This window comes from Shouchella rhizosphaerae (genome assembly GCF_900142675.1).
Taxonomy (GTDB): Bacteria; Bacillota; Bacilli; order Bacillales; family Bacillaceae_D; genus Shouchella; species Shouchella rhizosphaerae.
The window spans coordinates 230,687-346,029 of sequence record NZ_FRBS01000006.1 but is presented as its reverse complement, the minus strand read 5'-3'; the positions used below and the strand labels follow the sequence as shown (position 1 = coordinate 346,029).

Genomic DNA, 115,343 nt, shown 5'->3' with positions numbered 1-115,343 from the left:
AACCAACTTAAACTATATCCTGCCGCTAATGTGACGCCCATTGTATAAAATGCATCTTCAGCTGCATGGTTAAAATAATGGACGCCTCCTCCAAATGTCTTCCCTTTTTCTTCCTGATACGAAAGCATAACGCCTGACGTGCCAATGCTAGCGAGCGTCTTGCCGTCTTCTAAAATTCCAGCTCCTACTGCTCCGCACGCATTATCGGCTCCTCCAGCAAAAACGGGTGTTTGGCGAGGCAGCCCTGTTGCCAATGCGATGTCTTCCGTTAATTGGCCGACACAAGCATGTGATTCCACTAGCGGCGGACAAATCAATGGATCAATGCCAAATGCGGAACATAGCGGTTCGCTCCACGTTCTTCCTTCGATATCAAGCAAGAGTGTACCTGCTGCGTCAGAATAGTCGGTATGCAATGCACCAGTCAACTTCAAGCGCACGTAGTCTTTTGGAAGCACGAATTTGGCCGCTTTGGTAAACAATTCCGGTTCATGCTCCCGCACCCACATCAGCTTTGGCAATGTAAATCCTTCAAGTGCTGGATTTTTGGCTAATTGTTGCAACCTTTCAGCGCCTAGCTTTTCGTAAATCGCTTTGCATTGAGGCGAGGTGCGTGTATCATTCCATAAAATCGCCGGACGCAACACTTCATTTTGTTCATCGAGCAAGACGAGTCCATGCATTTGCCCTGAAAAACTGATTCCCTCAATTTGGGTCGTTGCTTGTGGCAAGGCTGCTGCAACCTCTGATAATCCAGCAATCGTTTCCCTGACCCAATCATTTGGATCTTGCTCGCTCCATCCTGATTTAGGATGAGACAACGGGTACGATTTAGACACTTCCATGACCACTTCACCCGTCTCGTTGACGACAAGCAATTTCACTGCGCTTGTGCCTAAATCAACACCAATGACATGTTTCAATTTGATCGCTCCTTGCCGGTCGTCTACTTATTATGCAAATGCATTTAATAAATACTGGTTAATGATTGCTTTTATCCGCTCCACTCGCCCTGAACGGGTTTTGATTTCGCCAAGTGACAGCGCATGCGCTTCAAGTTGGTGAAAATCCGTATTTCCTAAAACAATCTCGCGGCCGATTCCTTCCTTATAACTTTGATAACGGCTGTCGACAAACTGTTCAAGGACCCGGTCATCTATAAGCTGCTGCGCAACTTTCAAGCCGATTGCAAAGCTGTCCATGCCAGCGATGTGGGCGAAAAACAAGTCATCAGCTTCAAATGAACCACGCCGTACTTTCGCATCAAAGTTCAAGCCGCCTCTGCCAAGCCCGCCGTTTTGCAAAATTTCATACATCGCCAGCGTTGTCGAATAAAGGTCTGTCGGAAACTCATCTGTATCCCAACCAAGCAGAGGGTCTCCTTGGTTTGCGTCCACTGAACCAAGCATATGATGAATACGGGCATAACGCAGCTCATGCTCAAATGTATGTCCTGCAAGCGTTGCATGGTTTGCTTCAATATTAAATTTAAATGAATCTTGGAGCCCATAATGCTGGAGAAAGGCATATCCTGTAGCCACGTCAAAATCATATTGGTGTGTTGTCGGTTCTTTTGGCTTAGGCTCAATTAAAAACTGGCCATCAAAGCCAATTTCTTTTGCATAATCAACTGCCATATGGAAAAAGCGTCCGAGATTGTCCATTTCAAGCTTTAAGTCCGTATTTAATAATGACTCATAGCCTTCGCGGCCACCCCAGAATACATAATTTTCAGCGCCAAGCTCTTTGCCGATTTCCAAGCCTTTCTTTACTTTTGCAGCGGAGTAGGCGAAGACATCAGCTTCATTAGAAGACGCGGCACCGCCTACAAACCGAGGATGTGTAAAATTATTCGCTGTGTTCCAAAGCAGTTTCGTGTTGCTGTCTTTCATATAATCCTTGATCATCGCGACGATGACATCTAAATTGGCATACGTTTCTTTCAAAGAACTTCCTTCTGGGGCAATATCGACATCGTGGAAGCAAAAGTATGGGACATTGATTTTCTCGAAGAACTCAAATGCTGCTTCAACACGGGCCTTTGCCAAGTCCATCCCTGTGTACGCATTCCAAGGCCTTATCGCCGTCCCAGCCCCGAACGGGTCTGACAACGCTTCTGTAAATGTGTGCCAGTAGGCAATGCTAAAACGTAAATGTTCGGCCATTGTTTTACCGCTAACGATCTCATCCGGATTATAAAATTTAAATGCAAACGGGTTGTCAGACTTAGCGCCTTCATAAGAAATGTGGTTTACAGCAGGAAAATAGCTCATTCGATGACCTTCTTTCATTAGGTTTGTTTATTATTTAAACTAAGTTTAGCCTCTTTTTGTAAGCGGTGTCAATCAGATTATGAAAAAACGTTTAGGCGATATTAGGAAGGGGCAGCAAACCAGACACGTTTACTACGGAAAGTAGGTAAAAAGAAACGTGTTCATGGAGAGAAATAGAAAATGGGAATGCAGAGGATGTCTGCATTCCCTCGTAAAATATGTTTTTGATTTAGAAGTTCGTTCGGCCTCACCAGACTGGGATATGATCCTTTTATTTCAGCACAATTTGGTACCGTTCGATTTTTTCGCTAATGTCTGTAATCGCTTCCCGTAATAGCGGCAAGCAGGAGTCAAAACGCTCCTCATTAAAGCGATAGGCTGGGCCGGATATCGTAATGGAACCGACGATCCGCCCTTCATGGAAAAGCGGCATCGCCAAAGCGATAACATCTTCCGTATATTCGCCATGGCTTATAGCAAACCCGCGTTTGCGAATGGTTGCCAGCTCATTGCGCAATTCAATTTCACTCGTCATCGTCCTGTCCGTATAGGCTTTCAATCCTCCCGCAATCACTTCCTCGATTGCCTCGTCAGGCATATATGCCAAAATGCTGCGGTAAGACGCACCTACATATAAGGGAGCCCGGCTGCCAGCAGACACGGAAAACTTGACTTTATTGGCTGGTTCAACCACTTCAAGCGTAAGCGCTTCTTTGCCGTCCAAAATTGTTAGAAACGTGGACTCGCCTGTTTTCTCTGTTAAACGGGCAAGGCTTGGGCGGATCAATTCTTTTACATTTAACTGGTCATACATAATCGAACCTAGCTCCCACACGGCAAACCCGAGGCTATATTTCTTTGTCTCTGCATCTTTCGTTAGAAAGTTTTGGGCTTCCAGTGTTTCAAGTATCCGATATATTTTCGTATGATTGATCCCTGTAGCGTTGGACAGCTCCCTGCCTCCCCAAACAGGCTTTTCTTTCGTAAACATTTTTAAAATCTCCAATGCTTGATGTACAGTTTTTAACACAGCTCCTCCTAGGCCATTGCGGCAAGCTTAATTATTACTAGTTTACATCAAAACACTGCCCATGGGTGACTGACGTTTCACTTACTGTTGCAAAAAATCAATCACAGCAGCTACATACACTTTTGCACAAAGGACAACGTCCTCCACTTTTACTTTTTCGTCAAAATTATGGATGCTTGGCAAATACGCAGGCCCGTATTGGAGAACTGGAATATGGTGATCACGGAAATGGCGAGCGTCGCTGCTTGCCCACTGCATCACGCCGTACGCTTCTTCTTTCGTTACATAGGAAATATTATTGATAATGGCTGTGCAAACTGGATCGGTTGCAGGCGTATGGTTGGCATTGCTGCGAAATCCAAAAGGCGTAATCGCATAATCAATCCCTAGCTCATCAAGGCGCGCTTCAATGTACGCATACACTTCCTTTTGCGTAATCCCAAACGGCAGGCGGCAGTCAACTTCGACTGTACAGGTGTCAGGGATGACATTGGATTTTGTCCCCCCATGGATCGTGCCAATGTTGACGCTTATTTTTTCAAGAATTTCTTTGTATTTTTCACGTTCAACTTCGACTTCTTCCATATATTTTCGGGAAACAGCAAGGAGCGGTTTCACTTCTTCAGGGATATCGACGTCGATGTCAAAAACGGTACGGATTGCCGCAATTGCCTTGATTGCATCGGTGATCGCATTTCGGCCTGCAAGCGGGGACAAGCTTCCATGGCCCGCTTCGCCGTAAACGTCCAATTTAAACCAGCAAGACCCCTTCTGGCCAATTGTCGGATGCAAACGAGAAGAAGGCTCCGCAATTAAGCAACCGTCTCCCTTAATTAAGCCCCTTTCTAGGAGCCAAGGAACTCCGTACTCTCCGCCTGTTTCCTCGTCAGGGACGATTGCAAGCGTAAGTTTCCCAGGCAGTTTCACTCCCATCCGTTTAAGCAAAGCAGTCGCAAATAGCAAGCCGCCAAGGCCCGCTTTCATATCGCTAGCGCCACGTCCTAGGATCCAGCCGTCTTCGACAATGCCTGAAAAAGGGTCGAACGACCACTTATCCCGGTCCCCAGCAGGAACAACGTCCGTATGGCCGCAATATATTAGCTCTTTTCCGCCTTCCTCGCCAATGCTTGCAATCAAATTATACATCTGTTCATTCGATTGGTGCCAAGTAACATCGATTCCATCTTTGCCTAAATAATCAGCAATGAAGCGACTTATTTCAGTTGTATCGCCAGGGGGGTTTTCGGTATTGATCTGAATAAGAGAACAGACTAAGTCGATGAGCTCTTGTTTGTTTTCTTCTACAGCAACAATTAGTTCGTCTTTTACATTCATTTTACAGCCGCCTCTTTCCCGAACGTTTGCAAATGCGTCATTTTTCCGTACAGTTTTTCTAACAAGGCAAATTCTTCTTCATTATAAAACTGGCAATTTCCTTCGCCGTATGCTTTCGCCGTTTCAATCGAAAAACGGGCTGCTTGTTCGACATCTTCCAAATGGGTCGCTCCAGTGGCACAGCCAGCAACCGCCGCTTGCGCTGTGATCGCAACGCCGACAACTGGACTTTGAGTAGCGACAGCCGGCTGCAGAATGCTGTTGATATGGTAAACCCCGTTTCCATAAGGCGTAATATCTTGTGTGGTAATTGGCAACGTAACAGGCAATATTCCCGTTGACTGGCTATAGAGAAACAGCAAATCTTCGCTTACCCGTAACACATACCCTTCTTTTACAGTCGGCGTTACGGCAATGCCTTTATGGTTTGTAATTTGGTTTCCTTTCGTCGTATCAATGGACAAAATCGCTTCCATGGCTGGGTCGACTTCATAATGATTCATAGTTAAGATATCCACTGGCGAACCCATAAACGGAACTGGATCATGGGGCTGTGTTGGCGCATTGCCGCAAATGTGCGTGGTCAGGATAACGTCCCCATCCAAAAAGTCGCCTCTCTCTTGCATGTCTAGAAGCTTCGCCGCTGCTGACATCGCTGCAAGAGCACCGTCCCCATCGGAGACAAAGCCTGTCCGTTCTGGACGGGCTCCAATTCCGCCAAGCCTTCCAATGATACCCATGGTTGGCGCTGAACCTCCTGCTGAGCGACCGTGCCTTCCACGAACATGGACTTTAACAAAGTCTGTTGAGCCCTTTTCCCCATCGACGCGTGAAATGTCGACATCTGCATGAGGCGAAACCTCCTTTAAATAAGCAGCGACCTTCTCTCCTGATACACGGGGGTCGTCCATAATGTTATACAAACGCAAAACATGATTTAATGGCATATTGCTTCCTCCTCGGTGTCGTTCATCAAATGGCAAGCGACTTGCTGGCCATTCGTTTGTTTAATGAGCGTAGGGGCCACTTCCTGGCAAGACGGCATCGCCTCTGGGCAACGTTTGTGGAAGGGGCATCCTGGCGGCGGATTGACCGGGCTCGGCACATCGCCTGATAAAATCGTTCTCTGTTTTTGTTCAAATGGGCTTTCTTTCGGAACAGCTGACAACAGCGCTTTCGTATAAGGGTGTTTCGGGTGATGGTAAATTTGTTCATATGTGCCCATTTCCACGATTTTCCCTAAATACATGACGGCAATCCGGTCACACATATAACGGACAACATTTAAATCATGGGAAATAAATACGTATGTCAATTGGAACTCACTTTGCAAATCCTTTAACAAATTGATGACTTGCGCTTGGACAGAGACATCCAGAGCGGAGACCGGTTCATCGCAAATAATAATGTCAGGATGAAGTGCTAACGCCCGGGCAATATTGATGCGTTGTCGTTGCCCGCCTGAAAATTCGTGTGGGTAACGTTTGGCGTGTCCTTCATTCAGCCCGACTGTTTCAAGCAACTCATAAAGCCGCTTTTTTTGGCTATCCCTCGTGCCAACGCCATGGATGACAAGTGGCTCCATAATGAGTTGGCCAACGGTTTTACGTGGATCCAGCGAGGCATACGGGTTTTGGAACACCATTTGGATATGTTTACGCACTTTTCGAACTTCAGCTGCAGAAAGGCCAGCTAAATTTTTACCATGAAAGTGAACGGTCCCCTCCGTCGGCCGAATCAGTTGATTGATCAACCTAGCTAGCGTTGATTTGCCGCAGCCAGATTCGCCAACCACACCGAGCGTTTCCCCTTTAAATAGGTCAAAACTAACGCCGTCGACCGCTTTGACCGTTTGCGTTTCCCGCTTCAACAACGATTTTTTGATCGGGAAATGCTTCTTTACCTGTTCGACTTTCAAAATCGGTTCAGTCATGCCAACACTCTCTCCTTCCGTTCGAGCGTTTTGTCTTTTGTCTGAAAATGACAAGCCACTTGGTGCCCTTCCTCGGTTTCGATAAGCTCCGGCTTTTTCTCTTGGCACACCGCTTTTGCATAAGGGCAACGGTTGGCAAATGAACAACCTTTCATTTCAGCACGTAAATCAGGAGGCGAACCAGGAATCGGGTGAAGCCGTTCTTGTTGGCTGACTGTTGATAAAATTTGCGAATCAAACAACCCCCATGTATACGGGTGTTGTGGATTGTCATAAAGCGTTTTAGCAGACGCTGTTTCCACCGCGCTGCCAGCATACATGACAATCACTTTGTCGCAGCTTTCCCATACAACGCCTAAGTCGTGTGTGATCATAATAATGGCGGTATTAAATTGCTGCTGCAGCTCTTTCATCAACGTTAAAATTTGCGCTTGCACGGTTACATCGAGAGCCGTTGTCGGCTCATCAGCAATAAGCAATTTTGGGTTGCATGCTAGCGCAATGGCAATCATCACACGCTGGCGCATTCCCCCTGAAAACTCATGTGGATACATCGAGAGCCTTTTTTTCGGCTCTGGAATGCCAACAAGGCGCAACATTTCCTCTGCCCGTTCTTTTGCTTCTTTTTTGCTAAGCCCATTGTGAAGGCGAATCACTTCCATGATTTGATCGCCAACTGTAAATACAGGATTTAAAGACGTCATCGGATCTTGGAAAATCATTGAAATTTCATTGCCGCGGATGCTGCGCATCCGTTTTTCAGGCAACTTTAGCAAATCTTCGCCGTTGTAACGAATTACACCTTTTGGATAATTCGCGGGTGGCGATGGCAATAGCCGTAAAAGCGAAGTGGCCGTGACGCTTTTCCCAGAACCCGACTCGCCGACAATGCCGACTGTTTCCCCGCGATGAAGTGTAAAACTAACACCATTTACCGCTTTGACTGTATGGGCGGAAGAGCGAAAATGAACATGCAAATTGTCTACTTCCAATAAACGTTCTCGTTTTTCCATGAGCTCCCTCCTATACTTTCATTTTCGGGTCTAAGGCATCACGAAGCCCATCGCCGAACAAGTTAAACCCGAGTACAGTCACTAAAATTGCTAATCCAGAAAACAATGCCATATGAGGCGACAACACCAGATAGCTTGTCCCATCTTTCAAAATGCTGCCCCAAGATGGCGTAGGCGGCTGCACGCCTAAACCGAGAAAACTAAGCGCAGCTTCAGAAATGACAGCGCCAGCAATGCTCATTGTTCCATATACAATTAAAGGGGCAAGGCAGTTTGGCAAAATATGCGAAAACATAATTCGGCCATTTTTAGCGCCAAGAGAGCGTGTCACTTCAATAAATTCTTCTTCTTTTACAGATAGGACTTGGCCACGAATTATCCGCGCAAATCCGGGAACACTTGCAATGCCAATTGCGATGATGACATTGACAAGCCCTTGACCGAGGACAGCCATAAGTGAAATCGCTAGCAAAATAAATGGAAATGCAAATAGACCGTCCATTGTCCTCATAATGATTGAGTCTAGTTTTCCTCCATAAAATCCAGCAATTAAGCCAAGGAATGTACCGACAAGCGCTCCAAGGACAATGGAACCTAAGCCAACAATAAGAGAAATCCGTGAGCCATAGACGATGCGCGAAAACAAGTCACGGCCATAATTGTCGGTCCCAAGCAAATGGCCGCCTGACCCTGCAGGTTTAAGCGAATTGGCGGCATCCATCGCATTTGGAGAATGAGTTGCGATCAAAGGAGCAAACAAGGCGAGAATGACCATCATGACAATAATCGCCATCCCAATGGCAGCCAGTTTGTTTTTAAGAAGTTTGCGAAAAAATCGGAATTTGTTTCTTTCTTCAAACGAAACCGGTTGTTGTTGTTCGATGACAGGCGGCTGTTCCATTAGGATGTTCCTCCTTTTGAGCCATTTAAGTCGACTCTCGGGTTAACGACTTTGTACAATAAATCAACGACTAAATTCACTAATACGAAAATGAGGGCAATAAACAAAACAGACCCTTGGACAACAATAAAGTCACGTTTGTCGATTGCATCAACAATCATTCGCCCCATTCCTGGCCACGCATAAATCGTCTCTGTCAACACCGCGCCCCCTAGTAACATCGACACTTGCATACCCGTTACAGTCAACAAAGGCGTCAACGCATTTTTAAACGCATGTTTGCTGATGACCCAAAATTCTTTTAATCCTTTTGCCCGTGCCGTTTTAATATAGTCCTGCGCCCCTACTTCAAGCATGCTGGAACGAGTAATACGGGCAAACTCAGCCATTGGTATCGTCGCGAGTGTCACACTAGGGAGAAGCAAGTATTTAAAGAAATCCCACAGGCCGTTGTCAAGTGAGCCCATCCCTGTTGCTGGCAACCAGCCAAGCTGGACGCTGAAAAAAAGCACAAACATCACGCCAAGCCAAAAAACAGGCATCGATACACCGACAAGGGAACCGAATGTGACAAGGTAATCAATGACAGAATTTCGTTTTGCTGCGGCTATCATTCCAGCCGGCACACCGACTAACAAAGCAATGGCCAGTGCGGAGACGGCGAGCAGCAATGTGTTGGGAAAACGGTCCATGATTAAAGACAAGACTGGTTCGTTATAATAGGCAGATGTGCCAAAATCAAGCTGGAGCAAGTCTTTGAAATAGTGGAGAAGCTGCTGAAAAAACGGCTGGTCTAGCCCCAGTTCGCCTCTTAATGCTTCCACGTCTTCTACACTTGCTTGTGGACCAAGCATGACACTTGCCGGATCCCCGGGCAAGAGTCGGGTAATGATAAAAATAACCAATGAAACGACGAATAAAGTTGGGATTAAATCCAACAACCGTTTGCCGACAAAATGAATCATGACGATCCCCCTAGTAAAAATTGAATCATTGATTCGTTATCTGAAATTTAAAGCTGATTATAGCATAACAACGACCTTTGTAAATGGTTAATTTTCTGTATTTCAGAAAGTTTAATTTTCGCCGTCAGAAAATCTGACAGTGAAAAACCCTTTGTTTAATTGGTTTTTTAAATGAAAACCCTTAAAAATAGACGGATAAAATAAAAATCTGAAAAAATAACCATTTACTTTTCAGACTTCTTGCGCTAAAGTGAGCGTAGGAATTTTCAGAATCAATGTTTCACTATTAGAAACACACAAGGGGGATATCAGCAAAATGAAAAAAACAGCACTTCCATTCCTTTTGGCAGCTTCGCTGTTTGCATTAGGTGCTTGTGGCGGAGGGGGAAGCGATACGGCTTCAGAAGGCGATGCTAGCAATGGCGGCGCCAGTGCAAATGCCGATGGCACATTGACAATAGGTTTATCAGCCAATCCGAAAACGTTTGATCCAGTTGATTACTCTGGCCAATATGAAAGTCATATTATTCGCAACGTTGCTGACACGCTCGTCGTCTATAACGAAGATCTAACCGAAATCATACCTTCCTTGGCAACCGAATGGGAAGCTGCTGACGACTTAATGAGCTACACCTTTAAGTTGCGCGACGACGTTTACTTCCAACCAGGCGACTACCAAGACGGCCGGAAAATGACAGCGGAAGATGTAAAATATAGTTTGGAACGTTCAGCGAACGAATCGGCTTTAAACCGCCTCCGTATGGTAGAAGAAGTCGAAGTTATTAACGACACAGAAGTCAAGCTTATTTTAAACGCACCAAACTCTGCCTTATTGGCTGTTTTAACCGATGCCGGCAATGTGATTGTTCCAAAAGAAGAAGTGGAAGGCCACGGGGATAGTTTTGGCTCACACTTGGTCGGAACAGGCCCTTTTACACTGGAACAATGGCAACAAGACCAAATGGTGAAGCTAGAACGTCATGAAAATTACTGGGGGGAGACACCTAACTTAGCCCAGTTAAACTTTCAAATCATTCCTGATCCAACTATGATGACAAATTCCTTGCGTTCAGGCGATATTGATATTGCCACTGATGTGAAAGGACAAGACCGGGAATTGATTGAACAAGACGGCAACTTAGAACTTTTATCTGTACCTGGGTTGGCAACAACATACTTGGATTTAAACAACGTCGAAGGACCGACAGCAGACCCGAAAGTACGTGAGGCCATTTACAAAGGCACGAACGTGCAAGAAATGGTAGACGGTGTGTACCAATGGGGTGGGGCAGAAGTTTCTTATTTGCCAATTCCGCGTCAATCATGGGGCTATGATGAAGCACAAGAAAGCTTAGCGCCTTCCTATGACCCAGAAGCAGCAAAAGAGCTTTTGGCCGAAGCAGGTTATCCTGATGGCTTCGATACCGAAATTTACGTAGCAGAGAGCCGCGTCCCATACGCGACAATTTTCCAAAACCAAATGGCAGAGATCGGTGTTAACTTAACGATCAACACAGTGGAATGGGGCACTTATTCCGACATCGTCTCTAAAGGCCAAGCACCAATGTCGATTGGCGGATGGACATGGTATCCTGACCCTGATTTCTATTTGTACCAGCTGTTCCATAGCGACCAAATTGGCGCGCTCGGAAACGGAAAAGGCTACAAAAATGAGGAAGTCGATGCGTTGCTCACAAAAGCGACGTCGGAAACAGATGACCAAGAAGAACGTGCAGCGATTTATCAAGAAGCACTTGAACTCATTATGGCCGATGTCCCCCGGATCGAACTTGATAATACGGAAACAGCGGCTGGCGTTTCCTCCCGCGTTCACGGCTTTAACGTTAGCCCAGACGGTTCTATCCGCATCGTTACGCCTTACGGTACCAATGTCTCCGTTGACTAATGCATCTAGAAGAGAAGCGAACAAACGCGCTTCTCTTCTTTTGTACATGCCCCAAAGTAGCCATCATGTTAGAAAGGATGTTCTCTAATGTATACAGCTATTCGTTCTACCCACGTCTACGATTCCGATTTAGCTGCGTATCAAGCGAAAACGATTCTGCTCCAAGGCCCGTCCATTGAGGCATTGCTTCCCTATCACGCATCGCTCCCTGACAACTGCGTGGTTATCGATGTAGGCGACCACTATGTTCTACCGGGTTTTATAGATGGATTTAGCCAAATTGGCGCAAAAGAAATCGGTATTCGCTGGGAAGGCGAGGATGAGACAGAAACCGCACAAAGCGACGACTTGGCTCCTTATCGAATCATCGACAGCATTTATCCTTTCGACGCTGCCTTTAAAGAAGCGCTTGCCAATGGCGTGACGGTATCCCACGTCGCTTCCGGACCAGGGAGCGTGATCGGCGCACAAACCGCGATCGTGAAGCATGACGGAGTAACTGTGGATGAGATGGCGATTACGCCTTCGTTTGGCCATGCTTTTTCACTTGGTGACATTCCTAAACGTACATTTAAACAACAGACAAATCAACCATTAACGAGAATGGGCATTGCCGCTTCCTTGCGACGTTACTTTGACAAACACGGCACGCCAGCAAACGTATTTATCCGCGCTTACCACGGGACTGACATTGACACAGCGTTGCGCCTCCAAGAGGAGTATGCATTTACATTGACGCTTGTCCATGGTACAGGCGCCAATGAACGTCAACTGAACGAGTTAAAACAACGGGGGGCGTCTCTATTTGCAGGGCCGATGTTCCAAGCGCGGGAGCGTCACGAACAACAAACATTGTGCCCTTCCTTTCATAAAGAAGTTGTTTTATTAGGCATCCCCCATGCGATCATTTCAGACCACCCTACCACTTCTGTGCGGAACTTAAAATTAGAGGCCGCGCTGGCCGTACGTGAAGGTTTGGACGAAAAACACGCATTAAACGCCCTTACACTTGCCACTGCCGAATGCTTAGGGATCTCTGACAAAACTGGCTCGATTACAGCAGGAAAGCAAGCTGACATTGCCATTTGGAATGGCGATCCTTTATCGTTAACAAGCTCCGTCACCCACACGTTTGTAAGTGGCAAACTCTGTTATGAAAAGGAGAAGGAACAGCGATGAATACAGTATTTCGTGGCGCAGATTTGTATACAGTCGATACCGATTTCACGGTTATCCAATCAGGAGATCTTTACGTCGCTAATGGCAAAATTTCAGCGCTTGGCCGCCATCTGAATGTACCAGCTGGCACAAAAGAAGTCGAGGCAAAAGGGATGGTTATAACGCCAGGTCTCATTGATATCCACACCCACGTCGGGATCTGGGCTGAAGTGACAGAGGACGTAAACGATGCCAATGAATATTCTGAACCGTTCACCCCCCTCATGGAGGCAACGGACGGCATCCATTTAGACCATTTTTCCTTCCAAGATGCCGTGCGTGGCGGCGTTACCACTGTACAAACGGGGGCTGGAAGCGCCAACCCGATTGGCGGCATTTGGTCCATTTTGAAAACAGCTGGCGCTACATTAGAGGAGCGACTCTTAATAAAACGAAGCGGGCTGAAAGGCGCTCTAGGCGAAAACCCTAAAAATGTATTCGGGCAAACATACCGCAAAAAGCCATTCACACGTATGGCAGTTGCTTCGATTATCCGCAATGGCTTCTTGAAAGCTTTGCCTTATCGGCACTTGTCAAAAGAGGAACTCAGTGTTGATCTCCAAGAGCTGTGGCCGTTTATTGAAGTTTTAAATGGCAGCATGCCGCTCCGCCTCCACTGCCATCGTGCCGACGACATTGCAACTGCTCTTCGCATTGCCAATGAATTTGGCGTCAAGCTCCATCTCGAGCATGCGACAGAAGGCTATATGATGATCGATGCGATCAAAAAAGCAGGGGTGGCGGTCACACTCGGTCCATTTATGATGTCTGCTTCTAAATATGAATTGCGGAACAGCACTCCTAAAAGCCCTGCCCTAATGGACGAAGCAGGCATCCCATTTGCAATTATGACAGACCATCCTTTTACGCCTATTCAATATTTATCCGTCTGCGCAGCGGAAGCAGTCAAATACGGACTTTCCTCTGAAACCGCACTCGCAAGCATTACTCGCACTGCTGCAGAATTAGCCGGCATCTCAAACCGCGTCGGCTCACTCGAAGTAGGAAAAGACGCTGATCTAGCGGTTTGGACAGGTCATCCATTTGCAACAAAAACAAAACTTTGCGCCACTTATATTAATGGTAGCTGCGCTTACCATTCTAATCCACAATAGACGCTAAAAAGCCGCCAAATGATCCTTGGCGGCTCAGACTGTAGACAGGCGCACGCACCTTTCGTTGCCCACCGTTCATAGACTTATGAACCTCCGTCTACTTGCATCGCCCATGTTAAGCGACCTTGTTCTATTTACTACTCTGACGTTACGCCTCCAACTTTTGTATTCGCCTGCGGATTGCTCGGATCGCCACGTCATGTTCGCTCAAAATTTCATAGGTTGATTTTTGGTTCTCCAATAACTGTTTCACATTTTTGTTCGTTTCCATCACTGCTTGTTTGATCATGCCTTGTTCTTCTTTCAACTTATTCACGTCGTTTTCTACCCGTTGAAAACGCTTTTCTAACCCATCAATACGTTCTTCTAAACCGTCAAAACGCTTTTCTAACCCATCAATACGCCCTTCTAAACCGTCAAAACGCTTTTCTAGCCCATCAATACGCCCTTCTAAACCGTCAAAACGCTTTTCTAGCCCATCAATACGCCCTTCTAAACTGTCAAAACGCTTTTCCAACCCACCCAAACGGGCAGCTAATTCCTTGACATTCTTTTCCGTGGCCACCGTTTTTTCCAAAATCAATTTTAACAGTTCTCTTTCCTCCAAGTAGATCGCCTCCTTTACAATTTGATGCCCGTCCATGTTGTTCACTCTTATTTTATTCTACCAAAAACAAAAGAAAAGGAGAACATTAGTTCTGTTTTTTCTCATTACCCAATTTAATCAGACTCGAGTTTATGGCAAAAAAAGAGCCGAATCGGAATTCGATAGCGGCTCTTCTTCTATTGATTTATTTTCCGAGATAGGCAATGGAATACTGGTCTGCAGCAACCATGGCATCAACGAGGGCATCGGCAGAAGGAACGCTTGCCAAGTTATGGCTGCTTTCGCCTTCTTGCAAAGCTGTTTGTGCGACTTTTAATAACTCATCGCGGCTTATTTCTTCAATATGGAGGTCTTTAAATGTCACAGGCAAACCAAGTTTTGACAGTAATTGAATGTAACGGTTAATCTCGAATTGATTGCGGTCTTCCCACGCTAGTTGTGTCAATATGCCAAACGAGACCTTTTCCCCGTGGCTTAGATGATGGATATCGCCATCAAGCACGGTAAAACCATTATGGACAGCATGCGCCAATGCGAGACCCCCACTTTCAAACCCGAGGCCGCTTAACAGTGTATTGGCTTCTATGACTTGTTCAAGGGCGTGGGAAACAACTCCCCGTTTATTGGCTTCATAAGCAAGCAACCCGTAATCAAATAAAACTTGCTCACACTTCTCAGCAATCGCTAACCCAGCGATGGTTGCTTTTCCTCCTGCCATTGTAGTGCCGCGCCCTTCAAAAGAAGCTCGAGCCTCGACCCAAGTAGCAAGAGCATCAGCAATGCCTGCTGCTAAAAATTTCGGCGGAGCACTAGCAATGACTGTCGAATCGACAAGGATCATATCTGGGTTCTTGCTATAAAAGGAATAGCGTTCAAACACACCGTCCTCTGAATAGATGACCGACAAAGCGCTTGTCGGCGCATCGGTTGAAGCCGTGGTCGGAACAATGGCACAGGCGGCACCTTTCAAGCGATCTCGAACCCCTTTAGCTGTGTCCAATGTTTTTCCGCCGCCGATTCCAACGATAATATCAGCGCCTCCGCTTTCGGCCTTTTTTACAATCCGCTTAATTTCCGCTTCTGACGATTCACCTTCAAATGTGACTTCCACCACGTCAAGCCCAACTTCTTTCAAGCTGTCCGCCACTCGGTTTGCAGCTATCCCCCAGACAAATTCATCAGCTATAAGCAGCGCCTTTTTGCCTAAGTCTTTCACGTATTCCCCTGTCTTGTCGAGAACCCCTCTGCCTTGCACATACTTGCTTGGACTAATAAAAATTTTCTCGTCCATTTTGCCTATCCCTCCTGTCGATCTTTCTACCTATATAATTCCACAGATCGACATGATGCAAACCTTTTCGAGGAAAATATATAAAACTAGATCCCCTTTATCCTTCCGGAGATAGACCGAACGCTTGCTTATTCGCTGTCCCTCCGTAAGATGTTACTTTATGTTATAAAAGCAAGAAATTATTTAAGCTCTTGATTGTTTCCCTTTTGAGGGCGTCACCAAAAAGTGGTCTTCAATATCGGCAAAAACGGCTTTCATATTTAACACAATCAAGAAAACAATTACACTTCCTGTAAACAGGATAAAAAAATTCGTTGTGCTAGCCGTGATGACTCCAACGATAAATAAGATTAACAAATTTCCTGTCGTTTGTTTCACTTTCGTAAAACCATAATAAATCGACAACCTGAACAGATCGCGCACCCTGAATTTGTAGCGCGCATTGATTACTAAAACGTTTAACATTACCATTGCCCACATAATCAACAGAACAACTAGGATTGTCGACCCAATTTGACTTATGTGTGATGGCGATTGGCGAAAATAGTGGAAGTCGACTAATAAAATAAAGCAGATGACGAGCATAGGCAACCAGATGGAAAATGTATCTTTTAGATTTTTTTTATAACCTTCAAAAAAATCCCGTGTAGGGGACAACTCCTTCGTTCTCACAAGCTTCTCCATTGAATAGCACATCGCAGCAATCGCAGGTCCTGATGGTATCAATGCCAAAAAGTATAAAAGGATGTTGGAGAAAGTAGGTTGCAATGTCATGAAGAAGAATAAAAATACGCTATTCATTAAGATAAAATAGATATTTGTCAAAAGAAACCAATAAATATAGTTTGTCACCGTAAACAAGATTCCTTGACCATATTCTTTTTTATCTTCCATATCCGTTCACCCCTTCCTTAGTGATTTCATTTATGTAATAACATGATAGGCAAAGGCTGCCCTTCAAAGGAGAAGGACAACCTCGAATACTCCGATCAGTTATGCTTATAGTCTTGGTATGTTTGGTTGGCGAGGTCGACATACCTTTGCAATCCTTGTCCTTCCAACTCTGTTACAAACGTGTCAAATTCATTTAAATCACGTTCCCCCAAAATAAACTTTAATGTATTTTGGTCTGTATAATCCTTTAATGGTGTGCTCAATAATGTCGCCTGTTCTCTATCCTCTGCTGTATAAGGAATGAGCGGTTCTAAAGGAATCGTCGTTTTTATGTTTGCCATATCCTCTTGAAATTTGATTTCTTCTTCAGTAAACATCGAATGGAGCAGCTCTGTAGTCCCTCCATAAGCAAAGACGCCGCCAGAGAAACCATAATCAACGCGCAAATCTGTCGTTCCGTCAGGGTTTAATCCATTGTAATTTACATCGTCTACTAAATTTCGCACCCCATCTGTTTTCGTGTAGGTCGTGCCTTCCACACCCCATTTTGTAAATTCTTGCCCCTCATCACTGTAATAAAGCCAATCAATAAATTGCAGCAGCGCTTCGAAGTTTTCGCTTTCTTTTGCTTTAGACGAGATCATGACGCCATTCTCGAAGCGGCTGCCAGCCATTAAATGGCCGGCAGGGCCGCCTGGCACCGTTATTTTTGCAATTGAATAATTGCCTTCACCTAGTAATTTGTCCATGCTTGTTCTATATGTCACAACATCTTGGGCATTTCCATTAATAATAAAGGAATTTCCAGAAACAAATTTTTGGGTAGCTTGTTCATCTCCCTGTGTAAAGCTTTCTTTATCTAAAAGGCCTTCTTTCACCAATTTATTGAAATATGTCAACAGTTCTTTGTATTCGTCTGTCGTTGCGCTATAAACAAATTGATCTTTTGACTTATCATAGGTTAAGCCATTGCCAAAACCCCAGCCTGCCTTCGTGCCAAAGCCTGTTGCGGCAATGCTTAGAGTGCTGTTAAATTCATAGCGGTCGGAAAATGGAGTGACATCGGGATAAATCTCTTTTAGCTTCTTCATTGCTTCGTACAATTCGTCCCAAGTAGTTGGCAGCGCAATATTATTTTCCTCAAAAATATCGGTTCGCACAATCAATGTATACTCTGGCCATACGTTCTCATGCAAGCCTGGAAGAAGATAAAATTTTCCGTCACTTTGTTGCAGCGTTTCTAATTCATCTTCCATTTCCCATTTCTCAATTTTATCTCTAAAATGGGGCATTTTATCCATATAGTCACTTACAGGAAGAATCGCTCCAGAAGGGACAAATGAGGCCTCTTCTCCCGGGTACGTTTTTGGGATAATGAGTGGTGATTCCCCAGAACTAATTAACAAGTTTCGTTTTTGTGTGTAATCGCTCATTGGAATAATCGTCGGATTTAGCGTCACATTTGTGAGTTCTTCGATTTTCTCCCACAACAACCAATCCTCTTTATAAGGGTAATTTGGGTGGTCGCTGTACATCATCGAAAACTCAAGCGCTTCTTCAGCTTTAAATGTGTCGCCGACATTATACGATTCCATCGCCCCTTTGGAATTCATTTCTTCTTCGCCGTCAGAGTCTGTGCTGGAACAGCCGGCAATTACTAGTAAAAGCAAAGCCGTTAGACAAATAGCAGTCCATTTCTTTTTTAGACACTCGTTCATTTCTATTCCCTCCCTTTTTATTCGAAAAGCACTACGCTTCTTCTTCCTATCTTGAGCAGTAATGACTGACACCATTGCTCGTTAGCACTTAATTTACTTAACAGACCCTAACATCACGCCTGAGACAAAGTATTTCTGGACAAACGGGTAGACAGTTAAAATCGGTAATATCGTCAGGACCATCGTAACCGATTTGATATTGGCTGAAATCTGTATTAAATTATCTGCTGATGTTGCGCCCGCTGCCGCGCCGCCAGTAGCCCCAGCAATCATATTTCGCAAGTAGATCGTAACGGGAAACAAGTCTTTTTGGTCAAGATACAAAAAGGCTGGAAACCATGAATTCCAGTGTCCCACTGCATAAAAGAGAACCATTGTTGCCATCACAGCTTTACTAAGTGGTAGAACAATTTTGAGAAGAATTCCATACGTATTCATCCCATCCATTGCGGCTGCTTCTTCTAGCTCATCAGGCATATTTTCAAAAAACGATTTCATAATAAGCATGTTATAAATACTAATCGCTCCCGGGATCACAATCGCCCAAATGGTATTATGAAATCCTAAGTTATTGATTAGTAGATAGTTCGGGATTAAACCTCCATTAAAAAACATCGTAAATACGGCAAATAATGTTAAAAAACGGCGGCCAACCAAACGTCTTTTTGACAGTGCATAAGCAAAGATCGTCGTAAAAAACATGGAAATCGCTGTACCAACCACTGTATAAACAACAGTATTTTTATAGTTAATCCAAAACATTCTATCTTCAATCACTGTCTTATACGTTTCAATATTAAAGCCTTTTGGAATTAAATTGACTTCTCCAGCGCTAATATAAGCTTCACTACTAAAAGATTGTGCAACCACATTTAAAAAAGGATAAAGCGTACAAAAGACAATGACTAGCAAAATAAACACATTGAATACTTTAAAAATCTTGTACTGGATGGATTCCTGCATATTTCCCCCTCCCTACCACAAGCTTCTTTCCGTTAACTTTCTAGAAATTCCATTCGCTGTTAAAATCAGTACTAAGCCTATGATGGATTCAAATAAGCCAATCGCCGTCGCATAACTAAAGTTGCTCGATTCCAGACCTACTCGATACAAATAAGTTGAAATGACATCTGACGTTTCATAGGTCAATGGGTTGTATATAAGTAAAATTTTCTCGAAACCAACAGCCAAAAAACTTCCAATATTTAGAATTAACAATGTAATAATCGTTGGAAGAATTCCTGGAATGGTAATGTGCAACGTTTGCTTCCAACGATTGGCTCCGTCAATTTTTGCCGCCTCATAGAGAGAGTCATCAATCGTTGTTAAGGCAGCCAAATATAAAATTGCACCCCAACCCATCCCTTGCCAGATGTCAGAGGTAATATAAATGGTCCGAAACCATTCAGCCTGCTGAATAAAATTAATTTTTTCACCTGTAAAGAATTCAACGATCACATTAATCGAACCGTTGAGAGCCGTTAATTGCAAGATCATGCCTGCTACAATCACGATGGATAAGAAGTGAGGCAAATAGGAAGCTGTTTGAACAAATTTTTTGAATTTTTTAGCCTTGATTTCATTTAATAACAACGCAAAAATAATTGGCATTGGAAAGCAAATCAATAACGTAAGCCCGCCAAGCATGAGCGTATTTGTAAAGACCTTCCAAAAGGTAGGATCATTAATAAACATCTTAAAATAGTGAAAACCTACCCATTCTTCCCCAAACAAATGGCCCCCAGGAACAAAGCGCCTAAATGCAATGACATTTCCAATCATCGGACCATATTTAAAAATTATTAAGTAAATAAGCGGTAATAGCAGTAAGGAATATAGTTGCCAATCTTTCCGAATAACCGTTCTTAATCGTGTCAGCTTACGCATTTTTGTCCCTGTCAAAACATGCGCATTTCTAGCTTTGTCTATCCCTGCCATGTAACCCTCCCCTAACTTTGATAAACGAGCTTTCCTACGTTACTTATTTGACAGACAATAGGTTCAGGCGCTTACGGTCCCCCCTCTGCCAAGAAAAGAACCGCCGTCCCCTAATGAAAAGTGCCTTTGACAGCACAGCTTTTGTGATTTTTACTTATAAATTGTTCTGCCCCGTTCGTCGTTTATCCCCGACATCCGGTAGTAATACGTATTTACTTGGTCGCGCCATTCGCGGGCATTCGCTAATTGAGCTTCAAACCTTTCTTTTACATGCATATAAAGACTGTCAGGCATTGCTTCCTTCTGTCCCTCCCATGCTTCTAGAAACGCTTCAACCTCCTCTACACCTTCAAAATGGGCGTCATAAATGTGTTGGATCACAGTCTTTCCACTTTTTAGCATATGGGTATAAGGAACATGGTGAAAAAACAACAACAATTCGTCTGGGCACGTCGCTACATTTCCATACAACTCGGCCACAGGTTGTTTGTATTGGCTAATGTAATTACTTCCGGTTTTCGTACGGTCAACCCCTAAGCCGTTTCGGTCAGAGAAATGGTACGTCCCCCACGGCGAGTATTCATACCCATTTACATTTGGCCCATAATGATGGCCTGTGTTGACCATCCAACCGACACCAAGAGGGGCTGTATAAGCTTCATAAACAGACCATGACCGCTTTAAAATCGAACAAATTGTTTGCCGCACCTCAGCTGACAAGTGCGCATACGTCCGCTTTGCCCATTCTTCGGCAATCTTTCTTGGGCACTGCTCAGGATTCCAGGCGAGTTGGCCATAACCGTATAAATTGGCTTGGGCAAATGGATGCCCAGTCCAGTTTTGATTGTTTCCTATGTTTGAAACAGCTGTTACGCCTTTCCCCTTTCCGTCCTGTTGGCGGCTAGATAGAAGGTCGGCTATTTTTGTGCCCTCTCCATTTGCATGTGTGTCGAATGACCATATTTCTTGCCATTGCATTGGCAAATAACAAACATCTATTTGCTGCCCGGTGTATTCCTGGGTAATTTGTAGTTCCATGACGTAGTTCGTTTGTGTTAATGCTCCAAATAGGGGCGAGACAGGTTCCCGCACTTGAAAATCCATTGGGCCGTTTTTAATTTGCAAAATGACATTGTCTGCAAATGTCCCATCCAAAGGAGCAAAATGCTCATAGGCCGCCTTAGCCCTATCGGTCGAACGATCACGCCAATCTTGCAAGCAATCATAGACAAAACAACGCCAAAACACAACGCCACCATATGGTTTTAATGCATCAGCAAGCATATTAGCGCCTTGTGCATGCGTCCTGCCATATGTAAATGGTCCAGGCCGATGTTCGGAATCGGCTTTTATCACAAAGCCGCCAAATGTAGGAATGTACTTGTATATTTCCTCGACTTGCGTTTTCCACCAGTGAACAACACGCTTATCAAGGGGATCCGCTGTTTGCAAATGCCCCAGTGTCATCGGACTGGCAAAGTTTGCACTTAAAAAAAGCGTAATGTGGTAAGCATCAAATAAGTTTGCTACTTTTGCCAATTGTGGCAGCCACTTTTCTGTAATCAGTTCTGTTTCTTTTGCGTGGACATTTACATTGTTAATAGTCAAAGCATTGATGCCTATGGAAGAGAGCATTTCCGCATATTGGACGATTTCTTCGTCTGACGCTCCCCAGGCATTGTTGTCAAAAAAAAGCGATTTCCCTGCATACCCTCTTTCAACCGAACCATCCAGGTTATCCCAATGGTTGATCATCCGCACTTCCATCGCAGGCTGGTCTTCCGCTTCCATCGTTAGCAACGGACACCCTTGTTGGCTTTTCTTTAGAAACTCGTAAAAGCCATATAGCACGCCAAATTCTGTATCGCCTGCAATGATTAGTTGACTGCCGTCAGCGAATATACGGTACCCTTCTTGATGGCCCACCCGTTCGCTACGGCCCAAGTCGGCAAATGTTCCTACGATTACATTTGCAAACTCGGCATCTACTATGTCCACATCGGCAAATATCCGTGGCAAATATGTCTGCGCCACCTTTTTAATCGTGTCCAATCTAAAACCATTCCCTACTACGGAAATGTGGACTTTTTCGGCTCGGTGCCCTTGCCCTTCTTCAGGAAGCCAGCAAGTATCTCTTGCTCTAGTTTTCTCTTGAATAGGCATACTCCCAGTCACCCTTTTCTTTTTCGCTCGTTTATTTCCAATCCCTTGCTCTAATGCAGAAGTCCACGGTGGAAAAGCGCGCTAACGACGTTGGCGTCGAATGGGGAAGCCAGACTGGCAAGCATTTATACGAAAAGCGATTGTATAAACTTCCTTCCCCCTTCGATATCGTTTGCTTTTCACTTTTCCAAGCAATCGTATGTCGTCTCCTAGTCCGTCACCCATGAATCACACTTTTCCTAGCGCTTGTACCTCCTTCTGCTTGATTGAGACTGTTGCTCTCTAACTCGTGATAAGAAAACGAGTGGAAATCTGCATGTTTGCGTACACCTGACGTGTCTTGGCAATGCATGCCGACAAACGCTCCTGTAAAAAACCCACCATGGGCGATGTAGTCGTCAGAAAGTTTATAGGTGTCAAAAGAAACGCCAATATCCTCAAAATGGCTGCCATCAAAAGAATAAGCAAACGAGAATGTATCGTAACGGACGCTGACTTTAAGGTGGACAGTGGCTGCCTGTTCTGGCACAACGATTTCGCTGCCTTGCAATGGCTGGGAGACATGAAAATGGTCGCATTGGACAAGATCTAAAATCCGTCCTTTCTGCTCATGCCAAGTTACTTGAAGCGAAACCCAATTTTCAGTATCGTAATAGCAAATTAACCCGGCTGCCTGTTGAAACGTTTCTGGGTAAAAAGATACTTCCGTCGCAGCGTCAAAGTGAAAACTTTGCCAGCGGCGGGCGACAAGTGCTTGTGTATGTTTGGAGTGGAGTGATTCCCGCCCAAACAGGCGCAGAATGCCCGCTTCATGGTCGATCATACCAATTTCCTCATTAAATGGAATTCGCAATGTTTGATAGTGGTGGTTTAACACCGGGTGATCAAATGGATCACACTCGGGATAGTCTTGTGGCCATTGAACTTCTGGCAATTTTGGTCCAGCGACTTCTACTGATGGCAAAGGGCCATTGACAACATAAGGCCAGTCATCTTTCCAATCTATTTTTTGGATCGCCGTTTCACGGCCAAGTGGGCAAAAGCCTCGCTCCTCTAAGAGCTTCTTCCCTTGCCTCTTAATGGGCCGGCCTAATAAGTGAGCCATATACCAGTCGCCATGTTGCGTTTCTACAAGAGAGGCATGGCCAGCTTTTTGCAACGGATGGCTTGGATCTGCCCAGCTCGACAATATTGGGTTTTGTGGATGGACTTCGTAAGGGCCATAAATATCTTTCGAGCGGGCAATTGTGGCCGCATGCTCATATTTCGTTCCACCTTCTGCTGTCAGTAAATAATAATAGCCGTTTGCCTGGTAAAGGTGAGGGGCTTCTGTTAACCCTAATTCCGTCCCTTTAAAAATCATTTGCGGTTTACCAACTAATCGTTTTTCCAATACGCTGTATTCCTGTATGCAAATTCCATAAAAACGATGATTGTACACCCGTTGGTCCCACACCATATTCACCACATACTTGCGCCCGTCTTCATCATGGAATAAAGAAGGATCAAAGCCAGAGCTGTTCAAATAAATAGGCTCGCTCCATTCCCCATCAATCGTTTCACATGTCACAAGATAGTTATGGCCGTCTTTCCACGTATTGCCTTCCACTACTTTTACATCAGAGTAAACAAGCCAAAATTTCCCATTGGAGTAGCTCAAGCACGGCGCCCACACACCACCAGAATCGGGGTTGCCAATCATGTTTAATTGACTGATGCGATTAAGTGGCCGACTAATGAGGCGCCAGTTGACTAAATCACGGGAATGGTGGATTTGTACACCGGGAAACCATTCAAACGTGGAAACGGCCATATAGTAATCATCGCCCACCCGGCAAATACTCGGGTCTGGATTAAAGCCTTTTAAAACAGGGTTTCGTATCATTTGTCCGCTCCTTATTCATTTTTGTTACCGCTTTCATTTTACCAACCAATTAGAGGGAAAAACATGTACGTTTCTGCGCATTATTTACCCATACCTGCACAAAAGGGCTTCAAACATGGGCCTGATAAAAGCCAGATTCAGAGTGAAAACGAGGGGAATTGCAGATCGAACGTTTACTCGCCAGAAAGCAAAGCTCTGATACGCTCCCTCCTAAGACGAGAGCAGACATTGTGGCATGCCTGCTCCCTCGTAAATTATTTTCAGTAAAGTGACTCATGTTTGGCGCGGAACTGGCTTGGTGCTAGGCCAGTCCAGCGTTTGAATTGGCGGCTAAAATGGGAGATATCGTAATAGCCAAGTTGATCGGCAACCATTTCAATCGTCACATCTTTTTGCACCAACAGCGCTTTTGCTTTATTTAACTGTTTAAAGGACCAATACTTGCGCGGAGACATTTGGTATACTTTTTTAAACAATTGATTGCAATACGAAACACTTATGTTCAGTTTTTTGGCAATTTGTTCAATATTGCTTTTTTCTAACTGTCCGCCTCCCTCCAAGTTGCGCTCAATTTGCTCCGCTATTTGATAGGCGAGTGCAACGCTCCGTTCAGAAAGACGCTTGCCTTCTAACTCTTCGAGCCCCAGCGCAAGCATGCCCAGCATTTCAAACATCACTGCTTGCATATTCATTTTTTCGACGAGGCCAAAGGTATGGTGCCCCAGCAATTTAGCAATCCGTTCGAGAAATGGCGCCATTTTTTTGGCGAGGCTGCCACTGGCTTTAAAAAACAATGGATCGATATTGGTTAAATAAGGTAAAAACAGTTTGTCATCAATATTAAAATGAATGCATAAATACGTGAAAGGCTCTGTATTTCCACCTTTGCTGGCGTGAAATTCCCCTGGCCTTACGAGCACCAAGTCACCAGCATTTTGTTCATGGCGCTTCCCATTCGTTGTAAAAATTTGCTGCCCTTCTATGACCCAATTGATTTCATAAATAGCATGCTGATGTTCTGGGTAGAACCATGAGCCCTTCACTGTACGAACATGGACGCCAAACAGTTCAAGTTCCGTTTTCGTATTTGGGTAAACCGATTCGCTGATTAAAAATCGTTTGATTATATCTTCACTTGTCTGCCCGTTACCTTTAAAAATGAGGTTCAAAGCGCTCTCCTCCATTTTTCTCCATTATAGCGACAAACTCTTTTAGGAAAAAGGCGCATCGATTTGTTGCGGTAAAGTGTAAAAATTTTCTCTTGCCAAGATAAGTTGCTTTTGCTACACTTAATTTCAACAACTTTAACTGTATACGAATTCTTATTAAGAGGAGCAGAGGGACTGGCCCAATGATGCTTCAGCAACCCCGCCATGAGCGGAAGGTGCTAATTCCAGCAGGACTACGTCCTGGGAGATAAGAGATTGAATTGAACATTCACCCCTCTTTCTTTCCAGGAAGAGGGGTTTTTCGTTTTTCTTAAAAGAAGGCCAAATCCGTTGTTGAACAAGACTTAAAAACCCAGTAAGCATAGCTGTTTACTTAATTTAAGAGGAAGTGAATTTTCGTGATTGAATTTAAACAAGTGACAAAAACATTTCATTCAGGCAACCAGACAGTCACTGCCCTCGACAACGTGAATTTACATGTCGCCCGAGGGGAAATTTATGGTGTGATTGGTTTTAGCGGCGCCGGGAAAAGTACGCTCATTCGAAGTGCCAACTTGCTTGAGCGACCGACATCTGGCGAGGTCCTCATTAATGGTGTTAATTTGGCCACATTAAAAAGCCGAGAACTGCAAAAGGCAAAACGAAATATCGGCATGATCTTTCAACATTTTAACTTGCTCCAAAGCAAAACAGTGTTCGACAACGTTGCCACGCCATTAAAATTGACAAGAACGCCAAAAGCGGACATTCGCAAAAGAGTTACCGAACTCCTGTCATTTGTCGGTTTATCCGACAAGGCAGATAACTATCCAGAACAATTGTCTGGAGGGCAAAAACAGCGGATCGGCATCGCCAGAGCGCTTGCGACGAACCCAGAAGTGTTGCTTTGCGATGAAGCCACTTCCGCTCTTGATCCAGATACGACAAGCTCGATTTTACACCTATTAAAGAAAATAAACATTGAATACAACATTACGATTTTAATGATTACACACGAAATGTCGGTCATTCGCGAGATTTGCGATAAAGTCGCCGTTATGGAAAAGGGGCGCATCATCGAGGAAGGATCGGTGTTGTCGATTTTTTCAAGTCCACAACATCCGACAACGGAAAAATTCGTCCGCTCCATTATCCCGACTGGCCTGCCTGCCCGTGTCAAAGAAGCGCTGCAGCAGAAAGAACCGAACCGGCGCATTTATGAAGTGACTGTCACAGGCGATAGCTCCCACTCAGATTTGCTGCGCTCGTTAATCCAGACATTTGGCATTGAAGTTGACATTTTGCATGCGACAATGAACGACATTCAAGGCACATCGTTTGGGCGGATTTACTTCGACTTACGGGCAGAACCAGAAATACTTGCAGAAGCATCCAATTACTTAAAATCGCATCCGCTTCAACCGAAGGAGGTGACAGGCGATGCTCGAGTGGCTGCCTGAAGCAATTCGCCCTAATATTACAAGCGAGCTATTGCTCGAATCCTTATATGAAACTGTCTATATGGTCGGCTGGTCCTTGTTGTTTTCTGGGGTGATCGGCATTTTGCTTGGTGTTACCCTTGTTGTTACTCGGCCAGGGCACATACTCGAAAACAGCTTTGTGTTCCATACGCTCAACCCAATCATTAACGTGCTCCGCTCTGTGCCTTTTATCATTTTGTTGGTGGCGCTGATTCCCTTTACCCGTTTTTTGATGGGCTCTGCGATTGGAACGACGGCCGCGATTGTGCCGCTCGTGTTTTACGCCGGCCCTTATATTGCCCGGTTAATTGAAAACTCGCTGCTTGAGGTGGAACCTGGCATTATTGAAGCCGCTGACGCAATGGGCGCATCAAAAGCGCAAATTATTTTTCGCTTCATCTTACCCGAAGCGCTGTCTTCTTTGCTTCTCAGCTTAACAACAGCGACGATCGGTCTTGTTGGCGCGACAGCGATGGCAGGAGCAATTGGCGCAGGCGGAATTGGCGACGTAGCGATCACATATGGCTACCAGCGTTTTGACAATGGCACGATGCTCATCACAGTATTGTTGTTAATTGTCATTGTCCAAGGCTTGCAATCTTTAGGAAACATTTCATCGAAACGCGTCCGTAGACGATAAAGAGACCTACAGATATGAAAGAGGAGAGAAACCATCTATGAAAAAGACAGTTACGACCGCATCGCTTTCCATTTTAGCCGCATTTGCCCTCACTGCTTGCAATGCTGGCGCAGACAGCTTAGACGAAACGACGGACTACAGCCCCGACAATCCTGTTAGCGTCAAAATTGGCGTTACTGGCACAGATACGCCGCAATGGGACTTCATTGCTGACATTGCTGCTGAAGAAGGCATTGAAATTGAAATTGTTCGTTTTAATGACTACGTCCAGCCAAACCAGGCTCTAGCCGACGGCGAAATCGACGCCAATGCATTCCAAACGATTTCCTATTTTGACCACTTTATCGAAGAACATGACCTTGACTTAACAGCGATCGGTTCTACAGTGCTTGCGCCAATGGGGCTTTATTCCACTAAGTATGATTCAGTTGACGACATTCCTGATGGTGCCGAGATTACCATTGATAAAGAAGCGACGAACCAAGCACGCAACTTAATGCTCTTGCAAGAAGCAGGCCTGCTTGAACTAGAAGATGACTTCGGCGTTACAAGCGGCGTTGACCAAATTAAAAACAATCCAAAAAACATTAAATTAACGGAAATTGTCGCTGGCAACGCTCCTCGTCTCATGGAAGACGTGGATGCAGCCCTCATCAATAATGGCATTGCCGTTGATGCCGGGCTCGTTCCACCTGAAGATGCGATTGCCTTGGAAAGCGAAACAGCTACGCCGTACATTAACATCATAGCGGCACGAAGCGAAGACGCAGACAACCCTGTCCTACAGCGCATTGTCGACATTTACCAAAGTGATGAAGTCAAGACGTTTATTGAAGAAGAATACGCAGGCGCCACTATCCCAACCTACATTTCACTGGATGAGTTAAACAGTTATCCACGTTAAGGAGCGAAACCAATGCCGACCTATACTTTTGCAAAGCAAGCAATTGAATCAGCGATTGACAGCCAAGCAGAAATCTTTATTCGCACAAGCCAGCAAATCCATGAAAACCCTGAAATCGGCAATGAAGAAGTGTTTGCTTCTTCCCAACTAACGGAGCTCCTTACATCCGCTGGCTTTAGTGTCAAACTCGATGTGGCTGGCCACAAAACCGGCTTTTTTGCCGAAAAGGGCGACCCAGCTGGACCAACCATTGCTTTTCTAGCTGAATACGATGCCTTGCCTGGCATTGGCCATGCCTGCGGCCATAACATTATCGGCACTACAAGCGTCGCTGCAGCCATTGCCTTAGGGGAACAACTCCATGAATCAGGTGGGCGTGTCGTCGTTCTCGGTACACCAGCTGAAGAAGGCGGCGACAACGGCAGCGCGAAAGGCAGCTTTGTCCGTGAAGGGCTCTTAGCTGGCATCGACGCTGCACTGATGATCCACCCTAGCGGAGAGACACGAGTATCAGGCCGTTCTCTCGCTGTCGACCCTGTCGATTATGTGTTTCATGGCAAGCCAGCTCATGCTGCCGGTGCGCCTGAAAAAGGCATTAACGCCCTTGATGGGGTCATTCAACTTTTTAATGGCATTAATGCATTGCGCCAGCATGTGACCGATGATGTGCGCATTCATGGCATCATTCCTGACGGAGGCGACGCGGCTAATATTGTCCCTGACTATGCACGGGCACGCTTTTACATTCGCGCCAATACACGTCCAAAAACAGACATCATCCGCCAAAAAATCGATGCGATTGCCCAAGGGGCTGCCCTTGCTACAGGGGCAACTCTTGAAATTGTTGAGTTCCAAAACAAAGTCGACGACCTGCTGCCAAACGATGTCTTAAACGAACGATTTGTATCCATTTTTAAAGAGCTAGGCGAAGACGTCCAAACAGACGAACGTGACGGTCTCGGCTCCACGGACACAGGCAATATTAGCCAAGTGGTGCCTACGATACACCCTTACATTAAAATCGGCCCAGACGATTTAGTCGGCCACACGGTTGCCTTCCGGGAAGCTGCCGCTTCGCCCCAAGGCAATCAAGCGCTCATTACCGGAGCAAAAGGCCTAGCCCTTATCGGCTTTCAGCTATTAACCGAGCCAGAATTGCTGGCAAAAGCTAAGCAAGAACATGCTGAACGGAAACACGCAGCAGCACAAGCAGTTGTATAACCAAAAAGGAGTGCCCCAGTTATGGCACTCCTTTTTTATCTTAAGTACGTTGATTGATCGCTCCTTAGCTTCCTATCATTATGCCATTTTTGCAAATCTCGGGCCCATAAAGAATCGGCAATCACTAGCTGTTTATCATTGTTCTAACTCTTCTACAACCTCTTTTAATGTTTCGGGCCGGCCAACATTGCCAGGAAAAATAATGTACGTCGCATTTGCAAATTTGCTTTCGTTCCCTGTTTTCCATACAGGAATACCTGGTTGTATTTGTCCTAGCACTTCAGCGCGCTTAACAGCCAACCCTTTCGTGCCGATACTGCTCGATGTGATGCCGCCTTTTGCGACAATGTATTTAGGCCTAACTTGTAAGTCACGGACAATACTCGTAACGGCATCAGAAATGTTTACTGCCAATTTTAATTCTTCCTCCGCCTGATTGTCACCTAAATCAAGGCGTTCTCGCCGCGTATAACAGACTACCGATCGGCCACTAGCAATAGCCACCTCGCATTCACGACGGACTCTGGCAACTTCCCGTTCAAATTGATCAGGATAAAGAACTAGATGGACGTCGAATTCAACCCCTTCTACGAGTCCACTATCAAGAAGTTGTTGCAACTGGTCTGTCGTTTTTTTTACATGGGAACCGACGATAACAAGGCCTCCGTTCGTTGCTGCCTCGTCAACAAGGTCGCCTTTCTTTAACAGCGGTTTATCGGCCACACCGCCAAGCACTTTTGTCAACGAAGCGGCGCTGCGGACGAGAAAATGCTTGCCTGCTTTTAGAGCTTTCATAAAGGCGGTTACAAAGATCTCAACATCGCTATACTCGACAGCATTGACAACGATTTTCTGAAACCCTTGCGCTTTCATAAGCTGCTCTTTGACATCGTCGACTTGTTTTTCACGCAAATCTTGTAAACGAATATAGATCGTCTGTTCTTTTGTATACTCGCCTTCCGTCTTCTCTTCAATCCACTCGCCAAGGTGAGAAGCTGAAAACGAAAATGTCCGGTCTTTCGCAAACTCGGTTTCCCCGGCAGGAACGAGCGACTCCCCGTCTTGGACATAGTGGACATCGCCGATTGTCAATCGGCCTCCTTCTTTAAAAAACGGCATCACCACTTCACCGTCAAAACGAATTTCCGACATGCCTTCAATCGTCTGTTTTAATACGTCTGTTTCCAGCGGATAATGGCCACGAAGCGTTGAATCACCACGGCTTACGAGTACAAACGGAATGCCCTCTTCCTCAGAGATGCGCTGCACCCGTTCCGCAATTTCTTTATGGCAAGCGGTCGTCTCGCTCCGGGTAAAGCTGCGCGAGTTGGTCAGCAAAAAGAAAAGGCGGTTGCTTTCACGAAAGCCTGCGCGAATGGATGTTTCACTCCAATCGGTATAAACAGAAACGCCGTGAACGGTTTGGATGCCTGTCGGGTCATCATCAAGAACAATCATTTTATAAAGAGATTCTTTTAATTCTTGCTCTAATGACTGCTGTACAAGCGTACGGTCAATGGCGGGAAGCGTGTTTAAAACCGTTTTTGCATGTAAATGTTTCATTGTTTCAATGCCTCCCTCTCCACTATGACATTGGCCAATTTTTCATAATGTTGGACAATGCTTGCATGGTCGAGCGCTTCTTTCCCATCGGCTTTTAATGCATGGAAAATCTCCAGCAGTTGGCTTGATAACGGCAACGGTACAGACAATGCATGGGCTGTATCCATCACATTAGTCAAGTCTTTTAAATTAATATCAACCCGTCCGCCAGCTTTAAAGTCACGGTTGAGGATCATTGGCACTTTGGCATCAAGCACCGTGCTTCCAGCAAGCCCGCCACGGATTGCTTCGTACATTTTTTCAATGTTAATGCCCGCTTTGGCTGCCAGTGCCAACGCTTCTGAAACGGCGGCAATGTTCAAATTAACAATAATTTGGTTGGCTAGTTTCGCAGTCGCTCCACAGCCTGATTCGCCTACAAGGACAACGTCTGTCCCCATCGCAGCAAGAACCGGTTTAATTGATTCAAATACCGTCTCGTCGCCGCCAACCATAATTGCCAGCGTTCCGTCAATTGCTTTCGGCTCGCCACCGCTGACAGGTGCATCTAAAAAGACAACGCCTCTTTCAGAAGCTTGTTGTGCCAGTTGCCGCGAGTCGACTGGTGAAATTGAACTCATATCAACAATCACCATGCCTTTCTCGGCACCTTCCATAACGCCATTTGCGCCAAATATGGCTGAACGGACATGTTCACCTTTTGGCAACATCGTGATGACCACATCGCTGTTTAGCGCTATTGCTTTTCCAGAAATAGCTGGAAAAGCACCTTCTTTTGCAAGCATGTCGATTCGCTCTTGCTGAACGTCATACACTGACACCGTATAGCCTTTTTTTAGTAGATTGCGCACCATTGGCGCACCCATGATTCCTAATCCAATAAAGCCAACGCGTGTTTTCATTTCTACCACACCTTTATCTCTCTTTATTTATAACCCTGGCATGTATGCCGATGCGAGACTTAGCAAATAAATGAAGCCGAGCGCTGTCACTCCCGCAACAAAACCGCCAATACTCCACACTTTAATCGTTTCGACCATCGATAGGCGCCCAAACTTGGAAACAACCCAGAAGCCTGAATCATTTGGCAAGGAAAGCCCAATGCCCCCAGCACAAATTGCAAGCCCAAGCAAAACCGGCGATACCCCTAGTTCTCCGGCCATTGGGCCTAGAATAGACGACGTTGTGATCAAGGCAACGGTAGCGCTTCCAAGGGATGCCCGCAAAATTTGCGCGAACACAAATGCAAGCAGCAGCGCTGGCATATTCAAGCCTTGCATCACGGCAATCAGTTGATCGCCAAGCCCTGTCTCTTGGACGACTGAACCAAACGCGCCACCGGCCCCAGTAATGAGCAAAATCATGCCTGAAGCTTCAAACGCTTGATTTAAAACGACTTTTGGTTTTTCACGCAAATAAGGCTTCAATACATAAATGCCGGCAATAACACTAATTAAAAGCGCAACATTTTTATCACCGACTAAAGCAAAAACAGTCGGCAAGAAAGCGTCTTCATTGCCACGAAAAATAATATTATTCATTAACGTATTCGCTAAAATGAGCACAATCGGCAAAGCCAGCATGACATAAGACAACCATGCCGAAATTTCCTTCTGTTGTTCAATGTCGGCCGCAGCAGCAATTTCCTTTTCAGCATCTGCTAAACGCTGGCCTGTGGGGATCCGCCCTCCAACGGTCTTGCTGTAAATGACGCCGCCAACCAATGTGGCCACAACAGCAACAAGCAAGCCATAAAGAAAAAAGACGCCGATATCGACACCGGTTTGGTCTGCTACTACAAGTGGGCCTGGCGTCGGGATAATGACGCTGTGTGAAACGATTAGCCCGATGGAGAGAATGCCAACAAGTGTCGCCAGTGACAGTTTGGTTTTAAGCGCCAAGCTTTGCACCAGTTTGTTTAAAATGACAAAAGCGGCATCAAAAAACACAGGAATCGCTACCGTTGTTGCTGTTGCAGCCAATGCGTAGGGCGAGTTTTTGACACCAAATGCCTTTAGCATCGAGACAGCAATTTTCTCAATCGCCCCTGAAGAGGCAAGCAGCTGCCCATAGATAATGCCAAGACCTATTAAAATCCCAACGCCAGCTAACGTATTGCCAAACCCGGTAGCAATGATGCCAGCAAGTTCCCTAGTCGGTATTGCGGATACTAAGCCAAGGCCGAGGGCGACAACAAGCAAGGCAATATAGGCATCCCATTTAAATTTAATAATCAACAAAAACAATAATGTTAGGGCAATCACAAAGCCAACAATTAAACTGTACCCCTCTAACATAAACACACCTCAACTTTTGAAAGCTTCTCTATTTCGATCGACAGGCGCTATTTCTTCATCCGCGTCACGGCTAAGCGCGACTTATTTACATTTTCCTTTCCTTTTGGCCCAGCCATTGCCGCCACCCGTAAATAAAGCGTATCGATTAATGCCAGTTGAATGACACGGGAAACCATAGCATCAGGTTGCCTATTTGTTTCAGCCGCTTGCGTCAACAGCAAATAATCAGCCATCGAAGCAAGTGTCGTATTTTTGTTCGATGTAATGACAATGAGGCATGCACCATTGCTTTTCGCCATATCACAAACATTGATGATATCAATTGTTTCCCCAGAATGGGATATGGCAACAACGACATCCCCTCTATCCATATGACTCGCATAAATCGCCTGATAATGGGGGTCCTTCACTGATAACGTCATCCCCCCTAGCCGCATAAACTTGTGGGCGCCGTCCTCTGCAATTGTTCCCGATAAGCCTTGGCCAAAGAAATACAAGCGTTTTGCTGCGTGGAGTTTGCCAATCGCTTCCTCCATTTTCTCTAACTCTATTGCATGTTTGGTCATCGTCAAAGCTGCTGTAATCTGTTCACTCATTTTGACAAACACCGTATCAGCCAGATCCTCAGCCTTAATGTCAGCGCTTTCTTTTGATGCCGGTTTGATTTCAGCTAGTTCCTGAGCAAGCGCGACTTTTAGCTCTTGGTAGCTGCTGTAGCCCAACTTTTTATATAAGCGAACAACGCTTGGTTCACTCACTTTGCTTAAAAGCGCCAATTCATTCATGGACAACAAAAATGGCTTTTCATGCTTTTTTAGTTGAGTAATAATTTTCTTCTCTGAACCTGTCAATGACGCTTCATTTTGTTTAATCCGTTCTTGAAAACGAGCCAAGCAACAACACCCCCTTCAATGTTAGTAAGTTTACTACAAAATAACCGCTTACACAACTCTAAATTGCTTTATATCCTCTATTCTCTGTAATTTAACTACAATAAAGGCTTTATTCTGTTTGTTTCACTACATTAAATTACTATATTATTTATTTTTCCCTTTATAGAAGAAGAGTATTTCTTGGCCTATTGACCACTTTTTACGCTGATACATGGAATTTTAGGCTATACCGAAATATCTTATTTATTCTTTTATTTCATTAATAATTTTCATTGAAATTATTCTAAATTTGGGTTGACTCGTAAAGTTTATGGATGTTACCGTATATATAACAGAAAATTTTAAAAGGGTGATACATCTTGAAAAATGCATCTCCTATTACGATTGTGTTTAGCGGTTTAATAGTTGGTGTTAGTATCGCACTACTTTCCATCACTATATTTACAGTTTTTAATTTTACTATTCACGCACTTGCAACCATCATTTTAGGATTAATGGCTTTTATCTTTTTTATCTTGACAGCTCTAATCATTAAGAAACTCAATTAGGTTTTAAAAGCCGTAAAACGGCTTTTAAAATAAAACAAACCTTTGAAGGAGTGATTGGATGCAAGGGCTAAACACGCCGATAACAAACAGAATATTCATTTTATTCTTCGTATTCTCTTTGGTAGTAGCCAACATGTTTTCTATGGTGGGACAAGCTTCTGCCCATCAGAATCTATCTACAGAGAGTTGTGACTGTGGTGCAGAAGAAGATGTTTCAGAGAATGTTTCGATTGAAGAGATTAACGCTCAATCAGAAGGGGTTCAATTCCTAGACCCTAGTGAAGCACTTAGTACACTAAAAGGGTTTGAAAACAGCATAGGTGGAACTGAAAACGACTATTCTAAAGCTGTCCAGTGGTTGAAATCGAAAGGGTTTGAGAGGATCGAGGATAGTGCAGGAACTGTTGGGTATGATAAGCTTACAGTTGTATCTGGAACTGTAAATGATGTATACGAGTCAAAAGTTATTTTTGGACATGAGAATGGTAACTCAATTGGGAATATTGATGTTGTATATGACAAGGAATCTAATGAATTAATACATGTGCATGCACAGTATTTTAGCGGAATCGTAGAAGGTACAGAAGAGTTTACATTCTCAGAAGCACAATCATTTATTTCTGGATATGGCTACACTGACGTACACAACGATGCAGAATCTCTAGAAAATGAGCTAAATGAGTTAAGAGGAGAGGCTCCGGCTAACGATTTGTATAATTCAAATAACTCGGAGTATTGCGGTTATGCTACTCAAGCTGTATGTATATACCACTGTGGAGTTTCATGGGCTTTAGCTTGTTCAGCTGGTGGGCTGAAAACAGCTATTATTTGTGGATTGAGTTGTAGCACAATTTGTGGTTTTGGTACTTCATGGCTGTGTAACCAAATTTAATTACACAATAGTAAGAGTGCAGAATTATGACTGCACTCTTACTGTATATAGCGGATTAAATCCCAAAGTTATTAAGTGAATTCCCCCTTGGTTAGAGTGTTGACCTGGCTTGCCGTGAGCCTTTACTGGCGTGATGCGGATGAAGGAACTCGGGGTTGAAACGGCCTCATTATGATTTCTTTTTTGTACAAAAATACTATTTAACCGTTTTATGAAAAGTCGTGCGCAATAAACTTATCAAGATAACAGCGGATAACACAATATTAATCACGAATAAAAACCGAATATTAAGGAACTCTGCCCATAAGCCGCCAGCGATAATCCCGAGCGGCATCGTCATTTGCACGAGCGTTGCTATTGAGCCTGAAACCCGTCCCAGCATCTGATTAGGGGTAATCTCTTGCCGGACAGCAAGATAAATCACATTCGATACGCTTGTGGAAAAATTAAATAAAGCCATAGCAATTGCAATCATCCACCAAGAGGTAGCGAAAGCAAGGATCGTAAAAGCAACCACATCAAACATGTTCGTATATGTATAGATTTTCCCTCTTGGCAAGAGTGTGGCTAACTTTTTAACAATAAGCACTCCGACAAGCCCGCCCGCTGCACCAATGCTAATATACAAGCCAACTTGTGCTTCTGTTGCTTGCAGCTGATCGACTGCGAAAAAGACCAAAACTCCCATCATCAAACTAAAGCCAAAGTTTTGAAAAAAGATCACGACGGTTGTCACTTTTAGCAGTGAATTGTTAAAGAGTTCATGGAACCCTTCTTTAGCATCTTTCCAAAAGGTGATCTTTTCACGATCTTCTAGCCCCTCTATTTTTAGAGAGGGCAGCAGTACCGTACATAGAAGTGTTAGTGTTATAAAGACAAGCTGGACAGCCATAGTTCCAGCAAAGCTTAAGGCAGCAAGCGTTAACCCAGCAAACATAGGTCCAATCAAGCGCACAACGTTTGAAACGATGCCTAGTTTTGCATTTCCCTCAGTTAGCTGGTCTTTCTGTACCACCTGTGGGAGTGCAGCATGTGTGGCGTTTGTATGTAGAAGACCGGACGTAGCAAAGAAGAAACCTAGGAAGTACAAACTCCATAGCTGTACATTTTCAAAAAACAAAAGTAATGTTAAAAGAGCGATTGTCACCCATTGAAGCCCCGCCGCTGTAACAAGTACTTTTTTACGGTTGATCCGGTCAACCAAAATGCCTGCAGCAACCCCTAGTAGGCCACTTACTAAAAACTCCATTAAGCGCATTGTACTAATAAGCAATGCACTTTCCGTCAAGTCATACATCAATAAAGGAATCATGACAATATACATGTAAAGCCCTAAGTTACTAGTTGCATCACTCCCTAATAACAATAAAAAAGGGCGATTTTTCCAAAGAGAGTGTGAAGGCTCGATCGATAGTTTTCGTTCCCGATTCCCCAAGTAGTAAACTCCTCCCCCATTTTTTAAGCCAGGATTTTATACAAACTTCTTCAAATCCTCTCCAACGAAAAATCAATGTACAAAAAAGCGTTGTGGAGGGTTATCCTTTTCCTACACAACGCATGTTAACTCATTTCGACTGTTTAAGGAGGACTCCTTTTTTTAACGCTTGAAAATTTCCGGAACTGAAAACAGCGAGTTATGAAATTCACTCAAAAAAAGTTAGTTTGGCAGAGTTATGATCAAATTTTTAGTAAAAACACCCCGACAATGAAGTGAATCCTCATTTTCGGGGTGTTATCTGCTTTTTTACCATTTTTACTTAAAAATGAAGTAAAAAGGATAGGCACGCTTAACAATAAAATGCTACCCACGCCACCAATTGATACCACTCTTATTACATCTTTTTTACTGTGCTTTCACATCTTGGCTGACCAGCGCTTTCGATCTAAGCGGAGCCGAATCCGAAACACCCTTTATTAAGTACACGCTTACTACTACGTTTACACAGCAAGCTCTGACCGCTTCCCTGCCTTCATGACAAGGCCTTCAAGGCGTTTTCCCATCCACTTTTCAACTTGTTGGGCAAGTGTAATAAGGCCATCCAGGTCGGTGCCTGTGTCAATGCCCATTTCATGGAACATGTGGACTAAGTCCTCTGTACAAATGTTTCCTGTGGCTTTTGGCGCAAAGGGACAGCCACCAAGACCTCCAACAGCCGAATCAAAGCGTCTGACGCCTGCATCATACCCTGCCACTGCATTAGCCAGCCCGAGCCCCCGCGTATTGTGGAAATGGAGGCCTAAAGGAATATCCTCTCCAAATGTACGATAGAACCCACGAACAGTTTCTGCTACTTGGCGAGGGTTTGCCATCCCTGTCGTGTCAGCCAAGACCATTTCCGTTGCACCAGCTTTAAGGAAAGACTCGCATACCGAAAACACGGTCTCCATTTGCACGTCCCCGCTAAAAGGACAGCCAAAAGAAGTGGAAATGACCGCGACAACTGGCAAGTGGGTACTTGCCTCGCCTACAACCGGAAGCAAATCGCTTAAGCCTTCAGCAACGGTTTTGTTGGCATTTCTCTTATTAAATGCATCACTTGCTGAAATGGTAATATGGAGAACGTCAATTGGTGTTTGCAATGCACGTGTTATTCCTGAACGAGATAGCGCTAATCCGGCGATGCGGACACCTTCCCGGCGATGCCATGCGGCCATTACTTCTTCGGCATCAGCCATGGCCGGAACGAGCTTTTTGTTTACAAAGGAAACGGCTTCAATTTTTGAAATGCCAGAACGAGCAGCGTGTTCCATCATCTCTATTTTTTGTTCCACCGACAGCCTTACCTGTTCATTTTGTAGCCCATCTCTAGGTCCAACCTCACAAATCTCAACCAAATTTGTCCCCTCCCTCGTAATAATGAAGCACATAATCCCTGCCTTTGAAAATATGTTCGTTCATTGCCGCTTTTGCCCGTTCCCCATCCCTCTCTTCAATCGCTGCCACAATCGTTTTATGGGCAGCGAGAGACTGCTGCAACCCTTCTTCGCCAAACCAATAAAAAGATCGGTAAATAAAAGGCAACACGACTACTTTTGCGATTAATTCTTGGATATGCTGGTTGCGGCTCGCACGGTATACCGCATCATGAAATTGAGTGTTGGCAGCAATGACCGCACTGATCCGCTCTTCATGGGGCAAGGACGAATCCAATATCGTTTGTTCATACTGGCTGTTTGCTTGTTGGATGGCCGCCAAATCTTCTGATTGGTGATGTAGAGCAGCTTGCCCGGCGCCATAGCTTTCAAGCATTGCCCGTAAATCGTAAATTTGCCGTAAATCTTCTTTTGAAAAGGAGCGGACGAAAAATCCCCGTTTTAGCGGTTGGACTAGCCCATCAAATTCAAGCTGTTTTAACGCGCTTCGAATAGGCGTCCTGCTCACATTCCAGTCAATCGAAAGCGCTTCCTCAGTTAGGCGTTCTCCTTGTTTGTAGCGGCCAGTTATGATGGCCTCTTTAATTAGTTCGTATACGCTCATTGCCACACCTCTTTCAAATTAGTGTAGCTGATGTTCCCAATGATGGCAACGCTTAAGTTGTATACAAAACAATCCCCACTCGATCTTAGTAAGTATTTTCCCTCATCATACACTCACTACAAAAAGACGAATATTAACAGAAAGAAACTCTGTTTAAAATCGACATTGACGCGTATAACAAACATTTAACTGGCTAAAACGTGGTTATCATTCGCCTTTAAATCTATTTATCTCTTTAAATTCCAATATTCTATACTAGGTAAAAAGACTCAATATCTAATTTTTCTAACAAATAAGATAGACTTTTTGTATACAAAGTGATAGATTGTTTTAAAAGAAAGCGCTAACAACAGGAGGGTATGTATGTCACACTCAACACCAGCGCCTTTACCATTGGACGGCATTCGCGTGCTTGAATTAGGATCTTTGATTGCCGGCCCTTTTACGGGCAGATTGCTTGCCGACTTTGGCGCAGAAGTCATTAAAATCGAATCACCGGATAAGCCAGATCCCATGCGAAAGTGGGGAAAACATAAAAATGGCATCGGGCTGTGGTGGCCGATCCAATCAAGGAATAAACGCTCCATTACACTGAACTTACGGGAACAAGAAGGGCAACAACTCTTTAAAAAGCTTTCCGAAAAATCGGACATCATCATTGAAAATTTCCGCCCTGGCACGATGGAGAAATGGGGACTCTCGTATGAAACGCTTTCTAAAGAAAATGAAGGGCTGATTATGGTACGCACATCCGGTTTCGGGCAAACAGGACCATACAAAAACCGTGCTGGCTTTGGTAGCGTTGGCGAAGCAATGGGCGGCATTCGCCACGTAACTGGCTACGAAGACCGTCCTCCATCCCGGATTGGCATATCGATTGGCGATACACTAGCGGCTTTATTTTCGGCAATCGGCTGCTTGGCTGCATTGCAAGAGCGCAACCGTTCAGGCAAAGGCCAAATCGTCGATACCGCGATTTATGAATCGGTCTTTGCCGTCATGGAAAGCACAGTGCCTGACTACTTGCTCGCAGGGGCGATCCGTGAACGGATGGGCAATACGCTTCCTGGCATCGCTCCTTCTAACATTTATTTGACAAAAGACCGTACCTTCATTGTCATTGGCGCTAATGCAGATGGCGTGTTTCGCCGGCTTTGTGAAGCGATGGGCGAACCGGAGTTGGCAAACCATCCCGATTATTGCAGCCATGAAGCACGCGGGGAAAATATGAAAGCGCTTGATGAACGAATTGAAAGGTGGACAACCTCTCTTTCTGCCGAGGAGGCGCTTGCGATTCTCGAACAAAAAGGCGTTCCGTCTGGACTGATTTATTCGGCAAAAGAGATGGTTGAAGACCCTCACTACCAAGCGCGGGAAATGATTGTCCACGTCGATCACCCTACACTTGGGCCTTTTCCAATGCCTAGTGTTGTTCCTAAACTTAGCCGGACGCCAGGAGCGATCAAACACACTGGCTCTCTTGCTCCTGGTAGCGATAATGAAGCCGTCTACGGGCAGTTGCTGAACCTTGACAATGAGGCGTTATCCGCTTTGCAGAAACGACAAATTATATAAAACGGAGGTGCCAAATGGATAAGAACATAAAAGAACCTGTGAAAAAGCCATGGATTTGGGTGGTAATGGGCTTGCTCGTCCTTTTTAACGCGCCATGGTATTTGCCTCGGGGTAGCGCTGAGCCTTTTATATTTGGGTTCCCGTATTGGGCTGTGATTACCATTATCCTCTCACTCGCCCTATGCGGCTATATCAATTGGTTAATGTTTAGCCAGTGGAATATTGTTGAAGACGTTGAAGAAGAATCCGACGAAGAAAGAAGGAGCAGCCTATGAACTTAACGTTTTCCGGAACAGACGGAATCATTATTTTATGTGCGTACGCTGTCATCACGTTATTGATTGGTTGGTGGGCAGGCAGGGGCGAGAAAGTGAGCAATACACTCGGCGATTATTATTTAGCAGGCAAAAACCTAGGGCTGATTGCCCTATTTTTCACGCTGTATGCCACCCAATATAGCGGAAACAACGTTGTCGGCTATGCACCAACCGCATACCGGGAAGGCTTTTCGTGGCTGCAATCGATTCCTTTTATGACGATCATTATTGGCATGTATTTGCTAATCGCGCCGCGCCTTTATGTATTATCCAAACGTTTTCAATTTATCACACCCGCTGATTGGATCACACACCGGTTCCGCTCAAAAAGCGTCACGCTTCTCGCTGTTGCCTTAATGCTTTGGGCGCTTTGCAACTATTTGCTTGAGCAGCTTGTTGCCATCGGCCATGCGGTTGCCGGCCTAACTGGCGGGGCGATTCCGTATGAATATGCAGTGATCGGGTTTATTCTTGTCATGCTTGCTTATGAATGGATGGGCGGCATGAAGGCAGTTGCCTATACCGATGTCCTACAAGGCCTGTCCTTATTAGTTGGCATCATTATCTTGCTAATTGGCGCCCTCACATTGACAGGTGGCAACTTCGCGGAAATGACACAAGATTTAGCAAACACCGTTCCAGAGAAAATAGGCGTCCCTGACACGATCACATCGATCAACTGGCTAAGCATGATTGTGCTGATCGGGTTTGGTGCGATCATCTATCCCCATGCGATTCAGCGAATTTATTCTTCCAAAAGCGAACGGACGTTAAAACGGTCGCTGGCAAGAATGGCGTGGATGCCGCCAGTTACAACTGGTTTTGTGTTCATCGTCGGCATTATTTGCCTTTCCCTGTATCCGAATCTCGATGTTGCCCAGTCCGAACAGCTGATTGGCATCCTTGCCAATGATGTAGCAGCCTTAAACAGCATCTATTATTGGGCAATGGTCATTTTTTTCGGGGCGATCGTATCAGCCATCATCTCAACCGCCGATTCGGCTTTGCTTAGCTTTTCTTCGATCATTTCCAAAGATATTTATGGCGAATACATAAACCGTAAAGCAACAGAAGCACAAAAAGTAAAAGTAGGCAAAGTTGCCGGTGTAATCGCTGTTGCCTTGCTGCTATGGATTGCTTGGAACCCTCCAGGAACGTTGTACCAAATATTCGTCTTGAAATTCGAATTGCTTGTTCAAGTGTTCCCGGCATTTGGGCTTGGCCTCTACTGGAAGAAGCTTGCCCCTAAACCTGTTTTTATCGGCATGTTAGCTGGAGCGCTCCTCGCCGGGCTGATGACACTCACAGGCAACAACACCTTTTACGGTATTCACGGCGGCGTGCTTGGACTTGCTTTAAATGTCTCTATTTGTGTGATCGGTTCACTAATCGCGCCAGCTTCTCATGAAGAACAAGAGAAAGCAATCGCACGAACGGAATTAAAAGTCGCGGACTTCCGTGACAAAAAAGCAACAATCGGATAAGGCCTATTCCACTGCATCGTGCTTGTAAAAATCGAGCATCACATAGACCGCGGCCTCAAAACACTCTTTTGGGGCCAGTGCTTTTACATGAATTTCGTTTGTTTCTTCAATTAGACTATAGTCGACGTACCACATGAACCCTTTGCTGCTTTTTAGAAAGAAATTAACTTGAATGAGCTCACTTTCATCACGGGTATAATGAGAGATCATCATGGAGATGTTGTCCAGTGAAAAGCCATGGTTGCGAAAATCATCTAAAAAAATATTAAAGTTCTCCGGATAAATTTGATCACGGATAATCGCATCAATTTCCTCGCTTGTCGCTTGCGAAAACAGATCAAACCCTTGGGATCTCAGTCTAAAATTCTCGGGCAAGTCAACGTCCTCGTCTGCTAAGCCAAAGAAATCAGCCATACGCTCCCATAGCGAATCCGAATGTTTGCACAGCTCAAAACGATGCTCCATGCCTTTAAACGTTTGGACAATCATTTCGTCCCCTTCAATTTGATGAAAAATCAACACATGGTTCCCATGGACACAGCGTGTTTTTTTCTGCGATTTGATCAGCAAGTGGATAAAACTTTCCAACCCTTTGACAAGATTGCTAGAGCGTGTTTCGTCCCAGTAACCACGGTTGTTTAAAAGGGTTTCCGCCTGGTTTGAAAACGTAACAAGCTGCTCCTCCGTTTCCGCTAATTGCAATTCATTTATAATATCTGCAGCCGCTTCCTCATACCCACATAACACTAACGCAGCAACAAATTCCTCTGTCGAAAGGGCGATTTGCTTGTCCTGTATCATCCATTCCACCTCAATTTTTTAGTTTTATTTGTATAGATTTATCTAAATGGGCGATAAAAACTGTTTTGGTTGTCTTTTTCAAGCGAAAGTAAGTTATGGGAGGACAGAATGATAAAAAACAGGGACTAATAAAACAAGAATTCCCCCTATAGTAAAAAGAGATAATACTTTCATTACGTCTTTCTTTTCTTTATTGTCCAGAAAGAACCCCCCAACTCCTATTGTTATTTTCAAGATGATTCGATAAAAAGGGGAGTAACCTTCCCTCCACCACTCTCCCTTTTAACTACGATCAACTACGCTTTACGTTTCCCTTTTTTTACAAGCCAAACATATTAATAATCCCACCTAATACAAGAAAATACCAGATACACAAAAGCAGCGTAATCGGCCTCTGAACGTAGAAAGGAAAACGGGATAATAGATTTTGAATCTCGCCATTCAATCCACAGAAATAGATAGCGATATAGCGAAAGCCCTCACTCCATGCCGTTTTCGATTTGTCATATGCATTCGCTGCATAAAACGTCAACACATAACTTGGCATGATGAAGGATAAAAAACTAAGCGAACAATTAACCATAAGAAAAACCGCTAAAATTCCTGACGGAAAAGGAAGTCCTCCATCAAAATCTGCATACCAAGTGACGAGCGTAAAAAATAGCAGGACAGGAATGAGAAACCATAAACTTTTGAGAAACCCTCTAAAAGTAAACACATTCCCTCTTTCTTCCGGTTCAATCTCAACTGTCTTTTTTGTACGAAAGCCGTCAATAAAGGCAAGTAGGAAAATGACAGGCTGTATAAATAAAACAATGAGTGTCCAAGCCAAATAAGGATCTTGCCAATATGTAACATAGCTTAGGAGTATTAACAGCATTAGAAGGAACCATAGCTGCCCTTTGACAAATGTTTTTAGACTCTTGCGGATGGAAAACATTTAGTACGCTCCTGGCTTAGAAAACTAATTTTTTTAGGAGGACATTCATAAATACCTTTTTAGATTCACACTAGATAATAATAGTGTCAACTTAAAAGTCTGCCACGATTAAAGCCCTGTTACGAAGGAAGGAGAAGTCTTTCACTTAAGGAAAACCTTTAAAAACAGACGGATTCCCTCTTCCTTCCCCTCCAACCTATTACCAACCAAACAACGATCCAATAGATATATAAGCAAAGATATACCATATACACAGAAGAAGTGTAATCGGCCTTTGAATGTAAAAAGGGAAACGGGATAATAGATTTTGTATCTCCGCATTTAATCCAGAGAAATAAATAGCTATATAGCGAAAACCCTCGCTCCACGCAGTGTTTGCTTTGTCATACGCATTCGCTACATAAAACAAAACCACGTAACTTGGCACAAACAATGATAAGAAATTAAAGAATCCATTTACCAGCAAAAACCCTAAGATTAAGGCAGAAGGAAAGGGAACAACAGCATCACGGTCAAAATGCCCCATCGTTAATGTCATAAATAGTAGCACAGGAGCGAGAAACCATAAACTTTTGAGAAACCCTTTTAATGAAAACACACTCCCTCTTTCTTCGGGTTCCACTTCAACTGCCTTTTTTGTACGGAAGCCATCAACAAATGCCAGCAAGAAAATGCCCGGCTGGATTAACATTAGAATTAAAACCCAAGATGCTAGTGGATCACGCCAATGCGAAACATTGGTCAGCAAAATGAATGTCATAAGAAGGAAACAAAACTGCCCTTTGGCCAATGTTTTTAGACTTTTTTTTAGTGAAAACATTACAATCTCCTATTGTCTGTCTGGATTAAACTACTTAAACCAGCTGGTAACAAATTTTTTGGCACTATTAACGGTATCGCCAATATTGTCTGCCACCTTTGAGGCCGTCTCCTTTATTTTATCAACACCCTTATCTATTTGTTTTCCTACCTTCTCTCCCAAATCCTTCACTTTCTCATCCAAAGCGATCGATCCAATGATTCCAACTGTCGCTCCTACTGCCCCGCCAATGACTGTGCCTGGCCCTGGCAGAATCATGGAACCGATTGCCGCTCCTCCAGCGGTTAGTCCAGCTACACCAGCATCCATTGCGAACCCAGCTGCTACTCTGCCAGTTTTTTCTGCGGCACTTTTCTCTTTATTTTCATCCTTAAATGCTTCCATTATGTTGCTTCCGGCTGACACAATCGTACCTACATAAGGCACGCGCTTAAACGTATTGACAAATGTCTTTTTGGCTTCTTTGGCTGTTGCTTTTAGGTCCGGTCTAGCGACGTATTGTTTCGCTTTCGTTTCGTTGATAGCCACGCCGGAGGCATTTTTGCGGAATAACTTAGCAAATGTTACATAGGATTGGCTCGGATCTACATTGACTAGTTTTCTCAAAATGTTCGTAGGTTGGTTATTGAGCCTGCCAAGTTCCTTGAACAACTTAATCGGTGAATTTTTATTGCCGAATTTGCGCATGATCGAGTTTAGGCCTGCTGCTAGCTTTGAGTTGTAGACACCATTTTTCTTTACCCAGTCTTGATGGTTTTTAACGCTGAAAACGCCGTTGCCGACTTTCTCAAACTTTAATTTTCCCGAGGCAATAACGGCAAGAGCGCCAATGCCTTTGGCAACATTCATCCCTTTATAAAAGGTACCTGCGTTAATAAAAAAGTCGGCGATTGCACCCATCAGTGTTGGGTCTTCAATGGAAGCAAGCTCCATTGCTTCTGACCACATATTGTAATAGACATCGTTTTCCATAAAATAACGGTCAATTTCTTCTTGTACAGCCGGGGAAGCAATTGGCCCTCCCGTTGTCCAGTTAATGACCTTTTCAGTTGACTGCATCAATTCTGTTAACGTCGCTTCAGCTTCGTTGGCGAGATTGATGTTTTCTGCATCCAGTTCTTCGAGACGATCGGCTGTGTCTTGGGCATGTTGTTTTAACATGTCTGCCCATGATTGCACGCCATCCATTGTGAATGTGCCGGTGTGGACTAAGTCTTGGATCGAGGCGCACGCACTGTTAATTGCCTCTGTGCTCGCTTCGGCATTTTGTTTTATGCGGTTGATGCCATTTGGGATTGTTTCTGTTAGAAAATCTTGGCGAAGCAACGCGTTGCTTGCTTCGAAGTTTAATAGATTGTTTTTCATTTTCCCGAGTTGCTCGATGTACTGCTCGAGATAGGTAACGAAAAAGCGCAGCGCCGGCAAGTGCAGCTGTGAAAAATGGTTTTTAATCGCTTCTCCCCCTTCTCCTTGGAGTGAATGGAGATTATGGATTTTGCGAATGCTTGATTCCACCGCTTCTAGCTGGGCAATGTCTTCTTTTTTCGCATCAACTAACTTATCAATGCCATTGATTACTTCCTGGACATCTAATACTTTCATCTCTTTGGCTCCCCTTACCCTTGGTTTGCCAAGGCCCTGTCCGTCTCACCGTACACTTTAATAAGGCGCTGGCTTTCCTGTTCCATTTTGTTGAGTGCTTCCATATACGCTTGTATTTGCGCTTTATAACCGTCCTCTATTTGATTGACTTTCTCAAGAAATTCGAGTAACGATGTCGCCATTTCGATATTCGCGTTTGTTGGCGTAAAGCCATTGGCGGCATTGGCGACATTTTCGAATACTTCGAGTGCTTCAGCTTCGTTCACTTTAATTTCTGCCATCGTTTTCCTTCACCTCATTGTTTTTGCAAGCGCTTGAACATCGATACTTGTGCTTGTTTTGCATCAATTAATCGGTAGCTGTTTTCAATACTGCTTTGCAAGTCGCTTATTTTTGTTTCAATCGATGAAATGATTTCCTCAAGATGGTCTTGGGAGTGTTGATAAGACGTTTCCAAATAAAATCGTTTGCCGTCATGGTCGTTGGCCTCATTTCCACGCCAAGCGTCATAGCTTAATTCTGGATCTTGGAGATACGTCTTGTCTTGGTGGAGAATGTTCTGCTCTTCTATTAATGTGCTCTTTGCTTCCTGCAGCCGCTTCACATCTTGCTGGGCAGTTACAATATCTCCCCGAAGCGAACCCATTTCCTGCTGAAGTCGTTGAATGCTCATTGAATAATCCATTCGTATACGTCACCTTCTACCATTTCCATATATAACTAGCATAAAAGACTGTGGCAGGATGTTCAATATACCAATAGCCCTAACCACGCCTAACAAAAACAAAAATTTGAATGAAAAAGATTCTTATTACCTAGTTCTTTCGTTCAAATCAACCATTTTACATAAAATGGAGGCTTCCTAGCGCCAAAACGTTTATGCCGCTCCCCTCTTCTACTAGCTTGTTTATTCCTGGTAAACTACTACTAATACCGTTTTAATAGACTGGGGGAATCAACGTGAACGAATTTCCACAATCGATTCAATTTCGTTATCAATGGCGTACATACCAAAAAAAGATCTTAGCGGACATGGCTGCCCTTCTCCAAAACAAACGCGTCCATCTCGTTGCGCCGCCAGGCTCTGGCAAAACAGTTTTAGGGCTTGAACTAATGGTGCGCTTAAACAAGCCAACGTTTATATTGGCTCCCACAGTGGCGATTCGCAACCAATGGGCGGAGCGATTTCTAGAACTGTTCTGGCAAGGCGATAAAACGCCGGATTGGATTAGTACAGACATCCGCCAACCTGCTTTTGTGACGATTGCCACTTATCAAGGGTTGCACAGCCTTTGCAGCTTTGAAGATAGTGGAGGCTTTGAGGGAGATGACGTAGACATTGCGACTGAACATCAAACGGAATCACTAGGGGGAAAAGAGAGGAAGGAGGCATACAAGCGATTGCTAGACATGGACTTTCAAACGTTGATTGTCGATGAAGCCCATCATTTGCGTGCCGCTTGGTGGAAAAGCACGATCGATTTTCGGCGTTCCCTTAACAAGCCAACGATTGTCGCACTTACTGCCACTCCACCTTACGACGTTTCCCAAAAAGAATGGAAAAACTATATTGATCTGTGCGGGCCGATTGATGCAGAAATTCACGTCGCCGAATTGGTTAAAGAAGGCGACCTTTGCCCTCATCAAGATTATATTTATGCGACAACGCCAACGGTGAAAGAAGCCGAGCCGCTCCTTGCGTTTCACAACGAAGTTACGTCATTTATGCAGCAGCTTAAAACCGATAAAGCGTTTATTTCGTTTGTAGAACAGCACCGCTACATCACTGATCCAGCAAATCAAGCCCAAGAAATGCTCGCCAATCAGGCTTACTTTTCAAGTTTGCTTATTTTTTTGCATGCATGTGGTAGCGAAGCGTGGAAACAGCCGGCAAAATTGGCTGGCCTTTATGAAAAAAACATCCCACCTTTTGAAGAGGAGTGGGCGGAAGAGCTTTTAGACCATCTGCTGTTTAAAAATGCCGAAATGGATGAAAAGCAGTCGCCATTAAAGGACATTAGACAACATCTACAGCGAATTGGCGCTATCGAGCGTAGAAAAGTCACGCTTCGTTCTACGAAAACGTTTGACCGTTCTCTTGTCAATAGTCTATCGAAGCTTGATGCAATGACAGACATTGTTTCTTTTGAAGCAAGCAAGTTAGAAGACAAGCTTCGCCTTGTCATTCTCGCTGACTACATCCGTCTTATTGATTTGCCCAAACACCGAGGTGATGAGCAACCATTAACACGATTAGGGGTCATCCCAATTTTTGAGCAGCTGCGCCGGCACATCGATTCGAAAGTTAAGCTAGCGGTCCTGACTGGCTCGACGGTTATTATCCCCACTTCAGCTAAGAAACGAGCCGAAAAAGAGGCTGAAAAAGTAGGATTGGAGCTCAAGCTGCAACCGTTGGCCCATGATCCGAATTACTTACTGCTTACCGTTGATGACAACACACGCGCCAACATGGTTAGCATTATCACCGCTGTTTTTACAACTGGCGGCATTCACGTCCTAATCGGCACAACGGCGCTGCTAGGAGAGGGCTGGGACGCACCTAGCATCAATACGCTTATTATGGCATCCTATGTCGGCTCATTCATGTTGTCTAATCAAATGCGCGGCCGGGCGCTGCGAATTGAACGAGATAATCCAAATAAAACCGCCAATATTTGGCACATGGTTTGCATAGACACGGAACAGTATGATGGTGGCCATGATTGCCTCTCGCTCCAACGCCGCTTTAAGTCGCTTATCGGCCTTGGCACAGAGGACAATATCATCGAGTCAGGCATCAACCGCCTTGCTTTCCCTAAACCACGTTATCGCCGCCGTTTATTGAAAGAGTCAAATGAAAAGACGTTTGCCCAGGCAGCAAATCGGCAACTACTTGCCGACCGTTGGAAAAAAGCGGTTGCGATGGAGGGAAGGCCGACTGAAGAAATAAGCGCCGATGCTCGTTCTATCCCTCGACCACTTTGGTTTGGAACAACATTAAAGGCGATGATTGTGATTGGCTTTCTTACTTTATGGCAGGGCGTAACTGTAGAGCGTCCTTCTAGTTATGGTAGCAAAACAGAGATGACCTTTTACCTTGTTTACCCAATTGTCGTTAGCGCCCTTTTTGCGGCCCCATTTTTTTGGAAAGCGATTCGGATTTGGTGGCGCAATTCGACGATTGAAAAAAGCATGGAGAGTGTTGGGGAAGCCCTTTACAAAGCACTACATCAAGCGGGCATTGTCGAGACTCCATGGGAGAAAGATGCGATCTCGACTATAAAAGCAGGGCATGGCACCCTCGAATGCTGGCTTAAAATCGGGACAACGTATGAGAAAACCGTTTTTCTAAAAGCGCTCCAAGAAGTGATCGATCCGATTGAAGATCCTCGTTACCTTCTAAACCGGCAATCAAAGGCCCATTTCCGCACGCGCAAAGACTATTTTGCCGTTCCTACCGAACTAGGGCGTAAGAAAGCTACTGCTGAAATGTTCCACCGTGAATGGAAAAAACATCTTGGCAAAGCAGAACTTGTCTACACCCGCAGTTTTGAAGGCAGGCAATTCCTGTTGCAAGGACGGGTAAAAGCGATGTCGGCTGTATTTGTGCCTCGGTCTGAACGAATTAGCGCTTGGCGGTAAACAAACGGATCCCGTGCCGCACAGAGCAGGACGGGATCTTTTAGTAGAACGGCAATAAGCACGTTTATGGCCCAGTGACATATCGGTCGATGACATCTAAAACAACACGAAGCTCCTCAATCGGCATTTGTCCAGGAGCGGAGCTTTCATTGGCGATCGCAAACGTAAGTGCTGACCCACAGGTGCCGCCTGCCATTCTTGATAATGTACCTAGACGGCCCATGGCCATGGTGATGACTGGAATTGTCAGTGTGGAGGCGGCTTTTTGCGTTGCCTGCATTAAAGTGAGCACATCGGCCATTGTCTCGGGCATCACTGCGACCTTGCCTACATCGGCACCATACGTTTCCGCTTCTTGCAGTTTTGCCAATATATCCGCCTCAGACGGCGTCCGCTGAAAATCATGGTAGGACAGAATCCATTGCGTTTCCGTTTCCTTAGCAATCGCTCTCAGGCGCTCCTTTTCGGCTTCTGGGCAGCTAAGCTCTACGTCAACTACGTCGACAAGCCCTTGTTTCATTACTTGCTCATAGAGCACAGTCACTTCCTGCTCGCTGACAGTGATCGGTTCGCCCCCTTCTCGGATCGATCTGCGCGTAAACAAAATCGGGATCCCTTTGCTATGCGCCTTTAAAAGGGAAGCCGTCTCAAGGACATCCTCGGTTTCGCCAATATGTTTATAAAAATCGACTCTCCACTCTAGAAGATCCGGCTTTTTTGCAGCGACAGCGTCGATTTCTTCTATCAGCGCTGCTTTTGTTTTTCCGACTAGCGGCGCACAAATCAATGGCCTTTGTGGCGTAGGCCCATCTGTTTTTTGAATCGGTTTGCCCATGCAAACACCCCTTTATCCCATTTGGTCAATCGGCAAGCGGCTTTTCTAGTTCACAATGCCTTTATTTTTGCGCTTTAAAGCAGCACTGTCAACCTTTTTCTTATTTCTTTTATGGCGCCAAACAGGAAAATGCTGTGCTTGCAACGAACTCACCTGTAGCTCCAAACAGAAAGGCGCTGATGATGTTGAGTGACATGCTTGTCCCGTTATATAGCCTGCCTGAGGAACCATCCGTTTCAAAGGAAATCACTATTAGACGCGCACTTGCCCCAGAGAAAACGGTTGTGCTTAACTGGGTCAAATCCCATTTTAGCCAAGGCTGGGCTGATGAATGCGACGTTGCTTTTAGCCGGGCTCCTGTTTCTTGCTACCTCGCTGTAAGTGGTGAGGAGCTTCTCGGCTTTGCCTGCTATGATGCAACGCTTAAAAATTTTTTTGGGCCTACTGGCGTGAAAGAGGACGCCCGTGGCCAAGGAATCGGAAAAGCGCTATTGCTCCGCTCTTTCCATGCCATGCGCGAATCAGGATACGGCTATGGCATCATCGGTGGCGCTGGTCCAGTAGATTTTTACGAAAAAGCGCTAGGCGCGATCGCCATTCCAAACTCAAAGCCAGGGATTTACAAAGGCATGCTTCGCCAGAATTGAGAAGGCTTCCCGAAGCGCCTTCACGACTGATAGCAGCAGGAAAGCGCAATGAAAATGAGAATAGTCACGTCGCTGTTGCGACAGGAAAAAACCGCCCTCCGATCCAAAGGCGGTTTTTTCCTGTTGGCACACCATCGCACCCTCGTTTTGCCTATAGCTCTGGCAAGTCGATTTCTTTCAGTCTCAAGTTTGCAAGCCTGTAACAATAGCTTTAGCGACTGTGACTGTCCGTTTTGCTTGCTGTTTGACAGCCTGTTCGACGTCTTCTATTTGATTTCCGTCTTGGTCAATTGTCACGCTCGTGCCGTAAGGATTGCCGCCTGAAGTGAAAGCACTTTGGTCCGTATAACCAGGCGCAACAACAATTGCACCCCAATGGTACATCGTTGTATACACAGACAAAATCGTCGCTTCTTGGCCGCCGTGTGGATTAGAGGCAGAGGACATGGCGCTTACTACCTTGTTAGCGAGTTTGCCTTGTGCCCACAAGCCGCCGAGCGTATCAAAAAATTGTTTAGCTTGTGCTGGAAGAACGCCAAAACGTGAAGGCACGCTAAAGATATAGGAATCGGCCCATTCCATGTCATCTGGTGTTACTTCTGGCACGTCTTTCGTCGCTTCCACATGGGCACGCCAGGCTGGATTGGAGTCAATTGCTGCATCTGGAGCAAGTTCTGGAAACTTTAATAACCGCACTTCCGCGCCTTCTTTTTCAGCTGACTCTTTTGCCCATTTTGCCAATTGGTAGTTTGTTCCGGTGGAACTATAATAGATGACCGCTGTTTTCACATTTGCCATTTTCAAACCTCCTTTTTACTTTATTATATGTATACCCATTTATCTCGAATTTAATATATCTTTTTTCGTCCTATGCTAAAATAATAACAAACGAGTAGGAAAGGCAGACGTTTATGTACAACAAGGCAATTGTTTCCTGGATAGCGGCGATTTTATGGATGGCTACGATTTTTCTTCTCTCCCACCAGCCAGCAAACGACTCTTCAAAGCTAAGTTTGGGTGTGCTTGACTTTTTCATGCAGTCGCTATCGGCGATGATGCCACAGGTAGAGATGCATGCCGATCTTCTCCACACAGTTGTCCGCAAAGGTGCCCATTTTGGCGCTTACTTTATTCTTGGTATCCTCATGCTGAATGGACTTCGCCAAGTTGGCGGCAAAGGGGTGAAGGCGGCGGTCTTGGCGCTCTTCTTATGCTTTTTGTATGCGATCACCGACGAAATCCACCAACTGTTCATTCCAGGACGCAGCGGCCAATTTACCGATGTGCTTATTGACACTGCTGGGGCGGCAACAGGCATAGGCATATTCTCGCTCGTCCTCCACCTTTTTAGGAAAAAAACGTGAAATAGAGCGAGCTGCAATAAGCTCGCTCTATTTAAGAAAAACTTAACACTTCCGCAATGGATCGTATGGAGCTAAATCAATAGGTGGCTCCTCGCCTACTGCCAAAGCGGCTGCTAACGTCCCTACATAAGGCCCCATTGTCAAACCTGATGCGCCAAGCCCTGTTGCGATCACTAGCCCTTTTAATGCTTTTACTCTGCCTAGAAGAGGCTTTAAGTCTTTGCTTGCTGGGCGAAAACCGATTCGGACTTCGCGTAGCGAACCTTCACTTAGTCCAGGGGCAACACGGAGCCCTTCATCAAGTACTTCATAGACGCCCCCTGCCGTTAGGCGGTAATCAAACCCTGATCCTGTTTCTCTCGTTGCCCCAATGACGACCCGGGCATCATCAAAACAGACTAGATAATGGCTCGTTTGTGGAAGGACGACTGGCCATTTCGACGTATCATACCCTTCCATGCCAATGTGGGCAATTTGTCCTTTTTGCGGCTCAACTTCTATCGTTATTCCAATAGACTCGGCCAATTGTTTCGCCCATGCCCCTGATGCGGCAATGACCGTGTCGCCTTCATATACGGTCCCCTCTACTTCAACGCCGCAAATGGCTTCTTCCTCGTATACAAGACACGCTTCACCCTCAACTACTTGTGCGCCATGCTTTTTAGCGGCACGGCACAAAGCGTCGCGTAACAACCGACCGTCAAGGCGGGCAGCTCCTTCGACATAAACAGCTTCTAGCCCTTCCTTTAGCGGTGGGAATAACGCCTTCGCCTCCCCATACGATAACCGTTTAATTTCGCCTACTTCTGGGGTATCTTGTTTCCTTTGATGGGCGCGGGCTTCCATTGCGGCAAGCTCGCTCTCCTCTTCATTGACACCTAGTGCTCCGACGAAAGCAAAGCCAACATGCTCCTCCCCATCTTGTTTCAGTCTTTCCATCAGCTCTGGGTAGTAAAGCGCTCCGTTACGAGCAAGCCTGTACCAATCTGGATCATCTGTTTTCGAGATCCACGGACAAACAATGCCCGCGCCTGCGGCTGTTGCTTCCCCTTTAAAACGTTTATCGACCAAAATAACGTCTTCCCCTTTTCGGGCTAGATGATAGGCCGCGCTTGCCCCAACTATCCCGGCTCCAACTATAATTGTTGTCATTTGCCTCCCCCTTGCTCCTATCGCTTTTTAATTAGTCTATCATTTCAGTTTCAGCGATGTAAGCTAAAGTAGAAAACAAATATAGATTTTGCTATGAAGTCACTTGCCAATCGCCGATCAAGCGGATGATGATAGCAGGAATAACGAGCAGCACTACAATGGCGCCATAAACACCGATTGTATAGCTAGTTGGATAATCAAGGCCAAATCCTCGGTTCACCATGGCAGTAATTAAATGAAGAACCATGTTCGTAAAACAAAAGGCGTAACTGCGGATCATCCAATTGCGATGTTGGGTCATTCGTTTCTTTTTGATCTGAACGAGCGCGATTATTGTGATAAGCGGCCAAATGATGTTGATTGCATTGAAACCAATGCTGACGATTTTGCCTCCTGTTGCGTATGGAGCCATGTAGCCTGACGTGAGGACGACAATAAAGACAGATACGAAATAAAGGTAGCCGTTTAAGCGGTGGAACTTGCGACTTTTGGCAAAGATTCGTTTTGAAAAGTTAAGGAGTCCCGCCGCCATCGCAACACAGGCAAACGCCACATGAATGTACATTACGTTTAGCCAGACCGGCACATTTAACTCTCGCGTGAGCCCGGTTTTATGGCTTAAAAATGTTTCTGCTCCTGGGTCAATGACATAATTGTATACGAACGCGTAAACGATAAAAACAATACTGATGCAGACGAGTAGCCTAAAGAACATTTTCTGCTTATTCATGTATAATAAAACCCCATTTTCGTCATAAAATCCGCTTCCCGATCAATTTCGACGCAGGCAACACACCAGCCTTAGCAGTTCCTATCATCTTGTCTCCGTCTACACTGACTTCAAATTTCAAATTTAAACGCAAAGGTTTTGTAATGGGCAGCGACCAAGTCAGTTTATTGCCTTGAATGACGGGATGGATGAATTGGACCGTTTCCTCTCCTTGTGTGGCTTTGCCACGGATCGTCTCCTTGTCTGTCGAGATCGATAGTGCAACATCCAGTTTTCCAATTGGCGTCATGATTTCTGTGGCCCATTCGCCCTCGAAGACAGACGCTATTCTAGATTGGTTAAGCATGGCGCTATCTGTATGTCCAACTTTATTCGTTGTACTGTTTTCATCGTCCTCTGCCTTCGCTGTACCATGACGTGGGACAAGTCCTACGTCTCGCCAAACCGTTCCCCTCCGTTCAAATTCAAATAGCTGCTCAACAGCATGGGCGATGCGAGGGCCAAGTTCTCGTTCAACAAGATAGAGGGCAAGATCCAGTCCCGATGTGACACCGCCGCTGCTTACGAAATTGCCATCATCAACGACACGTGCTTGGACAGTGGTCACGCCAGTAGCAGCAAGTGCATCCATGCCTAGATGATGTGTAACCCCATGTCTGCCTTCCAGCAAGCCACCCATCGCTAACAACAGGGAGCCGCCGCACACCCCAGCGATGACCATGTCTTTCTGGTGGAGGGCATGCTCGACCATTCTGGTTAATTCTGTATTCATCGCCCGGCCTAATATCGCCGGGATTGAATCAGGCCCCTCCCCATCGACAGCCCCGGCTGCGCCAGGGACGAGAATGATTCCTGGACGTGTCGGGTCTAGTTTTTCCTCTGCTTCGAGTAGGACGTCGTTGACGCCGCTCTTCACAGATCTTGGTCCTTCAGCAGTCACAAATTCGACGCTGAGATTGTCTTTGACATTCATTGAAGCTGCGTGAAAAACTTCATAGGGGGCAATTGCATCCAAAAGGTCGAATCCATCAAATAGAACAATTTGTATCGATACCATCTTCGTTTCTCCTCCACATCCATTTAGTTAACAAACTGAGCTCCTTGCATTGGAAAACGAGGGGAACTGCTTCGATACAAATCATAACAACGAACACTCTCAAATGACGTGAGAAAAAAATCACAAAACGATCAACAATCGATCACAAAACAGGCGTCTGCATTGGTTTTGACCGGAAAAATGATAAACTAAAGGGCAAAGGTGGGAAGTTTATGAATGCAAAGACCATACTCGTTGTCGACGATGACCAAAGTATTGCCGATTTGTTAAGGGATTTTTTTGAAAACGATCATTTTTACGTGTTAACCGCCCCCAATACAGAGGAAGCATGGGAGGCTTTCCAGCAAAGCGCTGTCGATTGTCTAATCCTGGATATCATGATGCCTGGAGAAAATGGATTTGCGTTCTGTCGTCGGATTCGCGCAAAAAGTGACGTTCCGATCTTGTTCTTGAGTGCACGGAGCGCTGATGTCGACAAAATTCGCGGCCTGACCCTTGGAGGCGACGATTATATTGTAAAAACGGCTTCGCCGGGAGAAATTGTTGCCAGAGTGAAAGCCGTCCTACGACGCTCTGCTTCAAATCAGCCACCGACTGAAACGATCTTGGAATTTGGCCACCTTACGTTAAATCTGACAACACGAGAACTTGCTGTGGACGGAAAAAACGTGATGCTGACCCCAAAGGAATATGAACTGCTGCAATTATTTTTAGAACACCCCAGGCATGTTTTTTCCTATGACCAACTTCTCGATAAGCTGTGGGATGGCGTAGGCGACAAGCACACCGTTCGCGTTCATCTTAGCCGTCTTCGCGAGAAAATAGAAGCGAACCCGAATGACCCTCAATATATTGTAAACGTATGGGGAATTGGGTATCGCTTCGAAGGAGGATAACATGCCTGCACTGCGTATCCGTACATTTACAGTACTCTGTTTTTTCTTCATTCTATCATTACCGTGGATTTTTTATGTGACAGCACACTTCATAGAAACAAAAACGTTTCGCTTCTCTACACCTGATGAAAACTTGCAAAGGCATGTAACCGAGACCATTCATACGATCGAAACAAATGCAGACAACTGGACAGACGCCAACTAGAAACCCAACTGCGGAAGGCCAATTTGGAAGTTGCGATTTTGTCGGCGGCGTCTAATCAGGAAATGTATCGCTCGAATCCAGAAAGCAGCAGTTGGTTTTCGTCAACAGAACGATTCTCCCTCATCGAGGACGGCCAGTTACTTGGCAAAGTGGTCATTTACGTGCCAAGCTCACGAATGGTCCCGACGATTTCAGCAATCGTTGGCTTTTTGCTCGCATTTATCATTGTTGGCATCGCCTTGCGCAGGTTCTTTCTTCAACCACTCGAAAGAATGGGTTTGGTCGCTCGAAAAATAGCCGCCGGAGAGTTTGATGGACAATTGCCAATAGGCAGGATAACAGAAATTGCCGATGTAGGCGCTGGATTTGAAGTGATGATGAAAGGACTGCGGACATCCCAGCATAAACAAATGGCACTGGAAGAAGAACGGCGCTTCATGATTGCAGCGATTGCCCACGATTTGCGAACGCCGCTGTTCGCCTTACGGGGATATTTAGATGGGCTAGAACAAGGCATTGCTAAGTCTCCAGACAAAATAACAAAGTATGTGGCGGTTTGTAAGGAAAAGTCAAGGCAATTGGACCGGCTAGTAGAGGATTTGTTTACCTTTACAACGATGGAGTATATGGAGCAGCAAAAGAATGTACGTCCAATTGATTTAAAAGACCTTTTTCAACAGACGATTGACGGCTTCCGCCCACTCGCCCAACAAAAACACATCTCGATCTCAACAGATTTTGAAGAGAACTGCATGATTCGCGGCGACAGCCACTTGCTAGAACGTGCTTTGAACAACCTTTTCGATAATGCCATTCGCCATACACCCTCATCGGGCAATATCGTTGTCCGTTGTTATAAGGAAGACGCTAACGTGACGTTTTCTTTAAAAGATACAGGGCCAGGCTTCTCCTCTGAAGAATTAGAGCGTGTGTTTGAACCTCTATTTCGTGGCGAAGTGTCACGAAACCGTTCCACAGGAGGAAGTGGGCTAGGATTAACGATTTCTCAACGAATTATAAAGCAACACGGGGGCGAACTAGCTGCCAAGAACCACTTAGATGGCGGGGCGTTCATAAGTGGTTGGCTGCCTGGAGACAATTAACGCGAAACAAGGAACGCTTGCGTTTGCCAAAGCGTTCCTAAAAGTTGTTGTGTTGTCGCCATTTCGTTACAACTAGGGCCATTTCTATTTATATGTTCGCTCTGCTGTTTTCTTGCAACAATAAAGAGGCGCGTGCACTCCGGCGCGTTGCTTTGTACCACTGAAAACAAAAAACAACTAGAAGAAACAAGTCGATTGCATCCCCGCCATAATACATGAGCATCGCCCCTGTCTGTGCTTGTTCAGGAGCAACACCTACGGGCGGATTGGCATAAATCCATTTCGATAAAATGCCGTGTCCAGCGAGCGCGATGACTAGCACAATCGCCCTGTACAAAAAAGGTTTGCGATGTGACACAGGGTCAATGTAGATCATGGAAATCGTGAACATATAGCCTGCCAAAAAAACGTGAATGTGGATCAAAAAGTAAAGAAATGGATGGGCATGCATGAATGCAAACAAGCTTGTTGTATAAAGAAGCCATAAAGCGCCAATGTTTAATAACGATGCTACACTAGGATCGGCAATCATTTGTGGTATCTTGCTGCGTAATAATTGGCTAACGCCTTTTGCCATTGGCACAGGCAATGTCCGCACCAACAGCGTCACCGGCGCCGCTAATGCCATCAACAGAGGCGCAAGCATTCCTAACAGCAAGTGTCCGATCATATGGAAGGCAAAATCAGTATGTGCCTTTTCCGCTATTGGCCCCGCCCCCGCTAGATAGGCGGCGAAACAGCCGGCGATCCAAATGAGCGACCGGTAAAGGGGCCATGGCTTTCGAGTCCTATAGGATAATAAAGCAGCAACGATATAGAAAACGAAAGCACCGACAAACGGCAATGTGAGTAACAATTGGGCAAAAAACCATTCTAACTCGTTTGCCATAGCTGGGTGGTTCATGGCTGCCGCCTTTGGCCTGTTCTGTATACAAGAACGGCACCGCAGATCACTAAAAGAATGGCAATCGCATTCCAGACACTATCATAGATATACACATTTTCCACGTAGCGAATTTGATGAATCCGCATCCACTTATGTTGAATCGTGCCATCATACAATTGGAAAGCCCCTGAGCCAAGTAGAATTCCGCCAAGCCACCTTTTGCCCCACCAACCGCGGCGGGATTTCAGGTCGGCCAGCAAGAACATCCCCGAAACGCTCGCAAACCAGCCAAATGCATGAAAGATACCATCCGAAATGATCCCTATTGTTCTAGTCGACTTGTCGTAGAAATGATGCCATTGCAATAATTGATGGAACAAGACTTCATCTAAAAAAGCAGCGATGCCGACGCCAACTAACACGCCGGACCAAAGATTGCGTTTTAAGTACAAGTGCCGCAGTTCCTGCTTCATCGGCTTTGGCATTCTCCCAACCTCCTTAATCGTTCACTATTATTAGTCTTTCCTTCTAGCAATTAAATCAAACACATGGTATAAGGCAGCCAAAGCGGCAAACGCAATAGCCAGAAAATAATTCTTTTTGTTATAATGTAGTGAATGATTACTCATTCATAAAAGAGGTGGAGCAAGGATGCGTATGAAGAAAACGATGGAGCAACATTCCGTAAATGGCGTGTCCATGGCGAACGGGACCGTTTCATTTCGTTCGGTCACTTTAAATGTATATAGCTTCGCTATCGATGGGATTATCATTGACGCTGGTGCTTCCGCACTAAAAAACGGCTTTCTCCCTTTCTGGAAACAACAGCCAATTGATGCTCTATATTGCACCCATCTCCATGAAGACCATACAGGCTGTGCCACTTGGTTTGAACAACACCTGCATGTTCCGATTTACTTGCACGACTCTTCTCTTGCTGCTGCTAAGAAGACTGGCGACTACCCCCTTTATCGAAAACTGTTTTGGGGCAAGCGCAAACCGTTTCACCCAGCTGCAATTCCAGCAACATTCCAAACGAGGCACTCGAACTGGGTCAGTATTTTTACGCCTGGACACGCCACTGACCACGTTGCCTTCCTAAACAAATCGACTGGGCAACTGTTTACAGGCGACCTCTATGTACAAACAAAAACAAAACTTATTATGGACAGTGAGTCTGTTCCACAAATTATCGCCTCGCTCCATAAATTGCTGCAGTATGATTTTGAAGACGTTTTTTGCAGTCATGCTGGCTATTTAAAGCAGGGCCGCAAAAAGCTAGTACAAAAACGAGACTATTTAGAAGCATTAAGCAACCAAGTCCACGATCTTTACAAAAGCGGACTCCCCATTAAAGAAATCCAAAAGCGCCTGTTTCCTCGGACATACCCCATTACCCGTTTTTCAAAAGGCGAATGGGACTCTGCTCACTTGGTCAAGTCGGCATTAGAGTATACCGGAAGCAAATAGTAGAAAAAAGCAAGCAGCCTCTACACAGGAAGCTGCTTGTCTATGACTTGTCCGCTTTTTTAGGCGGCTTAGTCAATACACTGCCGCCTTTCGACGATCAACCAAGTAATAACCTCCAAATTTCAGCAATGATGTTTAGCAGCTTACCACTCTGCAACGCTGTTGTCTTGATGTCTCCAGACAGGGTTTCGCCAATTGTGGCCTGTTTCGCTCATCTTGCGGACATGGTCCTCATTGATTTCAATGCCAAGCCCAGGTTTGTTCGGTATGTCCACATACCCATCTTTATAGTGGAAAACGCTGCCATCGACGAGATAATCGAGAAGATCAGATCCTTCATTGTAATGGATGCCAAGGCTTTGTTCTTGGATAAACGTATTGTGGCAAGTTGCATCCACTTGCAAACATGCCGCGAGTGCAATCGGGCCGAGTGGGCAATGGGGAGCGGCAGCCACATCAAATGCCTCAGCCATTGATAGAATTTTCTTGCATTCAGTAATGCCGCCAGCATGGGACAAATCTGGCTGGATAATATCGACATAGCCGTCAACGAGCACTTGTTTAAAATCCCATTTCGAAAACATCCGCTCTCCTGTTGCGATTGGAATAGCTGTATTTCTGGCAATTTCCCGTAACGCTTCATTGTTTTCTGGCAACACAGGCTCTTCAATAAACATCGGCTTAAATGGTTCTAACTCTTTGGCTAGTATTTTGGCCATTGGTTTATGAACGCGTCCATGAAAATCAACGCCTATCCCGACATACGGGCCAACAGCTTCGCGAATCGCAGCCACATTAGAAAGGACGCGGTCAATTTTTTCGAAAGAATCAATGTATTGCATTTCATCGGTTGCATTCATTTTCACTGCAGTAAAGCCTTTGTCAACTACTTGTTTCGCTGCAGCGCCAACTTCATTAGGGCGATCTCCGCCAATCCATGAGTATACTCTTATCTTTTCCCGTGCTTTGCCGCCAAGCAACTGGTGGACAGGTACGTTGTGATACTTCCCTAAAATATCCCACAATGCTTGGTCAATACCGGAAATGGCGCTCATCAATATTGGCCCACCACGATAAAAGCCGCCGCGGTACAGGACATTCCAATGGTCTTCAATATGAAAAGGATCTTTGCCAATCAAGTATTCCATCAGCTCATGGACAGCAGCCTCTACAGTAGCAGCACGCCCCTCGACTACAGGTTCTCCCCAGCCAGTCATTCCTTCGTCCGTCTCTATTTTCAAAAACAGCCACCGTGGCTGGACTTTGAACAGTTCATAGCTTTTAATTTTCATTTGTTGTTCTCCCCTCTTTCTGTTATTTCATTGCTTGCTCTAGTGCCGCTACATAATTTTTCGCTTTTGCCGTAAGCTTACGCAGATAGGCAGGCGTCACTTCGGCCTTGCTGTCTACTAAAGAACTGCCAATGCCAAATCCGACAGCGCCTGCTTGTTTAAAAGCGGCAATGTTCTGGTCATTGACTCCGCCTGTTGGCAAAAGCGGGATATGGGACAATGGCCCGCGAATGTCTTTCACGTAGCCTGGGCCGGCACTTGCCGGAAAAACTTTGACAATATCGGCGCCAAGCTCGTAAGCGCTTAAAATTTCTGTCGGCGTATAGGCACCAGGGATGCTGACTTTGCCATAGCGTTTCGTCGTTTCAATCGTTGCCGCTTTTACAGTCGGGGAAAGGATAAAATCGGCCCCCGCTTGAATCGACAAAAACGCCGCTTCTGGATCTAACACCGTTCCAGCGCCAATCTTCATTTCGCGGCCCAGTTCCCTTGATAACAACCGAATCGATTCGAATGCGTCAGGGGAATTGAGGGTCATTTCAACTAAGCGAATGCCTCCCTCTTTAAGAGCGCTTCCAATTTTCACTGCGTCCTTTGGCGGTACGCCACGGATAATCGCAATCAGTTGGTGCTGATAAATGGCTTGTAACGTTTCCATATTTTCCTCCTAACGATTCACGTCTTCTCGATTTTGTTGGAAAGCATGCAATGTTTGCCGAGAAGGCAAGCCTTCAATGTCGCCGTGCACTTGGGTCACAAAAGCGCCTATCGCACAACCGCGTCCGACTGCCTCTTTAATGGCGAGCCCATCGAGCAAACCAGACAAAACGCCTGCGGCAAATCCGTCGCCAGCACCAATTGGGTCAACCACTTCCTTTACTGGGATTGGAGCAACATAGCCAGACTGGTCTGTGCTCTTGTAATAAGCACCTTTCTCACCGAGCTTGACAACGGTTAGCTGGGCGCCAAGCTGTAAACAGCGATCGGCAATTTCCTCGCTATTGTTCGTGCCGAATAAATAGTGGCCTTCTCCATACCCTGGCAAAACAATATCAGCAATGCCAATCAAACGCTCTAACAAATGCTTCTGTTTCTCTTCCGTCAGCAATTTTTTGCGTATATTCGGGTCAAACACGATTTTGACATGATGCTTCTTGGCCATTTCTATTAATACGAATGTTGTCTGCTCGCATGATTTGCTCAATAATGGCGTAATTCCTGTTAAATAAAGAAACTTCGCGTTCTTAACATAGTCCTCATTAATATCGGCAGGCTCTAGACGGCTCGCCGCAGAACCCTTTCGGTAGTAGAGGATATTCGCCGTCTTCACAGTCGTTTGTTCTTTCAAAAATAGCCCCGTTGGAGCCTGCTCATCCATGGCTACATACGTTGTATCAACGCCTTCACCACGGACAGATTGGATGATTTTCGCTCCTAACTCGTCAGCGCCGACTCGACTAATCCAGCCTGTTTTATGACCAAGTTTCGCTAATCCGATCAGCGTGTTCGTCTCTGCGCCGGCCACACGGGCTGAAAAATTAGAAGCGTATCGAAGCTGACCATCCTCCTTAGAGGCAAACAACACCATTGTTTCGCCTATGCTTACTACATCCATTCAAACACCTCTTCATGTACTGGCTTCCTCTACAAAACGTATCCAAGCTTTTGTGAAATGCCGTTTGCTGTGTCGATAACGTTGTTCACGATTTGACTTTTTTGTCTCAACATCCGCTCTTTTGGCCCTGCTACGCTAATCGCCGCCTGCATTCCTTTTGATGCATCAAATATGGGCGCCGCCACACAGTACAGCCCTTCTTCATTTTCTTCATCATCAATCGCGTAACCTAGCTGTGCATATTCTTGTAAACGAGCCAGCAGTGTGTCTTTATCGGTAATTGTGTGGGGGGTGATCCGCTTAAGGGATACATGTTTTAAGTAATCGATACGTTGCTCCTCCGGCATGAATGTCAAAAAAGCCTTGCCAAGTCCCGTGCAATAAAGGGGCTTTCGTCCGCCTAAATACGCTGACGTCCGAATCGAGCGATTGCTATCGATTTTCGCCACATATACAAGTTCCTGGTTGGCTAGTAGCGCCATAAATACCGTCTCCTCTACTGCTGAAGCTAACCGTTGCAGCGATTCAGCGCTTAACAAAGCAAGGTCGAGTGATTCACGAGCAGCATTGCCAATCGGAATCAGTTTTGGACCAAGAGCAAATTTTTTCGCTTGGTTTACAGATAAATAATTTTCACGATAAAGCGTATGGACTAAAGCTGACGTGCTACTTTGCGGCAACTCAAGGGTTTCGCTAATTTCTTTAATACTGAGGCCATTGACATGGCTGCTTAACAATTCAAAAATACGCAGAACCCTTTCCGCTGATTTAACGGACAATCATACTCGCCTCCTAAAATCACATATGTGATTTTCGATCATTAATGTGATTTGAAAACACTCTAACATAGCGATTTGCGTTATTGCAACAAAATTTTCAAAGCGCTTTCAAAATGTTTGCTAGTTTGCTCGTTTCGGTGATTCCCCATTCGCCCTACTTGTATTTTCATAAACGGCAGCCCAAAACTCCATGTTTGGAACAAACCTTTTTTCACCTGATATCACGACATAAATTAGGGTATGATGGCCGCCGTTCCACCTTTTCCGACTGTCCATACACTAAAGAAAAGGAGGGAGGCCATGTATGTATATGTTGCAATTGGGGATTCGCTTGTAACAGGGGTTGGCTCAACCAACGGATTTGTCGTACCTTATCGGGACATGGCTAGCCGCCGATTAGGACAGCCGATCCAACTCATTAAACTGGCTAGAAACGGGCTAACCTGTGAACAGATCTCCAGTTTGACTTTTAGGCATTCTAAACAAATCGAGCGCGCCAATATCATAACGATTACAGCTGGAGGAAACAATTTTTTAACAGCCTTACGGCAAACGAGTAGAACAGGCTCTGTCGATCATCTCCCTAAAACAACGGCTGGCGTTTATGCCTGTTTACATCACCTTATCCGTCACATCACTTACGTAAAACAACATGCTCGAACACCATACATCGTCCGTGTGTTTAACCTTTATAACCCGTTGCCAAATATTCCAGTTCTTCAGTCGCATCTGTTTCGTTTTAATCAGAGCTTATATACGTTGGAACGCTATCCAAATGTGCGGATCGTTGACATTAGCTTTCTTTCAAACGGAGTTCATTATCTAGCAAAAGATGGGATCCACCCAAATAACCGAGGCTATGAGAAGATGGCTGAGGCAGTTTATCAGACGGGGTTCCATCCTCTGTAGAGAGCCCGCTTGATTTACATCATAAAAGCCAGCTAACTAGACAGATAGCTGGCTGTTCTTCTATTTAAATTTCCGTTCAACACAATCCTGCCTTACACCACCACAAACCTTTTCCCTAATGAAAACCTAGCTCGTCGCCGCCTTCCCACCACTTGCCAGTCTTGCTTTTCTTTTGTTCTTTTTTCATCGATTTGATCAGTTTGTTGATATCTACTTTGCCAGCAGCATGCTGTTCCATTGCCGCCGCTATAAACAATTCTTTGATTTGTGCAAAAGAAAACCCTTCGGTTTCACTAACAATTTTGTCTAAATCGGCTCCTTGGACAACCGTTTGGAAATTAAGAACCTTTACGTAACGATGGCGTAGCTCTTTATTAGGAAGAGGAATTTCATAGCCTCGGTCAAATCGGCCAGCTCGGTTAATCAAACCTGGATCAATTTCTTCTGGATAGTTGGTTGTGCCAATTAAGAAAATCCCCTCTTTCGAAGTAGCGCCATCAAGCGTATTTAAGAAATAGGAACGAGCTTCTTCAGGCATAGAGTCGATGTCTTCTATGACTAAAATCATCGGCGCAAGACGTGTCGCTGACTCAAACACTTGGCTAATCGATTCACTTGAAGTAAATTCGGTAATTTGCCAATAGGCCACAGGGGCGTCAACGGTGCCAGCAATTGATTTAACGAGCGTTGTCTTGCCATTGCCAGGAGGGCCATAGAGCAAGATCCCCCGTTTATAAGGAATGTTAAACTTGGTAAAAAAAGACCGGTCTTCTGCGAAGAAATGGTCCAACATCTGGTATATTTCTTCCTTTACATCAGCCCGAAGCACAACCTCTTCCCGAGAAATAGCCCGCGTTACAGGTTGCTGTTCTTGAACAAACCCGTCCATCCCTTCTTTAAACACAAGCACTTCGTTCCGACTTTTATGCCACAGCCGGTTCCGTAACGTTTGCAGGAAGTTTTCCATTTCTAGAGGACTTGTCGCCAACACACACTGCATGTACATAATGCTTGAATCATCAAAAACCGGAATGCGAGCAAAAGCAATGCCTGCCTTTTTATAGGCATACACATTATTCTGGAGTGCCCGATGCACCCGATAAACAGGTTCACGCGCTTCCTCATCATACTCGAACGTTTGTGTCTCCAGCTTATCAAAAATTTTGGCTACATGCTCCACTTCTGGATTTTCATTTTTAACGTCTTCTTCAAAAATCGTCCATAATTCAAAATGGGCGTCATCCGTTTGATAAGGCTCAAATGTTTTGCCATAGGCAGCAAACAATGCATCTTGAATGCCTCCAATCAACCTCGCATACCCTGGATAGCCTTTCACGTCGTTTTTTTGGTCTGCACTTTGCTCATAAATGCACTTCATCTGCGTTACTCCTTCTCCTTTTCTCTTGAAGAAGTTCCTAAAACATAGCCTTCTTCCCCATAAGTATAGCGCAACTTTTGTCCTAGGAGTATCCGTGCTTATTCATCAAAGTTGCTTCAATCATATTTTCAAAGGGGCGAGATCGTCGGTAATGCGTCCCACCATAAGTTCAACTGCTTTCTCTCGCTGCATAGACAGTGACAAAAAAAGCGCTTCCTGCCTTTTCAAGACAGGAAGCGCGAAAGTGAACATCTACAAGACAATTGTTATACAGCCAGTCACATTTTTTTAAGCATTCCACTCAACCATTACAGCGCGTTCTCTGCTCATTTCCTTAAAGGCTACTGGCCGCTTTTTGTCCTATTAGGAAGCCCAAACTTACGGAAAACGGACAAAGTTGATAGCGGCGACGACGACACTTACCTGGATGTTTGGCCCGTATCCAGTTGATGTTATTACAACAACAATATTTGCCGTTGCACTTAAGAGAATGCCTTCTATGAGGTTGTTATCTGTTGCAATTTCAACCGTTTGGCCAATTCGGGTCGCCAACTCATTTGTAAACAAATTTTCAAACACGTATATCCCTCCTTTACTGTCCGCTTGCTGATTCAATTTCTGCTAAACGCACAAGCACTTGCGACCCGGTGTCTTCAATTATCACGATGTAGTCAGTCAGGACGGAAAGCAATGTCCCTGTTATTACACCAAATGGCGTTGTTACCGTTACCGGTTGACCAACTAAGCCAAGCAACAAATCTCTAATGGCTCCTGTCCCATTTGGAGGAGTTGTTCCATTAGTCTGTTTCGCCAACCGAATTTCCAATAACAAGTTTAACAACTCGAGAGTGAGAGATAATTCTCCGTTTGCCATAATGATTTACACTCCTTTCTTGTCTACAATCAATAAATGCGAATTTTGTCATCTTGTATAGATACGTTCCTACTTTTTAAACCTATTTTGCTAAAATTCCACTGGAATCCAAGTTCCCTTCAAATGGTTAACTTGAATACCATGGCTCATAAGACAGCCGTCTGTCATTTGCCCCATTAGAAAAAATGGTCGGCAACATAAGGAGGAATGAACGATGCGCGACATCTTGGTATTTTTTTTAAACTATGAGAGCGGGGTTTCATTGCAACAAGCACTGTCTTCACTCAGCTCTCTCAAACCCCGAATCAAGACGGTTTACCTTATTCACCCGCCAACAGCTATTGACAAGCAACAATTTCAATACGAAATACAAACCATCGCTGTACCCAATGGAGAAATTGCTGGCGCTTTAAACACTCTCCTCCAAACATGCGACAGTACGTATGCCCTTTTCTTGCATAACGGCGACACCCTTTGTCCAAACATACAGCCTAACCGTTTGACACTTCCTTCTGGTAAAGCAGTAATGACATTTAAGCAGGCAATTGGGACCCAGTATGTGGAACAGCCTTTCTTAGTACGGACAGCTTTCTTCCAGGAAAAGACGTTCGCTGATCTTGATCACTTGCCTTTTCCAGACGCATTATTTCCAGCTTGGCTGCAAAACGTAGAAACACGCCAAATTGTTCAAACAAAGGATCCCTGGATCAAACGGCCAAGAGCCAACACATCAAAAAGCGAACGCGAGAAATATGCATACATGATGAAATACAGACGAGCAAAAGCAGAGATCCCTTCGCCTACCCTGGCCATCATCATGTCCGCCTTTAATATGACGGACTACCTTGAAACGGCGATTGCCTCTTGTTTTTTACAACAATCACCGCCTGACCAATTGCTCATGATCGACGACGGGTCAGAAGATAATAGCTACGAAAAGATGTGCAAGTGGAAAAAAAAGCGGGGCGTAAAGGTGTTCAAACAAAAAAACGGCGGCAAAGCCCGTGCTTTAAATGCATTGCTCCCTCACATTACAACCGACTTTGTGATGGAGGTAGATGCAGATGATTGGCTTGACCCCGATGCCCTGTTCACAATCAAGAAAAAATTGCAACATCTCCCTAAGCATGCTGCCGTTTTATATGGCAATTTTAGAAGGTGGAAACAACAGCCAACAGGCACGCTCCTTTATAAAACAATAGCGAAAGGAAAACCTGTCCGTTCAGCAAGTGAACTCATGTCCTATCCATTTCCACTAGGCCCCCGCATTTATCGCACAACGATGTTAAAACAAATAAACGGGTTTCCTGTCACACCTTTTGAAAACGGCCGCTTATATGAAGACGTGAGTGTGTTAATGAAATTAATCAAGCAACCTAATTCCGTTTTTTGCTATGACGATTTCACTGTTTACAACATTCGCGAACATCCTACAAGCATCACCCGACTCAATCACCATAAATGGAATGCATTTTTGCCTTACGCAGATAGTGATTGATAGACAGGTATGTGTTTATCTAGGTTCATTTCAATATAAACAAATAAAGGATTATTCACAGCAGTCTTGTGACTAAAATGAATAATCCTTTGTATCCTAATTTATTTTTAATAGGTTGCTCGGCAAAAGTGCCTTTTCGAGTATTACACTTTTAAACTCATAATAAGCAGTTCGCCAATTGGGCCGCTTTTCCTTTTTCCTGTATCTTGAAATCCCGTTTTTCCATAAAGTTGTTGGGCAGCTATGTTTTTATGGTTTACTTCTAATACAAATTCCTTGCAGTGAGGGAATTCCGTGGTGACAAACTCCTTTAGCAACAACATCGCCTGCTTTGCATAACCTTTTCAATGTTTCGCTTGGTTAATGGATAATGCAGTGAGCAACATAGCCTGTGGATTGTCGGAATACTCTTTTACTCTATCCGTCGAATGCATTAAAAAGAAACCTACTGGTTCTGTCCTGTACAGGATAACAATTCGATACTGACCTTCTGCCACTTCCTTATAATAGGTTGGCAATGATGTAAATTGAACTTGCTCTTCAGGCAGTTCAAACGTCTTCAATGTATCCATGTGCTCGTATGAAAAATGCTTTAATTCTATATGATTGGTTCTCTCCATTGTGACTCCACCTCGACGTTATTATACAACAAGAAAAACCGTTCCGCCCCTTTTAACTGCCCAGGCTCACATCTCGTCTCTCACACTACTTTTCCCGTGTCCCACATAATTAATTGATTGCCGTATGGCCACACATCGACTTGCCTAATTCGTTCTCTGACGGAGCCAAATGCCGTTTCCGTTTATTTGAAACGAAATAGAATGAAGAAGCAACAAAAAGAATGATGAGAGAGGAGTTAGAAACCAATTGTGTTCTCAAGAAAAACCGCAACATTATGACCCCGTCCATACGAAAGTTGGCGTTATTGGTTTAGGATATGTTGGTCTTCCGCTTGCACTGTTGTTTACAAAAAAAGGCTACCATGTAACAGGAATCGACATTGATGCAACCAAAGTTGCCTCGCTACAACAAGCGTCAAGCTATATTCCTGATATTGAAAATAGGGAACTTGCTCAAGTGTTGGCTACAAACAAGTTAACGTTTGCTGCTGATTACAGCGGAATCGAAGACTTGGATATTATCGTCATATGTGTCCCTACGCCGCTAGCAAGCGATAACAAACCTGATTTGCGCTATTTAAAGCACGTGAGTGAAGACCTTTATCCTAGACTGCAAGAAAAACAGCTTGTTATTGTTGAAAGTTCGACTTACCCTGGTACGACACGTGAAGTGATTCAACCTATTTTAGAAAAAAGCAATCTCATCCCTGGAAAAACGCTGCACTTGGCTTATTCGCCTGAGCGAATTGATCCAGGAAACAAATCGCTTTCAATTGAGGAAGTTCCGAAAATTATAAGTGGGCTTTCCGAGCAATGCCTCATGCGTATCACAGCCTTTTATGAGCGTGTGTTTAATACCATTGTTCCTGCCTCCTCACTGGAAGTTGCCGAACTTGCCAAGCTTTTAGAAAACAGCTACCGCTTTATTAATATTTCGTTCATCAATGAAATGGCAATGTTTTGCGACAAACTTGGCATTGATTTATGGGAGGCAATTGCAACTGCAAATACCAAACCATATGGGTACCAGGCGTTTTATCCTGGCCCCGGGATTGGCGGGCACTGCATCCCGATCGACCCTTTATATTTATACTGGGTTGGCGCACAGCGTGGTTTCCACACCCAATTTTTATCGTTATCGGAGCAAATGAACCAGACGATAACCTCTTATGTCATCGAACAGATTAAAAAGCTAGCCGAAACCGACAAACCCATTTCCGATGCGGCAATTGTGTTATACGGGCTCTCTTATAAAAAAGATTCCAATGACGTCAGAAGCTCTCCTGCACTTGATATTATGAAGGCGCTCATCCAGACTGGCGCCAACGTCAGTTATCATGACCCCCATGTTCCATCAGTGGAAGTCGGCCAAACGCTCTATTCTTCGCAACCACTCACTAAGGAGTTGCTAGAAAAAGCCGATCTCGTTGCCATTTTAACCGACCATTCCAACTTGCCAATAACATCGATTCTGGAACATGCAAAAGTGGTGTACGATACAAAGAATGTGACAAAAGGGTATAAAAGCAAAGCGAAGACAGTCGTGTTAGGGGGCGGGGTAACGCACTACCTAGCAGATGGAAAAAGCTGATGATCTCAGTCATTACATGCACAAACAGACACGACAGCATGAATACAGTATTTGACAATTATTTGCGACAAACAATGAAAGACAAAGAGCTTATTGTTATCTTGAATCAGGACAAAATGGATCTTAGCTTTTGGAAAGAGCAAGCAAAAAAACTGCCTCGCGTTTCCGTTTTCCAAGTACCAGAGCACCTGTCTGTCGGTGAATGCAAAAATATCGCCGCCGAAAAAACAGCCTATAGCCATATTGCGAAATTTGACGATGACGATTACTATGCTCCACTCTATTTGGAGTCAGCATGGTCTGCCTTTGAAAAACAAGGCGAGGCGGATATTGTGGGAAAAAGCAGCGTTTATTTCTATTTCCAAAAAAGCAAATGCTTAGGTTTTTTTCCTTCTTTGTATGAAGATCGGTTTGCTAAACAAGTGGTTGACTCGACATTAGTATTCAGAAAAGAACTATTAAAAGACGTTTGCTTTCCTAAAATGAAAGTTGGTTCCGATAAAAAATTCCAAAAAGATTGCGCAGCAAAAGGATTTCGGATTTTTTCCACTGATCGCTATAACCACGCTGTAATTAGGTCTGGAAACCCGAACCATCATACTTGGAAAATAAGTGACGAACACTTGCTGAAGGGCTGCATCAACCTTGTTTATACGGATGACTACAAACCTTTGGTCACAGGCTAGTTAATAAAGACCGAAAGTTGAGCTTTGCCTCAACATATTTTAAAGCATCGACCGACGGAAACAGTAAAAAGGGTGAAGTCCCATCACTTCACCGGGCATGCAGAGAAAAATTGTACCTCTATTTGGAGCATTTTTGCAATGATAAAAAGAATGTTTCCCACTCGGCTTTGCAGGCCTTTAGTGTCCAATGTTTGACAACCTCACCTCGAATTCTCTTTGAAAACTTCTTTCTTTTTTCGGGGCTATCCATTAATGCCTTCACGGCGCTTTGAAATGCGTCTGGCTTTCTTGGAACAATAAACCCATTTTTGTTATGTGTGATTAGTTCTGGGGCAATCCCTACACGGGTGGAAATGAGCGGAACACCGCAAGCAGCAGCTTCTAACAGTGGCAGCGGAATATGTTCAGACGTACTAGAACAAATAAAGCAATCCAATTGTTGATAAAACGCCGCCATCTCTTCCCGTGGCACTCGATCTTTATATGTGCGTATGTCAAGCTCCACATCGATGTCCTTTAATGCCGCCAGTACTAAATCATACCCTTTTAGCTGGCGGTAATCTTCTTGATCAATTCTACCAACCCATCCCACCTTAAACCGTTCGTTTTCGTTCCGCTTTTGTAAGGGTTTAAATAGTGTTTCATCAATGCCTACCCTCGTTTTCGCAATAGGGATATACGGAGTTAACCTGTCTTTAATTTCTTCGGATGACGTATTAATGCCGCGAAACCCTTTTAAAAAACGGACAAAATTGGTTTCATCTGAGTGGTTATTTGTATGGTTATCGATGATGCGAATCGATGTGATTCCTGTTGCCATTTTGTTGTATGGGATCGCTGTTCGCTTGTGTAGTTTTTTAGCAATGTTTATTGACATTGGGTAAATCAGATCATAGCGGTTTTTATCGTCTGCCATTACCTTTTTGACATACTTAAGCTCTACTTCGATTCCATCAAACTTTAAAGAAAGGAGATCTTTGGCACGATAATCAAACGCCCATCCTGGGTTACCAGGAACCAATAAGATTTTCATAAAAATCAACCTCTCAACATCGGGATCGCGATTAGCCTAACTGCTTTTTAAAGTAATCAATATGTTCGGCAAACAATTGGTCAATGCGGTCGTTGTATTCCTCATTTTTGGTAATCGCTGTATGGCCAGCAATCTTATTAATCCAGTTTTCTGGCCGTTTAATCGCGATTATGGGAACACCCTCTTTTGCTGCTTTACAAGCGATAAAGGCATCCCTCATGTTTTGGTAAGGGAAATCGTTTGGTGTAAGGGCAAAAGAGTCTGAATGCATGCATGATGTACCGACCCCAGGTATGAGTACCTGTGTATGTTCGTTTAATCCCTTGTACGAACGGTGGGAATTCGTCTTATTTTTAAATACTTTCTTGATAGGGGCGTTTACATCAAAACTGGCTCCGTGGACGCAGGCAATAATCTCGTTGTTATAGCTCTTCATTAAAGCAACCATCCGCTCAACGTAATTATTAGGGTAAATCAAGTCGTCATCTACACAAAAATAGTAGCCTTTTATTTCTGGAAACCCTTTAAATGCCATTTGTCCACCTAAATTTTTTGTGGAAAACGAGAGTCTAATTTTGCTTTCTTCTTTCAAAAAATCAGGGCAATCGTTTAAACCATTGACATGGATATACATCCGGTCGCACTGCTTTAGAAGCTGCGGTACAATTGTCTTCAAGTTTTCAAACCGGCTTGGCATAGCAGCCATCCCAACCGCAATCATTGTCTCCCTCCTAATGTTGCCTCAACAACTTCTTCAGTATTTGCACTTCTTTAATAGGGTTTATTCGCTCAATTTCCTTAAACAATGGATCGTTATAATAGCGCAGGAGCGCTTTTTTTAATACTGCATATTTAGGAAGTTGGTGGAATTTATTTTTTGGGCCATTGTCGACATAGCTTTTAAAAGAATCAACGCCGCTCCGTAAAATCCCTAAATGGAAACCGTGGTGTGGGCGGTAATGATGATCATTCATTTTTCCAAAGCCAATCGTTTGCTCAATTAAATTATATAAAAACTCTTCATTTCGAATTCCCGTGCGAAAAGCGGCTTCGATTTTTTCAGGGGCGTCTATATACTCATTGATCACTGGCTCCATTTTCTCAAAATACTCCTTGACTTTAAAAAAATGCAGCCCTGTCAACCGCCTTGACTGAGGGCGAACTTGATTGCTGTAAGGCAGCCCTATGTCTTGGCAATGTTTTATATGAGAATCTAGCAGCGACGGTTCTTCTTTAACAATCAGGAAATCAATATCGCCAATGTATGCATACGTAAACCCTTTAAACTCAGAGTGAGGCAATAAAAATCGCCTTGCTTTTCCCTCACTCGCTTTCGATATTTTGTCTGTATAGTAGTTTTCCTTTATTTCAAACGAACTGGACAAGTGTTGTTTGATTCGCTCAAGACTATCTGTTTCTTTCTTAGAAAGGTTGTCATATGAAAATACTTTCACAAAATATTCGGGATAGCTTTTCAAAACGCTGTAAACGAAATATGGGATGTACCGCTTGTAATTTCCAAATACATAGGTTGTTACACATAGAGACTTACTGCTCATAGGCATTCTCCTTTGTTTGATTGTTAGGCTGTATGAGAAAGAGCACCTCTAGCCAATCGCCGATTGTTTTATCGACTGTATAGTAGGAAACCATTTGTTGCCTTGCTTCTTTTTTTAGCTCATTTAACCAGACTCTGTCCTTTTTTAGTTGATTAATTTTTTTGATAAACTCTCCTGGAGAAAGGCTGTTCAATATTAAAGATCGGCACTTCGGGCCGGCCACCGTTTTCACATAGCCAACATTTGTTGATAATACGGGCACCCCACTAGCATAAGCTTCCATTGCCGGAGCAGGCCCCCCTTCATTTGAAGAGGTAATTAACAGCAGATCCAACCTGTTGTAAAAAGCAGGCATCTGTTTTAACGGGGTATAAGACGACCGAGTGGATTCGATAAATTCGATACTAGGGTCATTAGCGAATGCTTTCACAATTCCTTTGTATAGCGATTGGTAATTTTTTACTTTTCGCTGTTCATTCCCAACCCACCCGATTACTAGTTTTCGTTCATCAAGCGAAGGCAAGTCGAACTCCGGGCAAAACTGATCGGTATCAATAAACGGTCGTATAAACGAGACATGCCTATGGGGGAGACGTTTCTTTACCTCACGTGCTAATTTTGGGCTTATTGCCCCATAACGAGAGGCTTTCATCATCCGATGAAAAAAATCAGTATTGGCTTTAAAAGGATCGCTCCATTCTCGGTATGACAAATGGTTTTTGGTAATGTAATTATATGATCCTATCTGTGCAGAATCGACCCGTATCCCTAGCAACAACAAAGACTGAGCAATTCCTAGGCCTAAAGCTGAAATAACCTCATAACCAAAATTGATTTTAGCGACTTGGCCTTGTCTTTTCACGTTTTCCTCCACTTCTTTCAAGGAACAAATGTCCAAATAAGGATGATATTGTTGAATGATTCTCGCCTTTGCCCCTAACACCCACCACTCACAATCATACACGAGCAAGTGTTTGACCACCCTTGCGATCTCCTTTACTTATAGTTAGGCAGACTATGCATTCAGCCTCACCGTTATTCTGATAACCCATCGTATGCCCAAAAGCTTTTTATTATGCGTTGCTGGCACGGTGAATCACGACTCCTGTTCAATTTTGGAAACACCGGATTTTTATTTGCATAAACTAAGAGGGATGTTTACCAATAGAAGGGGGTGTCCAAGTGGCAACTTACCTAATTACAGGGGGAGCTGGCTTTATTGGCTCTAATATTGCTAAAGCACTTGTGGCAAAGGGAGAGAAAGTCAAAATTTTAGACAATTTTAATACAGGAAAAAAAGACAACATCGCTGAATTTATAGATGAGATTGAAGTCATCGATGGCGACTTTACAAACGAGAAAACGGTCCAATCTGCGTTAAAGCAGGTTGATGTTGTTTTTCATCAAGGAGCGATTCCGTCTGTGCCGAAATCGATTCAAAACCCGATTGAATCGAACCATGCCAATGTCTCTGGTACGCTTCAGCTCTTGCAAGGTGCGGTTGAAGCAAGAGTAAGTCGATTTATTTATGCGGCATCGTCATCCGCTTATGGGGACTCGGAAACATTGCCTAAACATGAACAATTGCCTGGCAACCCTATGTCCCCCTATGCGGTCAGCAAATACACAGGCGAGCTTTATTGTAAAGTTTTCTATAACCTTTATGGTTTGGAAACCGTTTCGCTTCGCTACTTTAATGTCTTTGGCCCTCGTCAAGACCCCAATTCCAAATATGCAGCCGTTATCCCAAGCTTTATAAAGGCAATGCTAAACGACAAACCACCGACTATTTTTGGCGACGGCACACAATCACGTGACTTTACGTTTATTGACAATGTCGTTGCTGCCAATTTATTAGCAGCCAATGCCCCTAAACTACAAGGAGAATCGGTAAACATAGGGGGAGGAGCCAGCATTGACCTCAACTCCCTGGTAGATGAAATCAATGTACTCTTAGGCAAACAAATTCAGGCAAATTATGGGTCTGAACGGCCAGGGGACGTAAAACATTCCCTTGCCGATATCCACCTTGCCGAAAAGCTCATTGCCTACCGCCCTACCGTTTCATTTCAGGAAGGATTAAGACAGACTGTCGAGTGGTTTAAACACCACTGACTAATCGCTGAGCCTGTCAATGAGCATTCCAATAAAGCTGAGTCAATTTAAATGCTGGTCACATGTAGGTGTGCTTTACTAAGTTCCTTGGATACTAGGAATACGTTTTTATGTATCGGCTTGTTAAACGGATGCTTGCGCAAATGTGGCCCTAACGGATAACATCAAAAAACAGCACCCAATGGAGGTGCTGTTTTGCGTGGCGATTTGTCGGGAAAAAGTACTGCCACCGGAAGCATGCGCCTATTTTATCTTTTCGACTTCCTTGCCTAAATCGTACCTTCCTAGATCCATGGATGTGTCATTGATTTTTCCATAATAGTGGACATCGACAAAGCGGCCATTTTTAAAAACGGCCTCTTTGCGGACACCTTCACGTTCATAGTGGCCTTGTTCCATCATCGCCAAAACCCGTTCGTTAGTGGCCAGCACTTCCGCTTCAATGCGCCTTAACCCAATGTCGTTAAAGCATATATGTTCAAGTTGGCGAAGAACTTCTGGCCCATATCCCTTTCCCCAAAAAGCAGGCTTAATCATAATCCCTAATTTGCACGTACGATTCACTCCATGGATATCGTGGATTTGCGCAATGCCAACTGCTTCTTCAGCCATAATTTTAAAATGCTTTTGCGATTTATTCGTAATCCAAGACTCCAATTTCCCTTTAAGGAGCAAGCGGCTTTGCGGGTAGTTATATCCCAAAATAGCGGTTTGAAATACCGCTTCATCATTGTACATTTCATCAACCAATTCAATGTCTTCCATATTCAAAGGCTGTAGAGCCAGTTTCATCTTCTCCACTCCCTTTAGCTAATTCTTTCAAGCGTAGTGGTCGCTTCCTGGTTAAATGGATGGAACCAATAGCGTACGATCAACGCTAATGATAAAATACACAGCAAGGCGAACACGATACGGATATGAATAAACTCTGCCGCCACACCACCGATTAAACCAGCAACAGGCAACGTCGACTTGCTTAGCATTAAAAACAGTCCGTTGACTCGGCCAATTAAATCATCAGGGACAATTTGCATCCTTAATGTTTTATTAACGACATTAAAAATAATGATCGGCACTGTATGAACCATCATCGCTAGGCCTAGCGTCACCCACCCTGTGCTAAGCGAAATAATGCCAATGCCGCCGCTGCTGACCATTAAGCATACGAGGAGCATCCGGTTCGTTCGTTTGAATGTTTTCGTAATCAATGGAATAAAAAACGTCAGAAGCACTTGCGAGACGGCAGCGATCGTATAAATAAGGCCCGTCTGTGATGAATCCAAAGCCAATGTATCTCTTGCAAAAAAGACAAGCAAGGCGACAACGACGGCATTGGAAATGTTGACTAACATCATAATCAAAAGAAGCGGTTTAAGAATTTCATGGTTTTTTACGTAGCTTGCTCCTTGAACTAGATATTTCCAAGAGCTGCCGCCAGCAATCTTTTTAATGTTTTCTTTTTTGATTCGGTAAAACAAGACAACGGCGCAAATGATAAAAAACGAAATAGCGTCAAAAAGCAACACCGTAAAACCGCCGAACATGCTAATCAACATCCCTGCCAAAGCACTGCCAAACAGCAGCGAAGTGGAGTCAAGGAACTGAAATGACGAATTCACGTTCACAATTTTATCTTTTGGAAACATTGACGGAATGATACTGTTTAATACAACGCTAAACACCGCTCCCCCACAAGCAATAAAAAATCCGCAAACAAAAATCCAGATAATCGGAATTTGGCTAACTGCTGCGTTTCCAATGACAATTGTTAACAAAAAGAACCCTTGTAAAAAAGCAGAAAGAAACAGCAACAACTTATGGGAAAAGCGATCCGCCAACAGCCCTGCCAATGGGGAGACGAACAAAAAAGGAATCGTCTCTAGAAAGAACATGACTCCCATATAAAAAGAGGAGCCCGTTAATTCGTAAATGATCCATGGCATGGCAATCAAATAGAGCTTATCGCCTATTTTCGAGACGAGCGACCCGAAAAAAAAGAGAATGAAATTACGGTTTGCTAATAGCTTCAACTGCTTCAATCCTTGTAGTAGTTTTTCATCAACTCGGTGATCCACCCCGGTTGCCTAACTTCACCAATCGGGCCAAACTCGTTGACATAGGGCTTAATGTCAATGACAGGGGTGCCATCGATCGCGTCTAACGCTTTTACAGTTAGCTTATTTCCGTTCATTTCCAACAACGCACATCTAGACACACCAATTGCGTTCGGCCTGCCTTTCGCTCTTTGCGCAAATATGCCGACGCTTGGCCAGTCTGTATTATTGCGTGGATGGCGGTCTTGGTAGACAATTTTGTTTTGGTCCACTTGATCCATGTGGAAGACGATTTCCAAATGGGAAAAAGAATCTAGTCCTTTTAAGGCAGAAAGGGGAATCTTCTCGTCCACAACAATTTCGCTAATGACGGAGCCCCAATGGTCATCAGTCATTTCAGTCCGCGGCGAACGGACGTGGCCAATGTATTCTATCGTTGTCGTTTGCTTTTTGCCTGTCATGTCCACACCTCGTCTCGAATCAGCAAATAGCCTCTTTCAATCTTTTGTACACAGATGAAAATCTCTTCTTCCTGACACCCTTCACAATAAGCAATCACTTGCTTCATTTTTGGCAAAAGCGCTTCTAGTTTTTCAGATGAATGGCTTTGTTTGCAAACCATTTTGACAATTGGAGCAGGACAAGGGTTCATCAGCCAATCTTGTTTATAGGCGTGCTCAATTTTGTTCCATAGTACCCAGCAATAGTCTGCGGGGATCGCCAACTCTTTTGTGACCGTGTTGGCGATTTTGCCTAGTAACTCTTCATTTGAGGGACAGTCAAGCGGCGAATGAATTGTAATCACTGGCATCCCTTTTCCCTCATTTCGTCAGAAGGAACATTGCTGTCCTTACAGGAATGTAAAAATCATCTTCTCGTTTTTCAATTCCCATCGTCTTTAAAAAATGGGCAGGTGCTTGTTCCAATTTAGCGCGGATTTCACGCTCTGCTTCCCAACCAGAAGAAGCAATTTCACACCACCGTTTGATGCTGATGCCTCCTGGCTTTTCGCTTAAATCGCTAAATCCTTCTACTACTGTTAGGTCTTCGTGTGTAAAAAGGTTGAGCCATTCTTGGTAAGAGTAGCTTTTAATATGCGTTTCGTCGTGGAGCAGCTCCAATTCATGATTGAATTGGTCAACTTGTTTGTCTTCATACCCTTCCAAGTCAATAATCGCGATTGTTCCACCTTTTTTGGTTACTCGTTTCATTTCTTTTATCGCTAACGCGATATCGGTAAAATGGTGGGCTGCCAGCCGCGTTACGACAATGTCAAATTGCTCCGAGTCAAAAGGCAAGTCCTCAGCGTAAGCGCAAACGGTTTTAACGCTTTTTCCTTTTGTAGCAGCAAGCTTTTCAACATTGGCCAACATAGATTCAGAAGGGTCAACACTCGTCAATGAGTGGGGTGCAAGCGCCAACCCCAAATGGCCCGATCCGCATGCAACATCACAAATCGCTTTGTCATGCACCTCTCCTAACAGCATCTTTAACTGGTCAATCGAAGGACTTGCTTTGTGGACCTCGCTATTTAAAAAATTGTCTGCGATTTGGTTAAACCGTTGGGCACTTTTATTCATGAATCGATTTTCCTCCTCCTACTAGGCGAACAAGACGGGCAATTGGCCCTTCCGCCTCACTGTTCATTGGATTGAGCGAGTGTCCCAATCCTTTTAAAATCAATGTTTCGACTGGCGCTGCGCTGTTTATACAGCTTCTCACAGTTTGGCTGTACTTCGCAGGCGCGATCAAATTAGCAAGGCTTATATTCTCACCAAACGCAATGTAATCCTCGCTTCCATATACAAGACTGATCGCTTCAACTTGTTCGGCAACAGTAACCGGCTCATCAACATACAAACCAATTAACACTGCTGACGAAGGGCTTGTAACGCTTTGCAGCTTCTCTAAAACGAGGTTTGCTCCTAATGACATCCCTATAAACGTAAGGCCACACGCAGGGTGTGCTGTTTTAATCCGTTGGTAAACCGCACTTAAACGCGACGCCCGATCGCGATACTCTTCGTCTGATATGCTTTCTCTGCGGTTGACCCGGTCAGGAAAATCAAACCGGCAGACACCGATTTTTTCTTCGACCAAACTTGCTTCCAATTGGTCGTATAGCTTCCGCTCTCCTTCAGCGCCTTCTTCATCGAATTTTCCCATTTGCCCCGATTGGACAATCAAAACGATTTTTTTAGAACGAAAAGGGATGTTCTCGTGCAATCGATATCTGGTTGAATTCATTTCCATGTGATATCGCCTTACTTATGGCAAATTTCCGAAGAAAATTGCCCAATTTGCCCGTGGAAATAGACAGAGATGATTTCTTCATGCAGCGCTTCCCCTTCAAGGGTAGGCAACAAGCGGTCGTCATCCAGTTTCATTAATAAATTACTTTCGAGCAATGATCGAATGACTCCTGCATAAGGTTCGTCATTGATCAAGTCGACATGAAACTCTTTTTGATAGCGGCTCAACTGAATTGGTTGGTTTGACTTGTAATTAAACCCTAATGAAGTGGAAATCGCTTCATTTCCCGTTAGCATCCTGCCAAAAGAAGACGGTGATTCATCGTTTTCCATCCGTTCCACGTAGCGATTAATATCGCTAACATTATGGGTTTGCAAAATAGTGCCTTCCTTATCATTTAGCCAGCCATATACGCCTGGTCCGTAGGCAATCATGGAGTCATAGCGCTCCCATTTATTTTTCGAAATTTGTGGAATATTCCCTTCAGGATACGTGTTTTTTCGACTCCACCATCCGCAAGGGCTAGGCTCATAACCATACTTGAGGAACACCTTCAAAATCTCCTCGCGCATTTGATATGTTTGCTCCAATGTCGGAAATAGCCCCTCAGCTTCCATCTTTTCCCTCACACGGTCATTATTCCATAATGACACATTGCCAATCCCCATCTTTTGCCTATCGGCATTGCGCAAACGGTAAATCGTAATCGTCGGCACACCCATATCGCAGAGCACTTCTATATCACGGGCAACACTGTTCGCTGTTTGGTGAGGCAACCCAAAAATAATATCGACATTGAACGGTTTGTTAGACAAAAGCAACTTGTTAATCGCATCAATTGACATTTTTCTGTCATGTTTGCGGCCGACCGCTTTAATCACATCGTCTTCCAATGATTGCACACCCATGCTAAAGCGGTTAAATCCCATTTCTAGCGCCTGTTCAATTTCATCGCCCTGGTAATTGTCTGGATTTCCCTCGAGTGATATTTCACAGTCATTCGCGATCGTGTAATGTTCCCTAATGTGTGCAACAATCTTTGCCAGTTGATGCGGTTTCATCAGTGAAGCAGTCCCGCCGCCTAAGTAAATCGATTCAATCTTTGCTTTCGTTACCCAAGGCGCTTGTCCAATCGTGCTGGTTGATTCTTTAATTAAAAGGTTTACCCACCGATCGAGCACTTCTTCTTCTTTCCCATTTTGAGGCAAATACTTTTTCACGTAATTGCAAAAATAACAGATGTAGGAACATAAAGGCACATGAAAATACAATGTTGCTGGCTTGTTTGCGCCATCAAAGTGGTTATACAAATCAGCCAACGCTGCTCCTTCAATTGTTTCCCCGAAATTAGCAGTTACATTAATGTTATAATTATTGTGAGAAATTTGCAATTCAGGATGCCTCTTAAGCAATTCGCCTACATTCAATTCCGTTTGATTCAGAGCCATCTGTACTCCCCCTATTGGTCAATTTGCAATTGCAATTTGTAACCTGCTCGCTTCCTCTCTTCCCAGTAACGGTTTGCCTCGAGCATAAAGCGCTGTAAATATTCGGTTGCCCCACACCCAAGCTTGTCGCCAGAAACATTCTTTGCCAGTGGCGGGCAACGGAACTGGCACCAAATGCCTTCTTGGTAAACATCACAACTTTGGCATCCTGCAAATTCATCAAATGTAATGCTACGAAACTCGTCAAAGCCTTGTTCCCATATGTCTTTAAAAGAATGATCTCGTAAATTGCCTGCTTTGTAATCGTCGTTGCTCATACAATTGCTGCAAGGGTAAACATCTCCAGCACTGTTAATGTAGGCAATCGTCCTTCCACATTTCTCTTGGTTTGTTTCTCGTTCAACTTTCTGGCAAAACTTAACCGTTTCTAAACTAAACATCCGCGTCGCTTCAACTGGTTCACTAGCAGGTGGTTTCTCAAATTCGGGCTTGCTGAAACGATCCATGCATTTCTTATAAATGGCAATTGATTTATTAACGAGTTCCGGCGGCAACAAGATGTCGGGATGCATAAGCGCTCGGCCAATTGGATGGGTTTCGAGCCATTGCGGGCGCGGATAGCCGTTTTGGGCACACCATTCAAAAATTTCCTCAGCGTCATCTAAGTTATAGCGATGGACAGAAATCGCTGTCCTGAACGCATGTCCATACTTTTTCATCCATTCAAACTTTTGCCTCAGTTTCGGAAAATCCATTCCCCCTCGAATCGTCCGCTCTGGATCAGCGGTATCAAAACTAATGAAAAAAGACGTATTTGGCGCTAGCGCCGCCAGCTTTTCTTCTGTAATGAGAAGGCCATTAGTAAAAACTTGTGTATAAAAAGGCTTTGTTCTCGCGTAGTTGATAATTTCCACCGCATCTCGATGAGCGAAAATTTCTCCCCCGCTTAAAAACAGTTGGAGAATGCCAGCGTCTGCAAGTTGGTCAATCGTCTCTTTGATTAACTCGGTTGACATCTCATTTGGCCTTTTGTACGCCGAGTTAGCGTAACAATGCTTGCAGCGCAAGTTGCATAAATTCGTTGTTTCAATAAACGCAATCGCAGGCGCGCTTAAATGAAATTTATTTAAATCGACTAACGGGTCAGGGATTATGTAACGATTTAAAGCTGTGAGGTCAATGCGCTCACCTTTATTAAACCGGTCGAATTCCGCCTTGGCCGCCTCTTCAAAAAAGTGAACCTTCCCAGTCGGCAACAGCCCGACAATCCCTCCGTCGTTTACTTGATACGGAATCATTACCATTAAAACCACCACCCACTATGTTAATGGGAGGCGCTGTTGCACCTCCCGAAGGCCAATTAAATTAATTGAGTTCCATGTCTTCTAATTTCACGCTACCTGTCCCTGCTCCAACCACAGCTAGTGTGATACCGTCTTTTGGTTGCTCTTGGTCCAAGCGGATTCGTTTTAAGTTGCTAGATGATTTCTTTTTCATCGCCATCCCTCCTCCCTCGCGGTTTAAAACATAATAATTATGTTTGCTCAGGTTATTCTGCTTCCCCAACAGAACCCCTGCTTCTTTGCAATAGATTCATGTTGGGAAATGTTTTTATTACTATTTCACTAGGCTGAAACCCTCATTTTAGACAAATTTACTAATAGAGCCATCACCAGTACGTATTGAAAAATATGAATGATTAACCCAAAATAAACCAATGCCAGTAAGCAGCTCAAAAAGAAATAAGTCATTCGCCTTAAAACTCGGTTTTTCTTCAAAATAAATTAAAAGCGCTTTAGAACTAATTGGAAAAGTTAAACAATCATTAAGAGCAACCATTGTCATAAACAACAACACTTGTGGTTGAAGCCTTTTGCTAGCTCTAAAGCTAACAATGGCGGGACAAGTATGACCGCTCTATGTAAAGGTGTGCGCTCATACAAATAGCAATCAGGAAAAAGATCGTCAAGGATTCTGAAATGTCCCTTACACGGACGCTAGTTGTTTCCACGATTCGTTCTGCCAAATTTTGAAGACCACGATCCAATAAATCAATTTGCATCTGGGATGCGCCTTTTTGCGCCCCAAAAATACGGGCAACCCTATTTTTTCCACATAAGACGTTATGCCAATTACAAGCAACATCTATGGGGATATAAGCTAGACCGGTCTATGCCACTAAGGTCAATGGCAGCAATAGATGGCAAAACAACAGCCCCCTTCCTTGCGTCGAATACCGATCCAGTTTGATCGAAAAAACGAATGCCTAACGCTTGTCCCATCCCTATGCCCATCACTAATGCCTGAATCGCCACAGCCAACAAGGATACGCTCCGCCCCAAAATCGAGGGCTTTTTTGATCAATTCCCCTACACCAAATGATGACGTGAACAACGGGTTCCTCTTCTCTCTCGGTACATGTTTCAACCCCGCAGCTTAAGCAATTTCAATCACAGCCGTACGTTTCTCACCAGTGCCAAAAAACCAAATATCGCTTTCACCTGTTGGTTTATTGGTCCAGTCACCTCAGCTGAATGCAATGTGCCGTCCGTCCACGCTACCATCGTTTCTGTAAACCCTTCCCCTCCATCGAATAAAGGGACAGAGATCACCTTCGCCTCAGGCAAAGCCCAAATAATTCCCTCCTTCATGTTGGCAGCGACATGTTCTGCGCTGACACTCTCTTTAAAGCCTGATGGAGCCAAGACAATATTCATAAGTGATCACTCCTAACTTTTATAAACCAAGAATAAACAGCAAAAAATAGAAAGCGCTGTGAAGTATATGAAGAGACAATTATAAAACGGTTTTATTTTGCTTAAAAACCGATATAGAGCAACAAAAAAAGCAGCTAGGCATAATGCCTAGCTGGTCGTATAAGTGTGGTTTATTATAATTTAGTCATCCATCTCCACTTCTAAGACTTCTCCGCTTACAGCAGCAATGTCAATGGTTGTTTCATCATTCTTGCTGGTTTCGACTTCGATTTCATACACATACTGCCCATCCTCTTTATCCAATTCCACTTCCGATACGGTACCATCTACTTCTTCAAGGGCCCGTTTGATGGCTTCATCGGTGGAAAGCGCATCAGCTGGCAGTTTGCTGCCTTCGTCGTCATCGTCGTTATCCTCGTCGTCTATGCGCTCACTTTTCCTTTGTTTGACCTCGCCCGTATCAGCAGCAATGTCAAATTCATATTCTTGGCCATCTTTGTGGATTTCTACTTCATAGTGATCTTCCCCGTCATCACGATCTCGCTCCAATTGCAGAATATGGCCGCCTCCTGTTTCACGAATGGCAATCTCCTCTGCTTCTTTATAAGTGATGCCTGACTGATTCTCTGCCTTTTCATTCGCTAATACGGCATCACTGCTCAAAGCGTATCCACCCAACGCAAGCCCACTGATCAAAACGGTTCCCGCAAGCACCAAATTCATTCGTTTCATCATGTTCCACTCCTTTGTTGTTGTTATGTTTATCATAAGCAACAAAGATTAAAACAAAGGAAAGGAAAGATTAGAAAACAATGAGAATCTCTTTAGAATGTGTTTGGTCATTGAACAATGATTAACCTAGTGTCACACAAATGTTTCTAGCCCTACCTTTCTGTCTAGTGTCAACCAAGTCGTTAGTGAAAACGAACTTTCTGCATTGACGGTCTTTTCTAATCATCATCGTCACGGCCTTCAATAGCGACGCTCTCAATCGCCCCGGTAAATGCATTGACGACAATTGTTCCTTCTTCGCGGTCTGTTTCAATTTCAATCTCATAGACAAGCAAACCATCTTCTTCATCTAATTCACTGTCGACAACCGTTCCATTCAACTCCTCTAAAGCAATTTGCTTTGCCTCTTCGACGGAAATTTGCCCCCCAGTTTCAACTGGTTTTTCTTTGGAACGTATGACGTCACCGTTACCCCCGTCAATGTCCACTTCGATTTTTTGGCTGTTCTCTTTTATTACAATCACTTTATAAACGTTCCTTTTCTCATCATAATCGATTGACTCAACTATGCCGTTCCCTTCAGTAGCGGCAATTTTTTCAGCGTCTGTTTGTGGAATTGGCTCCTGATTCTCTCCATCATTGGGGTGGTTGTCATTGTTCTTCTTATCTTGTTGAAGCTGCTCAATCTTTCCAGTCCCTCCATCAACAAAAAGCACATACGTATTGGCGTCTTCCTCTAGTATAATTTTATATTGCTCTTTTCCCTTGGCGTGCGTCAGTTCAGAGGAGACAATGTTGCCGTCATATTTGGTACTTACTGTTTGCCTGACTTCCTCTTCCGTCAAAAGCGGGTCATTTGTCCCCATTACGATCGTAGTAGTACCAAATACAGCTGCTGTGGTAACGACAACAATGCCTATTACCCAATACCATTTCCTTTTCATAGCCATCCTCCTCCCTTCTCATTTTCCCCCAACTTTATTACAGCTACAGGAAAAAGACATTAAAATCTGCTGAGAAGCTCAGTGATTTAGGTGCAACGGAAGATAAACAGTTGCGGTTGTCCCTTCGCCCTCTTTGCTTACAAGCTCGATCTTTCCATGATGGGCGTCCACGATTCGCTTAGCAAGCGGCAGTCCTAAACCAGTTCCACCTGTTCCCCTTGTGCGGGACTTATCCACGCGGTAAAAGCGATTATACACGTTGTCTAATTCATCTTTCGGAATGCCTATGCCCCTGTCTGTTATTGCGATTTGTGCTTCGGCTTCAACTGAGGCAACCGTGATTTTGACAGGCGCGGCGCTGTATTTGATGGCATTGTCCAATAAAATAAACAGCAGCTGCTTTATTTTTTGGGGGTCGCCGTGCAATTCAACTTTGTTTGTGGCTGCATCTACAATGATTGACCGTCCAAATGCTCTCTCTAAATTTAGCGCAGATTCCCTTGCCACTTCCACTAAGTCGATTTTTTGGCAATCAATTTTAAACTGCGACTCATCTTCGGCCAAGAGCAACATTTGCTGGGCCATCTCCTTCATGCGGACAGATTCTGAGTAAATGGCCTCTACCGCTTCTTCCAAAACCTCAGGCTTTTCCTTCCCCCACCTTTTCAACAATTTGGCATAACTTTCTACGACCGTTAATGGCGTTTTTAGCTCGTGGGAAGCGTCGGAGACAAATTGTTCTTGTTTTTTATAATTGGTTTCAAGCAAATCCATCATTCGATTAAACGTTTGCGCCATTTTGGTCAGTTCGTCATTTGACTTCTTTTCAAACGCGATACGTTTAAATGTGCCACGTTTTTGGATTTCCTCCATTGTCTGGATCATGGCAGCAATCGGATTAACAATCAAATTGCTTAAGACGCGCCCGCCTATAAAAGAAGGAATTACAATCATTAAGGTGGCGATCGCCAAAATGACTTGCAGCACTCTGAGCGTATTCTCCATAGTCCCCTGTTTTTCCGTTAGTTCAAGGGACACTACTTCTCCATTCTCCCAAATGACTGGATGAGCTGCTACAGTATACAATTCCCCCTCTATGCGGCGCATTTCGCTCTGTTCCCCTTCACGGTAAACCGTAGGTAGCTCTGTCATCTCTCGACTTCTCGCTACGTCAAGCAAACTTTTTCCATCTTCCGATATGATCCGAATCATCGAATCGGCAGGCAAATAAGCTCTTAGAAAGCGAGACATATCCATACTGGCATCAGCGGTGTGCAATGCCTCGGCCATATTATCCATTTGTGTTTCAGCACGCTCAACTGCTTCATTCTCTATTGTTTTTTGGAAAACGACATAAATCGTCCCATTTGCCGCCAACACTAATAAAAGCAGCCAAATAGTGGAGAACAAGGTAATCCGGTTTTTAATATTCATCGCTCATTCCTTCATCGTATAGCCAACTCCCCGGACCGTATGGATGTATGGCTTAGAAAAGTGTGTGTCAACTTTTTTGCGTAAATAGCGTATATAAACATCGACAACGTTCGTTTCTCCGTAATAATCGTATCCCCAAACGTGCTCGATGATCTGTTCGCGGCTCAGTACTTGGCTTTTATGAGAAACAAGAAAAACGAGCAAGTCAAACTCCCTTGGCGTCAATTCTATCGGCTTAGATTCTCTTGTGACTTCCCTTGTTTGCACATCGATTGCCAAATCGCCTAATTCGTACCGCTCCTCTTTTTGCGAAGCCTTGTAAGCCACTGACATGCGCAAACAGGCACGAATCCTCGCAAGCAGCTCTTCAATTTCAAAAGGTTTTGTAATATAATCATTTGCCCCTAAATCGAGGCCGCTAACTTTATCAGGCAATGAATCGCGTGCTGTTAGTAAAATCACTGGCGTCTTACTTATGCTACGGATGCGCCTCAACACTTCCATTCCGCTTAATTCAGGAAGCATGACATCGAGGAGCACCAAGTCCCATTGCCCTCTTTTAAAAGCTTCTAACCCAGAAAATCCTGTCGATGCTGCTTCTGTTTCATACCCTTCATGTTCAAGTTCTAACTGTATTAGTCGGGCAATCTTTCTTTCATCCTCAATAATCAAGATTGATTCTCCGCTCATTCGCTCCTCCGTTTCTTCCTGTTCCATCCCTCTTTTCTGATAGGATACTCGAACCAGCCAGTTTTTATAAAATCATAGCACAGGAGGGGACAATACAAAAGGCAAGCCAAATTAGGCGTTTTGCCCTTATTATGCCTGTCCTTTCTCACCACATTGCGCTGACCTTTTCGCGCTTATGTCCGTTCGTTTACTAACTATTACAGCGAAATAACGCTATTCCTATTCCCTTACAGAATACTTGTTGCCAATTCTTCTTAACGTATTTCCATTAAAACCTTTCTATTGACTTGTCAATACAACTTGTTATAACATGTATGTATAACAAGTTAGGAGGAGAAATGAATGGAAACAAAAGCGGAAATTACACGGTACTTGGATTATTTGACTGAAACATGGAAGTCTGTCACCGAAAACGAAATTGACCACATTAATCAAGCTGCTGAGTTCATTTTTAATTCTTGTAAAGATGGAGGCCGTTTTTATGTGTTTGGATCTGGCCACTCACATATGATTGCCGAAGAAATCTATATTCGTGCCGGTGGGTTAGCCTATGTAAAAGGAATTTTACCTCCAGAATTAATGTTGCATGAAATGCCTAATAAAAGTACTTATCTAGAAAGATTGGATGGATACGCCAAAAGCATTCTAAATCTATACAAAGTGGATGAAAAGGATACGTTAATGGTCGTTTCGAATTCTGGAAGAAATAATATTCCTGTAGAAATGTGTTTGGAGGCAAAGAAACTAGGAACAAAAGTGATTGCATTGACATCAATGGACCATGCAAAAAATGTGTCTTCTCGTCATTCCTCTAATAAAAAAATACATGAAATTGCAGATGTGACGATTGATAATCATGCTCCTAAAGGAGACGCTGCCTTTCAAATGCCTGGTGTCAAAGCAGGACTAGGACCAACCTCTGATTTCACAGGAATAGGCATTGCCCAAACGATTATCATTGGTGTCATCCACAAGTTAAAAGAAGCTGGATTGGATGTTCCTGTATTCCAAAGTTCCAATTTAGATGGCGCAGACAAATATAACGATCACCTATTTGACACTTACTACGGTTACTGGAAGTAATCCCTTCTCCTTCTCAATTTTCAAGTAAAATGAACATACATGTTATAATAAGATGTATTAAATTTTCTTTAAGGACTGAAAAGGATGAAGGAAACATTACCGAAATATCAAGTTGTAAAAGAATATATATTGGCGCAAATAAAAAAAGGGGTTTATTTGCCGCATCAAATTATTGAATCAGAATTAGAATTGATGGAAAAGCTGAATGTCTCAAGAATAACCATTAGAAGAGCGTTAGAGGAATTGGTGCATGATAAAGTATTGACAAAGAAAAAAGGGGTGGGCACATTTGTGAACCCCCTTCCTAAATACACGGGTTTTAAGCCAGGTGTAAGCTTTACTTTGGAAGCAAAAAACAGAGGGATGCGACCCTCCACCGAACTATTACAATTAACAAAAGTGTTTGCTGATGATAAACAGGCAGAGGATATGCAAGTGGCAATTGGCGATCCATTATGGCTAGTTGAGCGGATCCGATATGCAGACAATATCGCCGTATCTTATGAGTTAGAGTATTTTGATCATCACTTGGTGGGCGATCTTACAGGAGAAATATGCAAACATTCGATTTATGAATTTTTAGAAAAAAAGGGCCTTGAATATGAGTTTGTTGATCAAAAAATTTCTGCTGTGTTAGCTGATGAGACTTCCTCAAACCATTTAGGTGTTCCTATAGGGTCTCCGCTCATATCAATTAAAAATATTGCTTGTTTAAAAAATGGCAAACCGTTTAATGTTGGCTTTGCTTTATATCAAACCGATTCCTTTTATTTAATGCATACGATTTATCGATAACGACAAAATGGCCCCAATCAAGGATTAAGCTTTTCTTTCGTAAAGGAGAATCATACGATGAAAGTAATATTGGTGTGTAGCGATTACCAAAAAAAGATGTTTCCATATGATAAAGAATGGCAAACGGCTAGTCTAGAAATTTTAAACACGCCTAATATTATTCGGCAAATCGACTTTTTTCTACAAAATGGTATACAGCCAAATGATCTATATGTGTATCTAGCCTATCAGCAAAACCAAGTGATTCCCCTTCTTAAACAATACGAAGGCATCCATTTAGGTAAGAATTATAAAGACTTCCGAGAATTTCTTTCAGCATATGTCTCCACCTTTGATGATCAAACACTTATTGTGAAATCTGATTATGTGTTTGTCAATGAAGATCTCCATCAAGTGATCAACCACCAAGATACAGACTTTGTATTGTTAACCGAGAAACAGGAAAGTACGAAAGCCATTTGTGCAAAAGTGGCAAGTGAAAAAATCACTTATTTTTTAGGACATCCCCGAGATCATTATGTGACCCATGAAGTTGCTGGTATCTATTGTTTAAGCAAACAAGCATTAGATTATGTTATTCATAGTTCAAATGGGTTTGATAAAAGAATTTCTGGTTCTATGATACCTGATCAGTTTTATATTGAAAACGGCTTGAATCAATTTATTGAATCCGGAAATCAAATCAAAAGTGTCATTGCTCAATATAACGTATTTCAACTATTGTTTCCGTGGAGTATTCTCGATGCCAATAGTTATCATCTGAATCGATTAGTCGATCTCCTTTCAGAAGAGTCTATTAGCTCCAGTGCGAAAATCGAACCATCTGCTTCTATAAACGGGAAATTGAAGATGGGGGAAAACTCCTATATTGGAAAAAATGTAATTATTAACGGAAATGTCGTTATAGGCGAAAATGTTGTAATCGACAATGGCGCCATTCTAAACGGCAATATCCTTATTGGAGATCATTCGTATGTAAAAGATTATGCAAAGATTGAGGGACCAACAGTAATTGGGAAAGAAAACAAATTTGGTCACAATGCAGAATTCAAGGGCGTTTCTATGAAGGGTGTCTCTGCCATTCATTATAGTGAAATGTTTGGTGTGATTGGACGTTACGTAGATATTGCGGCAGCATGCGTATGCGGCATTTTGAGATTTAATGATACAGAACAACCTCATAAAATCTCTGGCCAAACTTACACAGCAAAAAATTCAAACGCCGTATTTATAGGAGACTATACCCGTACAGGCATCAATAATGTATTTTTGCCAGGAAATAAAATCGGTAGTAATTCCGCGTTATACCCTGGCTTAATTGTTGAAAAGGACGTACCTCATGAAACCATCGTGCTCAAAAAACAAGAAACCGTTGAGCGGCATTGGGGTCCAAACAAATACGGTTGGTAAAGTTCTTGAATCACCTCTTTTGTTAAGCAACCGACTAAATTAAAATGGGAATAGCCTACTAGCATTACAAAAGCATTACAAGTCATAATTGAATGACTATAACGCTTATACGGCAAGTGATATTCCTGTAATCTAACTTACTTGATTATGCCCAACTGATCTCCATTCGGTTGGGTTTATTTTCTCTTAAAAGGACTATTGAAAAACACAAGCGGCTTTGTTTCTATGGCTTTACAATGCCTGTTCATTTTCCGTTTAAATAGAGAGCAAGTCTCACATCTACTTAAACGAGCCTACCCCGTTTATGAGAATTCTCCTGCCCCGAATTTTCTCATCGAATTGAAACTTCCAATCTTGCATTTCACCCCATTTATAGTCTCCCCTACCCTACACTATTATTCTGACTTTTTTGTTGATTACTAGCTATTACAGCGAAATAACACTATTTCTATTCCCTTACAAGTAGATTACTTGTTGCCAATTCTGTTGAAAACGGCTTTTGCTTTCTGTATAGTGTGTACTTGCGAACACAACATCCCCTTTTTAACTCGTTATGTTCTAAAACAAACAAACTAGTGTTGGGGGATTCACTAGTTGAATAAGGAGAGTGCAAGACATGAAAAAACTAATCGCTTCACTTGCAGTAGTCGGCTCAATACTTATTGCTTCTCCTGCTTTTGCTTATGAAGTACAAAGTGGAGATACGCTAAGCAGCATCGCTAACAATAATCAAGTTTCAGTAACGGCATTAATGGAGGCCAACCCGCAAATTTCTGATAAGAATCTAATTTTTGCTGGGCAAGAGCTAAATATGCCAGGAGCTGAAGAAAGCAACGAACCGCAATTGAAAGGCGAGACGGAAACAAATGAACAAGCTCCTTCTGAAACCGAGTCCAGCCCGAAGGAAGCTTCAACGACTTTGACTGTTGAAGCAACTGCCTATACCGCCAGTTGCAATGGTTGCACAGGCGTTACCTATACAGGAATTGATTTAAATGCGAACCCAAACCAAAAAGTAATCGCAGTTGACCCTAATGTGATCCCTCTTGGCAGTAAGGTCTATGTTGAAGGCTATGGTGAAGCCATTGCCGCAGATATTGGCGGAGCTATTAAAGGCAATAAAATTGACGTGTTTATCCCTAATGAAAGCGAAGCTTTGCAATTCGGCCGTCAAGAAGTAACCGTCCAAGTCTATTAAACAAAAAATGGGCGCCTGATGGCGCCCATTGATTAAAAAAACATTTATCTGCTAAATAAATAACAAGGCTTTTTAGCGTTTATATACATAATCTCAAACTCGTTTTATCGCCACTATTGCCCCTGTTGTTGCATGAAATGGTGCATAGCGCCAATGAGATTGGCGTTTCCTTGGAAATGGCAACGTGCAAAGCGTGGCATGTGAAGGGTGTAGTCGGAAAGCTGGTCTTTCAATTGCATATAGGCATGGCGGACACCGTCTAATAAATCGTCACGTGCTGAAATGCCGCCGCCAAGCAATATTTTTTCTGGATTGTAAACATAGTGGACATTATGGATACCTGCCGCTAAACAAAAGTAAAAGGCATCGATGGCCTTTTTTGCAGCATGATCGCCTGCTTCATAAGCAGCAAACACATCACTTGCGGTTAAACGATCCTCTGGCTGGCCTGTCCACGTTGCGTAGCGGCGGGCAATGGCAGAAGCGGAGGCCATCTCACTAAATGGCACAGCTGTTCTCTGAACAGGGTCAATGGATAAGAGTGTGTATCCTAATTCACCACCGAGGAGGTCAAATCCCCGGTGCAACTGGCCATCTTTGATCAACGCTCCGCCAATGCCTGTGCCAATCACGATTACAGCCAAATCCTTGCAGCCCACGCCGTTCCCTTTCCACACTTCAGCTAATGCTGCGCAACAAGCATCATTCTCAATCGAGACGGCCAGTCCAGTCGCTCGCTCAATTTCTTGCAGCAAATGGCCTTCGTGAATGTAGGGAATCGCGCTTGTCCCTTCAATCGATCCATGTTTTGTGACCGTGCCAGGAGAGCTGACTGCTATTCCTTTTATGCCGTTACGGCCTGCCCAACTGCTAATAAGCGCCAGTAGCTCTCTTTTCGTTGCTGGCGTTTTAATTTGCTCATGAGCAAACCAGTTGCCCTGTTCAAAAAAAGCTCGCTTGATATATGTGCCGCCTAGATCAATCGCTAAATACATCGCATCCCCTCCACAAAAAACGGGCAGATGCATCTGCCCGGCTTTGCCTACTCTTCCATAACCTCTTTCCATTCTTCGTACTGTGCCTGTACCTCATCCATTACTTTTTCGAGCCCCGCGTCTTCCATTCGTTTAATTGCCATTGGCACGTACTCCTCTGGATCAACGCTTCCCGTATAAATTGGCGCCAAATATTCGCTCGCGACATTGGACAAATTGGCGATTTCTGTTCGTACGTTGGAAGGGTCAAAATGGAAACCAAGAATTGGCGATGGGACCGCCGATTCATTAAACGTTTCAAATGCTTCCCATTTGTCTTCTGGCTCATTTTCAAACAACTGCAAAATAAAGTGGTTGCCTAAAGCATAAGTCGGCATGTTGTAATTTTCGACTCGTGCTGGCAAGTCACGGATAATCCCTTCCTCTACTTGTTCATAGTGGGTTCCTTCTATACCGTAGTTTACGAGATTGCGAACATATGGGTCTGTGTTTAATAAATTTAAAAATTCAACCGCTTTTTCTGGATGGCGCGAAGTAGCAGAAACGACTTGCAGCGAGCCAGTCACCGATTCATTTTTAATAACGGGATCATTGATCGGCTGTGTAACGATTGGGTAGCCCGCATCACGTTCCCATAAAAGTTCTGCATATGGATTGTATTCTTCTACACGGACAAACCAGTTCTCGACATTATAAGGCCATGGATCATTTGAACTGGCAGCATCGGCTGGAATATAGCCTTTCTCATAAAAGTCGCGGATTGTGTTAAACACCGCCATCGCTTCTTCCGTTTCCAGGAAGTTAATGGCTTGTTCCGTATCCCCTGTTAAAGGAAAAGCAACGGGCATGTCTGCTCCAAGCACATAGTCAAATGGCATGATTGGCTGGAACGTGCTCGAGGCTGGAAACGGGGTGATTTGCGGTTCATTTTCCTTTATTTCGGCAAGCATCGGTTCCAAATCTTCATAGCTGGATACTTGCGACGTGTCAAAGCCGTATTTCTCCACTAAGTTTCCATTAAAAACAAACACGCGCTGCTGCCCTATTTCTTTATTGGCTGGAATTCCGTATAATTCCCCTTCAATGCTCGCTCCTTCAAGAAGCGCATCATCAATCGCTTCTTTCATTTCTTTCCCATGTGAATCTAGCAAATCGTTAAGCCCTAGATAGGCGCCTCTTTGGGCGTTTAACGTGTACGTTCCCCCTGATGCAAAGGCGATGTCAAAATTTTCTCCGGAAGAAGTAATAATATTCATCCGTTCATCGTAATCGCCCCAGTCCACTTGTGTCATATTGACCCGTACACCAATTTCTTCTTCTGTATATGCATTTAATTCAGCCATGACATCATTTAAATCAGGCTGTGGCGTGCCAATCATATACCATGTCAATTCCGTAACGTCGCCAGCATTATTGGTGGCTGGTTCGTCACTGGAGCAGCCTGCTACAAACAGCGCAACAGCAGAAGCTGCCGCTGCCATTTTTAATGTTTTCATGTAAGTGCCTCCCCCTTTTGCAATCATCATTATTCTTTCACCCCGCCAATCGTCAGGCCGCTAATGAAATACTTTTGAAAAAACGGGTAGGAAACAGCGATCGGCAATGTCGCGATGACTACCATTGCCATCTTAGCGGCATCTTGCGGGATCGTTGAATAAATTTGGTGCGCCGCTGCACCTAATTGGGTGTTTTGCCGCATGAATTCCATATTGTTTTCAATCCTCATCAATAGCGACTGCAGCGGTACCAAGTCTGGGTTGTCTATAAACAGCAATGCATTAAACCAGTCGTTCCAGTAACCAAGCGTTGTGAACAGCGCAATGGTGGCAATACCAGGAACAGCCAACGGGGCAACAATTTTAAAAAATATCCGCCATTCCCCAGCCCCATCAATGCGCGCCGACTCCAGAATCGACTCCGGTACGGAGCGCATAAAAAAAGTGCGCATGATAATGATGTAAAACGCATTCATCGCAAGTGGAATAATGAGCGCCCAAATCGTGTTGCGAAGGCCAAGCACTTGTGAAACGACGATATACAGCGGAACAAGCCCTGCTCCGAACAACATCGTGAAGAATGCAAAAAATGTAAAAAACTTGCGGTAGCGAAACTGCGGCCGTGAGATCGCATAAGAATAAAGGGCAATCATCGACACGCTGATGATTGTTCCTAGAACCGTTACCACAATAGTAATGCCATACGATTGCAGCAACTGGTCACGCATATTCCACAAATACGTATACGCATCCACTGACCATGACTCTGGGATCAGTTGGTAGCCATTTAATGCTAACGATTCTTCAGCTGTAAATGAAATAACAATGACATAAAGGAACGGAAAGATGCACATAAACGCAGCCAAGCCAAGAATGACGACCATAACGGCGTTTGTTTTTGGCCCAAATGTGTGGGCATTTCCTGCTTGCTTGCGTTTGCGAGCAACGGTCATTTTCCCAGCCTCGCGGTTCGTCTCCATTTGACACCTCCATTCAATGGCAACAACGTTTTAAAAAAGCGCATAATCTGGATCTATCTTTTTGGCAATATAGTTAGTCAATAGCACTAAAAGAAAACCAACAAAAGCTTGATATAGCCCAGCCGCCGTCGTCATACTAATGTCGCCCATTTGCATGAGCCCACGGTACACATAAGTATCGATGACATTTGTCACCGAGTACAATGTGCCGGAATCACGGGGCACTTGGTAAAACAAGCCGAAATCAGCACTGAATATTTTACCGATATCGAGAATCGTCAATATGACAATGAGTGGCATAAGCGCTGGCAGCGTCACATGTTTAATTTGTTGCCATTTGTTTGCCCCATCAATCATCGCTGCTTCATAATAATCGCGGTTGATTCCAGCAATGGCAGCTAAGTAAACAATGCTAGCAAACCCAACACCTTTCCAAAAATTGATGAACGTTAATACAAATGGCCAATAAGCAGGCTCATTGTACCAAGATATCGGAGGAATATTAAAAAAGCCTAAAATGGTGTTTGCTAATCCCCGATCCATGCTTAAAAACGTAAACACAAAGTAACTGACGACTACCCAGGATAAGAAATGGGGAAACAACATGCCTGTCTGGTAGATCTTGGCGAGCTTCCGGTTGACAAGTTGGCTGAGTAAAATCGCTAACGCCACAGCTAAGATAAGGCCAACCACTATAAATACAGCATTGTACAATACTGTATTTCTCGTAATAATCCAGGCGTCGCTTGTTGAGAAAAGAAACTGGAAATTCTCCCACCCGACCCATTCGCTTGTACGAATGCTTTCGATAAATCCGTCTGGGTGGTAGCGAAAATCTTTAAAGGCCAATATATTGCCGGCCATCGGCAAATAAGCGAGCAACAAAAACCAAATCGTTCCAGGGAGGACCATTACAAGCCATACCCGGTTATCATAGAGATGTTTCATAAAACGTTTCATGACCGCCTCCTTTCTTCTTTTAAGAAAGCCCTTACATTCATTGTAGCAAGGCATTTGCGTCGCATATACTGAACAATGTTTACATTCATTGGACGAATTAAGGGTTTTCACTTAGCCGTACAACATGCCTAAATTCATTAGGGGTTACCCCGACTTTCTTTTTAAATTGCTTGTAAAAATAAGTAGCATCCCCGTAACCGACATCTTTTGCAATTTCTCCTGCTTTCCGCCTAGTCTCGGTTAGTAGCTGCTTAGCCAGTGCAATCCTTTTCTGGTTGATGTATTCAGAGAAACTTACCCCCATTTCCCGTTGAAACAGTTGCCCTAAATAGATTGGGTTTATAAAAAAGCGCTGTCCCAATTGCTTGAGCGATAAATCGGATGCGACATGCTCGTCCACGTAGGCTAGCGCTTCTTGCAATACGACGTGGCTGACTTCCTGCTTTTTTTGCAACTCGACAGCTTTGTGTTCAATCAGGCCATTGACGATGTCTAGCAGCTCTGAAAGAATAGGCGCTTGGAATAATTGTTGCATGTCAGCTATGCCTGAACGCTCACTTCCCATTTGTTCGGTTACTAATATCACCTCTGCAGCGATTCGCCTGGCCGCCTCCCCATCGATGCCGTTTCCGACAATGGCCGCTTGTGCCCATGCTTTCGCCTCTTGAACCTCCCCGTTCGTTAAATGCTTTTGCAAACGAGAATAGTGGACGCGGCTCTCAGCAGGCACTTGTTGCAAAAACCGCACCGCTTCCTTTTGTGTGACGATTTCCGTTTGGTTAAACAATGCGCGTTTCGTTTTAAATGCAGAGGCGACATCCAATGTTCTCGTTAACTGGGACAAGCTTTTGTGTTCCCACTCTCCTTTTACAAGCAGAAAAGGAACCGCGAACAGGTCGTCGACTAGAGCAATGATTGAAGCGATGGTTTTCTCTGTCACTGCTGTGTTTGTCAGAAGCAAAAAATCATTTTCCGGTGTCCGGCAGCAAACACCTGGAGCAATGACCGCTTCTGCTTGCTGTTGAAAACGCTGGATGGCTTGATCGTCCAAGTGGTGGATGGCTGGAACCGCAAGTACATGTAGCTGCCTAAAAAAAGAGCTTTGGCGTTGACGATACAACTGCATCCGTTCTTCGTATTGCTGCCTTCCCATCTCTCCCGTTAAATAGCGCCATATAGCGTTATCGCGCAAAATGAGCGCAGCCACTTGCTCTTTCTGCTCATGCTCCCGTTTCCGCTTTACTTGTGCTATGGTCGCCACTAATTCACGGTCATCAACCGGTTTAAGCAAATAGTTTTCAATCCCTAGCTTTAATCCGCTCTGGACATACTCAAAGTCCTGGAAACCAGACAACACCACCCATCGCGTAGAAGGCTGGATGTTCTTCCATTGCCTGATCAATTCTAACCCGTCACATTGGTGCATACAAATATCGGTAATAACAAGGTCGCACGGGAGCTCGCTGTAGCGGGCAAGTGCCTCGTTTCCATCAAGCGCTGTGCCAATGACTTCACAGCCGATTTCCTCCCACTTAATTAAACGTTGTAATCCTTCAACAATTAATGGTTCATCATCAACAAGCAGGACTCTCATCACAATCGCTCTCCTCCCTCTCTAAAGGACATGTTAGTTGCACAGAAGTGCCCTCGTCAGCAACACTATGGATGGATAACCCGTATGGCTGTCCATATTCTAGCTGAAACCGTTTATGGATGTTGGCCAAACCAATAGACTGCTCGATGTGTTGGTACTCTTCCTCACGCAGCTTCGCTTTTATTGCTTCTAGGCGCTCACTGGCCATGCCTTTGCCGTTGTCGCATACAACAATCGTCAACACATGTTCCTTTTTCTGAATGGAGATATGCAGCCGATTGTCCTTTTTGTCAGGCATAAAACCATGGATCATGTAATTTTCCGCTAATGGCTGCAAACTAAATCTTAAGATACTGTCCATTAACAAGGAGGAATCAACTTCATATTCAACCGTAAGCGCATGCCGATACCGTTGTTCCATTAACGCCATATACTGCTTCGTATGTTCTAATTCTTCGCCTAACGTAGCGCTGCGGTTTTCCGATAATGCATACCGCATAATTGAAGCTAAATGGAATGTCATTGCGCCAGCATCAGTGGCACCCTCAATCACCGCTTTCATACGGATTGCCTCCAGCGTATTATAGAGAAAATGGGGATTCATTTGCGCCTGCAGCGCCCTCATTTCAGCCTCTTGCTTTTTTAATTCGAGTACATAGGATTTGTCTATATAGCGCTTTAATTCGTCTAGCATTCGATTGAAATTCCCGGCAATCGAACCTAGCTCGTCTTTTTTATTTTGCAAGCTCATGTCAATCCGCGCCGATAGATCTCCTTGCTCAACAAGCTGCATCGATGCCTCAATCCGTTGCATCCGCCTAGCATAGCGGCGCATGACGAAATAACCAACAGCAACTGTTACACACGCAACGGCTATTAATAATGCAATGGTGGCGTATACGAGGGAACTCAATTCCGTAATTTCAGACCGTGGCACCACTCCTACATAATAGAGACCTCTGTCTGCGTCCTGCTCTACTTTGTAGTAGAAAATTTCGCCGTTTTTCACCATTTCTTTGTAAACAGGCCCCGAGTCCTCTTCTTGTGGCAATTCAAACGGATCAGGCCTGTTGGTAAATAAAAGCGTTCCGTCTTCTTTATGCATTTGAAGGAAGCCGACATTGTTCGCAGACGCTACAGCTTGCCGCAATGCTTCACTGCTATAATAAGCAGTAAGCTGGCCAATCCCAGTTGTCGAGGAACCATCATTAATGGGCCGCGTTAAAGTAATCGCTTGCTGCTCTCCCTCATTTTGAATCCGGTTCCAATTCGCATATTGAAACACATAGGCATATACTTGATCCGTTTCATAACTGGTCAAGGTGATGGCATCAATGGCGCCGTCTCCATAATAAAATCCGCGCATAAACGATTCGACGTTGCTTGGCACAAATGAGCGCTGCAGTGAGTATTGATCCAGTCTGTATTCCAAATACGTTTCAGGGTCATTTTTTAAGGCAACAGCTATCGACTCGACAAGCTCTGGATAAAAATACAATTCCCGTAAGTGAGTTGCAAGCGAGCGTTCCCGTTCAGCCATATAAACCGCCAGAGCTTCGACTTGTTTTTCATTGGCTTCAAGGGATCTAGTTATGAAGTCATCCGCTACATATTTTGCGATCAGCACGACGAGCAAGCTAATAACAAGCAAAATAATAATCGAATACATGGCCAAAATCCGGTTGAAAATTTGGTATCTTGCGCGGCTGCGCAGCCGTCTCCCTTTCATCGCCAAACCACCTTTGATTGCGAAAAAGCTTGGCAGAGCGTGCTGCCCTCCAAGCCATTTCATTATCGTGTTTATGCCGCCAATGTTTGTTGTTCCATTTTCGAAAACATTTTTTTACAGACAACGCTGCTCCAATACGAAGGCCAAACGATCGCAAAAAAAGGCAAGAGTCCCGGCATATGGGCCATCATCCACAGCGCCGCGCCGATGCCCGCTGCCAGCATAAACATGGAAATAGGTTTTGAAAATACCATTGCGACAGATTGGAACAAATACGCTTTTGTTGGCAGTTCATAATGGACATAAATGAAAAAAAACAGCCATGTGCTTGCCAATAATGCAAAAAGGATAAACAAAATAAAGTAATGGGCTACCATCATAACCGTTCCTGGAACGATAACACTAATCCGCAAGTTTGCCAGAAGGATAAGCGCCAGTACAGCAAACAGAGCGCCCACTTGATTGCTTGTTGCAAACGATTGTTTGTATGTTTTCCAAAAAAGATTCCACATGGGCACGTCCTGATTTCCATGGGCCCACTTCCGCGTTACTGCTGCCACAGCGGTGGTAGCAGGCATAACCCCCAACAGACCGAGCCCAGCAACAATGCCTAAAAGCCATAACCCGTTTAACTTCATCATGTTGTAAATCCACTCCGAAGCCTGAAAAAATACACGATGCATGGCTATGCCTCCTCTGCAAGGGGACTTCCTTTAATCCATTCGCCGCATAAGCTAAGGACAAACTCACTAAAAAGCGAATTGGACCAAGCGAACCATTCGCGCGTAAAAGCAGTGGCGTCTGACGCAAAAAATCCTTCATGCATATAACCCGTGCCTCCATCGGTTGCCTTCAGCGTGTTCAAAATTTCCTGTTTCTCTTCTACTGTGCTTGCTGTCAAGCCTTGCATCGATAAGGCAATATGCCAAATATAATGATCTGGCGTGTGTGGGCTTCCGATGCCAGAAGCAACCTCACCTTCGTAGTAATACGGATTTTCCCTTGTAAACAAAAAGCGCCGTGTATTCTGGTACCGATCGTCGTCTAATCGGCAATAGCCTAAATAAGGAGCGGCTAACAAACTAGGGACGTTGGCGTCGTCCATTAGCAACGTTCTACCGTTTCCATCCACTTCGTACGCATACATCGTGCCATGATAGGGATGCTGGAAGATGCCATGCTTTTCAATGCCTTCCTCGATCTCAGCTTTTAAAGCAACAGCCTTTTGTTTGAGGACTAGGTCATTCCAAACAGCATCGCATATTTCACCCAAATAGCCAAGCACAACCGCGGCAAACATGTTTGCCGGCACCAAATAGCCGTACAAGCATGCATCATCGCTTGGGCGGAATCCACTCCACGTCATGCCGGTATACGATACTTCTGTCCCTTTCCCATTCCGGTTCAGTGTATCCGATTGTCGAACACCTTTTCTTTCAAACCGATACGGCGATTTTTGTTCATGGCGTTGCTCCACTTGCCATGTCTCGATAATTGATGCAGCTGCTTCGCGGAATGAGGCATCGAAATGGCCTGTTATACCAGTTTGTTTCCAAAACAGGTAAGCGAGTTGAATCGGGTAGCAAAGCGAGTCAATTTCATACTTACGCTCCCATATGCGGGGGCCCATCTCTGTCACATCATCTTGGTGCCCTTGGCCATTGGCTTCTTTATTAAAAGCGTTTGCATACGGATCAAGCAAAATAAATTCCACTTGCTGCTTTAACACGCCTTTAATCAAAGCAGCTACTTCTGGATCATCAGCAGCCAACAAATACGGCCTAATTTGCGCTGTAGAATCGCGAAGCCACATAGCAGGGATATCGCCGGTAATCACAAACGTCTTGCCATCTTCACCTGGCTGCAGCGTTGTTTCATATGTGTTTAGAAACGTTTGTTGGAATAACTGTTGTAGGTGTTCGTCTTCTGGGAAAGCCACGTTCACTTTTTCGATAAGCCGGGCCAAGCCCGCTGGAATGCTCTTCACGGTCGGCTCACTCCTTTAACAAGGTATGTTTTAATTTGATAAGGCCGGACGGCTTCTGACTGAATTTCGCCCAAATCCTTTTCCAAAATGGTAGAGCGGAACAATGAGGCACCGGTACGGCTTTGAACCATCCCTTCTCCTACACCAGGTTGAAAGGCGCGAATAGCTGCAGCCTTTCCGTCCTCAGCTAGCTTGATTGCGGTAATGACCATGTTTTCTGTCTCGATCGGAACGGCTTCAAAGGAATGGGGCAAGCTACCTCGGCTAGCCTTTACCTGCTTGACGACAGGTTGTGTGTAGGCGTGGTAAATGTTTGGCAACCGTTCACTTTTTCGTAAATCACCGTGCATTGGATAAACCGACCATTGCGCTGTTTGCTTCCCTTGGCATTGAGCGCCGGCTGTTGGAAAGTCGCCCCAATCGCCCATTTCAGAAACCGCTCGTAACAACGTAACTGCAATCGAATAGTCGCTTTCAGGCAACACTTCGTATTCGTGTAAGCCAAAAGCGGCAATTGCTACTCCACGTTCTTCATTGCCGACGGCAACATACCCTTGCATATGGTGGTCAAAACTTGGATTTTCCCATTCTTTGGACGGCGTGTTGCTTCGTTCAGCCACTTCAAACACACTGCCAGCTAAGTGTGTTTGACAATGAGCGCTAGTTGGGTAGAGGACACGGATCCGATGGTCCAGTGCTTGATTGTCGATCGTCCAATTGACGGAAAGCCTGCGACTGTTTTTTTGCAGCGATAATGTCGTAACCATTTCGCACGTGACCTGCTCGTCGCTTCTGCCCGCTTGCCGGTTAGGGTGCCAGCGCAACTCCCGCTTTTCATCTACAAACGATCGATCTGCCGACTTAGGCAGCTCCCATTTGTGGATAATCGCGATCCTTGCCTCAAGCGCTGTATTTTTCACGACTTCAACTGTCGCCTCGTGGCCTTTTGTCGTTAAGCGCGTCCCATTTGCTTCCTTATACATATATTCATTGCCGATATCGCCGCTGTCTTCATAAACACCAAGGTTCGGGTAATGGGTTCCTGTTTGTTTGCAGATCATGTCATAGCTGCCATCATCATGGATCGTTACTTTTAGCCACTCGTTTTCCAATGACCGCCCGTCAGCGGCGGCGATCGTTTCTCCGTTTGCTTCCTGCTTGCCTTGAAGCACATAAATTGTTGTATAGCCAAAAGCGGGAAGTTTTACATGGGCTTGCATGTTTACACGTCTAGCGTAATAAGGCTTTCGGAAGCCATCGTCAGGCAATTCGTAGCCAAAAGCCGTCTCCATTTGCGTAAATGTTGCTTCCACTGGATTCCCTGCACTATCGAACGCTTTAAAAACAGGAAATGGCTTTTCATCAAGCTGCTGGAGCATCGCAGCAAACGCTTCTCCAGTAAAGTATTTTTTCTCAAAAGCAATGTCAGTCTCTACAACCGTTTCACTCGCGTGGCCACTGCCGTTAAAGCATACTATCGGAATTGCTTCTTCTCCAAAACCGGTCGTATCAACTTGCTCAGCAAGCCGATCTATAGAAGCTTCTGCCAGACGCTCTGCCAGTTGGATCGTTTTCTGAAAGCGAACGACCATTTCCTCATGAACTTCATCGACGCTGCATCCGCAAATGCTGTCATGGGGATGGTTTTCCATCAGTTGCTTCCAGGCATAGCGTACATATGCCCCATCGACTTCATGTCCGAGCAACCACTCAATCGCAAGCAGTGGTTCAACTTGTTTTTCTAGGAGCATTTGCGCTTTTTCATTTAATTGCTTCAAATAAATACGGCTCGAAGCTGTGTTGACTAGTGTCGACCACCCGTCCGTCCGCTGGTTCCGCAGTTCCCCTGTGATCGTTTGTATCGTTGGCGGCAATTCCGTTCGTACTCGTTCAATATAAGATGTAAAATCTGATTGAATAAATTGTATATGAGGAAACAGCGCTTGCGCTGTCTTAATTGCTTCCGGCAAATTCCGTTGCACTGGCTGGTGATCACAGCCATTCATGAAGAGCAAATGGCTCGTCGAGGCATATTTTTTTGCATCAGCCAATTTCGTTGTCCAGTACGCTTTTGCCTCGTTTTCATTCACAGGAATTTCATTTCCATTCGAATACCAATTGGCAAACAAGATGCCCAATACCGATGAACCATCCGGCGCCGACCAATTCAGTTCAGAATAAGGGGATTCAAATGCTTTAGCATCAGAAACGGTATTATTAAAACCAGTTGGCTTCACGCCCCGTCCAAACGCAGCAGCAGTTATTCCCGCTTGTTTAAGAAGCTGTGGGGCTTGGCCGTAAATCCCGAACGTATCCGGAAAATAACCGATAAGAACGGGTTCGCCAAATCGCCTGGCATCTGCCATTCCATATAGCAAATTGCGCACATTCGCTTCTGCGCTTGTCAAAAAGGCATCTTGGAGCACATACCACGGGCCAATGTTTAACTTGCCCGCCTGAACCCATTTTTTAAGCGTCTCTTCCTTTTCTGGGTGGACAGCTAGGTAATCGGCCAACAGGATCGTTTGTCCGTCCAAGTGAAAGCTTGCAAACGATGGATCCTGCTCAAATTGGGCCAGCAGCTGATTCATAAGTACGACAAAGTCATGGCGATGGTGTTCAAAAGGCCGGTACCACTCGCGGTCCCAATGGGTATGGGCAATAATATGTGCTGATGTTTTCATTTCTCCAGTTCACCCTCTCAAGTAAGCGCATTCATACTTAACGTATCAATTTTTCCGAAAGGCAACAAGCGCCTGTTAAAAGGTGATAAACAAATTCCAATGAATTTAACATTAATCCACGAACATACAAAAAAGGTGCCAAGTTTATTGACACCTCACAAAGTCACTCCCTTCATTCAAGTAAATGAAAAGACTTAAAGCAAAGTGGTCGAGCTGTGCATGTATCTTAAAATGAGCGAATTTTTATGTCGATCATTCGAGCATCGCTTGGCACGAATGTTTCACTCAGCGCTTCCACCTGCAGACGCACGTCGTTTTGTTTGCTTTCCTCGGCTAGCCCTTCTAGGTAAATTCGATCTCCAGCAGATGTGCCGATCAGCTCTTTGCCGTGCTTTGTTTCCTTATAAATGCGGTAATGGTGGACGTCGCTTTGTTTTTCCCAAACGAGCTGAATACCACTTGGATCTGGATCGTACTGGTGTACCTTCACGTTTGGAGCTGCAGGCTTTTCGCTATCAGCAACTACCGCCAGTTGTCCAATATAGAATTCTGCCAGCCCAGTCTCGTTCCCTTCTGCTGCAAATGCCAGCCCTGTTATCGTCTGGCCAGCAAACGCATCTAGTGGAAACGTCGATTGCGTCCATCCATTTATCGATTCGCGTTGTTCTCCTTCCACATAACGGAATTCCTTCTCATCATCTAAACGGAAACCTACTTTTAAATCGTTGCCGTGCTCGCTTTTATATGTCCATGTTAGCGAAGTGCCTTCGCTTATCGGCAACTCTGTTTGGTACAGCTCGATTTGCGCTTGTTCTCCTTCCGCTAATGAGCCATGCCATTGTAACGAGCTTCCCCCTTCAAACGCTTCTTCCCAAGAAAATGCTGCTTCCAAATCACCGCCATGCTGAATCCAACGCCATGTAGGCAACACATCTTGAAGGCTGCGGTTATTCCATTCCTGTTCCGAAACGGTTTTTCCTTCTGCCACAAACTGAGTGCCGCTCCCCGTATTAAAATGAGTCACAAATGGTACGGACGTAGCGGTGCTTTTTGCGGGAAACCAGTGCGCCATGCCAGGCCAATCTGCCTGGCTGTCTGTTTCGGCTGGATTGCCTGTCGAGCCAACCCAAAATTGTTGTTCTTTTTCATAAAACGCTTCCATTGTTTCGCTTGACTGAAACGCCCAATCTGGGCGGTATAACCCAAGTGATGTATGCGCCTTTTCTCCTTCAGGAAACAGGCCTTCCCATTGAACAGGGGTGCTTGTCCCTCGTGCTTCCACATCTACTCCGGCATAGAGGTCATACGGCGACCTGCCAAGTGCTTGTGCCAATTCGTTCGATTGGCGCTGGTCGCGCCACCAAAAGTTCAAAAACATGCTGTCGGCGACGCGGGTTGAGCCATTTTGCAAGTACATTTTATTTCGATCCGTTAAATGGTTTTGCCAAGCGATCGCCCCCGTATCAATCATCGAGTCATACCACATGATGTGCATGCCTTCTGGCTTTTGTTCCTGCAAATAAACGAGAAAAGCTTGCATGGCTTCGGCTGTTGCTTGGTCCGCCCCTTCTGTTTCTTGGTTAATAAACCAGCCGTCGAACCCGTAATAGTCTGCGACTTCCAGCAATTTATCAGCAAGAGGGAAAGAACCGTCGTCCTCTTGCTCTAACATTTGTTCTAGCCACTCTAGCTGCCCTCCATAAACCGTCGGCGGGAAGAACACATTCCCTAAAATGGGCACCCCGTTTCGGTGCGCTGCGTCAATGACATCGGCACTTGGCGGAACGATAATGCCTTCGCCAGCTGAACCAGCCCAATAAACCATCAAATCTGTATACTGCCAATAGCTGAACGTATTTTCATAGAAAACCGGCGCTCCTTGCGACGGAACGCCTGATGTATGCCTGTTTAACGCGGATAACGAAACAAGGCGTGCGTCCTTGTCTGCATTACCATTTACCCCATCTGCAACGCGGACTGGCTCCAACGGAACATGGCTTTTGTTAAATAGCGCGTCTGGATCATTCTCTGGTTCCCATTGGGCAAGCTCCTCTGGAAACCAATAGGAAGACAGCGGGCCATTGTACGTGGATGCGGCAACTGGATCATCCTGGAGCAATACACACGCTGTGCAAACAAGACCGACTAAAACAGTTTTTCTCAAACTTCAGCTCTCCCTTCAATTTCAATGCCATTCTATGACACTATACGCTTTCCGCCTTGCTATTCCTCGTTCCCCGACGCCATTCTATGATTTCTCCAGCTTTCTTTGCTTTTTCCAATTAAAAAAGGGGAGAACCCCCCTTAAGAACCGCCCACTTCAATTGTTTTTAATTCATAAGGCTTTATCGCAAAGGCTATTTCTCCTTCCTGCCAATCGGATAGCGGTTCCTCCATTAAATTCACTTCACGCCATTTTCGGACAGGGCCATGCCAATCAATGACCACCTTACCACTTCGCCCTTCAAACTCATGCAAACGGATGATCGAGCTTGCCCCATCCTCCGCTTTCTTGATTGCGTCTAGATGCACATGACTTAACCGTACCGAAAGCAATTTGTGAACGGCTTCCGTTTGTTCGGCTATTAGCGGTGCGTTTAAATCCCATGCTTCTCCTTGTGTATTGGCCTCTCGCCAGTCTCCACAATGAGGATAAAAGGCGTACGTAAACGCGTGCTTTCCTTGGTCTGCTTCCGTGTCGGGATAAGTCGCTCCCTTTAATAATGACAGTCTGAGGACATTGCCTTTTATGTCGTAACCATATTTGCAGTCGTTCAACAAGCTCGCTCCGTAGCCGGTTTCAGCCAAATCTGCCCACTGGTGCCCAACCGATTCAAATTTCGCCATGTTCCACGATGTATTCCAATGAGTCGGGCGTTCCACATTTCCAAATTGGATGTCATACGTGGCCGCGGTTGCCCGGACATCTACTGGAAATGCGACTTTTAGTAGTTTTTGTTGTTCATGCCAATCAACATTTGTCGAGAAATCGATTCGTTTTGAGTGGGCATAAAACAAGATATCCTGTTCAATCGTTGTTCGGTGATACGTATAAGACACGCGTAAAACAGCCCGGAGCGGACCGATTTCAATGATCTCCATGCCTTGGAATACCGGTTCGCAAGGTGCTTTCTCTTGGTAAAACAAGTCGATGTCCCATGCGTCGTGGGCCAGTGGTTTATCTTCAAACAATTGCAGCACGTTCGCTGCTTTTCCTTCAGGCAAGACATGGCGCCTGGCTTCTTTGTCATACAACGCAGCGATTTGCCCCGCTTCATTCCACTCTACTTCGTAAAAAGGTGTGCTTAGCGTACCATCGCGCCAAATAAAAGCCGTTTCCAGAGCTTGTTCCTCCGCCTCTTGTTTCACAGACAAACGAACGGAGCCAACAGCAGCTTGCGCTTGGAGAAGGACGATCCAGCCATCATCAACTTGCTGAGCGGGCAATCGCTTGGCGCCATCGTAAATACCTAATCTGTCTGCTTGTAAGCCTGGTATGTGGACGAGTCGCGGCATCTCATAAGATCCTGGCACCCATACAGACCAACCGTCTTCGATAGCCTTGCCTGCCAGTTCCGCCTCTGCCGCTTTCATATACGCCCATGCTTCCGCATATTCGACTTCCGCGTCTTGATACACTTCACGTATCGATGAACCTGGTATAATGTCATGAAATTGGTTACGAAGCACGATCGTCCACGCATTTTTTAGCGCCTCAGCTGGATAACCACGAAACCCCTGACGCCATGTTTTCGCGACAGCACGCGCTTCAAGGGAACGAAGCGCTAATTCGAGCTTGCGATTGTGCCGTTTAACCAATCCCTGCGATGTATATGTGCCGCGGTGATATTCCAAGTACAGTTCGCCATCCCAGCGATGCACATATTCTTTTGCATTCGCTACGGTTTCATTTAATTGCTGGAAATACGTCCCGGCTTTCCCTGGTTTCACATGAGGAAGGCCAGGCACTTCATCCAGACGCCTTCGCAGCTCCAACATATCCCGATTGACGCCACCACCACCGTCGCCATAGCCATACGCCAACAATAGCTCTTTGTTAATCGCTTTATCGCGGTACCCTTTCCACGCGCCAAGCACTGTTTTCGCTTCAATTAGTCCATTGTACGTATAAAACCACGAGTCTGCCGCATTCCACGGTTCGGGTGTGGTAATAAAGTGCGTCAACATGTCAGTGCCGTCTAAGCCACGCCACCAAAAGGTGTCATGGGGCATACGATTGTATTGATTCCAGCTAATTTTGGTCGTCATAAACGAAGAGATGCCAGCCAACTTTAAAATTTGCGGCAACGCCCAGCTGTAGCCAAATACATCTGGCAACCAAAGCACGTGGCAATCACGGCCAAACTCTTCCTTTATAAAGCGCTTTCCAAACACAATCTGGCGTACAAGCGACTCGCCGCTCGGAATGTTGCAATCAGCCTCGAGCCACATGCTGCCTTCTACTTCCCATTGCCCTTCTTGAATCCGTGCTTTGATTTGTTCATAAAGCTCTGGGTAGTCTTCTTTCACATAGGCGTAGAGCTGCGGTTGTGTTTGTAAAAATAGGTAGTCTGGAAATTGTTCCATTAGCCTTAACACTGTCGAAAACGAACGTGCCGCCTTTTCTCGCGTATGAACAAGGCGCCAAAGCCAGGCCACGTCGATATGGGTGTGCCCGAGGCAGTGAATGGTGACCGGATGGTTTTTCTCATTTGCTGCCAATTCACTGCGCAGCTTTTTTTGTGCCCGTTCGCATGATTCGTAGAATGATGGACTTTGTGGCCTCGTCCAATCGATTTCATGAAACGCTTCATTCAGCATGCGCCGCAATTCTGGACGGTGTGGCTCGTCCTCTGGCAATTCTTCGATCGCTTGCCAGATTGCCAAACCAGTAAAATACAAGTCGTCTGTCGCTTCGTCAAGCCATGCCAACTCTGCTTGTTCTAGTTCATAAACCTGTTCTCTAGGCGGCCCCCCGCCTTCAAGGCCTGTCCACATCCGGAAAGCCAGTTCCAACTTCTCGCCTGCTTGCCCTTTCGGCAGCCAGACTTCTTCATGGTTAGAGTCGACTCCTTGATACGGCTCCCCATTTATGAACAACAACGATTCAAACCCGGAGTTTGTGCCACCGCCAGTCCGGCCGAAGCGGAATCGGCCTACCGGCTGCTTGTCTCCCCAATTGCTAGGAATGTCCACTGTCGTGTATAGCCAAACATAGCGGTCACGGCCACCCCAACGGCTTCCAAGTGTAACCGTTTCTGCACCCTCACTCGGCACTCTTGGATAGGCGCCAACCGCATCGTCCCCTTCCTCCATGGCGAATGATTGTATCACAATGGGATCACGGTATCGGTATGCTTTTAGCTCATTTAGCCGTGCTGCCAATTTTCGTTCCGTCAAGAACATCATTTTTCCCTCCTAAAACCTTTTTTGCTCGATGACGTTCTTTAGCCACCAGCCGCTTTTTTTGATGGTTCGATGGCCACCTTTTTCAAGATCGACGGCAACCAAGCCGTACCTGTTCTTGTAAGCATTCAACCATGACCAGTTATCCATAAACGTCCACAAATGGTAACCTCGGACATTGGCTCCTTCCTGCAATGCTTGATGGACCCATTTGAGATGCCCTTTTATAAACTCGATTCGGTAATCGTCCTCAATAACCCCCTGCTCGTTACGAAATCGTTCCTCGCCTTCGACACCCATGCCATTTTCAGAAATAAAGCACTCAATGTTTCCGTAATGGTCACGGACATTAATAAGCAAATCATAAATCCCTTTTTCATAAATCTCCCACCCTCTGTGAGGGTTCACTTTTCTCCCTGGCATCTCATACGGATCAAATAAATGCTCTGGCATAAACGGGGCTGCTGGATTCGGCAAATGCTCCTTTGCCTTAACACGACGGGGCTGGTAATAATTCACTCCAAGCCAATCAATCGTATTTTGGCGAATCAGTTCGGCATCTCCGTCTTCTACCGCAGGTAAAACGCCCAATTTTGCGATTAAACGAACGAGTGCAAACGGATAATGCCCTTTGACAGCCGGATCAAGAAACGAGCGGTTAAACAACAAGTCGCTGATACGCGCGGCCTCTACGTCTGCAGGGTGATCACTGCGTGGATAAGAAGGCGTCAAATTTAAAATGAGCCCGATCTTCCCTTTTTGCTCGCTTGCCCGAAAGGCAGCTACTCCTTTCGCGCTTGCCAGCATCGAATGGTAGGCCACTTGTACAGCACGCTTAAAATCAACCACATTGGGATAATGCATATTGTACAAATAACCAGCCTCTACTGGCACAATTGGCTCGTTTTGTGTAAACCAATGGGTGACTTTTTCACCAAAGCAATCAAAACAAATACGGGCATACCGAGCGAAGGCATCCACGACATCGCGGTTTTCCCATCCGCCTTTTTGTTGGAGGGCCAGAGGCATATCGAAATGATACAAGTTCACCATTGGAACGATGCCGTTGGCGAGCAGTTCGTCGATGACATGTTCGTAAAACGACACTGCTTCCTGATTGACCGCTCCGTCGCCGTCTGGAATCAGCCGCGACCATGAAATCGAAAAACGGAAAGAATGGTGACCCATCTCTTTCATTAGCTTGATGTCTTCCTGATAACGATCATAAAAATGGGACGCCTCCTCCGGACCGATTCCTCCGTGGAAACGCCCCGGTTCTTGCTCATGCCAATAATCCCATATGTTTTTCCCTTTTCCGCCTCTAGAAGCCGCTCCTTCCATTTGCGTCGCTGAGGCTGCTGTGCCAAAAAAGAATGAATTTGGGAACCGATACGTTGTCATCCCTCAACCTCCCTCCGAATGCCCTCATTATAGCGTTTCCTTGTAAAGCGCTTCCATGAAATCACAATTGTCCTTTAAAAATTTCAATGGAACCATGTTTTTTCCATGCCGTTCCCTTACTAAAACGTTGCTGTTTAAATTGGATATCGTTACGACTGAGCTTGCCGAATTGAAAACAACCGCCAAGTGTATGCTTTGTTTATATTGGTTCAAAATAAACGTTACAGGAGAGTGATTTTATGACTTTAAACAAGCTTCTATCTGGATTACTTGTTGTTATTTCTATATTTACAGGTGGTGTGGAGGACCCTTTAACCCCGGATCCAAACAAACCTTTAGGCGACGTTCTCCCAATTGAAAAAGCCGTACAAGAATTTAATTACCTGTACGGGATTGAAGTGGTTTTACCTCAATACTTACCGATTCATTACACAACTCAAGGTGGGTCGATTGATCAAGGTTCACTAAGAGTCGACTATATGGACCAATCGAATAATGAATTACTAAGTATAAACGTTTTTGTCGGGGAAAAACATCTAGAAAGTGAGAAACGGGCTAAAGAAGTATTACTAAATAAAAATATTACAGGCTATCATTTCATTATGCCTGATTCCAACATCAATTTCTTAATCTTTAGACAGGATGGGTTAACCTATATCATTGCACTAGCCTCACACTACAAGGATAATAAGGTGGATGAACTAATCAAAATCGCCAATTCATTACGATAGGGGAAGTACACCAAATTTATTTTGTCGTGATCGGGATAAAAATTTCAAAATGAGGATCTTGCAAATCTCGATCCTTTGGATATCGTTCATGCTTAATTGGCAATGGATCATAATAGTGTCTATTTGGATCTTGAAAAGGTTTATAGTCACTCTCAGCTAACCATTGCTGAATATGCTCGTACGTTTGGCCAATCATTTCTCCTTTTTGATGAGTTGTAACGAAATACGTCATTTCAGGCACGTATAGTTCTACCATTCCTTCAAGGAGAGGCTGTGTGCGTTTTACTTCAAATACCGAATAATGTTCAAAGCCATCGTTTCTAGTATGATACGATAATCCAAGCTGGATATTTGGATTTATGACATCCTTTAACTCTTCTACTCGATGTTCCATTGTATGGATAACTTCTTTTAACTGACTGACATCTGAATAGGGACCATTCCATTTCATCCCCATCGCTCGATAAGCGGGCAAAGTGACAATATCATAGTGAATTTTTTTCATCGAATGCACTCCTTTCCTTCTCTCGTATTTTCTCTCTCTATTCCATTCGTCTTTTTCTAGTTGACTCCTTCATTGTATTTTCCAATACTTTAAATATAAAAAGAACGGCCCATGAAATAAACGTCAGGTACCGTTCCTTTTGCTATTTATTAGATTTATGCACTAGTCGCTTAAAAAGCAGCACTCCAGCCAGAATCTGCAGTGACAACAGTGCCGTTAACAAAGCTTGAGTCGTCCGATGCTAAAAAGAGCGCGACTTGTGCGATCTCTTCTGCTTGGCCAACTCGAGGCATGACCTCACGTGGCGCTTGCAAGCGACTAGCGCCAAATTCGTTAATGTTTTTTAAAGTTGCGGCAATGTTGGTTGCGACACCGCCAGGGGCAATGGCATTGCAGCGAATTCCTTTTTCTGCATACATATAGCCTGTATTTTTAGTAAGGCCTACAACAGCATGTTTGCTGGCAGTGTAGGCAGCGCCAGCATGAGCGCCATTAAGACCGCCAGAAGACGCTACATTCACAATCACGCCTTTTCCTTTTTCTAAAAAAAGAGGAAGCGCTTTGCGTGTTGCGCGCATAACACTTTTTGTATTCACGTCAAAAAGAAGGTCCCATCTTTCGTCGCTAATATCGCCAATTGGTTCAAAGCCATCCATAATGCCCGCATTATTCACGAGAATATCGAGCGTGCCATATTCATTTACAGCGTGATCGATCATTTGGTTTACATCGTTTAACTCAGCGACATTCACTTTCACCGCAGTCGCAACGCCACCAGCATCGACAATCTCTTTGACAACCGCTTCTGCTCCATCCAAATTCAAATCTGCGACAACGACTTTTGCCCCTTCACTCGCATATACTTTTGCAATTGCTGCGCCCATGCCAGAAGCCGCGCCTGTTACGACTGCCACATTGTCTTGAAGTTTCATGTAAAGCCCTCCTTATGTTAGCCATAGACAAGTCCGAAGCTTTCTTGTAAGCATTCGACTTTCCCACGACTACACAACCTTTATAAATTCATGTTAGGCGTTTTCAACGAAAGGGGCAATGAACAATCTCGGCCAAACTGTAAATAAGACAACACATTTGGCAATGATGTCAATTAAAATTTATAACGTTATCAACTGGGAGATTCTGCAGGTTTAAATGGGTTTAAATCAATGAGCTGTTGTGCTAATTCTTGTGGCGCATAAGGCATATCGTGGGCGAGCCACATCAATATTGTTCCAACTAGCGCCGATGTTGCATACCAACTTGAGATATCAGACGGCGTCTTAAATACGAGAAAACGATTCGTCCCGTCTTTCTTCACACAGTCTTCCGTATGAGCAACTAGTTGATGCATTAATTCCATTAGTTTTGGGGTAAAAAAAGGGATGTGTTTTGACA

Annotated in this window: 110 protein-coding genes, 2 pseudogenes and 1 riboswitch (2 of these 113 running past the window's edge); of the genes and pseudogenes, 29 read left to right on the top strand and 83 right to left on the bottom strand. The window is 44.5% G+C overall.

What is annotated here, in order from left to right; all coding sequences use genetic code 11:
* The 9 genes from xylB to BUC05_RS17925 form a co-directional block, all read right to left on the bottom strand.
* Window positions 1-923, bottom strand: the 5' portion of a protein-coding gene (gene xylB, locus BUC05_RS17965) for a xylulokinase (protein ID WP_073305625.1). The gene continues 577 nt to the left of window position 1, outside the view; 923 of the gene's 1,500 nt are visible here — the first part of the coding sequence; the start codon lies at window positions 921-923; its stop codon lies off the left edge, out of view.
* A gap of 30 nt (window positions 924-953) precedes the next feature.
* A complete protein-coding gene (xylA, locus tag BUC05_RS17960; protein ID WP_011245429.1) occupies window positions 954-2,273 on the bottom strand; it encodes a xylose isomerase in 1,320 nt (439 codons plus the stop codon).
* Between the two features lie 271 nt (window positions 2,274-2,544).
* Window positions 2,545-3,303, bottom strand: coding sequence for an IclR family transcriptional regulator (locus BUC05_RS17955; protein WP_035205254.1), 759 nt, complete (start codon window positions 3,301-3,303; stop codon window positions 2,545-2,547).
* A gap of 81 nt (window positions 3,304-3,384) precedes the next feature.
* Window positions 3,385-4,638, bottom strand: coding sequence for a M20 family metallopeptidase (locus tag BUC05_RS17950; protein ID WP_011245427.1), 1,254 nt, complete (start codon window positions 4,636-4,638; stop codon window positions 3,385-3,387).
* The gene (locus tag BUC05_RS17945; protein WP_073305623.1) at window positions 4,635-5,585 is read right to left on the bottom strand and encodes a DUF1177 domain-containing protein; all 951 of its coding nucleotides are present in this window, start codon (window positions 5,583-5,585) and stop codon (window positions 4,635-4,637) included. Before BUC05_RS17945 ends, BUC05_RS17950 begins: the two co-directional genes overlap by 4 nt.
* Window positions 5,576-6,571, bottom strand: coding sequence for an ABC transporter ATP-binding protein (locus tag BUC05_RS17940; protein ID WP_035205259.1), 996 nt, complete (start codon window positions 6,569-6,571; stop codon window positions 5,576-5,578). The genes BUC05_RS17945 and BUC05_RS17940 overlap by 10 nt, the downstream gene beginning before the upstream one ends.
* Complete coding sequence (locus BUC05_RS17935) at window positions 6,568-7,584, bottom strand: ABC transporter ATP-binding protein (RefSeq protein ID WP_011245424.1); 1,017 nt, start codon at window positions 7,582-7,584, stop codon at window positions 6,568-6,570. The genes BUC05_RS17940 and BUC05_RS17935 overlap by 4 nt, the downstream gene beginning before the upstream one ends.
* A gap of 10 nt (window positions 7,585-7,594) precedes the next feature.
* Window positions 7,595-8,485, bottom strand: coding sequence for an ABC transporter permease (locus BUC05_RS17930; RefSeq protein ID WP_035205260.1), 891 nt, complete (start codon window positions 8,483-8,485; stop codon window positions 7,595-7,597).
* Complete coding sequence (locus tag BUC05_RS17925; protein WP_011245422.1) at window positions 8,485-9,450, bottom strand: ABC transporter permease; 966 nt, start codon at window positions 9,448-9,450, stop codon at window positions 8,485-8,487. Before BUC05_RS17925 ends, BUC05_RS17930 begins: the two co-directional genes overlap by 1 nt.
* A 316-nt stretch (window positions 9,451-9,766) precedes the next feature.
* Here BUC05_RS17925 and BUC05_RS17920 point away from each other — a divergent pair, with 316 nt between their 5' ends.
* From BUC05_RS17920 to BUC05_RS17910, 3 genes are all read left to right on the top strand, one after another.
* The gene (locus BUC05_RS17920) at window positions 9,767-11,356 is read left to right on the top strand and encodes an ABC transporter substrate-binding protein (RefSeq protein ID WP_073305621.1); all 1,590 of its coding nucleotides are present in this window, start codon (window positions 9,767-9,769) and stop codon (window positions 11,354-11,356) included.
* An 87-nt stretch (window positions 11,357-11,443) separates the two neighbouring features.
* Window positions 11,444-12,535, top strand: coding sequence for an amidohydrolase family protein (locus tag BUC05_RS17915; protein ID WP_084140092.1), 1,092 nt, complete (start codon window positions 11,444-11,446; stop codon window positions 12,533-12,535).
* The gene (locus BUC05_RS17910) at window positions 12,532-13,689 is read left to right on the top strand and encodes an amidohydrolase (protein ID WP_063608234.1); all 1,158 of its coding nucleotides are present in this window, start codon (window positions 12,532-12,534) and stop codon (window positions 13,687-13,689) included. The genes BUC05_RS17915 and BUC05_RS17910 overlap by 4 nt, the downstream gene beginning before the upstream one ends.
* Window positions 13,690-13,837: 148 nt before the next feature.
* Here BUC05_RS17910 and BUC05_RS17905 read toward each other — a convergent pair whose 3' ends face one another.
* From BUC05_RS17905 to BUC05_RS17865, 9 genes are all read right to left on the bottom strand, one after another.
* The gene (locus BUC05_RS17905) at window positions 13,838-14,332 is read right to left on the bottom strand and encodes a hypothetical protein (RefSeq protein WP_073305619.1); all 495 of its coding nucleotides are present in this window, start codon (window positions 14,330-14,332) and stop codon (window positions 13,838-13,840) included.
* Between the two features lie 148 nt (window positions 14,333-14,480).
* A complete protein-coding gene (locus tag BUC05_RS17900; RefSeq protein WP_073305617.1) occupies window positions 14,481-15,587 on the bottom strand; it encodes a glycerol dehydrogenase in 1,107 nt (368 codons plus the stop codon).
* A gap of 183 nt (window positions 15,588-15,770) precedes the next feature.
* Window positions 15,771-16,481 carry a YesL family protein gene (locus tag BUC05_RS17895; protein WP_073305615.1) on the bottom strand — a complete coding sequence of 237 codons (711 nt, stop codon included), beginning with the start codon at window positions 16,479-16,481 and terminating at the stop codon, window positions 15,771-15,773.
* Window positions 16,482-16,576: 95 nt separating this feature from the next.
* Window positions 16,577-18,199 (bottom strand): ABC transporter substrate-binding protein, encoded by a 1,623-nt coding sequence (locus tag BUC05_RS17890; RefSeq protein WP_073305613.1) that lies wholly within the window; start codon window positions 18,197-18,199, stop codon window positions 16,577-16,579.
* A gap of 93 nt (window positions 18,200-18,292) precedes the next feature.
* A complete protein-coding gene (locus BUC05_RS17885) occupies window positions 18,293-19,162 on the bottom strand; it encodes a carbohydrate ABC transporter permease (protein WP_073305611.1) in 870 nt (289 codons plus the stop codon).
* A 12-nt stretch (window positions 19,163-19,174) separates the two neighbouring features.
* A complete protein-coding gene (locus BUC05_RS17880) occupies window positions 19,175-20,086 on the bottom strand; it encodes an ABC transporter permease (RefSeq protein ID WP_050749016.1) in 912 nt (303 codons plus the stop codon).
* Between the two features lie 201 nt (window positions 20,087-20,287).
* On the bottom strand, window positions 20,288-22,300 hold the full coding sequence (locus BUC05_RS17875) for an alpha-glucuronidase (protein ID WP_073305609.1): 2,013 nt from the start codon (window positions 22,298-22,300) through the stop codon (window positions 20,288-20,290).
* Between the two features lie 217 nt (window positions 22,301-22,517).
* Window positions 22,518-24,185 carry a glycoside hydrolase family 43 protein gene (locus tag BUC05_RS17870; protein ID WP_073305608.1) on the bottom strand — a complete coding sequence of 556 codons (1,668 nt, stop codon included), beginning with the start codon at window positions 24,183-24,185 and terminating at the stop codon, window positions 22,518-22,520.
* A 260-nt stretch (window positions 24,186-24,445) separates the two neighbouring features.
* Window positions 24,446-25,354 (bottom strand): AraC family transcriptional regulator, encoded by a 909-nt coding sequence (locus BUC05_RS17865; protein ID WP_160162503.1) that lies wholly within the window; start codon window positions 25,352-25,354, stop codon window positions 24,446-24,448.
* 150 nt (window positions 25,355-25,504) lie between these two features.
* Window positions 25,505-25,608: riboswitch (SAM riboswitch) on the top strand.
* A gap of 144 nt (window positions 25,609-25,752) precedes the next feature.
* On the opposite strand from BUC05_RS17865, the gene BUC05_RS17860 reads away from it, so the two are divergent.
* The 4 genes from BUC05_RS17860 to BUC05_RS17845 are packed head-to-tail and all read left to right on the top strand — an operon-like array spanning window position 25,753 to window position 29,579.
* Entirely contained in the window at window positions 25,753-26,793 is a 1,041-nt protein-coding gene (locus tag BUC05_RS17860; protein WP_073305606.1) for a methionine ABC transporter ATP-binding protein, read from the top strand.
* Window positions 26,774-27,454 (top strand): methionine ABC transporter permease, encoded by a 681-nt coding sequence (locus BUC05_RS17855; protein WP_011245408.1) that lies wholly within the window; start codon window positions 26,774-26,776, stop codon window positions 27,452-27,454. Before BUC05_RS17860 ends, BUC05_RS17855 begins: the two co-directional genes overlap by 20 nt.
* Before the next feature lie 37 nt (window positions 27,455-27,491).
* Entirely contained in the window at window positions 27,492-28,358 is an 867-nt protein-coding gene (locus tag BUC05_RS17850; protein WP_011245407.1) for a MetQ/NlpA family ABC transporter substrate-binding protein, read from the top strand.
* A 12-nt stretch (window positions 28,359-28,370) separates the two neighbouring features.
* On the top strand, window positions 28,371-29,579 hold the full coding sequence (locus tag BUC05_RS17845) for a M20 family metallopeptidase (protein WP_073305604.1): 1,209 nt from the start codon (window positions 28,371-28,373) through the stop codon (window positions 29,577-29,579).
* A gap of 135 nt (window positions 29,580-29,714) precedes the next feature.
* On the opposite strand, the gene BUC05_RS17840 is transcribed toward BUC05_RS17845, so the two are convergent.
* From BUC05_RS17840 to BUC05_RS17825, 4 genes are read right to left on the bottom strand one after another with little or no spacing between them, the layout of a single operon-like run.
* Window positions 29,715-31,142, bottom strand: coding sequence for a four-carbon acid sugar kinase family protein (locus BUC05_RS17840; protein WP_035205276.1), 1,428 nt, complete (start codon window positions 31,140-31,142; stop codon window positions 29,715-29,717).
* Window positions 31,139-32,044: a 2-hydroxy-3-oxopropionate reductase gene (gene garR, locus BUC05_RS17835; protein ID WP_035205278.1), complete on the bottom strand. Its 906-nt coding sequence runs from the start codon at window positions 32,042-32,044 to the stop codon at window positions 31,139-31,141. Before garR ends, BUC05_RS17840 begins: the two co-directional genes overlap by 4 nt.
* A 27-nt stretch (window positions 32,045-32,071) precedes the next feature.
* The gene (locus tag BUC05_RS17830) at window positions 32,072-33,439 is read right to left on the bottom strand and encodes a GntP family permease (protein ID WP_073305602.1); all 1,368 of its coding nucleotides are present in this window, start codon (window positions 33,437-33,439) and stop codon (window positions 32,072-32,074) included.
* Between the two features lie 47 nt (window positions 33,440-33,486).
* A complete protein-coding gene (locus BUC05_RS17825; RefSeq protein WP_051881253.1) occupies window positions 33,487-34,332 on the bottom strand; it encodes a MurR/RpiR family transcriptional regulator in 846 nt (281 codons plus the stop codon).
* A gap of 359 nt (window positions 34,333-34,691) precedes the next feature.
* Between BUC05_RS17825 and BUC05_RS17820 the strand changes: the two genes are divergently transcribed.
* Together BUC05_RS17820 and BUC05_RS17815 are read left to right on the top strand one after the other, a co-directional pair.
* Entirely contained in the window at window positions 34,692-34,880 is a 189-nt protein-coding gene (locus BUC05_RS17820; protein ID WP_035205282.1) for a hypothetical protein, read from the top strand.
* 58 nt (window positions 34,881-34,938) lie between these two features.
* Window positions 34,939-35,772, top strand: a complete 834-nt coding sequence (locus BUC05_RS17815; RefSeq protein ID WP_035205284.1) for a hypothetical protein — start codon at window positions 34,939-34,941, stop codon at window positions 35,770-35,772.
* A gap of 196 nt (window positions 35,773-35,968) precedes the next feature.
* Here BUC05_RS17815 and BUC05_RS17810 read toward each other — a convergent pair whose 3' ends face one another.
* From BUC05_RS17810 to BUC05_RS17800, 3 genes are all read right to left on the bottom strand, one after another.
* On the bottom strand, window positions 35,969-37,207 hold the full coding sequence (locus tag BUC05_RS17810) for an MFS transporter (RefSeq protein ID WP_035205285.1): 1,239 nt from the start codon (window positions 37,205-37,207) through the stop codon (window positions 35,969-35,971).
* Between the two features lie 503 nt (window positions 37,208-37,710).
* On the bottom strand, window positions 37,711-38,607 hold the full coding sequence (locus BUC05_RS17805) for a hydroxymethylglutaryl-CoA lyase (protein WP_035205286.1): 897 nt from the start codon (window positions 38,605-38,607) through the stop codon (window positions 37,711-37,713).
* Window positions 38,600-39,250: a GntR family transcriptional regulator gene (locus BUC05_RS17800; RefSeq protein WP_011245403.1), complete on the bottom strand. Its 651-nt coding sequence runs from the start codon at window positions 39,248-39,250 to the stop codon at window positions 38,600-38,602. Before BUC05_RS17800 ends, BUC05_RS17805 begins: the two co-directional genes overlap by 8 nt.
* A 363-nt stretch (window positions 39,251-39,613) precedes the next feature.
* Between BUC05_RS17800 and BUC05_RS17795 the strand changes: the two genes are divergently transcribed.
* Genes BUC05_RS17795 through BUC05_RS17785 form a run of 3 tightly spaced genes read left to right on the top strand, consistent with a single transcriptional unit; the run spans window position 39,614 to window position 42,626 of the window.
* A complete protein-coding gene (locus BUC05_RS17795; RefSeq protein ID WP_035205288.1) occupies window positions 39,614-40,825 on the top strand; it encodes a CaiB/BaiF CoA transferase family protein in 1,212 nt (403 codons plus the stop codon).
* A 14-nt stretch (window positions 40,826-40,839) separates the two neighbouring features.
* Entirely contained in the window at window positions 40,840-41,100 is a 261-nt protein-coding gene (locus BUC05_RS17790) for a hypothetical protein (protein WP_035205289.1), read from the top strand.
* The gene (locus BUC05_RS17785; protein ID WP_035205290.1) at window positions 41,097-42,626 is read left to right on the top strand and encodes a sodium:solute symporter family protein; all 1,530 of its coding nucleotides are present in this window, start codon (window positions 41,097-41,099) and stop codon (window positions 42,624-42,626) included. Before BUC05_RS17790 ends, BUC05_RS17785 begins: the two co-directional genes overlap by 4 nt.
* Window positions 42,627-42,629: 3 nt before the next feature.
* On the opposite strand, the gene BUC05_RS17780 is transcribed toward BUC05_RS17785, so the two are convergent.
* From BUC05_RS17780 to BUC05_RS17755, 6 genes are all read right to left on the bottom strand, one after another.
* A complete protein-coding gene (locus tag BUC05_RS17780) occupies window positions 42,630-43,427 on the bottom strand; it encodes a hypothetical protein (protein ID WP_011245400.1) in 798 nt (265 codons plus the stop codon).
* A gap of 319 nt (window positions 43,428-43,746) precedes the next feature.
* Window positions 43,747-44,367: a hypothetical protein gene (locus BUC05_RS17775; RefSeq protein WP_073305599.1), complete on the bottom strand. Its 621-nt coding sequence runs from the start codon at window positions 44,365-44,367 to the stop codon at window positions 43,747-43,749.
* Between the two features lie 199 nt (window positions 44,368-44,566).
* A complete protein-coding gene (locus BUC05_RS17770) occupies window positions 44,567-45,187 on the bottom strand; it encodes a hypothetical protein (RefSeq protein ID WP_011245398.1) in 621 nt (206 codons plus the stop codon).
* Window positions 45,188-45,217: 30 nt separating this feature from the next.
* Window positions 45,218-46,789 carry a T7SS effector LXG polymorphic toxin gene (locus BUC05_RS17765; protein ID WP_073305597.1) on the bottom strand — a complete coding sequence of 524 codons (1,572 nt, stop codon included), beginning with the start codon at window positions 46,787-46,789 and terminating at the stop codon, window positions 45,218-45,220.
* A gap of 14 nt (window positions 46,790-46,803) precedes the next feature.
* A complete protein-coding gene (locus tag BUC05_RS17760; protein WP_073305595.1) occupies window positions 46,804-47,070 on the bottom strand; it encodes a YwqI/YxiC family protein in 267 nt (88 codons plus the stop codon).
* 14 nt (window positions 47,071-47,084) lie between these two features.
* Complete coding sequence (locus tag BUC05_RS17755; RefSeq protein ID WP_011245395.1) at window positions 47,085-47,474, bottom strand: DUF5082 domain-containing protein; 390 nt, start codon at window positions 47,472-47,474, stop codon at window positions 47,085-47,087.
* Between the two features lie 275 nt (window positions 47,475-47,749).
* On the opposite strand from BUC05_RS17755, the gene BUC05_RS17750 reads away from it, so the two are divergent.
* Window positions 47,750-50,431 carry a DEAD/DEAH box helicase family protein gene (locus tag BUC05_RS17750; protein ID WP_073305594.1) on the top strand — a complete coding sequence of 894 codons (2,682 nt, stop codon included), beginning with the start codon at window positions 47,750-47,752 and terminating at the stop codon, window positions 50,429-50,431.
* Window positions 50,432-50,495: 64 nt separating this feature from the next.
* On the opposite strand, the gene aroD is transcribed toward BUC05_RS17750, so the two are convergent.
* Window positions 50,496-51,266, bottom strand: coding sequence for a type I 3-dehydroquinate dehydratase (aroD, locus tag BUC05_RS17745; protein ID WP_063608223.1), 771 nt, complete (start codon window positions 51,264-51,266; stop codon window positions 50,496-50,498).
* Between the two features lie 134 nt (window positions 51,267-51,400).
* Between aroD and BUC05_RS17740 the strand changes: the two genes are divergently transcribed.
* The gene (locus BUC05_RS17740) at window positions 51,401-51,913 is read left to right on the top strand and encodes a GNAT family N-acetyltransferase (protein ID WP_082111778.1); all 513 of its coding nucleotides are present in this window, start codon (window positions 51,401-51,403) and stop codon (window positions 51,911-51,913) included.
* Window positions 51,914-52,096: 183 nt separating this feature from the next.
* Here BUC05_RS17740 and wrbA read toward each other — a convergent pair whose 3' ends face one another.
* A complete protein-coding gene (gene wrbA / locus BUC05_RS17735) occupies window positions 52,097-52,711 on the bottom strand; it encodes an NAD(P)H:quinone oxidoreductase type IV (protein WP_011245391.1) in 615 nt (204 codons plus the stop codon).
* Window positions 52,712-52,824: 113 nt separating this feature from the next.
* Between wrbA and BUC05_RS17730 the strand changes: the two genes are divergently transcribed.
* Entirely contained in the window at window positions 52,825-53,277 is a 453-nt protein-coding gene (locus BUC05_RS17730) for a VanZ family protein (RefSeq protein ID WP_073305592.1), read from the top strand.
* Between the two features lie 42 nt (window positions 53,278-53,319).
* Here the strand turns inward: BUC05_RS17730 and BUC05_RS17725 are convergent, their stop codons facing one another.
* The 3 genes from BUC05_RS17725 to BUC05_RS17715 all read right to left on the bottom strand — a co-directional run bounded on the left by BUC05_RS17725 (window position 53,320) and on the right by BUC05_RS17715 (window position 56,216).
* Window positions 53,320-54,429 carry an NAD(P)/FAD-dependent oxidoreductase gene (locus tag BUC05_RS17725; RefSeq protein ID WP_073305590.1) on the bottom strand — a complete coding sequence of 370 codons (1,110 nt, stop codon included), beginning with the start codon at window positions 54,427-54,429 and terminating at the stop codon, window positions 53,320-53,322.
* A 91-nt stretch (window positions 54,430-54,520) separates the two neighbouring features.
* Window positions 54,521-55,159 carry a DUF2306 domain-containing protein gene (locus tag BUC05_RS17720; RefSeq protein ID WP_073305588.1) on the bottom strand — a complete coding sequence of 213 codons (639 nt, stop codon included), beginning with the start codon at window positions 55,157-55,159 and terminating at the stop codon, window positions 54,521-54,523.
* 22 nt (window positions 55,160-55,181) lie between these two features.
* Window positions 55,182-56,216 (bottom strand): DJ-1/PfpI family protein, encoded by a 1,035-nt coding sequence (locus BUC05_RS17715; RefSeq protein ID WP_073305586.1) that lies wholly within the window; start codon window positions 56,214-56,216, stop codon window positions 55,182-55,184.
* Window positions 56,217-56,428: 212 nt separating this feature from the next.
* Between BUC05_RS17715 and BUC05_RS17710 the strand changes: the two genes are divergently transcribed.
* From BUC05_RS17710 to BUC05_RS17705, 3 genes are read left to right on the top strand one after another with little or no spacing between them, the layout of a single operon-like run.
* Window positions 56,429-57,112, top strand: a complete 684-nt coding sequence (locus BUC05_RS17710) for a response regulator transcription factor (RefSeq protein WP_073305584.1) — start codon at window positions 56,429-56,431, stop codon at window positions 57,110-57,112.
* A 1-nt stretch (window position 57,113) separates the two neighbouring features.
* Entirely contained in the window at window positions 57,114-57,317 is a 204-nt protein-coding gene (locus BUC05_RS22105; RefSeq protein WP_368037984.1) for a hypothetical protein, read from the top strand.
* A gap of 23 nt (window positions 57,318-57,340) precedes the next feature.
* A complete protein-coding gene (locus BUC05_RS17705; RefSeq protein ID WP_368037983.1) occupies window positions 57,341-58,420 on the top strand; it encodes a sensor histidine kinase in 1,080 nt (359 codons plus the stop codon).
* Between the two features lie 88 nt (window positions 58,421-58,508).
* Here BUC05_RS17705 and BUC05_RS17700 read toward each other — a convergent pair whose 3' ends face one another.
* Together BUC05_RS17700 and BUC05_RS17695 are read right to left on the bottom strand one after the other, a co-directional pair.
* Window positions 58,509-59,324, bottom strand: a complete 816-nt coding sequence (locus BUC05_RS17700) for a cytochrome c oxidase assembly protein (RefSeq protein WP_073305582.1) — start codon at window positions 59,322-59,324, stop codon at window positions 58,509-58,511.
* Window positions 59,321-59,791: a DUF2243 domain-containing protein gene (locus BUC05_RS17695; protein ID WP_011245383.1), complete on the bottom strand. Its 471-nt coding sequence runs from the start codon at window positions 59,789-59,791 to the stop codon at window positions 59,321-59,323. Before BUC05_RS17695 ends, BUC05_RS17700 begins: the two co-directional genes overlap by 4 nt.
* Window positions 59,792-59,957: 166 nt before the next feature.
* Between BUC05_RS17695 and BUC05_RS17690 the strand changes: the two genes are divergently transcribed.
* A complete protein-coding gene (locus BUC05_RS17690; RefSeq protein WP_073305580.1) occupies window positions 59,958-60,776 on the top strand; it encodes an MBL fold metallo-hydrolase in 819 nt (272 codons plus the stop codon).
* 143 nt (window positions 60,777-60,919) lie between these two features.
* On the opposite strand, the gene dgoD is transcribed toward BUC05_RS17690, so the two are convergent.
* The 4 genes from dgoD to BUC05_RS17670 are packed head-to-tail and all read right to left on the bottom strand — an operon-like array spanning window position 60,920 to window position 64,462.
* Entirely contained in the window at window positions 60,920-62,068 is a 1,149-nt protein-coding gene (dgoD, locus tag BUC05_RS17685; protein WP_073305578.1) for a galactonate dehydratase, read from the bottom strand.
* A gap of 22 nt (window positions 62,069-62,090) precedes the next feature.
* Window positions 62,091-62,726 (bottom strand): bifunctional 4-hydroxy-2-oxoglutarate aldolase/2-dehydro-3-deoxy-phosphogluconate aldolase, encoded by a 636-nt coding sequence (locus BUC05_RS17680; RefSeq protein WP_073305576.1) that lies wholly within the window; start codon window positions 62,724-62,726, stop codon window positions 62,091-62,093.
* A gap of 9 nt (window positions 62,727-62,735) precedes the next feature.
* Window positions 62,736-63,683 (bottom strand): sugar kinase, encoded by a 948-nt coding sequence (locus BUC05_RS17675; RefSeq protein ID WP_073305574.1) that lies wholly within the window; start codon window positions 63,681-63,683, stop codon window positions 62,736-62,738.
* 29 nt (window positions 63,684-63,712) lie between these two features.
* Window positions 63,713-64,462 carry an IclR family transcriptional regulator gene (locus BUC05_RS17670; RefSeq protein WP_073305572.1) on the bottom strand — a complete coding sequence of 250 codons (750 nt, stop codon included), beginning with the start codon at window positions 64,460-64,462 and terminating at the stop codon, window positions 63,713-63,715.
* 300 nt (window positions 64,463-64,762) lie between these two features.
* Here BUC05_RS17670 and BUC05_RS17665 point away from each other — a divergent pair, with 300 nt between their 5' ends.
* Window positions 64,763-65,371, top strand: coding sequence for a GDSL-type esterase/lipase family protein (locus BUC05_RS17665; RefSeq protein ID WP_073305570.1), 609 nt, complete (start codon window positions 64,763-64,765; stop codon window positions 65,369-65,371).
* 115 nt (window positions 65,372-65,486) lie between these two features.
* On the opposite strand, the gene BUC05_RS17660 is transcribed toward BUC05_RS17665, so the two are convergent.
* The 3 genes from BUC05_RS17660 to BUC05_RS17650 all read right to left on the bottom strand — a co-directional run bounded on the left by BUC05_RS17660 (window position 65,487) and on the right by BUC05_RS17650 (window position 67,623).
* Window positions 65,487-66,749 (bottom strand): AAA family ATPase, encoded by a 1,263-nt coding sequence (locus BUC05_RS17660; protein WP_011245376.1) that lies wholly within the window; start codon window positions 66,747-66,749, stop codon window positions 65,487-65,489.
* Between the two features lie 378 nt (window positions 66,750-67,127).
* Entirely contained in the window at window positions 67,128-67,328 is a 201-nt protein-coding gene (locus tag BUC05_RS17655) for a hypothetical protein (RefSeq protein ID WP_011245375.1), read from the bottom strand.
* A gap of 13 nt (window positions 67,329-67,341) precedes the next feature.
* Window positions 67,342-67,623, bottom strand: coding sequence for a DUF2642 domain-containing protein (locus BUC05_RS17650; RefSeq protein WP_011245374.1), 282 nt, complete (start codon window positions 67,621-67,623; stop codon window positions 67,342-67,344).
* A 214-nt stretch (window positions 67,624-67,837) separates the two neighbouring features.
* Here BUC05_RS17650 and BUC05_RS17645 point away from each other — a divergent pair, with 214 nt between their 5' ends.
* On the top strand, window positions 67,838-69,121 hold the full coding sequence (locus BUC05_RS17645) for a glycosyltransferase family 2 protein (protein WP_073305568.1): 1,284 nt from the start codon (window positions 67,838-67,840) through the stop codon (window positions 69,119-69,121).
* 143 nt (window positions 69,122-69,264) lie between these two features.
* Here the strand turns inward: BUC05_RS17645 and BUC05_RS17640 are convergent.
* Window positions 69,265-69,741 (bottom strand): annotated as a pseudogene (locus BUC05_RS17640) (GNAT family N-acetyltransferase).
* A gap of 247 nt (window positions 69,742-69,988) precedes the next feature.
* Between BUC05_RS17640 and BUC05_RS17635 the strand changes: the two are divergent.
* Both BUC05_RS17635 and BUC05_RS17630 read left to right on the top strand, forming a co-directional pair.
* Window positions 69,989-71,332 (top strand): nucleotide sugar dehydrogenase, encoded by a 1,344-nt coding sequence (locus BUC05_RS17635; RefSeq protein ID WP_011245371.1) that lies wholly within the window; start codon window positions 69,989-69,991, stop codon window positions 71,330-71,332.
* Window positions 71,332-72,018, top strand: coding sequence for a glycosyltransferase family 2 protein (locus BUC05_RS17630; protein WP_011245370.1), 687 nt, complete (start codon window positions 71,332-71,334; stop codon window positions 72,016-72,018). The genes BUC05_RS17635 and BUC05_RS17630 overlap by 1 nt, the downstream gene beginning before the upstream one ends.
* Before the next feature lie 118 nt (window positions 72,019-72,136).
* Here BUC05_RS17630 and BUC05_RS17625 read toward each other — a convergent pair whose 3' ends face one another.
* From BUC05_RS17625 to BUC05_RS17610, 4 genes are read right to left on the bottom strand one after another with little or no spacing between them, the layout of a single operon-like run.
* Window positions 72,137-73,051 carry a glycosyltransferase family 4 protein gene (locus BUC05_RS17625; RefSeq protein ID WP_073305566.1) on the bottom strand — a complete coding sequence of 305 codons (915 nt, stop codon included), beginning with the start codon at window positions 73,049-73,051 and terminating at the stop codon, window positions 72,137-72,139.
* Between the two features lie 31 nt (window positions 73,052-73,082).
* Window positions 73,083-73,772: a glycosyltransferase gene (locus BUC05_RS17620; protein WP_011245368.1), complete on the bottom strand. Its 690-nt coding sequence runs from the start codon at window positions 73,770-73,772 to the stop codon at window positions 73,083-73,085.
* A 10-nt stretch (window positions 73,773-73,782) separates the two neighbouring features.
* Window positions 73,783-74,610, bottom strand: coding sequence for a hypothetical protein (locus BUC05_RS17615; protein ID WP_073305564.1), 828 nt, complete (start codon window positions 74,608-74,610; stop codon window positions 73,783-73,785).
* Entirely contained in the window at window positions 74,600-75,592 is a 993-nt protein-coding gene (locus BUC05_RS17610) for a glycosyltransferase family 4 protein (protein ID WP_073305562.1), read from the bottom strand. Before BUC05_RS17610 ends, BUC05_RS17615 begins: the two co-directional genes overlap by 11 nt.
* A 200-nt stretch (window positions 75,593-75,792) precedes the next feature.
* Here BUC05_RS17610 and BUC05_RS17605 point away from each other — a divergent pair, with 200 nt between their 5' ends.
* A complete protein-coding gene (locus BUC05_RS17605) occupies window positions 75,793-76,725 on the top strand; it encodes an SDR family oxidoreductase (RefSeq protein ID WP_073305560.1) in 933 nt (310 codons plus the stop codon).
* 243 nt (window positions 76,726-76,968) lie between these two features.
* Here BUC05_RS17605 and BUC05_RS17600 read toward each other — a convergent pair whose 3' ends face one another.
* The 18 genes and pseudogenes from BUC05_RS17600 to BUC05_RS17525 form a co-directional block, all read right to left on the bottom strand.
* A complete protein-coding gene (locus tag BUC05_RS17600; protein WP_035205313.1) occupies window positions 76,969-77,517 on the bottom strand; it encodes a GNAT family N-acetyltransferase in 549 nt (182 codons plus the stop codon).
* A 14-nt stretch (window positions 77,518-77,531) separates the two neighbouring features.
* Window positions 77,532-78,755, bottom strand: coding sequence for an MFS transporter (locus BUC05_RS17595; RefSeq protein ID WP_035205316.1), 1,224 nt, complete (start codon window positions 78,753-78,755; stop codon window positions 77,532-77,534).
* Between the two features lie 5 nt (window positions 78,756-78,760).
* Entirely contained in the window at window positions 78,761-79,240 is a 480-nt protein-coding gene (gene tsaA, locus BUC05_RS17590) for a tRNA (N6-threonylcarbamoyladenosine(37)-N6)-methyltransferase TrmO (protein ID WP_011245362.1), read from the bottom strand.
* Window positions 79,237-79,590 carry a hypothetical protein gene (locus tag BUC05_RS17585; protein ID WP_011245361.1) on the bottom strand — a complete coding sequence of 118 codons (354 nt, stop codon included), beginning with the start codon at window positions 79,588-79,590 and terminating at the stop codon, window positions 79,237-79,239. Before BUC05_RS17585 ends, tsaA begins: the two co-directional genes overlap by 4 nt.
* A gap of 10 nt (window positions 79,591-79,600) precedes the next feature.
* On the bottom strand, window positions 79,601-80,359 hold the full coding sequence (locus BUC05_RS17580) for a class I SAM-dependent methyltransferase (RefSeq protein ID WP_084140090.1): 759 nt from the start codon (window positions 80,357-80,359) through the stop codon (window positions 79,601-79,603).
* On the bottom strand, window positions 80,352-81,026 hold the full coding sequence (locus BUC05_RS17575; protein WP_142237583.1) for a hypothetical protein: 675 nt from the start codon (window positions 81,024-81,026) through the stop codon (window positions 80,352-80,354). The genes BUC05_RS17580 and BUC05_RS17575 overlap by 8 nt, the downstream gene beginning before the upstream one ends.
* 17 nt (window positions 81,027-81,043) lie before the next feature.
* Entirely contained in the window at window positions 81,044-82,480 is a 1,437-nt protein-coding gene (locus tag BUC05_RS17570; RefSeq protein WP_063608207.1) for a coproporphyrinogen-III oxidase family protein, read from the bottom strand.
* 11 nt (window positions 82,481-82,491) lie between these two features.
* On the bottom strand, window positions 82,492-83,784 hold the full coding sequence (locus BUC05_RS17565) for a radical SAM/SPASM domain-containing protein (RefSeq protein ID WP_073305558.1): 1,293 nt from the start codon (window positions 83,782-83,784) through the stop codon (window positions 82,492-82,494).
* A 61-nt stretch (window positions 83,785-83,845) separates the two neighbouring features.
* Window positions 83,846-83,977, bottom strand: a complete 132-nt coding sequence (locus BUC05_RS21970) for a hypothetical protein (RefSeq protein ID WP_011245356.1) — start codon at window positions 83,975-83,977, stop codon at window positions 83,846-83,848.
* 147 nt (window positions 83,978-84,124) lie between these two features.
* Window positions 84,125-84,325, bottom strand: a complete 201-nt coding sequence (locus BUC05_RS17560; RefSeq protein ID WP_073305556.1) for a hypothetical protein — start codon at window positions 84,323-84,325, stop codon at window positions 84,125-84,127.
* A 43-nt stretch (window positions 84,326-84,368) separates the two neighbouring features.
* A complete protein-coding gene (locus BUC05_RS22100) occupies window positions 84,369-84,629 on the bottom strand; it encodes a glycerate kinase (RefSeq protein WP_367618606.1) in 261 nt (86 codons plus the stop codon).
* Complete coding sequence (locus BUC05_RS21965; protein WP_259405931.1) at window positions 84,613-84,801, bottom strand: glycerate kinase; 189 nt, start codon at window positions 84,799-84,801, stop codon at window positions 84,613-84,615. The genes BUC05_RS22100 and BUC05_RS21965 overlap by 17 nt, the downstream gene beginning before the upstream one ends.
* Window positions 84,802-84,829: 28 nt before the next feature.
* Window positions 84,830-84,874 (bottom strand): annotated as a pseudogene (locus BUC05_RS22095) (hypothetical protein); the annotation flags it as partial.
* Window positions 84,875-84,930: 56 nt separating this feature from the next.
* Window positions 84,931-85,197 carry a glycerate kinase gene (locus tag BUC05_RS21960; protein WP_073305552.1) on the bottom strand — a complete coding sequence of 89 codons (267 nt, stop codon included), beginning with the start codon at window positions 85,195-85,197 and terminating at the stop codon, window positions 84,931-84,933.
* Between the two features lie 180 nt (window positions 85,198-85,377).
* A complete protein-coding gene (locus tag BUC05_RS17540) occupies window positions 85,378-85,929 on the bottom strand; it encodes a PepSY domain-containing protein (RefSeq protein ID WP_035205328.1) in 552 nt (183 codons plus the stop codon).
* Between the two features lie 218 nt (window positions 85,930-86,147).
* On the bottom strand, window positions 86,148-86,873 hold the full coding sequence (locus BUC05_RS17535; protein WP_073305550.1) for a PepSY domain-containing protein: 726 nt from the start codon (window positions 86,871-86,873) through the stop codon (window positions 86,148-86,150).
* A gap of 78 nt (window positions 86,874-86,951) precedes the next feature.
* The gene (locus BUC05_RS17530) at window positions 86,952-88,307 is read right to left on the bottom strand and encodes a sensor histidine kinase (RefSeq protein ID WP_035205332.1); all 1,356 of its coding nucleotides are present in this window, start codon (window positions 88,305-88,307) and stop codon (window positions 86,952-86,954) included.
* A gap of 3 nt (window positions 88,308-88,310) precedes the next feature.
* Window positions 88,311-88,997, bottom strand: coding sequence for a response regulator transcription factor (locus BUC05_RS17525; RefSeq protein WP_035205598.1), 687 nt, complete (start codon window positions 88,995-88,997; stop codon window positions 88,311-88,313).
* 342 nt (window positions 88,998-89,339) lie between these two features.
* Here BUC05_RS17525 and BUC05_RS17520 point away from each other — a divergent pair, with 342 nt between their 5' ends.
* The 4 genes from BUC05_RS17520 (at window position 89,340) to BUC05_RS21955 (ending at window position 93,483) form a co-directional block, all read left to right on the top strand.
* A complete protein-coding gene (locus tag BUC05_RS17520; protein WP_011245351.1) occupies window positions 89,340-90,080 on the top strand; it encodes an SIS domain-containing protein in 741 nt (246 codons plus the stop codon).
* Window positions 90,081-90,164: 84 nt separating this feature from the next.
* Window positions 90,165-90,875: a GntR family transcriptional regulator gene (locus tag BUC05_RS17515; RefSeq protein WP_073305549.1), complete on the top strand. Its 711-nt coding sequence runs from the start codon at window positions 90,165-90,167 to the stop codon at window positions 90,873-90,875.
* A 57-nt stretch (window positions 90,876-90,932) separates the two neighbouring features.
* The gene (locus BUC05_RS17510) at window positions 90,933-92,285 is read left to right on the top strand and encodes a hypothetical protein (protein WP_073305547.1); all 1,353 of its coding nucleotides are present in this window, start codon (window positions 90,933-90,935) and stop codon (window positions 92,283-92,285) included.
* Between the two features lie 616 nt (window positions 92,286-92,901).
* Window positions 92,902-93,483, top strand: a complete 582-nt coding sequence (locus BUC05_RS21955) for a 3D domain-containing protein (protein ID WP_011245348.1) — start codon at window positions 92,902-92,904, stop codon at window positions 93,481-93,483.
* A gap of 113 nt (window positions 93,484-93,596) precedes the next feature.
* Here the strand turns inward: BUC05_RS21955 and BUC05_RS17500 are convergent, their stop codons facing one another.
* The 12 genes from BUC05_RS17500 to BUC05_RS17445 form a co-directional block, all read right to left on the bottom strand.
* Window positions 93,597-94,478, bottom strand: coding sequence for an ROK family protein (locus tag BUC05_RS17500; protein ID WP_073305545.1), 882 nt, complete (start codon window positions 94,476-94,478; stop codon window positions 93,597-93,599).
* Between the two features lie 47 nt (window positions 94,479-94,525).
* Window positions 94,526-95,974: an ABC transporter substrate-binding protein gene (locus BUC05_RS17495; RefSeq protein WP_073305668.1), complete on the bottom strand. Its 1,449-nt coding sequence runs from the start codon at window positions 95,972-95,974 to the stop codon at window positions 94,526-94,528.
* Between the two features lie 29 nt (window positions 95,975-96,003).
* Window positions 96,004-96,858: a carbohydrate ABC transporter permease gene (locus BUC05_RS17490; protein WP_244153326.1), complete on the bottom strand. Its 855-nt coding sequence runs from the start codon at window positions 96,856-96,858 to the stop codon at window positions 96,004-96,006.
* A 126-nt stretch (window positions 96,859-96,984) separates the two neighbouring features.
* Window positions 96,985-97,914 (bottom strand): ABC transporter permease, encoded by a 930-nt coding sequence (locus tag BUC05_RS17485; protein ID WP_073305543.1) that lies wholly within the window; start codon window positions 97,912-97,914, stop codon window positions 96,985-96,987.
* 97 nt (window positions 97,915-98,011) lie between these two features.
* Window positions 98,012-99,508 carry a response regulator transcription factor gene (locus BUC05_RS17480; protein WP_073305541.1) on the bottom strand — a complete coding sequence of 499 codons (1,497 nt, stop codon included), beginning with the start codon at window positions 99,506-99,508 and terminating at the stop codon, window positions 98,012-98,014.
* A complete protein-coding gene (locus BUC05_RS17475) occupies window positions 99,489-101,237 on the bottom strand; it encodes a sensor histidine kinase (RefSeq protein WP_073305539.1) in 1,749 nt (582 codons plus the stop codon). Before BUC05_RS17475 ends, BUC05_RS17480 begins: the two co-directional genes overlap by 20 nt.
* A gap of 71 nt (window positions 101,238-101,308) precedes the next feature.
* Window positions 101,309-101,920 carry a YesL family protein gene (locus tag BUC05_RS17470; protein WP_073305537.1) on the bottom strand — a complete coding sequence of 204 codons (612 nt, stop codon included), beginning with the start codon at window positions 101,918-101,920 and terminating at the stop codon, window positions 101,309-101,311.
* Window positions 101,921-101,922: 2 nt separating this feature from the next.
* Window positions 101,923-103,224: a glycoside hydrolase family 125 protein gene (locus BUC05_RS17465; RefSeq protein ID WP_073305535.1), complete on the bottom strand. Its 1,302-nt coding sequence runs from the start codon at window positions 103,222-103,224 to the stop codon at window positions 101,923-101,925.
* Window positions 103,221-105,908, bottom strand: a complete 2,688-nt coding sequence (locus BUC05_RS17460) for an alpha-mannosidase (protein WP_073305534.1) — start codon at window positions 105,906-105,908, stop codon at window positions 103,221-103,223. The genes BUC05_RS17465 and BUC05_RS17460 overlap by 4 nt, the downstream gene beginning before the upstream one ends.
* Window positions 105,909-106,134: 226 nt before the next feature.
* Window positions 106,135-108,072 carry an endo-beta-N-acetylglucosaminidase gene (locus BUC05_RS17455; protein WP_073305532.1) on the bottom strand — a complete coding sequence of 646 codons (1,938 nt, stop codon included), beginning with the start codon at window positions 108,070-108,072 and terminating at the stop codon, window positions 106,135-106,137.
* Between the two features lie 140 nt (window positions 108,073-108,212).
* Window positions 108,213-111,314, bottom strand: coding sequence for an alpha-mannosidase (locus BUC05_RS17450; RefSeq protein ID WP_073305530.1), 3,102 nt, complete (start codon window positions 111,312-111,314; stop codon window positions 108,213-108,215).
* A gap of 12 nt (window positions 111,315-111,326) precedes the next feature.
* Window positions 111,327-112,715, bottom strand: a complete 1,389-nt coding sequence (locus tag BUC05_RS17445) for a glycoside hydrolase family 1 protein (RefSeq protein WP_073305528.1) — start codon at window positions 112,713-112,715, stop codon at window positions 111,327-111,329.
* 239 nt (window positions 112,716-112,954) lie between these two features.
* Between BUC05_RS17445 and BUC05_RS17440 the strand changes: the two genes are divergently transcribed.
* Window positions 112,955-113,446, top strand: a complete 492-nt coding sequence (locus tag BUC05_RS17440; protein WP_073305526.1) for a DUF4367 domain-containing protein — start codon at window positions 112,955-112,957, stop codon at window positions 113,444-113,446.
* A gap of 16 nt (window positions 113,447-113,462) precedes the next feature.
* Here BUC05_RS17440 and BUC05_RS17435 read toward each other — a convergent pair whose 3' ends face one another.
* The 3 genes from BUC05_RS17435 to BUC05_RS17425 form a co-directional block, all read right to left on the bottom strand.
* Window positions 113,463-113,951 carry a GyrI-like domain-containing protein gene (locus tag BUC05_RS17435; RefSeq protein WP_084140086.1) on the bottom strand — a complete coding sequence of 163 codons (489 nt, stop codon included), beginning with the start codon at window positions 113,949-113,951 and terminating at the stop codon, window positions 113,463-113,465.
* 170 nt (window positions 113,952-114,121) lie between these two features.
* On the bottom strand, window positions 114,122-114,883 hold the full coding sequence (locus BUC05_RS17430) for an SDR family oxidoreductase (RefSeq protein WP_073305523.1): 762 nt from the start codon (window positions 114,881-114,883) through the stop codon (window positions 114,122-114,124).
* Between the two features lie 191 nt (window positions 114,884-115,074).
* A protein-coding gene (locus tag BUC05_RS17425) for a TetR/AcrR family transcriptional regulator (RefSeq protein ID WP_073305522.1) crosses the window boundary here: on the bottom strand, window positions 115,075-115,343 show its final stretch. It continues 337 nt past the right edge of the window; 269 of the gene's 606 nt are visible here — the last part of the coding sequence; its start codon lies off the right edge, out of view; the stop codon is at window positions 115,075-115,077.

Coding starts and splice junctions, on each gene's coding strand:
- BUC05_RS17575 (WP_142237583.1), bottom strand. CDS start 81,026: ATGAATTCAACCAGATATCGATTGCACGAGAACATCCCTTTTCGTTCT.
- garR (WP_035205278.1), bottom strand. CDS start 32,044: ATGAAAACACGCGTTGGCTTTATTGGATTAGGAATCATGGGTGCGCCA.
- BUC05_RS17730 (WP_073305592.1), top strand. CDS start 52,825: ATGTACAACAAGGCAATTGTTTCCTGGATAGCGGCGATTTTATGGATG.
- BUC05_RS17765 (WP_073305597.1), bottom strand. CDS start 46,789: ATGAAAGTATTAGATGTCCAGGAAGTAATCAATGGCATTGATAAGTTA.
- aroD (WP_063608223.1), bottom strand. CDS start 51,266: ATGGGCAAACCGATTCAAAAAACAGATGGGCCTACGCCACAAAGGCCA.
- BUC05_RS17950 (WP_011245427.1), bottom strand. CDS start 4,638: ATGAATGTAAAAGACGAACTAATTGTTGCTGTAGAAGAAAACAAACAA.
- BUC05_RS17470 (WP_073305537.1), bottom strand. CDS start 101,920: ATGCATCGTGTATTTTTTCAGGCTTCGGAGTGGATTTACAACATGATG.
- BUC05_RS17840 (WP_035205276.1), bottom strand. CDS start 31,142: ATGAAACATTTACATGCAAAAACGGTTTTAAACACGCTTCCCGCCATT.
- BUC05_RS17925 (WP_011245422.1), bottom strand. CDS start 9,450: ATGATTCATTTTGTCGGCAAACGGTTGTTGGATTTAATCCCAACTTTA.
- BUC05_RS17630 (WP_011245370.1), top strand. CDS start 71,332: ATGATCTCAGTCATTACATGCACAAACAGACACGACAGCATGAATACA.
- BUC05_RS17600 (WP_035205313.1), bottom strand. CDS start 77,517: ATGAAACTGGCTCTACAGCCTTTGAATATGGAAGACATTGAATTGGTT.
- BUC05_RS17880 (WP_050749016.1), bottom strand. CDS start 20,086: ATGCGTAAGCTGACACGATTAAGAACGGTTATTCGGAAAGATTGGCAA.
- BUC05_RS17895 (WP_073305615.1), bottom strand. CDS start 16,481: ATGGAAGATAAAAAAGAATATGGTCAAGGAATCTTGTTTACGGTGACA.
- BUC05_RS17625 (WP_073305566.1), bottom strand. CDS start 73,051: ATGAAAATCTTATTGGTTCCTGGTAACCCAGGATGGGCGTTTGATTAT.
- BUC05_RS17660 (WP_011245376.1), bottom strand. CDS start 66,749: ATGAAGTGCATTTATGAGCAAAGTGCAGACCAAAAAAACGACGTGAAA.
- BUC05_RS17940 (WP_035205259.1), bottom strand. CDS start 6,571: ATGACTGAACCGATTTTGAAAGTCGAACAGGTAAAGAAGCATTTCCCG.
- BUC05_RS17715 (WP_073305586.1), bottom strand. CDS start 56,216: ATGGTATCGATACAAATTGTTCTATTTGATGGATTCGACCTTTTGGAT.
- BUC05_RS17930 (WP_035205260.1), bottom strand. CDS start 8,485: ATGGAACAGCCGCCTGTCATCGAACAACAACAACCGGTTTCGTTTGAA.
- BUC05_RS17580 (WP_084140090.1), bottom strand. CDS start 80,359: ATGAATAAAAGTGCCCAACGGTTTAACCAAATCGCAGACAATTTTTTA.
- BUC05_RS17680 (WP_073305576.1), bottom strand. CDS start 62,726: ATGGAAACGTTACAAGCCATTTATCAGCACCAACTGATTGCGATTATC.
- BUC05_RS17710 (WP_073305584.1), top strand. CDS start 56,429: ATGAATGCAAAGACCATACTCGTTGTCGACGATGACCAAAGTATTGCC.
- BUC05_RS17530 (WP_035205332.1), bottom strand. CDS start 88,307: ATGAATATTAAAAACCGGATTACCTTGTTCTCCACTATTTGGCTGCTT.
- BUC05_RS17540 (WP_035205328.1), bottom strand. CDS start 85,929: ATGAAACGAATGAATTTGGTGCTTGCGGGAACCGTTTTGATCAGTGGG.
- BUC05_RS17510 (WP_073305547.1), top strand. CDS start 90,933: ATGAAAGTAATATTGGTGTGTAGCGATTACCAAAAAAAGATGTTTCCA.
- BUC05_RS17520 (WP_011245351.1), top strand. CDS start 89,340: ATGGAAACAAAAGCGGAAATTACACGGTACTTGGATTATTTGACTGAA.
- BUC05_RS17500 (WP_073305545.1), bottom strand. CDS start 94,478: ATGTATTTAGCGATTGATCTAGGCGGCACATATATCAAGCGAGCTTTT.
- BUC05_RS17920 (WP_073305621.1), top strand. CDS start 9,767: ATGAAAAAAACAGCACTTCCATTCCTTTTGGCAGCTTCGCTGTTTGCA.
- BUC05_RS17515 (WP_073305549.1), top strand. CDS start 90,165: ATGAAGGAAACATTACCGAAATATCAAGTTGTAAAAGAATATATATTG.
- BUC05_RS22105 (WP_368037984.1), top strand. CDS start 57,114: ATGCCTGCACTGCGTATCCGTACATTTACAGTACTCTGTTTTTTCTTC.
- BUC05_RS17900 (WP_073305617.1), bottom strand. CDS start 15,587: ATGGACGAGAAAATTTTTATTAGTCCAAGCAAGTATGTGCAAGGCAGA.
- BUC05_RS17615 (WP_073305564.1), bottom strand. CDS start 74,610: ATGAGCAGTAAGTCTCTATGTGTAACAACCTATGTATTTGGAAATTAC.
- BUC05_RS17850 (WP_011245407.1), top strand. CDS start 27,492: ATGAAAAAGACAGTTACGACCGCATCGCTTTCCATTTTAGCCGCATTT.
- BUC05_RS17435 (WP_084140086.1), bottom strand. CDS start 113,951: ATGAAAAAAATTCACTATGATATTGTCACTTTGCCCGCTTATCGAGCG.
- BUC05_RS17585 (WP_011245361.1), bottom strand. CDS start 79,590: ATGCCAGTGATTACAATTCATTCGCCGCTTGACTGTCCCTCAAATGAA.
- BUC05_RS17905 (WP_073305619.1), bottom strand. CDS start 14,332: ATGGACGGGCATCAAATTGTAAAGGAGGCGATCTACTTGGAGGAAAGA.
- BUC05_RS17790 (WP_035205289.1), top strand. CDS start 40,840: ATGGATAAGAACATAAAAGAACCTGTGAAAAAGCCATGGATTTGGGTG.
- BUC05_RS17875 (WP_073305609.1), bottom strand. CDS start 22,300: ATGCCTATTCAAGAGAAAACTAGAGCAAGAGATACTTGCTGGCTTCCT.
- BUC05_RS17770 (WP_011245398.1), bottom strand. CDS start 45,187: ATGTTTTCACTAAAAAAAAGTCTAAAAACATTGGCCAAAGGGCAGTTT.
- BUC05_RS17800 (WP_011245403.1), bottom strand. CDS start 39,250: ATGAGCGTATACGAACTAATTAAAGAGGCCATCATAACTGGCCGCTAC.
- BUC05_RS17480 (WP_073305541.1), bottom strand. CDS start 99,508: ATGAGAGTCCTGCTTGTTGATGATGAACCATTAATTGTTGAAGGATTA.
- BUC05_RS17535 (WP_073305550.1), bottom strand. CDS start 86,873: ATGAAAAGGAAATGGTATTGGGTAATAGGCATTGTTGTCGTTACCACA.
- BUC05_RS17570 (WP_063608207.1), bottom strand. CDS start 82,480: ATGGCTCTGAATCAAACGGAATTGAATGTAGGCGAATTGCTTAAGAGG.
- xylA (WP_011245429.1), bottom strand. CDS start 2,273: ATGAGCTATTTTCCTGCTGTAAACCACATTTCTTATGAAGGCGCTAAG.
- BUC05_RS17430 (WP_073305523.1), bottom strand. CDS start 114,883: ATGAAACTTCAAGACAATGTGGCAGTCGTAACAGGCGCGGCTTCTGGC.
- BUC05_RS17490 (WP_244153326.1), bottom strand. CDS start 96,858: ATGGTCGTCATTCTTGGCTTGGCTGCGTTTATGTGCATCTTTCCGTTC.
- BUC05_RS17620 (WP_011245368.1), bottom strand. CDS start 73,772: ATGATTGCGGTTGGGATGGCTGCTATGCCAAGCCGGTTTGAAAACTTG.
- BUC05_RS17650 (WP_011245374.1), bottom strand. CDS start 67,623: ATGGCAAACGGAGAATTATCTCTCACTCTCGAGTTGTTAAACTTGTTA.
- BUC05_RS17915 (WP_084140092.1), top strand. CDS start 11,444: ATGTATACAGCTATTCGTTCTACCCACGTCTACGATTCCGATTTAGCT.
- BUC05_RS17795 (WP_035205288.1), top strand. CDS start 39,614: ATGTCACACTCAACACCAGCGCCTTTACCATTGGACGGCATTCGCGTG.
- BUC05_RS17755 (WP_011245395.1), bottom strand. CDS start 47,474: ATGGATTATTCAATGAGCATTCAACGACTTCAGCAGGAAATGGGTTCG.
- BUC05_RS17690 (WP_073305580.1), top strand. CDS start 59,958: ATGCGTATGAAGAAAACGATGGAGCAACATTCCGTAAATGGCGTGTCC.
- BUC05_RS17645 (WP_073305568.1), top strand. CDS start 67,838: ATGCGCGACATCTTGGTATTTTTTTTAAACTATGAGAGCGGGGTTTCA.
- wrbA (WP_011245391.1), bottom strand. CDS start 52,711: ATGGCAAATGTGAAAACAGCGGTCATCTATTATAGTTCCACCGGAACA.
- BUC05_RS17450 (WP_073305530.1), bottom strand. CDS start 111,314: ATGTTCTTGACGGAACGAAAATTGGCAGCACGGCTAAATGAGCTAAAA.
- BUC05_RS17525 (WP_035205598.1), bottom strand. CDS start 88,997: ATGAGCGGAGAATCAATCTTGATTATTGAGGATGAAAGAAAGATTGCC.
- BUC05_RS17485 (WP_073305543.1), bottom strand. CDS start 97,914: ATGAAACGTTTTATGAAACATCTCTATGATAACCGGGTATGGCTTGTA.
- BUC05_RS17445 (WP_073305528.1), bottom strand. CDS start 112,715: ATGACAACGTATCGGTTCCCAAATTCATTCTTTTTTGGCACAGCAGCC.
- BUC05_RS17440 (WP_073305526.1), top strand. CDS start 112,955: ATGACTTTAAACAAGCTTCTATCTGGATTACTTGTTGTTATTTCTATA.
- BUC05_RS17830 (WP_073305602.1), bottom strand. CDS start 33,439: ATGTTAGAGGGGTACAGTTTAATTGTTGGCTTTGTGATTGCCCTAACA.
- BUC05_RS17720 (WP_073305588.1), bottom strand. CDS start 55,159: ATGAATAAGCAGAAAATGTTCTTTAGGCTACTCGTCTGCATCAGTATT.
- BUC05_RS17780 (WP_011245400.1), bottom strand. CDS start 43,427: ATGATACAGGACAAGCAAATCGCCCTTTCGACAGAGGAATTTGTTGCT.
- BUC05_RS17665 (WP_073305570.1), top strand. CDS start 64,763: ATGTATGTATATGTTGCAATTGGGGATTCGCTTGTAACAGGGGTTGGC.
- BUC05_RS17855 (WP_011245408.1), top strand. CDS start 26,774: ATGCTCGAGTGGCTGCCTGAAGCAATTCGCCCTAATATTACAAGCGAG.
- BUC05_RS17560 (WP_073305556.1), bottom strand. CDS start 84,325: ATGACAATGGTTGCTCTTAATGATTGTTTAACTTTTCCAATTAGTTCT.
- BUC05_RS17845 (WP_073305604.1), top strand. CDS start 28,371: ATGCCGACCTATACTTTTGCAAAGCAAGCAATTGAATCAGCGATTGAC.
- BUC05_RS21960 (WP_073305552.1), bottom strand. CDS start 85,197: ATGAATATTGTCTTGGCTCCATCAGGCTTTAAAGAGAGTGTCAGCGCA.
- BUC05_RS17785 (WP_035205290.1), top strand. CDS start 41,097: ATGAACTTAACGTTTTCCGGAACAGACGGAATCATTATTTTATGTGCG.
- BUC05_RS21955 (WP_011245348.1), top strand. CDS start 92,902: ATGAAAAAACTAATCGCTTCACTTGCAGTAGTCGGCTCAATACTTATT.
- BUC05_RS17700 (WP_073305582.1), bottom strand. CDS start 59,324: ATGAACCACCCAGCTATGGCAAACGAGTTAGAATGGTTTTTTGCCCAA.
- BUC05_RS17475 (WP_073305539.1), bottom strand. CDS start 101,237: ATGAAAGGGAGACGGCTGCGCAGCCGCGCAAGATACCAAATTTTCAAC.
- BUC05_RS17460 (WP_073305534.1), bottom strand. CDS start 105,908: ATGAAAACATCAGCACATATTATTGCCCATACCCATTGGGACCGCGAG.
- BUC05_RS17885 (WP_073305611.1), bottom strand. CDS start 19,162: ATGCAGGAATCCATCCAGTACAAGATTTTTAAAGTATTCAATGTGTTT.
- BUC05_RS17775 (WP_073305599.1), bottom strand. CDS start 44,367: ATGTTTTCCATCCGCAAGAGTCTAAAAACATTTGTCAAAGGGCAGCTA.
- BUC05_RS17565 (WP_073305558.1), bottom strand. CDS start 83,784: ATGGTAATGATTCCGTATCAAGTAAACGACGGAGGGATTGTCGGGCTG.
- BUC05_RS17890 (WP_073305613.1), bottom strand. CDS start 18,199: ATGAACGAGTGTCTAAAAAAGAAATGGACTGCTATTTGTCTAACGGCT.
- BUC05_RS17495 (WP_073305668.1), bottom strand. CDS start 95,974: ATGAAAACATTAAAAATGGCAGCGGCAGCTTCTGCTGTTGCGCTGTTT.
- BUC05_RS17760 (WP_073305595.1), bottom strand. CDS start 47,070: ATGGCAGAAATTAAAGTGAACGAAGCTGAAGCACTCGAAGTATTCGAA.
- BUC05_RS17695 (WP_011245383.1), bottom strand. CDS start 59,791: ATGCCAAAGCCGATGAAGCAGGAACTGCGGCACTTGTACTTAAAACGC.
- BUC05_RS17945 (WP_073305623.1), bottom strand. CDS start 5,585: ATGCCATTAAATCATGTTTTGCGTTTGTATAACATTATGGACGACCCC.
- BUC05_RS21970 (WP_011245356.1), bottom strand. CDS start 83,977: ATGAAAAAGAAATCATCTAGCAACTTAAAACGAATCCGCTTGGACCAA.
- BUC05_RS17870 (WP_073305608.1), bottom strand. CDS start 24,185: ATGATACGAAACCCTGTTTTAAAAGGCTTTAATCCAGACCCGAGTATT.
- dgoD (WP_073305578.1), bottom strand. CDS start 62,068: ATGAAAATTAAAAGCTATGAACTGTTCAAAGTCCAGCCACGGTGGCTG.
- tsaA (WP_011245362.1), bottom strand. CDS start 79,240: ATGACAGGCAAAAAGCAAACGACAACGATAGAATACATTGGCCACGTC.
- BUC05_RS17725 (WP_073305590.1), bottom strand. CDS start 54,429: ATGACAACAATTATAGTTGGAGCCGGGATAGTTGGGGCAAGCGCGGCC.
- BUC05_RS17935 (WP_011245424.1), bottom strand. CDS start 7,584: ATGGAAAAACGAGAACGTTTATTGGAAGTAGACAATTTGCATGTTCAT.
- BUC05_RS17675 (WP_073305574.1), bottom strand. CDS start 63,683: ATGGATGTAGTAAGCATAGGCGAAACAATGGTGTTGTTTGCCTCTAAG.
- BUC05_RS17815 (WP_035205284.1), top strand. CDS start 34,939: ATGCAAGGGCTAAACACGCCGATAACAAACAGAATATTCATTTTATTC.
- BUC05_RS17910 (WP_063608234.1), top strand. CDS start 12,532: ATGAATACAGTATTTCGTGGCGCAGATTTGTATACAGTCGATACCGAT.